General features: G+C 35.1%; 109 protein-coding genes and 2 pseudogenes (1 of these 111 running past the window's edge). 58 read left to right on the forward strand and 53 right to left on the reverse strand.

Annotated elements, in window-relative coordinates:
• Positions 1 to 129: 129 nt before the first annotated feature.
• Genes ACFFIT_RS11235 through trmA form a run of 3 tightly spaced genes read right to left on the reverse strand, consistent with a single transcriptional unit; the run spans position 130 to position 2,625 of the window.
• Positions 130 to 399 carry an oxidative damage protection protein gene (locus ACFFIT_RS11235; RefSeq protein ID WP_385877765.1) on the reverse strand — a complete coding sequence of 90 codons (270 nt, stop codon included), beginning with the start codon at positions 397 to 399 and terminating at the stop codon, positions 130 to 132.
• Between the two features lie 28 nt (positions 400 to 427).
• Positions 428 to 1,522: an A/G-specific adenine glycosylase gene (mutY, locus tag ACFFIT_RS11240; RefSeq protein WP_385877766.1), complete on the reverse strand. Its 1,095-nt coding sequence runs from the start codon at positions 1,520 to 1,522 to the stop codon at positions 428 to 430.
• Positions 1,519 to 2,625, reverse strand: a complete 1,107-nt coding sequence (gene trmA, locus ACFFIT_RS11245; RefSeq protein WP_385877767.1) for a tRNA (uridine(54)-C5)-methyltransferase TrmA — start codon at positions 2,623 to 2,625, stop codon at positions 1,519 to 1,521. The genes mutY and trmA overlap by 4 nt, the downstream gene beginning before the upstream one ends.
• Before the next feature lie 51 nt (positions 2,626 to 2,676).
• Here trmA and ygfZ point away from each other — a divergent pair, with 51 nt between their 5' ends.
• Positions 2,677 to 3,720, forward strand: coding sequence for a tRNA-modifying protein YgfZ (gene ygfZ / locus ACFFIT_RS11250; RefSeq protein ID WP_385877768.1), 1,044 nt, complete (start codon positions 2,677 to 2,679; stop codon positions 3,718 to 3,720).
• Positions 3,721 to 4,319: 599 nt separating this feature from the next.
• Here the strand turns inward: ygfZ and lpcA are convergent.
• The 4 genes from lpcA to glyQ all read right to left on the reverse strand — a co-directional run bounded on the left by lpcA (position 4,320) and on the right by glyQ (position 8,724).
• Positions 4,320 to 4,904, reverse strand: a complete 585-nt coding sequence (gene lpcA, locus ACFFIT_RS11255; RefSeq protein WP_385877769.1) for a D-sedoheptulose 7-phosphate isomerase — start codon at positions 4,902 to 4,904, stop codon at positions 4,320 to 4,322.
• Positions 4,905 to 4,919: 15 nt separating this feature from the next.
• A complete protein-coding gene (locus tag ACFFIT_RS11260) occupies positions 4,920 to 5,633 on the reverse strand; it encodes a DUF3053 family protein (protein ID WP_385877770.1) in 714 nt (237 codons plus the stop codon).
• Between the two features lie 38 nt (positions 5,634 to 5,671).
• Entirely contained in the window at positions 5,672 to 7,747 is a 2,076-nt protein-coding gene (glyS, locus tag ACFFIT_RS11265) for a glycine--tRNA ligase subunit beta (RefSeq protein ID WP_385877771.1), read from the reverse strand.
• A gap of 71 nt (positions 7,748 to 7,818) precedes the next feature.
• The gene (glyQ, locus tag ACFFIT_RS11270; RefSeq protein ID WP_385877772.1) at positions 7,819 to 8,724 is read right to left on the reverse strand and encodes a glycine--tRNA ligase subunit alpha; all 906 of its coding nucleotides are present in this window, start codon (positions 8,722 to 8,724) and stop codon (positions 7,819 to 7,821) included.
• Positions 8,725 to 9,810: 1,086 nt separating this feature from the next.
• Here glyQ and mnmG point away from each other — a divergent pair.
• From mnmG to yacG, 17 genes are all read left to right on the forward strand, one after another.
• Positions 9,811 to 11,721 (forward strand): tRNA uridine-5-carboxymethylaminomethyl(34) synthesis enzyme MnmG, encoded by a 1,911-nt coding sequence (gene mnmG, locus ACFFIT_RS11275; RefSeq protein ID WP_385877773.1) that lies wholly within the window; start codon positions 9,811 to 9,813, stop codon positions 11,719 to 11,721.
• Between the two features lie 37 nt (positions 11,722 to 11,758).
• Positions 11,759 to 12,376: a 16S rRNA (guanine(527)-N(7))-methyltransferase RsmG gene (gene rsmG / locus ACFFIT_RS11280; protein ID WP_385877774.1), complete on the forward strand. Its 618-nt coding sequence runs from the start codon at positions 11,759 to 11,761 to the stop codon at positions 12,374 to 12,376.
• A 198-nt stretch (positions 12,377 to 12,574) separates the two neighbouring features.
• Entirely contained in the window at positions 12,575 to 12,931 is a 357-nt protein-coding gene (locus ACFFIT_RS11285) for an ATP synthase subunit I (RefSeq protein WP_385877775.1), read from the forward strand.
• Positions 12,932 to 12,989: 58 nt separating this feature from the next.
• Entirely contained in the window at positions 12,990 to 13,787 is a 798-nt protein-coding gene (gene atpB, locus ACFFIT_RS11290) for a F0F1 ATP synthase subunit A (protein WP_385877776.1), read from the forward strand.
• Positions 13,788 to 13,905: 118 nt separating this feature from the next.
• Positions 13,906 to 14,151 (forward strand): F0F1 ATP synthase subunit C, encoded by a 246-nt coding sequence (atpE, locus tag ACFFIT_RS11295; RefSeq protein ID WP_385877777.1) that lies wholly within the window; start codon positions 13,906 to 13,908, stop codon positions 14,149 to 14,151.
• Positions 14,152 to 14,259: 108 nt separating this feature from the next.
• Complete coding sequence (gene atpF / locus ACFFIT_RS11300; protein ID WP_385877778.1) at positions 14,260 to 14,730, forward strand: F0F1 ATP synthase subunit B; 471 nt, start codon at positions 14,260 to 14,262, stop codon at positions 14,728 to 14,730.
• A gap of 14 nt (positions 14,731 to 14,744) precedes the next feature.
• Positions 14,745 to 15,296, forward strand: coding sequence for a F0F1 ATP synthase subunit delta (gene atpH, locus ACFFIT_RS11305; RefSeq protein ID WP_385877779.1), 552 nt, complete (start codon positions 14,745 to 14,747; stop codon positions 15,294 to 15,296).
• A 12-nt stretch (positions 15,297 to 15,308) separates the two neighbouring features.
• Positions 15,309 to 16,850: a F0F1 ATP synthase subunit alpha gene (atpA, locus tag ACFFIT_RS11310; protein ID WP_385877780.1), complete on the forward strand. Its 1,542-nt coding sequence runs from the start codon at positions 15,309 to 15,311 to the stop codon at positions 16,848 to 16,850.
• A gap of 61 nt (positions 16,851 to 16,911) precedes the next feature.
• On the forward strand, positions 16,912 to 17,787 hold the full coding sequence (gene atpG / locus ACFFIT_RS11315; protein WP_385877781.1) for a F0F1 ATP synthase subunit gamma: 876 nt from the start codon (positions 16,912 to 16,914) through the stop codon (positions 17,785 to 17,787).
• Between the two features lie 54 nt (positions 17,788 to 17,841).
• Positions 17,842 to 19,230 carry a F0F1 ATP synthase subunit beta gene (gene atpD / locus ACFFIT_RS11320; protein ID WP_385877782.1) on the forward strand — a complete coding sequence of 463 codons (1,389 nt, stop codon included), beginning with the start codon at positions 17,842 to 17,844 and terminating at the stop codon, positions 19,228 to 19,230.
• Between the two features lie 41 nt (positions 19,231 to 19,271).
• Positions 19,272 to 19,712 carry a F0F1 ATP synthase subunit epsilon gene (locus ACFFIT_RS11325; RefSeq protein ID WP_385877783.1) on the forward strand — a complete coding sequence of 147 codons (441 nt, stop codon included), beginning with the start codon at positions 19,272 to 19,274 and terminating at the stop codon, positions 19,710 to 19,712.
• 236 nt (positions 19,713 to 19,948) lie between these two features.
• The gene (gene argR / locus ACFFIT_RS11330) at positions 19,949 to 20,410 is read left to right on the forward strand and encodes a transcriptional regulator ArgR (protein ID WP_385877784.1); all 462 of its coding nucleotides are present in this window, start codon (positions 19,949 to 19,951) and stop codon (positions 20,408 to 20,410) included.
• Positions 20,411 to 20,565: 155 nt separating this feature from the next.
• On the forward strand, positions 20,566 to 21,093 hold the full coding sequence (gene ppa, locus ACFFIT_RS11335; protein ID WP_385877785.1) for an inorganic diphosphatase: 528 nt from the start codon (positions 20,566 to 20,568) through the stop codon (positions 21,091 to 21,093).
• A 71-nt stretch (positions 21,094 to 21,164) separates the two neighbouring features.
• Positions 21,165 to 21,596: an SRPBCC family protein gene (locus ACFFIT_RS11340; RefSeq protein WP_385877786.1), complete on the forward strand. Its 432-nt coding sequence runs from the start codon at positions 21,165 to 21,167 to the stop codon at positions 21,594 to 21,596.
• A gap of 5 nt (positions 21,597 to 21,601) precedes the next feature.
• Positions 21,602 to 21,898, forward strand: coding sequence for an RnfH family protein (locus ACFFIT_RS11345; protein WP_385877787.1), 297 nt, complete (start codon positions 21,602 to 21,604; stop codon positions 21,896 to 21,898).
• Between the two features lie 31 nt (positions 21,899 to 21,929).
• Positions 21,930 to 22,715, forward strand: a complete 786-nt coding sequence (gene yaaA, locus ACFFIT_RS11350) for a peroxide stress protein YaaA (RefSeq protein WP_385877788.1) — start codon at positions 21,930 to 21,932, stop codon at positions 22,713 to 22,715.
• Positions 22,716 to 22,738: 23 nt separating this feature from the next.
• On the forward strand, positions 22,739 to 22,939 hold the full coding sequence (gene yacG, locus ACFFIT_RS11355) for a DNA gyrase inhibitor YacG (protein ID WP_385877789.1): 201 nt from the start codon (positions 22,739 to 22,741) through the stop codon (positions 22,937 to 22,939).
• Between the two features lie 24 nt (positions 22,940 to 22,963).
• Here yacG and cpdA read toward each other — a convergent pair whose 3' ends face one another.
• The gene (cpdA, locus tag ACFFIT_RS11360) at positions 22,964 to 23,788 is read right to left on the reverse strand and encodes a 3',5'-cyclic-AMP phosphodiesterase (RefSeq protein WP_385877790.1); all 825 of its coding nucleotides are present in this window, start codon (positions 23,786 to 23,788) and stop codon (positions 22,964 to 22,966) included.
• Positions 23,789 to 24,147: 359 nt separating this feature from the next.
• On the opposite strand from cpdA, the gene ACFFIT_RS11365 reads away from it, so the two are divergent.
• The 8 genes and pseudogenes from ACFFIT_RS11365 to ACFFIT_RS11400 all read left to right on the forward strand — a co-directional run bounded on the left by ACFFIT_RS11365 (position 24,148) and on the right by ACFFIT_RS11400 (position 33,317).
• The gene (locus ACFFIT_RS11365; protein ID WP_385877791.1) at positions 24,148 to 25,770 is read left to right on the forward strand and encodes an alpha/beta hydrolase; all 1,623 of its coding nucleotides are present in this window, start codon (positions 24,148 to 24,150) and stop codon (positions 25,768 to 25,770) included.
• Between the two features lie 125 nt (positions 25,771 to 25,895).
• Positions 25,896 to 26,531, forward strand: a complete 636-nt coding sequence (locus ACFFIT_RS11370; RefSeq protein WP_385877792.1) for a glutathione S-transferase N-terminal domain-containing protein — start codon at positions 25,896 to 25,898, stop codon at positions 26,529 to 26,531.
• A 30-nt stretch (positions 26,532 to 26,561) separates the two neighbouring features.
• Positions 26,562 to 27,116, forward strand: a complete 555-nt coding sequence (locus ACFFIT_RS11375) for a ClpXP protease specificity-enhancing factor (protein WP_385877793.1) — start codon at positions 26,562 to 26,564, stop codon at positions 27,114 to 27,116.
• A gap of 49 nt (positions 27,117 to 27,165) precedes the next feature.
• Positions 27,166 to 28,185, forward strand: a complete 1,020-nt coding sequence (gene trpS / locus ACFFIT_RS11380) for a tryptophan--tRNA ligase (RefSeq protein ID WP_385877794.1) — start codon at positions 27,166 to 27,168, stop codon at positions 28,183 to 28,185.
• A 159-nt stretch (positions 28,186 to 28,344) separates the two neighbouring features.
• On the forward strand, positions 28,345 to 30,405 hold the full coding sequence (gene prlC, locus ACFFIT_RS11385) for an oligopeptidase A (RefSeq protein WP_385877795.1): 2,061 nt from the start codon (positions 28,345 to 28,347) through the stop codon (positions 30,403 to 30,405).
• A gap of 195 nt (positions 30,406 to 30,600) precedes the next feature.
• Positions 30,601 to 31,317 (forward strand): annotated as a pseudogene (locus ACFFIT_RS11390) (class I SAM-dependent methyltransferase); the annotation flags it as partial.
• 73 nt (positions 31,318 to 31,390) lie between these two features.
• The gene (locus tag ACFFIT_RS11395) at positions 31,391 to 31,939 is read left to right on the forward strand and encodes a tyrosine-protein phosphatase (RefSeq protein ID WP_385877796.1); all 549 of its coding nucleotides are present in this window, start codon (positions 31,391 to 31,393) and stop codon (positions 31,937 to 31,939) included.
• A gap of 163 nt (positions 31,940 to 32,102) precedes the next feature.
• Positions 32,103 to 33,317 carry a 4-phosphoerythronate dehydrogenase gene (locus ACFFIT_RS11400; protein ID WP_385877797.1) on the forward strand — a complete coding sequence of 405 codons (1,215 nt, stop codon included), beginning with the start codon at positions 32,103 to 32,105 and terminating at the stop codon, positions 33,315 to 33,317.
• A 182-nt stretch (positions 33,318 to 33,499) separates the two neighbouring features.
• On the opposite strand, the gene asnA is transcribed toward ACFFIT_RS11400, so the two are convergent.
• Entirely contained in the window at positions 33,500 to 34,492 is a 993-nt protein-coding gene (asnA, locus tag ACFFIT_RS11405; protein ID WP_385877798.1) for an aspartate--ammonia ligase, read from the reverse strand.
• Between the two features lie 180 nt (positions 34,493 to 34,672).
• On the opposite strand from asnA, the gene asnC reads away from it, so the two are divergent.
• The gene (gene asnC, locus ACFFIT_RS11410; protein ID WP_385877799.1) at positions 34,673 to 35,134 is read left to right on the forward strand and encodes a transcriptional regulator AsnC; all 462 of its coding nucleotides are present in this window, start codon (positions 34,673 to 34,675) and stop codon (positions 35,132 to 35,134) included.
• A gap of 34 nt (positions 35,135 to 35,168) precedes the next feature.
• Positions 35,169 to 36,023, forward strand: a complete 855-nt coding sequence (locus ACFFIT_RS11415; RefSeq protein ID WP_385877800.1) for a 23S rRNA (adenine(2030)-N(6))-methyltransferase RlmJ — start codon at positions 35,169 to 35,171, stop codon at positions 36,021 to 36,023.
• Between the two features lie 188 nt (positions 36,024 to 36,211).
• Here the strand turns inward: ACFFIT_RS11415 and ACFFIT_RS11420 are convergent, their stop codons facing one another.
• A complete protein-coding gene (locus ACFFIT_RS11420; RefSeq protein ID WP_385877801.1) occupies positions 36,212 to 37,414 on the reverse strand; it encodes a M24 family metallopeptidase in 1,203 nt (400 codons plus the stop codon).
• A 173-nt stretch (positions 37,415 to 37,587) separates the two neighbouring features.
• On the opposite strand from ACFFIT_RS11420, the gene gpmB reads away from it, so the two are divergent.
• From gpmB to phoR, 3 genes are all read left to right on the forward strand, one after another.
• Positions 37,588 to 38,232: a 2,3-diphosphoglycerate-dependent phosphoglycerate mutase GpmB gene (gpmB, locus tag ACFFIT_RS11425; protein WP_385877802.1), complete on the forward strand. Its 645-nt coding sequence runs from the start codon at positions 37,588 to 37,590 to the stop codon at positions 38,230 to 38,232.
• A 397-nt stretch (positions 38,233 to 38,629) separates the two neighbouring features.
• Positions 38,630 to 39,328 carry a phosphate regulon transcriptional regulator PhoB gene (gene phoB, locus ACFFIT_RS11430; protein ID WP_385877803.1) on the forward strand — a complete coding sequence of 233 codons (699 nt, stop codon included), beginning with the start codon at positions 38,630 to 38,632 and terminating at the stop codon, positions 39,326 to 39,328.
• Between the two features lie 124 nt (positions 39,329 to 39,452).
• A complete protein-coding gene (phoR, locus tag ACFFIT_RS11435; protein WP_385877804.1) occupies positions 39,453 to 40,736 on the forward strand; it encodes a phosphate regulon sensor histidine kinase PhoR in 1,284 nt (427 codons plus the stop codon).
• A gap of 35 nt (positions 40,737 to 40,771) precedes the next feature.
• On the opposite strand, the gene ACFFIT_RS11440 is transcribed toward phoR, so the two are convergent.
• Together ACFFIT_RS11440 and uraA are read right to left on the reverse strand one after the other, a co-directional pair.
• Positions 40,772 to 43,381, reverse strand: a complete 2,610-nt coding sequence (locus ACFFIT_RS11440) for a GDYXXLXY domain-containing protein (RefSeq protein ID WP_385877805.1) — start codon at positions 43,379 to 43,381, stop codon at positions 40,772 to 40,774.
• Between the two features lie 12 nt (positions 43,382 to 43,393).
• Positions 43,394 to 44,659, reverse strand: a complete 1,266-nt coding sequence (uraA, locus tag ACFFIT_RS11445; RefSeq protein WP_385877807.1) for a uracil permease — start codon at positions 44,657 to 44,659, stop codon at positions 43,394 to 43,396.
• Positions 44,660 to 44,787: 128 nt separating this feature from the next.
• Here uraA and djlA point away from each other — a divergent pair, with 128 nt between their 5' ends.
• A complete protein-coding gene (gene djlA, locus ACFFIT_RS11450) occupies positions 44,788 to 45,621 on the forward strand; it encodes a co-chaperone DjlA (protein ID WP_385877809.1) in 834 nt (277 codons plus the stop codon).
• An 87-nt stretch (positions 45,622 to 45,708) separates the two neighbouring features.
• Here the strand turns inward: djlA and ilvY are convergent, their stop codons facing one another.
• The 5 genes from ilvY to dprA all read right to left on the reverse strand — a co-directional run bounded on the left by ilvY (position 45,709) and on the right by dprA (position 52,256).
• A complete protein-coding gene (gene ilvY, locus ACFFIT_RS11455; RefSeq protein ID WP_385877810.1) occupies positions 45,709 to 46,614 on the reverse strand; it encodes an HTH-type transcriptional activator IlvY in 906 nt (301 codons plus the stop codon).
• Positions 46,615 to 47,020: 406 nt separating this feature from the next.
• A complete protein-coding gene (locus ACFFIT_RS11460) occupies positions 47,021 to 47,962 on the reverse strand; it encodes an alcohol dehydrogenase catalytic domain-containing protein (protein ID WP_385877811.1) in 942 nt (313 codons plus the stop codon).
• A gap of 291 nt (positions 47,963 to 48,253) precedes the next feature.
• Entirely contained in the window at positions 48,254 to 48,544 is a 291-nt protein-coding gene (gene rpoZ, locus ACFFIT_RS11465; RefSeq protein WP_385877813.1) for a DNA-directed RNA polymerase subunit omega, read from the reverse strand.
• Between the two features lie 636 nt (positions 48,545 to 49,180).
• Positions 49,181 to 51,139, reverse strand: a complete 1,959-nt coding sequence (gene acs / locus ACFFIT_RS11470) for an acetate--CoA ligase (protein ID WP_385877814.1) — start codon at positions 51,137 to 51,139, stop codon at positions 49,181 to 49,183.
• A gap of 235 nt (positions 51,140 to 51,374) precedes the next feature.
• Positions 51,375 to 52,256, reverse strand: coding sequence for a DNA-processing protein DprA (gene dprA / locus ACFFIT_RS11475; protein ID WP_385877815.1), 882 nt, complete (start codon positions 52,254 to 52,256; stop codon positions 51,375 to 51,377).
• Positions 52,257 to 52,451: 195 nt separating this feature from the next.
• Here dprA and def point away from each other — a divergent pair, with 195 nt between their 5' ends.
• Both def and fmt read left to right on the forward strand, forming a co-directional pair.
• Positions 52,452 to 52,976, forward strand: coding sequence for a peptide deformylase (gene def / locus ACFFIT_RS11480; protein ID WP_385877816.1), 525 nt, complete (start codon positions 52,452 to 52,454; stop codon positions 52,974 to 52,976).
• A 1-nt stretch (position 52,977) separates the two neighbouring features.
• Positions 52,978 to 53,976 (forward strand): methionyl-tRNA formyltransferase, encoded by a 999-nt coding sequence (gene fmt, locus ACFFIT_RS11485; RefSeq protein ID WP_385877817.1) that lies wholly within the window; start codon positions 52,978 to 52,980, stop codon positions 53,974 to 53,976.
• Positions 53,977 to 54,036: 60 nt separating this feature from the next.
• Here fmt and hldE read toward each other — a convergent pair whose 3' ends face one another.
• From hldE to ACFFIT_RS11510, 5 genes are all read right to left on the reverse strand, one after another.
• The gene (hldE, locus tag ACFFIT_RS11490) at positions 54,037 to 55,464 is read right to left on the reverse strand and encodes a bifunctional D-glycero-beta-D-manno-heptose-7-phosphate kinase/D-glycero-beta-D-manno-heptose 1-phosphate adenylyltransferase HldE (RefSeq protein WP_385877818.1); all 1,428 of its coding nucleotides are present in this window, start codon (positions 55,462 to 55,464) and stop codon (positions 54,037 to 54,039) included.
• 56 nt (positions 55,465 to 55,520) lie between these two features.
• The gene (locus ACFFIT_RS11495) at positions 55,521 to 56,267 is read right to left on the reverse strand and encodes an EI24 domain-containing protein (RefSeq protein ID WP_385877819.1); all 747 of its coding nucleotides are present in this window, start codon (positions 56,265 to 56,267) and stop codon (positions 55,521 to 55,523) included.
• Between the two features lie 114 nt (positions 56,268 to 56,381).
• Positions 56,382 to 57,179 carry a DUF2884 family protein gene (locus tag ACFFIT_RS11500; RefSeq protein WP_385877820.1) on the reverse strand — a complete coding sequence of 266 codons (798 nt, stop codon included), beginning with the start codon at positions 57,177 to 57,179 and terminating at the stop codon, positions 56,382 to 56,384.
• 32 nt (positions 57,180 to 57,211) lie between these two features.
• Positions 57,212 to 57,976, reverse strand: a complete 765-nt coding sequence (gene trmB, locus ACFFIT_RS11505; protein ID WP_385877821.1) for a tRNA (guanosine(46)-N7)-methyltransferase TrmB — start codon at positions 57,974 to 57,976, stop codon at positions 57,212 to 57,214.
• A 220-nt stretch (positions 57,977 to 58,196) separates the two neighbouring features.
• Positions 58,197 to 58,370, reverse strand: coding sequence for a YoaH family protein (locus ACFFIT_RS11510; RefSeq protein WP_385877822.1), 174 nt, complete (start codon positions 58,368 to 58,370; stop codon positions 58,197 to 58,199).
• 325 nt (positions 58,371 to 58,695) lie between these two features.
• On the opposite strand from ACFFIT_RS11510, the gene hslO reads away from it, so the two are divergent.
• The 6 genes from hslO (at position 58,696) to ACFFIT_RS11540 (ending at position 66,015) form a co-directional block, all read left to right on the forward strand.
• A complete protein-coding gene (hslO, locus tag ACFFIT_RS11515; protein ID WP_385877823.1) occupies positions 58,696 to 59,583 on the forward strand; it encodes an Hsp33 family molecular chaperone HslO in 888 nt (295 codons plus the stop codon).
• Positions 59,584 to 59,658: 75 nt separating this feature from the next.
• Positions 59,659 to 62,463: a DNA polymerase I gene (polA, locus tag ACFFIT_RS11520; protein ID WP_385877824.1), complete on the forward strand. Its 2,805-nt coding sequence runs from the start codon at positions 59,659 to 59,661 to the stop codon at positions 62,461 to 62,463.
• Positions 62,464 to 62,588: 125 nt separating this feature from the next.
• On the forward strand, positions 62,589 to 63,221 hold the full coding sequence (nudF, locus tag ACFFIT_RS11525) for an ADP-ribose diphosphatase (protein WP_385877825.1): 633 nt from the start codon (positions 62,589 to 62,591) through the stop codon (positions 63,219 to 63,221).
• A 768-nt stretch (positions 63,222 to 63,989) separates the two neighbouring features.
• Positions 63,990 to 64,199 carry a hypothetical protein gene (locus ACFFIT_RS11530; protein ID WP_385877826.1) on the forward strand — a complete coding sequence of 70 codons (210 nt, stop codon included), beginning with the start codon at positions 63,990 to 63,992 and terminating at the stop codon, positions 64,197 to 64,199.
• Between the two features lie 12 nt (positions 64,200 to 64,211).
• Positions 64,212 to 64,610, forward strand: a complete 399-nt coding sequence (locus ACFFIT_RS11535) for a hypothetical protein (protein WP_385877827.1) — start codon at positions 64,212 to 64,214, stop codon at positions 64,608 to 64,610.
• A gap of 265 nt (positions 64,611 to 64,875) precedes the next feature.
• Positions 64,876 to 66,015: a hypothetical protein gene (locus tag ACFFIT_RS11540; RefSeq protein ID WP_385877828.1), complete on the forward strand. Its 1,140-nt coding sequence runs from the start codon at positions 64,876 to 64,878 to the stop codon at positions 66,013 to 66,015.
• Positions 66,016 to 66,052: 37 nt separating this feature from the next.
• Here ACFFIT_RS11540 and ACFFIT_RS11545 read toward each other — a convergent pair whose 3' ends face one another.
• From ACFFIT_RS11545 to ACFFIT_RS11555, 3 genes and pseudogenes are all read right to left on the reverse strand, one after another.
• Positions 66,053 to 66,310 (reverse strand): hypothetical protein, encoded by a 258-nt coding sequence (locus tag ACFFIT_RS11545; RefSeq protein ID WP_385877829.1) that lies wholly within the window; start codon positions 66,308 to 66,310, stop codon positions 66,053 to 66,055.
• A 281-nt stretch (positions 66,311 to 66,591) separates the two neighbouring features.
• Positions 66,592 to 66,735, reverse strand: a pseudogene (locus ACFFIT_RS11550) (transposase); the annotation flags it as partial.
• A gap of 68 nt (positions 66,736 to 66,803) precedes the next feature.
• On the reverse strand, positions 66,804 to 67,343 hold the full coding sequence (locus tag ACFFIT_RS11555; protein WP_385877830.1) for a helix-turn-helix domain-containing protein: 540 nt from the start codon (positions 67,341 to 67,343) through the stop codon (positions 66,804 to 66,806).
• Between the two features lie 126 nt (positions 67,344 to 67,469).
• On the opposite strand from ACFFIT_RS11555, the gene ACFFIT_RS11560 reads away from it, so the two are divergent.
• Positions 67,470 to 67,988 carry a DUF1249 domain-containing protein gene (locus ACFFIT_RS11560; protein WP_385877831.1) on the forward strand — a complete coding sequence of 173 codons (519 nt, stop codon included), beginning with the start codon at positions 67,470 to 67,472 and terminating at the stop codon, positions 67,986 to 67,988.
• Between the two features lie 7 nt (positions 67,989 to 67,995).
• On the opposite strand, the gene ACFFIT_RS11565 is transcribed toward ACFFIT_RS11560, so the two are convergent.
• The 11 genes from ACFFIT_RS11565 to orn form a co-directional block, all read right to left on the reverse strand.
• Positions 67,996 to 68,955, reverse strand: a complete 960-nt coding sequence (locus ACFFIT_RS11565; protein ID WP_385877832.1) for a divergent polysaccharide deacetylase family protein — start codon at positions 68,953 to 68,955, stop codon at positions 67,996 to 67,998.
• A 55-nt stretch (positions 68,956 to 69,010) separates the two neighbouring features.
• Positions 69,011 to 69,745, reverse strand: coding sequence for an NUDIX domain-containing protein (locus tag ACFFIT_RS11570; protein ID WP_385877833.1), 735 nt, complete (start codon positions 69,743 to 69,745; stop codon positions 69,011 to 69,013).
• Between the two features lie 109 nt (positions 69,746 to 69,854).
• Positions 69,855 to 70,775, reverse strand: coding sequence for a branched-chain amino acid transaminase (locus ACFFIT_RS11575; protein WP_385877834.1), 921 nt, complete (start codon positions 70,773 to 70,775; stop codon positions 69,855 to 69,857).
• A gap of 171 nt (positions 70,776 to 70,946) precedes the next feature.
• Positions 70,947 to 71,714 carry a class II glutamine amidotransferase gene (locus tag ACFFIT_RS11580; RefSeq protein ID WP_385877835.1) on the reverse strand — a complete coding sequence of 256 codons (768 nt, stop codon included), beginning with the start codon at positions 71,712 to 71,714 and terminating at the stop codon, positions 70,947 to 70,949.
• An 83-nt stretch (positions 71,715 to 71,797) separates the two neighbouring features.
• Positions 71,798 to 73,366, reverse strand: coding sequence for a ribosome biogenesis GTPase Der (der, locus tag ACFFIT_RS11585; RefSeq protein WP_385877836.1), 1,569 nt, complete (start codon positions 73,364 to 73,366; stop codon positions 71,798 to 71,800).
• Positions 73,367 to 73,493: 127 nt separating this feature from the next.
• The gene (gene bamB, locus ACFFIT_RS11590) at positions 73,494 to 74,690 is read right to left on the reverse strand and encodes an outer membrane protein assembly factor BamB (protein WP_385877837.1); all 1,197 of its coding nucleotides are present in this window, start codon (positions 74,688 to 74,690) and stop codon (positions 73,494 to 73,496) included.
• Positions 74,691 to 74,700: 10 nt separating this feature from the next.
• Positions 74,701 to 75,348, reverse strand: a complete 648-nt coding sequence (locus tag ACFFIT_RS11595; protein WP_385877838.1) for a YfgM family protein — start codon at positions 75,346 to 75,348, stop codon at positions 74,701 to 74,703.
• A 111-nt stretch (positions 75,349 to 75,459) separates the two neighbouring features.
• Entirely contained in the window at positions 75,460 to 76,731 is a 1,272-nt protein-coding gene (hisS, locus tag ACFFIT_RS11600; RefSeq protein ID WP_385877839.1) for a histidine--tRNA ligase, read from the reverse strand.
• 33 nt (positions 76,732 to 76,764) lie between these two features.
• The gene (gene ispG, locus ACFFIT_RS11605; RefSeq protein ID WP_385877840.1) at positions 76,765 to 77,865 is read right to left on the reverse strand and encodes a flavodoxin-dependent (E)-4-hydroxy-3-methylbut-2-enyl-diphosphate synthase; all 1,101 of its coding nucleotides are present in this window, start codon (positions 77,863 to 77,865) and stop codon (positions 76,765 to 76,767) included.
• An 8-nt stretch (positions 77,866 to 77,873) separates the two neighbouring features.
• Complete coding sequence (gene rodZ / locus ACFFIT_RS11610) at positions 77,874 to 78,935, reverse strand: cytoskeleton protein RodZ (RefSeq protein WP_385877841.1); 1,062 nt, start codon at positions 78,933 to 78,935, stop codon at positions 77,874 to 77,876.
• Positions 78,936 to 79,380: 445 nt separating this feature from the next.
• Entirely contained in the window at positions 79,381 to 79,959 is a 579-nt protein-coding gene (gene orn, locus ACFFIT_RS11615; RefSeq protein ID WP_385877842.1) for an oligoribonuclease, read from the reverse strand.
• A 274-nt stretch (positions 79,960 to 80,233) separates the two neighbouring features.
• Between orn and thrC the strand changes: the two genes are divergently transcribed.
• Positions 80,234 to 81,523, forward strand: coding sequence for a threonine synthase (gene thrC / locus ACFFIT_RS11620; protein ID WP_385877843.1), 1,290 nt, complete (start codon positions 80,234 to 80,236; stop codon positions 81,521 to 81,523).
• Positions 81,524 to 81,788: 265 nt separating this feature from the next.
• Positions 81,789 to 83,267, forward strand: a complete 1,479-nt coding sequence (ilvC, locus tag ACFFIT_RS11625) for a ketol-acid reductoisomerase (protein ID WP_385877844.1) — start codon at positions 81,789 to 81,791, stop codon at positions 83,265 to 83,267.
• Positions 83,268 to 83,444: 177 nt separating this feature from the next.
• Here ilvC and ACFFIT_RS11630 read toward each other — a convergent pair whose 3' ends face one another.
• Positions 83,445 to 84,263, reverse strand: a complete 819-nt coding sequence (locus tag ACFFIT_RS11630) for a LexA family transcriptional regulator (protein ID WP_385877845.1) — start codon at positions 84,261 to 84,263, stop codon at positions 83,445 to 83,447.
• A 153-nt stretch (positions 84,264 to 84,416) separates the two neighbouring features.
• On the opposite strand from ACFFIT_RS11630, the gene ACFFIT_RS11635 reads away from it, so the two are divergent.
• The 3 genes from ACFFIT_RS11635 to ilvN all read left to right on the forward strand — a co-directional run bounded on the left by ACFFIT_RS11635 (position 84,417) and on the right by ilvN (position 87,108).
• Positions 84,417 to 84,647, forward strand: coding sequence for a helix-turn-helix domain-containing protein (locus ACFFIT_RS11635; RefSeq protein ID WP_385877846.1), 231 nt, complete (start codon positions 84,417 to 84,419; stop codon positions 84,645 to 84,647).
• A gap of 399 nt (positions 84,648 to 85,046) precedes the next feature.
• Entirely contained in the window at positions 85,047 to 86,741 is a 1,695-nt protein-coding gene (ilvB, locus tag ACFFIT_RS11640) for an acetolactate synthase large subunit (RefSeq protein WP_385877847.1), read from the forward strand.
• 10 nt (positions 86,742 to 86,751) lie between these two features.
• Complete coding sequence (gene ilvN, locus ACFFIT_RS11645) at positions 86,752 to 87,108, forward strand: acetolactate synthase small subunit (protein WP_385877848.1); 357 nt, start codon at positions 86,752 to 86,754, stop codon at positions 87,106 to 87,108.
• 194 nt (positions 87,109 to 87,302) lie between these two features.
• On the opposite strand, the gene epmA is transcribed toward ilvN, so the two are convergent.
• The 3 genes from epmA to pcnB are packed head-to-tail and all read right to left on the reverse strand — an operon-like array spanning position 87,303 to position 90,501.
• Positions 87,303 to 88,301 (reverse strand): elongation factor P--(R)-beta-lysine ligase, encoded by a 999-nt coding sequence (epmA, locus tag ACFFIT_RS11650; RefSeq protein WP_385877849.1) that lies wholly within the window; start codon positions 88,299 to 88,301, stop codon positions 87,303 to 87,305.
• A gap of 25 nt (positions 88,302 to 88,326) precedes the next feature.
• Positions 88,327 to 88,845, reverse strand: coding sequence for a 2-amino-4-hydroxy-6-hydroxymethyldihydropteridine diphosphokinase (gene folK / locus ACFFIT_RS11655; protein WP_385877850.1), 519 nt, complete (start codon positions 88,843 to 88,845; stop codon positions 88,327 to 88,329).
• Between the two features lie 15 nt (positions 88,846 to 88,860).
• Positions 88,861 to 90,501, reverse strand: a complete 1,641-nt coding sequence (gene pcnB, locus ACFFIT_RS11660; protein ID WP_385877851.1) for a polynucleotide adenylyltransferase PcnB — start codon at positions 90,499 to 90,501, stop codon at positions 88,861 to 88,863.
• Positions 90,502 to 90,695: 194 nt separating this feature from the next.
• Here pcnB and ACFFIT_RS11665 point away from each other — a divergent pair, with 194 nt between their 5' ends.
• From ACFFIT_RS11665 to plsY, 3 genes are all read left to right on the forward strand, one after another.
• Positions 90,696 to 91,304 carry a DNA-3-methyladenine glycosylase I gene (locus ACFFIT_RS11665; RefSeq protein ID WP_385877852.1) on the forward strand — a complete coding sequence of 203 codons (609 nt, stop codon included), beginning with the start codon at positions 90,696 to 90,698 and terminating at the stop codon, positions 91,302 to 91,304.
• A 122-nt stretch (positions 91,305 to 91,426) separates the two neighbouring features.
• Positions 91,427 to 92,506 carry an alanine racemase gene (gene alr, locus ACFFIT_RS11670; RefSeq protein WP_385877853.1) on the forward strand — a complete coding sequence of 360 codons (1,080 nt, stop codon included), beginning with the start codon at positions 91,427 to 91,429 and terminating at the stop codon, positions 92,504 to 92,506.
• Positions 92,507 to 92,547: 41 nt separating this feature from the next.
• Positions 92,548 to 93,156 (forward strand): glycerol-3-phosphate 1-O-acyltransferase PlsY, encoded by a 609-nt coding sequence (gene plsY, locus ACFFIT_RS11675; RefSeq protein WP_385877854.1) that lies wholly within the window; start codon positions 92,548 to 92,550, stop codon positions 93,154 to 93,156.
• On the opposite strand, the gene ACFFIT_RS11680 is transcribed toward plsY, so the two are convergent.
• The 9 genes from ACFFIT_RS11680 to aroK all read right to left on the reverse strand — a co-directional run bounded on the left by ACFFIT_RS11680 (position 93,150) and on the right by aroK (position 101,300).
• Positions 93,150 to 93,536, reverse strand: a complete 387-nt coding sequence (locus ACFFIT_RS11680; protein ID WP_385877855.1) for a hypothetical protein — start codon at positions 93,534 to 93,536, stop codon at positions 93,150 to 93,152. The genes plsY and ACFFIT_RS11680 overlap by 7 nt on opposite strands.
• Positions 93,537 to 93,636: 100 nt before the next feature.
• A complete protein-coding gene (gene rsgA, locus ACFFIT_RS11685; RefSeq protein ID WP_385877856.1) occupies positions 93,637 to 94,698 on the reverse strand; it encodes a small ribosomal subunit biogenesis GTPase RsgA in 1,062 nt (353 codons plus the stop codon).
• A gap of 31 nt (positions 94,699 to 94,729) precedes the next feature.
• The gene (locus ACFFIT_RS11690) at positions 94,730 to 95,947 is read right to left on the reverse strand and encodes an amino acid aminotransferase (RefSeq protein ID WP_385877857.1); all 1,218 of its coding nucleotides are present in this window, start codon (positions 95,945 to 95,947) and stop codon (positions 94,730 to 94,732) included.
• 56 nt (positions 95,948 to 96,003) lie between these two features.
• The gene (locus ACFFIT_RS11695; protein ID WP_385877858.1) at positions 96,004 to 96,699 is read right to left on the reverse strand and encodes a phosphoglycolate phosphatase; all 696 of its coding nucleotides are present in this window, start codon (positions 96,697 to 96,699) and stop codon (positions 96,004 to 96,006) included.
• A 29-nt stretch (positions 96,700 to 96,728) separates the two neighbouring features.
• Positions 96,729 to 97,391, reverse strand: coding sequence for a ribulose-phosphate 3-epimerase (rpe, locus tag ACFFIT_RS11700; protein ID WP_385877859.1), 663 nt, complete (start codon positions 97,389 to 97,391; stop codon positions 96,729 to 96,731).
• Between the two features lie 15 nt (positions 97,392 to 97,406).
• Complete coding sequence (locus tag ACFFIT_RS11705) at positions 97,407 to 98,270, reverse strand: Dam family site-specific DNA-(adenine-N6)-methyltransferase (protein WP_385877860.1); 864 nt, start codon at positions 98,268 to 98,270, stop codon at positions 97,407 to 97,409.
• Positions 98,249 to 99,508 carry an SPOR domain-containing protein gene (locus ACFFIT_RS11710; protein ID WP_385877861.1) on the reverse strand — a complete coding sequence of 420 codons (1,260 nt, stop codon included), beginning with the start codon at positions 99,506 to 99,508 and terminating at the stop codon, positions 98,249 to 98,251. The genes ACFFIT_RS11705 and ACFFIT_RS11710 overlap by 22 nt, the downstream gene beginning before the upstream one ends.
• A 140-nt stretch (positions 99,509 to 99,648) precedes the next feature.
• A complete protein-coding gene (gene aroB / locus ACFFIT_RS11715; protein ID WP_385877862.1) occupies positions 99,649 to 100,749 on the reverse strand; it encodes a 3-dehydroquinate synthase in 1,101 nt (366 codons plus the stop codon).
• A 14-nt stretch (positions 100,750 to 100,763) separates the two neighbouring features.
• A complete protein-coding gene (aroK, locus tag ACFFIT_RS11720) occupies positions 100,764 to 101,300 on the reverse strand; it encodes a shikimate kinase AroK (protein ID WP_385877863.1) in 537 nt (178 codons plus the stop codon).
• Between the two features lie 468 nt (positions 101,301 to 101,768).
• On the opposite strand from aroK, the gene ACFFIT_RS11725 reads away from it, so the two are divergent.
• From ACFFIT_RS11725 to matP, 3 genes are read left to right on the forward strand one after another with little or no spacing between them, the layout of a single operon-like run.
• Positions 101,769 to 102,188 (forward strand): cell division protein ZapB, encoded by a 420-nt coding sequence (locus tag ACFFIT_RS11725; RefSeq protein ID WP_385877864.1) that lies wholly within the window; start codon positions 101,769 to 101,771, stop codon positions 102,186 to 102,188.
• A 55-nt stretch (positions 102,189 to 102,243) separates the two neighbouring features.
• Positions 102,244 to 102,858, forward strand: coding sequence for a TRIC cation channel family protein (locus ACFFIT_RS11730; protein WP_385877865.1), 615 nt, complete (start codon positions 102,244 to 102,246; stop codon positions 102,856 to 102,858).
• 17 nt (positions 102,859 to 102,875) lie between these two features.
• Entirely contained in the window at positions 102,876 to 103,325 is a 450-nt protein-coding gene (gene matP, locus ACFFIT_RS11735) for a macrodomain Ter protein MatP (protein ID WP_385877866.1), read from the forward strand.
• 120 nt (positions 103,326 to 103,445) lie between these two features.
• On the opposite strand, the gene rlmN is transcribed toward matP, so the two are convergent.
• The 3 genes from rlmN to ACFFIT_RS11750 all read right to left on the reverse strand — a co-directional run bounded on the left by rlmN (position 103,446) and on the right by ACFFIT_RS11750 (position 107,540).
• Entirely contained in the window at positions 103,446 to 104,609 is a 1,164-nt protein-coding gene (rlmN, locus tag ACFFIT_RS11740) for a dual-specificity RNA methyltransferase RlmN (RefSeq protein WP_385877867.1), read from the reverse strand.
• A gap of 52 nt (positions 104,610 to 104,661) precedes the next feature.
• On the reverse strand, positions 104,662 to 105,090 hold the full coding sequence (gene ndk / locus ACFFIT_RS11745; RefSeq protein ID WP_385877868.1) for a nucleoside-diphosphate kinase: 429 nt from the start codon (positions 105,088 to 105,090) through the stop codon (positions 104,662 to 104,664).
• A 125-nt stretch (positions 105,091 to 105,215) separates the two neighbouring features.
• Positions 105,216 to 107,540 carry a Tex family protein gene (locus ACFFIT_RS11750; protein WP_385877869.1) on the reverse strand — a complete coding sequence of 775 codons (2,325 nt, stop codon included), beginning with the start codon at positions 107,538 to 107,540 and terminating at the stop codon, positions 105,216 to 105,218.
• Positions 107,541 to 107,982: 442 nt separating this feature from the next.
• Here ACFFIT_RS11750 and greB point away from each other — a divergent pair, with 442 nt between their 5' ends.
• From greB to envZ, 3 genes are all read left to right on the forward strand, one after another.
• Positions 107,983 to 108,465 carry a transcription elongation factor GreB gene (gene greB / locus ACFFIT_RS11755; protein WP_385878154.1) on the forward strand — a complete coding sequence of 161 codons (483 nt, stop codon included), beginning with the start codon at positions 107,983 to 107,985 and terminating at the stop codon, positions 108,463 to 108,465.
• A 291-nt stretch (positions 108,466 to 108,756) separates the two neighbouring features.
• Positions 108,757 to 109,476, forward strand: coding sequence for an osmolarity response regulator transcription factor OmpR (ompR, locus tag ACFFIT_RS11760; protein ID WP_385877871.1), 720 nt, complete (start codon positions 108,757 to 108,759; stop codon positions 109,474 to 109,476).
• Positions 109,476 to 110,792, forward strand: a complete 1,317-nt coding sequence (gene envZ, locus ACFFIT_RS11765) for a two-component system sensor histidine kinase EnvZ (RefSeq protein WP_385877873.1) — start codon at positions 109,476 to 109,478, stop codon at positions 110,790 to 110,792. The genes ompR and envZ overlap by 1 nt, the downstream gene beginning before the upstream one ends.
• 270 nt (positions 110,793 to 111,062) lie before the next feature.
• On the opposite strand, the gene ACFFIT_RS11770 is transcribed toward envZ, so the two are convergent.
• Positions 111,063 to 112,373, reverse strand: coding sequence for an MFS transporter (locus ACFFIT_RS11770; protein ID WP_385877874.1), 1,311 nt, complete (start codon positions 112,371 to 112,373; stop codon positions 111,063 to 111,065).
• A gap of 347 nt (positions 112,374 to 112,720) precedes the next feature.
• On the opposite strand from ACFFIT_RS11770, the gene ACFFIT_RS11775 reads away from it, so the two are divergent.
• The 3 genes from ACFFIT_RS11775 to glpK form a co-directional block, all read left to right on the forward strand.
• Positions 112,721 to 114,196: an inorganic phosphate transporter gene (locus tag ACFFIT_RS11775; RefSeq protein ID WP_385877876.1), complete on the forward strand. Its 1,476-nt coding sequence runs from the start codon at positions 112,721 to 112,723 to the stop codon at positions 114,194 to 114,196.
• Positions 114,197 to 114,436: 240 nt separating this feature from the next.
• Positions 114,437 to 115,240: an MIP/aquaporin family protein gene (locus ACFFIT_RS11780; RefSeq protein WP_385877878.1), complete on the forward strand. Its 804-nt coding sequence runs from the start codon at positions 114,437 to 114,439 to the stop codon at positions 115,238 to 115,240.
• A 78-nt stretch (positions 115,241 to 115,318) separates the two neighbouring features.
• Positions 115,319 to 115,343: the 5' end (the start) of a glycerol kinase GlpK gene (glpK, locus tag ACFFIT_RS11785; protein WP_385877880.1), read on the forward strand. Its footprint extends 1,487 nt past the window's final position; 25 of the gene's 1,512 nt are visible here — the first part of the coding sequence; it begins with the start codon at positions 115,319 to 115,321; its stop codon lies beyond the right edge, outside the window.

Consider the following 115,343-nt stretch of genomic DNA (forward strand, 5'->3'; position numbering starts at 1 on the left):
AGAACTAACAGGCATAACCAGAGAAAAAATTATCGTGGGGTATGCACTTATGTCTTGAATTCACCTAATGATTTTTTGCACTTTAATATAGAAATGGATAAACTTTTACGGTAGTTTCAGTAAATCTACCTATGATTCTGGTTTATATCCTTCTATTTCAATCTCTTTTCCATTAAATAAAAAATCAATCATTGCAGTCTCTATTAGTTTTCTATGCTCTGGGTTTGTCATTATTAGACGATTTTCATTTATCAGCATGGTTTGCTTTTTAAGCCAAAGATTCCATGCCTCTACTGAAATCTCATTAAATACTTTTTTTCCTAATTCTCCAGGATAGAATTGAAAGGACAAACCTTCAGCTTCTTTTTTTAGATATGCACAAAAAACGGTTCTGGACATAATTATTCCTTTTTTATTTTTAAACTTGCTAAATAAGTGTTAATTTCAATATCTCTACTAATTTTAATATAGGTGCAGGTAAGCCTATATCTACTTGTTTTCTTAAATCATACCAAAAAATAGATTCCTTTTCATTGATTGTATCAAATGTAGGTAGCTCATCCTTTGAAAAAACAACTGGTATAATATTTAAATGAAAATGAGTAAAGGTATGCACGAATGAGCTTATTGGGCTATGAATATTTATTTCAGTCTGCTTTAGATCACTTCCGCACCGATTAATATAATTAATGGTATCCTGCTCTGAATCAAAACTTAAAAAACTGAATAATCCGCCCCATATCCCTTGATCAGCTCTCTTCTTCATTGCAAGCTTTATTTGCTTTTTTTCATCTTTTTGATAAACAACTAAAAACCACCCTGATTTGGTTGGCTTATCTCTTTTTGGTTTTTTATTTGGATATTTATCCCAATCATAATTTGCATACGCCATACAAAGTGTATTTAAAGGACATAGATCACATTTTGGTCTACTCCTAGTACATATCATTGCCCCCAAATCCATCATAGCCTGGTTATACTTAGCAGGATTTTCTTTAGGGGTAAGTGAGTCTGTTAAACCCCATAGTTTTTTTTCAGTAATTGAATGGTTAGGTATACCGTCTACATGGAAAACTCTGGATAATACTCTTTTTACATTCCCATCTAATATAGGATGAGACAAATTCATTGATAATGATAAAATTGCACCTGCGGTAGAACGCCCGATGCCTGGCAATTGAATTATTTTCTCAATCTCATTGGGAAAGTTACCATCATACACGTCGCTAATGATTTTAGCTGTTTTATGAAGATTTCTAGCCCTAGCGTAATACCCTAATCCAGTCCAAAGATGAAGAACCTCATCAATATCAGCATTTGCTAAATCCCTTATAGTTTCAAAGCGGGCTATGAAACGGTTAAAATAATCTATAACAGTAGCCACTTGTGTTTGTTGTAGCATAACCTCTGATAGCCAAACATGATAAGGTGACTTAATAATTTGCCAGGGTAAAGATTTTCTTCCATGCAATTCATACCAATTTAATACAAAATGGCTAAATTCCGATTCTTTTATATTCATGATTTAAGGTCTAAAATAATGCCAGTTTCAATATGATCAGTATATGGGAATTGATCAAAAAGAGCTAAATGAGATATCTTATGCGTTTGACTTAAAGTTTTTAAGTTGTCAACCAAAGTTAATGGATTACAAGAGATATAAATGATTCTTGAGTAATATTGTATCATTTCAATCGATTTTTCATCAAGGCCACTTCTAGGTGGATCAACTAGCACTGTTTGACAATCTGAAAAATCATTTAAATCAATACCAGCTAGCCTATTAAATTGACGAACCCCTTTGATTGCCTGAGTAAATTCTTCCGCAGATAACCTGATTATGCTCAGATTATTGATCTGATTTACCATAATATTGTATTGAGCAATTTCTACTGAAGATTTAGCAATTTCAGTAGCAAGCACACGTCTAAAATTTTCTGCGATTGCAATAGAAAAATTACCATTACCACAATATAATTCCAATAAGGAACCTTCACTTTCTTTTGTCGCATCAAAAACCCAATCTAACATTTTTTCATTAATAACTACATTTGGTTGAGTGAATCCATTTTCAATTTGACGATAAACAAGCTTTTTATCTTTTACCTTGATTACCTCATCTACATAATCTACATCAAGAGTTATTTTTTGTTTGTGTGATCTTCCTATGATTTGTATATCAAAACCCATGTTAATTAAATCTTTTCTTAATTTTTTCGCTTTTTCAATCCATTTATCATCTAGTGCTTTATGATAAAGCAAAGAAACTAGTATTTTTCCACTCTGAGTGGACAGGTAATCAACTTGGAATAATTTAAATCTCAAAAGTTCGTTTACTTTTATTTGTTCAATTAAAATTGGCATTACTTGATTTATAAGTAAACTAGCCACAGGAAATTGCGTTAGCTTGATTTTTTCTCTTGTATTTTTATCGTACATGATGTGATATAAATCATCTCCTTCATGCCAAATTCTAAATTCAGCCCGCATTCGGTAGTTCTGTTTGGGCGATTCATATACTTTTATTTGTGGTGTTTCGAATTGAGCCAGCAATTCTTTTAAATAATTCTCTTTTTTAGATAAAGCTTCGTAGTAAGATTCCGTAGGGAGTTCCTTAAATGGCATATTTATATCCTAATCAAAATTAATGCTGATGCCTCAATTCGTATAATACCTATGTTAGAATTGCAACAACAATATAAAAAACAAAATATTTATTTCTTCACTTTAAAAGGATTCGTAATGATCAAATCTCTTTCTATCAGTAAATTAAATCAGTATACACTTATCAAAGTCTCAGGTATAGAAGCTCAAAAATATCTTCAAGGGCAAGTAACTCAAGATCTCTATAAGATGCAGACACAAACACTTTACTATGCAGCACATTGTGAACCCAAAGGCAAAGTGATAGCATTATTAATGATATGGAAGCAAAATGATGATACTTTTTTTTATATTTTGCCTAAATCTCTAGAAGAATCACAGCTAAAAGAAATTAAAAAATATGCTATATTTTCTAAAGTCTCTTTTGAAATTCAACCAGAAACTTCATTTCATTTTCTTCACTTAGACAATGTATCACTTAGTGATAAAGAGAGGATTCAAGCCCTTTTAGCTAACTTTTCTACGTCCATAGAAACTCAAAAAGAATATAATAGTACTAATACTTTATTAAACAATGGAAAGTTTCATTTCTCTTTAGGTGATAATAACGATTTTATTATTATAAACTTTTCAGATGATGATAACTTTTTTGCTGAATTATCTAAACTCAATTATACGATTTCCACTTGTGATTCCTCTTTATTTGAAAAAACACAAATTGAAAGAGGTATTCCCCAATTGAGCTTGGTTACATCTCAAGAGTTTTTACCCCAAGCTTTAAATATCCAAGCGCTTAATGCTATAAGTTTTTCGAAAGGTTGTTATACAGGACAGGAAATGGTTGCTAGAGCTAAGTATAGAGGTGCGAATAAAAGAGCCCTTTATTACTTAAAAGGTACAAGCAGTGTTAGCCCTGAAATTGGATCTAACTTACTGATGAAGCTTGGAGAAAATTATAAAGAAACAGGAAATATAATCTCTTTTGTAAAAGAAAAAAACGAAATTTTTATCCAAGTGGTTTTAAGCAATAGATTAGAGGAAAACAGTGAATTTAAAATAATTGGTTGTGATGATAGTCAATTATTTATACAAAAACTACCTTATGATTTAGAGTGAAATTTACAATTTTAAATTCTTTTTAAACTTATAAACTAGATTTTAAAAAGGTTACCATTAAGAAATCTATATTTAATTCAGATTTTTTAACACAGTTTTGCTGAGCAAACCTGTCAACTTCAAAGAAGTTTGAGGTGGCAGATGAATTTATAGTAGTGAGAAATCTCCTGCCAATGGAGCCGAGTAATCGTGTGCAAGAGAAAAGGAGAGAAACTATTTGCACTGGTGTCTCCTTTGCTGGCTGAAAGTGAAATGAAGGCTTAAGATGTGAACAGTATGATAGAAGTAGGTAGAAAAATCATTAGTAGATTACTTTATGGCTAGAACGCTGATGACTTCTATTGAAATAATTACCAAAGTTTATGAGTAATAAAAAAATAGAAATAACACGAGATTGAATATGCAAGAAAAACACACACCTTGCATATCTAGATAACGTCTAAAAGAATGTTTGATATTTACTAGCATGAGCCGTATACGAGGTCCGTACGTAAGATTTTGTGAGAGGGATAAGACGGTAAGGCCTTAACCTACTCGATAAATAAATTTGACTAGTAAAATAGGCTAAATAATAAAGTGCTTTAATTAGATTTACAAAACTACTGCATCTCCTTTTCTATTAATAGCATTAGGATATGAATTACTTTAATGTGTATTTCCTGAATTCTATCTGCGTAACCAAAATGAGGAACACGAATTTCAATATCAGCAGAACCTGCCATTTTACCGCCATCTTTTCCAGTCAAAGTGATGACCTTAATTCCTTTACTTCTCGCAGCTTCAATAGCTTTTATAATATTTATTGAATTACCTGAGGTAGATATAGCTAATAATACATCGCCTTCTTTACCTACGCCTTCAATAAATCTGGAAAAAATAGAATCAAAACCAAAATCATTACCTACACATGTCGTATGGCTAATATCAGATATTGCGATAGCAGGGTAAGCAGGTCTATTTTCTCTATACCTGCCAGTTAATTCTTCAGCAAAATGCATAGCATCGCAATGAGATCCCCCATTACCACATGACATTACTTTTCCACCCGCTTTGAAACACTCAGCTATCATAATTGCTGCATTTTCAATAAGTTCAAGAACGTTTTCAGTAGATAAAAAATTATCTAATAACGTGTGTGCTTCTTTAAGCTCTGATTGAATAATGTCTTTGTAACGAAAACCCATCTTAAACTCCTTTAGCTATTTTTCATTAAATGCATTGTATAAAGCAATTGTTGCTTCATGATATTTTATATCTTCAGCAATCTTATTTATCATTGCATTGTATGATTCAGCTAACTCTTTTGATTTAAAATTAGGAATACCCTGAACATAAGTAATATTGGCTTTATTTTCATTTAGGAACAATCCTAATTGATTAACATTTTTTGTTAAAGTAACTAAGCCATCTATATTTTCAAGTAAAGGATCAGCCCTTAAAGTAATTAATTTTTCTATTGCTGGAGTCATTACTGCATTTAAATCTTCCGGAAATGATTTTTTTGACAGCTTACTTAGCGTATCACTTTTTAAACTTTCAATATCACTTTTTAAAAAGAAAATTTTAGTTAAATCCTCACTTAAAATAGGCTGTAAAGCGATATAATCTTCGGTCACTTTAATTTGAGACAAATGCTCCATTAAAGGATTAAAAGATCTTTCTGTTATTTCATTAAATCGTTTAGTGAAATTAAAAATCGCTTCATAATCTTGGCTATACTCCCCAAATTTTTCTTTCTGATCTTCACTTAATTCAGGTAATTCATAGCCGACTCTTAAAACGGTATTTTCAACATAATTTTTAAATTCTGCCCTTTGCTTAACTTCAGGATCGCTACATGCACTAATATAAAATAATGTAGATAATAAAGTAGTTACGAGTAATACACGTTTAACATGGCCATTTATTTTCATTAAATAATCCTATAATTAAAGAAATAATATAACTTCATCTATTGTAATAACGAAATATCAGCAATATGCAAAAATAAGTTTCTTAATTGGTTTAATAATCTTAACCTATTTGCTCTTACTTCAAGATTTTCATCCATTACCATTACTTTATCAAAAAATTCATCGATATTATGTCTCAATTCTGCAAGTTTAATTAAAGCTGATTGATAATCATTATTATCAAATAAAGGCTTTAATTCATCATTAATGACTACTAAATGAGCCGCTAATCTGTTTTCTTCAAGTGAAGAGTATAAAGAGGCTTTAGGTAATTCTGTTACGTCAATATCAATTTTAGAAAGTATATTTGATACGCGTTTATTAGCTGCTGCTAAAGATTCCGCTTCTTCAAGTGTTCTAAAATGTGTAACAGCTTTAACTCTTTTATCAAAATCAACAGGATAAGTAGGTCTTCTAGCTAAAACAGCTTGAATAGTATCTACTTTAAATCCAGCCTCTTGATACCAAGCTCTAAATCTACCTAACATAAATTCAATGATTTCTTCTTTAGCTTTTAAATTAGATAGTTTATCGCCATAAAGATCAATAGCCCATTGTGTAATTACTTCTAAATCAAGAGGTAATTCTTTTTCTACTATTATTCTTAATATACCGAGCGAAGCTCTTCTTAATGCAAAAGGGTCTTTATCTCCTTTTGGATGTTGACCAATTCCAAAAATTCCAGCTAGTGTGTCCATTTTTTCAGCGATAGCGACTGATAATGAAATTAAATTACTAGGTAAGATATCTCCAGAGAATTTCGGTAAATATTGTTCTTTAATCGCCAAAGCAACAGATTCATTTTCACCATCATGTAATGCATAATGCATACCCATTACGCCTTGCGTTTCAGTAAATTCAAAGACCATATTAGTTAATAAATCACATTTTGATAATAATCCGGCTCTATAAGAAAGCTTAGGATCAGCACCAATCTTTTCAGCAATTTTTTCACTTAAGGCAGCAATTCTTTCACTTTTTTCTTTTAATGAACCTAATTGCTGTTGAAAAAGAACAGAAGATAATTTAGGTAATCTGTCTGCTAGTTTAATTTTTTTGTCTGTTTCGAAGAAAAATTCAGCATCTGATAATCTAGGTCTAACCACTTTTTCATTACCAGCAATAATTTGTGCAGGATCTTTTGATTCAATATTACTTATAAAAATAAAATGTGGGGACAGCTTTCCTGTATTTTTTTCATAGACAGGAAAATACTTTTGATCTCCTTTCATCGTATGAACAAGCGCTTCAGGTGGAACAGATAAAAACTTCTTTTCAAATTGAGCAGTTAAAATGACAGGCCATTCTACCAAAGAAGTCACTTCTTCTAATAGTTCTTCACTTATATCTGCTATAGTATTTAAATTATCAGCAGCATTAATTACCCCATTTTTTATGATCATTTTGCGAGTTTCAAAGTCTGCTATCACAAAGCCAACATTTTTTAATTGAGTTTCATACTCATCAGCGTGATTTAGAGTAATTTTAGTTTGTCCCATGAATCTATGGCCACAAATAATATTATTTGATTTAATGCCTAAAACAGTTCCTTCAATTATTTCATCATCAATCATTAAACAAACTGTATGTACAGGTCTAACAAATTGTGTATCATGATTCCCCCATCTCATTAATTTTGGGATAGGTAATTGGTTTAATGCTTTATTAACAAAATCAGGAATTAAGCTTTTAATATTTTCCCCTTTAATTAAAGATTCATGAATTAACCATTCACCCTTATCTGTTTTTAAAGTTTTAGCTTGATTGATTTCAATACCACATCCTTTTGCCCAACCTAAGGCAGCAGAAGTAGCTTTACCATCTGCATCATATGCTTGACTAATTGCAGGTCCTCTTTTTTCAACTATTTTATCTTTCTGATTTATTTCAATTTCAGTAAATAAAACAGCTAAACGTCTTGGTGCAGCAAAATATTTCGATTTTGTAAAATTTATTCCTGCGTCTTTAAATAAACTATTAAGATTATCTTGAAAAGTCATTCCTAATTTTTTAAGTGCTTTAGGAGGTAATTCTTCTGTTCCAATTTCTATTAATAAATTTGCATGTGTTTTCATAATAAAATTTCTTTTTTAATAATTCTAATACTAGCAATAAGCAAAAATAATCGTTTAATATTATAAAATGATTATTTTGCACAAAGAGGGAAACCTAATGCTTCTCTAGAAGCATAATAAGCTTCAGCAACTGATTTTGTTAATGTGCGTATTCTTAATATGTATCTTTGACGCTCTGTAACAGATATTGCTTTTCTTGCATCTAAAAGATTAAAAGTATGTGCAGCTTTTAAAATTCTTTCATAAGCGGGGAGAGGTAAGGGTTTATCTAATTCTAATAAATATTTAGCTTCTTTTTCATATTGTTCAAAACAAGTAAATAAAAAGTCAACATCAGCATATTCAAAATTATAAGTTGATTGTTCAACTTCATTTTGATGATAAATATTACCATAAGTAGTTTTTCCAAAAGGACCATCACTCCAAACAAGATCATAAACACTATCTACACCCTGTATATACATTGCAAGTCTTTCTAGGCCATAAGTTATTTCACCTGTTACAGGTTTGCATTCTAATCCACCCACTTGCTGAAAATAAGTAAATTGGGTAACTTCCATTCCATTCAACCAAATTTCCCAACCTAGTCCCCAAGCACCTAAAGTAGGATTTTCCCAGTTATCTTCAACAAAGCGAATATCATGTATCAAAGGATCGATACCTAATGCTTTAAGTGAACCTAAATACAGTTCTTGAATGTTATCAGGTGATGGTTTAAGAATAACTTGAAATTGATAATAATGCTGCAATCTATTAGGATTTTCTCCATATCTTCCATCAGTTGGTCTTCTTGAAGGTTGAACATAGGCTGCTGCAATAGGTTCTGGTCCTAATGCTCTTAAACAAGTTATAGGATGTGATGTTCCTGCACCAACTTCCATATCTAGTGGTTGCACAATAGTACAACCTTGATTAGCCCAATAATCTTGTAATGTAAGAATTAAACCTTGAAAAGTTTTAGTATTAAATTTTTGCATAATTTTAAAGTCTTAAATGGCTTAAAGTGTAATTTTAGATGACCATACATAGTGATTTACTATGAATGAATTGAATATTTTCTTAAGTATAACGTTTTCAGTTTAAAGTTTCAGTTTTTTTTCATTCTTCTTATCTATTTTAGTATTCTGCAAGATTAATTTCATATTCTGGAGTTACTAATATTTAATCTTTTTATTTTTTTTTATTTTTTTTATTATTACATAGTTATAAATCTGTTTATAACTCATTTTTACTATTAAATTTCAATAACTTAAACTTGTTTTTATCTGTGTATAACAAAGGAATTACACATATATTTCATGTTTATAACAGTTATTTTTATCCACATACTAAAAAAATGTTAAAGTTATCAACATAAAATCGAACTGGTTACTGACAAGTTGTACATACATTTTTTGATTAACTTTTAATAAGTCTAATTTTAAAAAAATTTTAATTTAAAAGATGTGAGTAAACTATGTATTCAGTTGTTATTAAGTTGTTTAAAAAATTAAAGCTATTTGTTCATGTGAATAAATAGCTTGGTTATCCCTATCATTTACACAGCTAAAAAATGAGTTATAAACATGAAATATTTTACTTAAGTTAATGAATTTAAAATTATATTAAAGTTTATCCACAGAAAAAAATTAACTAATAATAAAAAAAATAAAAAAGAAAAAACCTTTTTAATAAATACGTTAAACATTTCGTGAAATTGAATATAAAATCTGCAATTTTTACTAGCAATAGAATGTCTATATAATTTTAAAAATATTTACTATAAAAAAATCACTTAGTAAAGTAACTTAATGAATTTAAAGTAATAATAGAATAAAAGGTACTTAAACCAATTAAATTAAAATATTAGAAATGTTGTTTAGATAACAAAAAAATCTTTAATATTAACTCTGTATCTTTTTATAGTTAAAACTCATCTTTTAAATCTAAAAATAGAATAAAAATTCACTTTAAAGTAAAGCCATATTTGGTTATGATAAACAGTTAACTTAACTTAATTTTTAAAATTTAAATGGGATATTTATAAATACCATTTTTAGAAAGGTTTATACCAAGGATTACGTATGTATTATCCAGAAAAATTTGATGTCATTGTTGTTGGTGGAGGTCATGCAGGCACAGAAGCCGCAATGGCAAGCGCAAGAATGAACTTAAATACATTATTATTAACTCATAATATTGATACATTAGGCCAAATGTCATGTAATCCTGCTATTGGTGGGATTGGGAAAGGTCATCTTGTAAAAGAAATTGATGCTATGGGTGGTTTAATGGCTAAAGCTATTGATCATTCTGGCATTCAATTTAGAATTTTAAATAGTAGCAAAGGGCCTGCTGTACATTCTACTCGCGCACAAGCAGATAGAGTGCTTTATAAACAATACGTTCGTCAAGCATTAGAAAATCAAAAAAACTTATCTTTATTTCAACAACCTGTAGATGATTTGATTATTGAAGGAAATAAAGTAACAGGAGTGAAAACCCAAATGGGTGTTATTTTTACTGCTAAAACCGTTGTTTTAACAGTAGGGACATTTTTAGATGGAAAAATCCATATTGGTATGGAAAATTATAGTGGTGGGAGAGCTGGTGATCCTCCTGCAATAACGTTATCTAGAAGATTGAGAGACTTAAATTTAAGAACGGATAGATTAAAAACAGGAACACCGCCTAGAATTGATGCAAGAACAATTGATTTTAGTCAGTTGGGTATTCAAGGAGGAGATGATCCTTTACCCGTTTTTTCATTTATGGGTAAACGTGATGATCATCCAAGACAAATTCCTTGTTACATAACACATACAAATAATAAAACTCATGATGTAATTAGAGCAAACCTAGATAGAAGTCCAATGTATGCAGGAATTATTGAAGGTGTAGGTGCAAGATATTGCCCATCAATTGAAGATAAAATCATGAGATTTGCTGATAAAGATTCACACCAAGTTTTTTTAGAACCTGAGGGATTAACAAGTAATGAAATTTATCCTAATGGAATCTCAACAAGTTTACCATTTGATGTACAATTACAAATTGTCAGATCATTACCAGGCTTAGAAAATGCTTATATAATGCGACCTGGTTATGCTATTGAATATGACTATTTTGATCCTAGAGATTTAAAACCTTCACTAGAAAGTAAATTCATTGAGGGGTTATTTTTTGCTGGGCAAATTAATGGTACTACAGGGTATGAAGAAGCAGCTGCACAAGGGTTAGTAGCGGGTATAAATGCAGCTAGAATGGTACAAGGAAAAGATGCTTGGATTGTAAGAAGAGATCAAGCGTATATTGGTGTTTTAGTAGACGATTTATGCACTTTAGGAACCAAAGAACCATACAGAATGTTTACTTCAAGGGCTGAATATCGCTTAATGTTGCGTGAAGACAATGCTGATGAAAGATTAACGCCTATTGCCTATGAAATGGGGCTCATAAATGAAAATAGATGGGCAAGATTTAATATAAAAATGGAAAAAATTGAGGCTGAAAAAGCACGAATTAAATCTATAATGATTCACCCTTCTATGAAAGATATAGAGACATTTAATCAACTTTTATCAGCGCCACTTACTAAAGAAGCGACGGGCGAAGAGTTACTTAGAAGACCAGATTTAACTTATAATAAATTAACAAGTCATCATTATTTCTCTCCATCAATCAATGATACTGAAGTTGAACTACAAGTTGAAATTCAAGCTAAGTATCAAGGTTATATTGTAAGACAGAAAGAAGAAATAGAGCGACATGAAAGGAATGAGAACACTGCATTACCTTTAGATATTGACTATAACGATATTAAAGGTCTTTCAAAAGAAGTTATTAGCAAACTTAATGATCATAAACCAGTATCTATTGGTCAAGCATCAAGAATATCAGGTATTACACCTGCAGCAATATCAATTCTTTTGGTTTGGCTAAAAAAAAATGGGTTGTCTAGAAAGTTAAAAGATGAGTCATTAGATAATAAATAAATAAATAAATAACTTTTTTATTGTTATTGGAGTCACTGTGCAGGAAAAATTAAAGACGCTTATAAATGAGGCGCGTATTGAAGCGACAGATTCCCAAATTAATTTATGGATCGAGTATGTTCAACTTTTGGATAAATGGAATAAAGCATACAACCTAACTTCAGTAAGAAATCCTTTAGATATGCTTAATAAACATATCTTGGATAGTCTATTAGTTACCCCTTTTTTAAAAGGCAATAAAATAATTGATGTAGGAACAGGACCTGGATTACCAGGGATTGTACTGGCTATTTTTTTTCCTGAAAAAAATTTTGTTTTATTAGACAGTTTAGGTAAAAGAATCAGATTTTTGAAAGAGGTAATATTAAAGCTAGAGTTAAACAACGTAGAAATTGTTCAATCAAGGGTTGAAGAGTTTAGACCTAATGAATTATTTGACAGCGTAATAAGTAGAGCATTTGCTTCTTTAAAAGATATGATAACTTTATGTTCTCATCTTCTTGATGAAAATGGAACTTATTATGCAATGAAAGGCTTATATCCAGAAGATGAAATAGAGGCCATCTTTGCATTAGGGTTTCATGATTTAATAACAAAAGACTTAACTTTTTCCGCTAGTGACGTAAAAAGGCATCTTGTTATGATAAAAAAGTGATTAAGTCACTAAAAATAACAAAAAGTTATTCAAATTTCTTCAAAAAAAAGTCATAATAGAAGTTAAAGTAAATTTATGTTAGTTTTAAAGTAAAAATCAAAAAGTATATCTATGCTTAAATCGAAAAAATTATCACTGACTTAGAGCATTATGTACTTATAAAAAATATTTTTTTGGCAATAGAGGATATCTCGCATAATGGTTAAGCCATTTGTTTTAAAGGAAGTAGGAATTAATTTTTTATTATCCTTTTTGGTTTCATGCGTGGTGTTTTTTTTTGACATCAATAGTGCATGGGCTTTGTTGTTAGGGGCTCTTGCTTATAACCTACCTAATGGATTAAATATCTTGATAGGCTGGGGATATGATAAACAACAATATATGTTTAAAGGAATAGCATTGAATCTTTTTTTTGCTATGATGTTTAAATATATTATTGTTATTTTTATTTTTGTATTAAGTATCAGTTATTTAAAACTCCCTTTTTTTCCTCTTATGTCAGGGTATTTTTTAGGGCTGATATTCCAAGTTGGTTATAGTTTGTTTGTTACTTAATCAATTACATTTTTGATGTGTTTTATTATTAATATTTGAATATAAAGGTTGCTTAACTATGTCTTCTGTCATTGAAACGCCTCAAGATTATATTGAACATCATCTCAGTCATTTAAATCTAAGCGCTGAAGGTTTGAATGTTGGAGATGCTACTTTTTGGTCTATAAATTTAGACTCAATGTTCTTTTCTATTTTTACTGGCTTACTTTTTTTAATTATTTTTAGAGCAGTCGCAAAAAAGGCAACTTCAGAGGTTCCTGGTAAATTACAGTGTGCTATAGAAATGATTGTCGGATTTGTCGATAACAATGTTAAAGACATGTATCGTGGAAAAAGTAAGTTGATAGCTCCTCTCGCTTTGACTGTATTTGTCTGGGTTTTATTGATGAATGCATTAGACTTAATCCCTGTCGATTTTATACCGCATTTGGGTACTTTAGCTGGATTACCAGCATTGAGAATTGTACCTACTGCTGATGTAAACGTGACTATGTCTATGGCTTTTGGCGTATTTTTCCTAATTATTTTTTATAGTATAAAAATGAAGGGAATTTTAGGCTTTACTAAAGAATTGACGTTACATCCATTTAACCACCCAGTTTTTATTCCTATCAACTTAGTTCTTGAATTAGTTGCTTTAATCTCTAAGCCTATTTCATTAGGACTACGTTTGTTTGGAAACATGTATGCGGGTGAGTTAATCTTTATCCTTATTGCAGCCCTTTTACCTTGGTGGTCTCAGTGGTTGTTAAGCTTGCCTTGGGCTATATTTCATATTTTGATTATAACCCTTCAAGCATTTATCTTTATGGTGCTCACGATTGTTTACTTATCAATGGCGTCTGAAGAACATTAGATATAAATCGCTGTTATTTTGAAATTGTTTTATTAACATTTTAAAAAACGACGGTTTAATTTTTTTGTGGTTTTTTTGTAGTTTTTTATTTTAACTTTAACATTTATTGGAGATTTTCATGGATACTATTTATTACGTTGTTGCTGTTATGCTTGGTTTAGCGTCTGTTAGTGGTGCTATTGGTATCGCTATTGTTGGCTCAAAATTTATAGAAGGTTCAGCTCGTCAACCTGACTTAGTCCCTTTACTTCGTACACAATTCTTCATTGTAATGGGTCTTGTCGATGCTATTCCTATGATTACAGTGGGTATTGCACTTTATGTTCTTTTCGTTATCGCACCAGGATTCGTACCTGTAGCTTAATACAAGTAAAAGCAAAATTTAAATTTGTATTAAGTTGGATCAGATAATGCCAATGCATTATATGAATTTTTGGAATTTGTAAAGTAACGATTAATGAGGTAGTGCCTTGTGGATATAAATTTAACCATCCTCGGACAAGCCGTCTGTTTCGTCCTTTTCGTTCTTTTTTGTATGAAGTTTGTATGGCCACCAATCATTGGGGCTATAGAAAAACGTCAAAAGGAAATTGCTGATAGTTTAGCTTCTGCTCAACAAGGTAAACAAGAAATGGAGCAGGCTAAGGCTGAAGTGTCTGGGCAGATTAAACAAGCTAAAGAAGAAGCTTTAGCTATTGTTGAACTTGCAAATAAGCGTCGCTCTCAAATTATTGAGGAAGCTCAATTAGAAGCTGAAAAAGAGCGTAGTAGAATACTACAACAAGCTCAAGCAGAAATTGAAGCAGAACGTGTTAAAGCGAGAGATGAACTTCGCAAAAAAGTGGCTCTTTTGGCTATTGCTGGTGCTGAAAAAATCATTGAGCGTTCAATTGATGAATCAGCGAACAGTGATATCGTCGACAAAATTGTTGCTGAACTTTAAGGGAGATTGGGCGTATGTCTGATTTAATAACTATAGCCCGGCCTTATGCTAAAGCTGCTTTTGAATTTGCCAATGAAAAACAACTGGCTGGTGATAATAACGCAATAGCTCATTTTGAATCTATGCTTCTTTTTGCTTCTGAAGTGGCAAAAAATGATGATATAGCCAAAATGCTGACAGGCTCTCTTTCATCAGAAGAGTCAGCAAATTTGTTTATTAAAATTTGTGGCGATACGCTTTGTGATTCTGGTAAAAACTTAATTAAAGTCATGGCAGAGAACCGTCGCTTACTCGCCTTACCAGAAGTATTTACTGAATTTGAACGCTTGAAAAAAGAGAGCGAAGGTTTAATCGATATAGAAGTCATTTCTACTAGTGAATTAAATTCCTCTCAACAAGAATCAATTAAAAATGCAATGGAAAAACGTTTATCTTGTAAAGTTAAACTCCATAGCAAAATAGATGCTTCTTTAATAGGTGGCCTAGTAATTAGGGCTGGTGATTTAGTCATAGATAGTAGTATTCGTGGGCGATTAAATCGTCTGACCGATGTCTTACAGTCTTAAGGGGACTGAAGTATGCAATTGAATTCCACAGAAATTAGTGAACTGATTAAGCAAAGAATTGCTCAGTTCAATGTCGTGAGTGAAGCACGCCATGAGGGAACCATTATTTCTGTAAATGATGGCATTATTCGTATTCATGGTTTAGCTGATGTTATGCAAGGGGAGATGATAGCTCTCCCAGATAATCGTTATGCAATTGCCCTTAATCTTGAAAGGGATTCTGTAGGTGCAGTTGTAATGGGTCCTTACGCTGATCTAGCAGAAGGAATGAAAGTACAATGTACAGGTCGTATTTTAGAAGTTCCGGTAGGTCGTGGACTTTTAGGACGTATTGTTGATACATTAGGACAACCTATTGATGGCAAAGGGCCCATCCAGAATGATGGCTTTTCACCTGTCGAAGTAATAGCGCCTGGTGTTATTGATAGACAATCAGTTGATGAGCCTGTACAAACAGGTTATAAATCTGTTGATGCTATGATTCCGATTGGTCGTGGTCAACGTGAATTAATAATCGGTGATAGACAAACAGGTAAAACTGCTTTAGCAATTGATGCAATAATTAATCAAAGAGATTCTGGGATTAAATGTATCTATGTTGCTATTGGACAAAAAGCATCAACCATCTCTAATGTGGTTCGTAAATTAGAAGAGCATAATGCTTTATCAAACACTATCATTGTAGTTGCTTCTGCTTCTGAGTCAGCTGCTCTTCAATACCTAGCACCTTATTCCGGTTGTGCTATGGGTGAATATTTCCGTGATCGTGGTGAAGATGCGCTAATTGTTTATGATGATCTATCTAAACAAGCAGTAGCTTATAGACAAATATCACTTCTTCTTCGTCGTCCACCAGGACGTGAAGCTTTCCCTGGTGATGTATTCTATCTTCATTCTCGTTTACTTGAGCGGGCAGCTCGTGTAAATGCCGATTATGTTGAGAAGTTTACCAAGGGTGAAGTAAAAGGTAAAACTGGTTCATTGACGGCATTACCAATTATTGAAACTCAGGCAGGTGATATTTCTGCATTTGTTCCAACCAACGTAATTTCAATTACTGATGGACAAATATTCTTTGAAACTAACTTATTCAACTCAGGTATTCGTCCTGCAGTCAATCCAGGTATCTCGGTTTCACGTGTTGGTGGCGCTGCACAAACTAAAATCATCAAAAAATTATCAGGTGGTATTAGAACAGCACTAGCCCAGTATCGTGAATTAGCTGCATTTGCTCAATTTGCATCAGATCTAGACGATGCTACACGTAAACAACTTGATCATGGTCAAAAAGTGACTGAGTTGTTAAAGCAAAAACAATATGCGCCAATGTCTGTTTCAAGACAAGCCATTTTGCTCTATGCAGCAGAAAAAGGATTTTTAGATGATATTCCTGTTGAAAAAATTGTTGCTTTTGAAGCCGCTTTGATGCATTACATTGATACAGCTCATTCTGATTTTATGGCTGAGATTGATAAAACAGGTAATTATAACGATGAAATAGAAAATCAATTTAAAGAGATTATTTCATCTTGTAAAAAAACATCTAATTGGTAATTGAGTGATACGCCTATACGGCGTATCAATATTATTTATTTAGTCTTAAGGATAGGCAATTATGGCCGGAGCAAAAGAGATACGTTCTAAAATTGCAAGTGTGAAAAATACCCAAAAAATCACAAAAGCAATGGAAATGGTAGCTGCTTCAAAAATGCGTAAATCTCAAGAACGCATGGCTGCTGGTCGCCCTTATGCTGAAATGATTCATCGTGTTATCAATCACGTAGTCAAGGGCAATCTTGAATATAAGCACCCTTATTTAGAAGACCGCGCTCAAAAAAGAGTAGGATACATTATTGTTTCTACAGATCGTGGTTTATGCGGTGGCTTAAATGCAAATTTGTTCAAAAGTGTATTAGTTGATATTAATGAGAAAATTTCAAAAGGCATCAAGGTTGACGTAGCTTTAATTGGATCTAAAGCCGTAAGTTTTTTTAGTTCTATTAAAGCAAATATTGTCGCTCAAAACACAAACCTAGGTGATGCGCCTAAATTGGAAGATCTTCTAGGTTTAATTGAAGTCATGGTCAATAAATTTGATGAAGAAAAAATTGATAAAGTTTATTTAGCTCATAATAAATTCATCAATACCATGTCTCAAGAGGCTATCTTAACGCAACTATTACCTATTATTCCTGATGAAGAGATACAATGTGATAAAGAAGTAAAAAATACACCGTGGGATTATTTGTACGAACCAGATCCTAAAGTGTTGTTAGATTTACTTATTCGTCGTTTTGTTGAATCTCAGGTTTATCAAGGTGTTGCCGAAAATTTAGCGAGCGAACAAGCAGCGAGAATGATAGCTATGAAAGCTGCAACAGATAATGCTGGTGAGATGATAAACGAATTACAATTAGTTTATAACAAAGCTCGTCAGGCAAGTATAACGCAAGAATTAACAGAAATTGTGTCAGGTGCCTCAGCGGTTTAAGGCTGATAATCATTAGCCTTGACAAGGTTAACGCATAAATTTAGAGGATATAAAATGGCTACTGGTAAAATTATCCAGATTATAGGTGCTGTTGTTGACGTAGAATTCCCTCAGGATTCAGTCCCAAAAGTCTATAATGCACTTGAAATCGAAGGGTTTTCTGAAAGGTTAATCTTAGAAGTTCAGCAGCAATTAGGTGGTGGAATCGTTCGTTGTATCGCTATGGGTACGTCTGATGGTCTACGTCGTGGATTAGTTGTTAAAGATTTGGGTCACGTAATTGAAGTTCCTGTAGGAACTGAAACATTAGGACGTATCATGAATGTCCTTGGTGATCCTATTGATATGAAAGGTCCTATTGGTGAAAAAGAGCGTTGGGGAATACACCGTGCTGCACCAAGTTATGAAGAATTAGCTAACTCACAAGAATTGTTAGAAACTGGAATCAAAGTTATTGACTTAGTCTGCCCTTTTGCTAAAGGTGGTAAAGTTGGTTTATTTGGTGGTGCCGGTGTTGGTAAGACAGTAAATATGATGGAATTAATCCGTAATATTGCTATCGAGCATTCAGGTTATTCAGTTTTTGCTGGTGTAGGTGAGCGTACTCGTGAAGGTAATGACTTCTATCATGAGATGAATGATTCTAATGTACTTGATAAAGTATCTTTAGTTTATGGTCAAATGAATGAACCACCTGGTAACCGTTTACGTGTTGCTTTGACCGGTCTTACAATGGCTGAAAAGTTCCGTGATGAGGGTCGTGATGTTCTATTATTTGTTGATAACATCTATCGTTACACACTTGCTGGTACCGAAGTATCGGCTCTTTTAGGTCGTATGCCATCAGCGGTAGGTTACCAACCGACTCTTGCAGAAGAAATGGGAGTGTTACAAGAGCGTATCACTTCGACTAAAACAGGATCAATTACATCGGTTCAAGCCGTTTACGTTCCTGCGGATGACTTAACAGATCCATCTCCTGCTACAACCTTTGCTCACTTGGATGCAACCGTTGTTTTAAGTCGTCAAATCGCATCTTTAGGTATTTATCCTGCAGTTGATCCATTAGATTCTTCAAGCCGTCAATTAGACCCATTAGTTGTTGGACAAGAACACTATGATACTGCTCGTGGAGTGCAAACAATACTTCAAAGATATCAAGAGTTGAAAGATATCATCGCTATATTAGGTATGGATGAATTATCTGAAGATGATAAGTTAGTCGTATCAAGAGCTCGTAAAATTCAACGTTTCTTATCTCAGCCTTTCTTCGTTGCTGAAGTATTTACCGGTTCGCCAGGTAAATATGTACCTTTAAGCGAAACAATCAGGGGCTTTAAAGGAATTATGAATGGCGAGTACGATGATATTCCTGAACAAGCATTCTATATGGTCGGCTCCATTGACGAAGTATTAGAAAAAGCAAAAAAAATGAAATCGTAAAAAGTCACACCCATTGATATCAGTGGGTGATGGAGAAAAATATGGCAAAGACTTTTATACTAGATGTAGTGAGTGCTGAGGCTTCTTTGTTTAATGGAGAAGCTAAGAGAATCCAAATCACGGGGAGTGAAGGTGAGCTTGGTATTCATCCTGATCACACACCTTTGCTTACTGCGATAAAGCCGGGTTTAGTCAGAATTGTTAAGAAAGATGACACAGAAGAGTTAATTTACCTAAGTGGTGGTATTCTTGAGGTGCAACCTAAACGTGTTATTGTACTGTCTGATTCAGCTATTTACGGCGAAGAGATTAGTGAAGAACGTGCCTTAGCTTCTAAACAGCGTGCTGAAGCACAACTTGCTAAGCATGCAAGCGATATAGATCAAGCAGAAGCAGAAGCACAATTATCTCGTGCTTTAGCTAAACTTAAAGTTATTGAGCTTGTTAAAATGCAAGAGAAAAGTTCTAAAAGAAAACGTTAAGTTTTTTGTTATTCTAAGCGCTCCTCCGGGAGCGTTTTTTATATCTTTCAAAGCCCTACTTTTTACACAAATACTCAATTCCTAACTCTGAATTTTATTCAATTTTATATTTCCTTAGAAGCAAAATGCATATATTGTTAATTTTTGTGAATATTTAAGCGTACCCTACGATAATTTAGTATAATCGGTAGAAATAAGTGAAATTTTTCATTCTATGTTCCTACAGGAAATTACATATGACAGCAAAACCAGATGATTTAATTAAAGCATTTAGAGCTATTTTGAAAGAAGAAAAATTTGGCTCGCAAAGTGAAATTGTTGCTGCATTACAAAATAAAGGATTTAATATCAATCAATCTAAAGTTTCTAGGATGCTGACTAAATTTGGCGCTTTAAGAATGCGTAATGCTAAACAGGAAGTTGTATATTGTTTACCTCAAGATGGCAGTATTCCAACTGCAACCAGTCCTTTAAAAAATTTAGTTCTTGATGTGGATTATAACGATTCATTAGTTGTCATTCATACCAGCCCCGGTGCAGCACAGCTAATAGCTCGCCTACTTGATTCTTTGGGTAAAAATGGAGGGATTTTAGGTAATATTGCTGGGGATGATACTATTTTCACAACACCTACTAAAAAAGTCTCCGTAAAACAACTTTATCAGTCTATTTTAGAGTTATTCGAGCAAGAACTTTAATGTTTACACAGGTTCTAATTGCTTAAATCATAAATCCCCTTTAAAATTAGAAGAGGCGTTGAGTATTTAAACGCAAGACAAGTTTTATTGGTCTGTATAAACACTTCTAATAAAATACAACATTTATATTTACAAGTTTTTTAAAAGGATAAAAGATGAGTTTACTGAACGTACCTGCAGGTAAATCACTGCCAGATGATATTTTTGTTATAATTGAAATTCCAGCGAATGCTGATCCTGTTAAATATGAAATTGATAAAGAAACAGGCGCACTCTTTGTAGATAGATTTATGGGGACATCTATGTCATATCCATGTAACTATGGCTATATTAATAACACTTTATCATTAGATGGCGATCCGGTAGATGTTTTAGTGCCAACGCCTTTTCCTTTACAGCCAGGATCAGTTATCCGTTGTCGTCCCGTAGGTGTATTGAAGATGACAGATGATGCTGGTGAAGATGCTAAACTAATCGCCGTCCCTCATGAAAAAATGAGTAAAGATTATGGGCATATTCAAGATATTGACGATGTACCTTCTTCATTAAAAGCTCGTATTGAACACTTTTTCTCTCATTATAAAGATCTAGAAGCCGGTAAATGGGTTAAAATTGATGGTTGGGCTGATGCAGCAGCAGCTCGTCAAGAGATACTTGACTCCTTTGAGCGTGCTAAATCTTAATAAATATATTAATTCTTTTAGAAGTCATTAAGCTTTGATGCTTTTTGACTTTAAATTTTTGGACCGTAAATATGCCTAGTATCAGTCGATCAGCATTAGTTTCTTTTAGCACGAAGCAAATGTTTGATTTAGTTAACGATGTACCTTCTTATCCACAATTTATTCCTGGTTGTGTAGGGGCTAATATTATTAGTCATCTAGAAAATGAAATGGTAGCTTCCATGGATGTAGAAAAGCTAGGCATAAAAAAAACATTCGTCACTCGAAATGAGCTTCATGATAGTCAGTTAATAAAATTAAATTTAGTCAATGGCCCTTTTAAACATCTTACAGGAGAGTGGGTATTCACTTCTTTGGCTGAAAATGCGTGTAAGATAGAATTTAATTTGCAGTTCGAGTTTACTAATAAACTCATAGAACTTGCATTTGGCAAGGTATTCAATGAACTTGCCATTAATATGGTTAATGCATTCGTTGCCAGAGCTAAGGCAATTTATAATTAATTTTTATGGAAAATTTTACAATTCAAGTCGTTTATGCTTTACCTCATAAACAATATTTGTTCGATGTCTCTGTAAATAGTCTTGATACCGTCAAAGACGCTATTCTTAAATCCCCTTTACTTAGTTATTGCGAAGAAATAAATATTAATGAAGTTAAGGTGGGTATTTTTAGTCGTATTGTCAAATTAGATGATTTTGTAAAATCAGGTGATAGGATTGAAATTTATCGACCCTTGATTGCCGATCCTAAAGAATTGAGAAGAATGCGTGCTAAACGAGCCGAACAAACCGAGTCCAAATAGTTCGGTTTTTTAATTCAGAGGGTAAATTTTCATGTCACTATTAATTCTTATTTCTCCTGCTAAAACATTGGATTATGAATCCGATTTACCAAGCCTAAATTATTCCGAACCTCAGTTTTTAGATAATTCTGAAGCATTAATTGAAGTCTGTAAAGAATTGGCCCCTGATGAGTTAGCCCGTTTAATGAAAATCAGTGATAAGCTTGCTTCTCTTAATGTAGCACGCTTTGCTTCATGGGAAAAATCAATAGATTTTACCGTGGCTAGGCAAGCGATATTTGCCTTTCAAGGAGACGTTTATCAGGGGCTAAATGCCTCGTCTTTAACCGAACAAGACTTATTGTTTGCTCAAAATCATTTAAAAATATTATCTGGCTTATATGGGATTTTAAGACCACTAGATCTTATGCGCCCTTACCGTCTTGAAATGGGTACTAAACTTCAGAATAAAAAAGGAAAAAATTTATATGAGTTTTGGGGCACGCTTTTGACTCAGTATATCAATGACTATGCAAAAAAAGGAAATATTGAATATCTTGTGAATTTAGCTTCCGATGAATATTTTAATGTGATTAAGCCTAAATTACTGAATATCCCTATTATAAAGCCTGTTTTTTTAGATGAAAAAAATGGTCAATTTAAGACCATAAGTTTTTATGCCAAAAGAGCACGTGGTTTAATGAGCCGATATATTATTACTAATAAAATTGTTCATAAAGAGGCATTAAAAGCGTTTAATATTGAAGGTTACTCCTATTCAAAAGATGAATCATCCGATGGGGAGTATGTGTTCAAAAGAAATGAAATTATAGGGTAAATGAATCTTAAAGAGAGTTCTTGATGAGTAATTTAATCATAGTTAAATGTCCTACTTGCCAAACAGATGTAGTTTTTGCTCACATCAGTCCGTTTAGACCATTTTGCTCTAAGCGTTGTCAATTGATTGATTTAGGCGAGTGGGCTGATGAGAAGAAATCAATCCCAGGATCTCCTGTGTTAGATGAAGGAGAATTTTGGGAGAAAGATTTAGATAATCAATAAATAGTAAAGAAAGACTATGAATTTTTAATATCCTTTTGCTTCTTTATCAATCTGATAGAAAGGCGTTTCAATACGTGTTACTTTAGTACTAAAACTGCCATTTAGGTTTAATTCAAATTCTCTAAATCCAGGGTAATTCACATCAAGTGAAAATTGATCGGATTGAGGTAAAAACTGTATTGATGTTGATGGTGTTGAATAAAAAGGCCAACTAAGCCATGAACTATTGATTTCTTGATGAATATGTCCACAGATCACAGCTTTGATCCCCTCATGCTTTTCTAAAATTTTAGCCAGTGCGTCGCTATTTTGTAATTTATGTTCATCAAGCCATGCTGAACCACATTCTTTAGGATTATGATGAATAAATATGAGGGTATTTTTATCTTTTGATTCATGTAATGTATTATCCAAAAAATCTAATTGCTTATCATTTAGCATTCCTTTAGGGTAGCCTTTAAATTGACTATCTAATAAAACTAATTGCCAATTGTTATTCACTACAATAGTTTTTGATTGAAAAATTGTTTTATTGGTTAGAAGTTTTTGCATGAGTGATTGTTCATCATGATTACCTGGGATCCATACCAAAGGGGTTTCTAATTTTTCAATTTCCTGCATAAAATGTGTGTATGATAGCTCTGTTTGATCTTGGCTAATATCTCCGCTACAGACAATTAAATGGTATTTTTTACCCAACGCTAAAATTTTATTAATTACAGCATGAAAAGTTTTAAATGTTGGGATCCCAAGCAACTTCTCTTCTTTATCCGCAAAAAGATGAGTGTCTGTGATTTGAAGAATATTTATTTTTTCATCACTTATGGATAGATTGAGTATTGAATCCAATTCGAAATTTCCTTATCCTTTAATTGTTTTTTATAAGATCAACTTAAATGTTGAATTCGATAATATCTATATTTATTGCGTTAATCTCTTGAAAAAATCCATAGTGATTATTGCTAATTGAATAATATCTGATTTTGACGAATAAAATCTGCCTGTAATGACACATTTTTAATAAAAAATGTTTAAAATGTATATAAATGCGATATTTTTGTTCATAATTTAACTTAGATCACATTAAATAGGTGATTGAATCATTAAAAATAACTTGGAAAACTTTGGATAGTTAAGTGATATAGTATCAATTATCAAATAATAGAAAAATATAAAAAAATATTTTATTAAATAGGAGTTGTTGGCATATGTCAGTCAGATTAATTAAGCGTTGGACTAAAAGATTATTGATGTTAGCACTTGTTGCTTTGTGTACTTTTATGGTCATACGTATCTATGATTCTCAAAGAGGGCTTCGTCTTGAAGTTTGGCATCGATACGTGCCAAATGAATTAACGGCTGAAGAAATTGATAAGATGTCATTTGCAGAATATTTAAAAGAAGAAGAACGTATTTTTCTTGAAGTTAAGCAAAATGTTGTTATGCCATTAGCTCAAGGTCAGACTCTTTCAGTATCTGATATAGATGGATTTGATGACGAGATGGAAATAGACGACACCTTAGTTGCTGAAAAAAATTGGAAGGATTATTTCTCTGGCCTTAAAAAGAAGAGTTCAGAATTAGGCATAAATGGCATTCCCTTAAATAGATATTTAGAAGAAAGTGCAGTTTATCCTGGCAATTTTGAACAAGATTGGAATAGAACGTATATTATGAAACCCGACAATGATCTGTTTCCTAAGCCTAGAGGTGCTGTTGTTTTACTTCATGGCTTAACAGATACGCCTTATAGTTTAAGAAACATGGCGGATTTATATCGTCAAAAAGGGTTTATTGCTATTGGCTTAAGATTGCCAGCGCATGGTACTGTCCCTGCTGCATTAAGTAAGGTTGATTGGGAAGATTGGTTAGCTGCTACAAGATTGGGTGTGAGGGAGGCTCAACGATTAATTCCAGAGAATGCACCTTTACATATCGTTGGTTTTTCAAATGGTGGTGCACTTGCTATGAAGTATGCACTAGATGCAATTGAAGATCCTAATTTAGTCAAACCAGATCACTTAGTGTTAATTTCGCCTATGATTGGTATTACTTCTTTTGCTAGATTTGCGGGGATTGCAGGATGGCCTGCAGTTTTTCCTCCTTTTGCTAAAGCAGCTTGGTTGAGTGTGTTACCAGAGTTTAATCCGTTTAAGTACAACTCATTCCCTGTTAATGGTGCAAGACAATCTCACTTATTAACAAGTGTACTTCAGCAGCAGATTTCTGATTTTTCTAATAGAGATTTATTAAAAGATTTACCCCCGGTTGTTACTTTTCAATCAGTTGTTGATTTTACAGTCAGCACAAGAGCAGTAATTACAGCGCTTTATAATAAATTACCAGCTAATGGCAGTGAATTAATTCTATTTGATATTAATCGTGCTGCTAATTTTGATATTTTAATGCGTTCCTCAACCATTTCTAATGTTGATCAATTATTACCCCAAACGCCTAGAAATTATGATGCAACTGTCATCACTAATCGTGAAAAATATAATAGTGAAGTAGTTGCTAGAACTGAAAAAGCATTAACGAATGAGGCAATAGTTGAACCACTTGGGATGAATTACCCTAGTGAATTTTTCTCTCTATCTCATGTGGCTATTCCATTTTCAGCAAACGATCCTTTATATGGTAGTTCACCCTCTAATCCAACTCAATATGGGATTAATTTAGGGAGCTTAGCTGTAAGAGGTGAGCGTTCTGTTTTATTAGTCGACTTAGATACATTGTTAAGAGCCTCTTCAAATCCATTTTATGAGTATATGACACAGCGAATAGCAGATGATGTTGATGAATCAATTGAAGCCGTAAAAGTAATGCCTTAAATAAATCCTTAAATACGATATACAGATATTATTTAATGATTTGAAAAAAATCTGCGCGTTAAAATATGGTATAATATTTAATAATTTTAAGAGTAAAGAGTATTTAAGCGTTTTTCGGAGGATTTATGTTGCTTGCTATTAACAAGCGTTCAACGATGACATTATTTTCTGGTCCAACGGACATACGAAGTCATCAAATTAGATTTATTTTGGCAGAAAAAAGCGTTCCTTGTGAATTTGAACATGTAGTAATGAATCGTTTACCTGATGATTTATTGTCCTTGAATCCTTATGGAACTATACCTACTCTTGTCGATAGAGAATTAACACTTTACTATACGCAAATCATTGCTGAGTATGTTGATGAGAGATTTCCTCATCCGCCATTAATGCCAGTATTCCCGGCAGGAAGGGCCTCATGTCGCTTAATGCTTAACAGAATAGAACAGGACTGGTATCCTTTAGCAGAGGCTGCACAGTCTATTTCAGCTGAAGGAGATAAAGCACGTAAGCAACTAAAAGATGAATTGATGTCAATTGCTCCTTTATTTAGCTCTACGCCGTTTTTTATGAGTGAAGAGTTTTCTTTAATTGATTGCGCTTTGGGTGTATTGCTCTGGCGTTTACCATATTTGGGTATTGAAATTAATGGAACACAAAGCGCTAAAGACATTAAACCTTACATGAAAAAAATCTTTAACAGAGATGGTTTCTTATTGTCTTTAACACAACAAGAAAGAGAGATGCGGATAAAAATATAACCGCATTTTCTCGCTGCTAGGATAAAAACTATGACAATTGATGTTTCTAATATAAAACCTCTAAGGCCTTACTTATTAAGAGCGCACTATGAATGGTTAGTTGATAATAATTTAACCCCTTACCTTTTAGTTAATACCACTTATCCTGGAGCTGATGTCCCTTTAGAATTAGCAAAAAATGGAGAAATAGTGTTTAATATTTCTATGAGCGCGCTAGATTCTCTATCTTTAGGAAATGATTTTATTACCTTCAATGCCAGTTTTAATGGTAAGACTAGACAAATTATTATCCCGCTAGGTGGTGTTGTTGCTATTTACGCGAAAGAAAATAACATGGGACTTGGTTTTCCACCTGAATCTTACTATGAAAATGAACGTGAAGCTTTAGAAGCCAAACAATCAATCCAAGTTTTAGAAGAAAATAATTCAAGTGAAGTATTGGACCCGGCCAAGAAAACAAGCAAAAAAAATCCCAAAACCACAAATCAAAAATCTACAGAAAAAAATACGACATCTAAAAAAGAGTCACCAGCAAAAAAGTCAAACACACCCAAGAAAGCCTCTCATTTACGTATCATTGATTGATTCGTTTAATTTGTTAGGTGTTTTATAAAAATGAGTTAAGAGGTCATTTATGTCACAAAATCTCTCTTCGCAAAAACCGACTGTATTTAGCGGTGCGCAGCCCTCAGGTGAATTAACAATAGGCAACTATATGGGGGCCTTAAGGCAATGGGTACAGCTGCAAGACATGTATGATTGCATCTATTGTATTGTTGATTTACATGCCATTACAGTGCGTCAAGACCCAGCTCAATTGAGAAAGGCCACTTTAGATACTCTGGCACTTTATCTTGCTTGCGGTATTGATCCTAAAAAAAGTACTATTTTTGTTCAATCACATGTTCCTGCGCATAGTGAGCTTGCTTGGTTGCTTAATTGCTACAGTTATTTTGGAGAATTGAGCCGAATGACTCAATTCAAAGATAAATCTCAACGTTATGAAGAAAACATCAATGCGGGTCTATTCAGTTATCCAGTATTGATGGCAGCAGATATTTTGCTTTATCAGACACACCAAGTACCAGTTGGTGAAGATCAAAAGCAACATTTAGAATTAAGCCGTGATATAGCCCAACGTTTTAATGCCATTTATGGGGATATTTTTAAGGTTCCAGAACCATTTATTCCTAAATCAGGTGCCAGAGTTATGTCATTACTTGAGCCAACCAAAAAAATGTCTAAATCGGATGAAAATCAAAACAATGTGATTGGTTTGTTGGAAGATGCTAAATCGGTTGAGAAAAAATTAAAACGAGCCGTAACTGATTCTGAAGATCCACCAGTGATTCGTTATGATAGTAAAAATAAACCCGGTGTATCTAATTTACTTGATATATTATCTGGTGTTACAGGTCAAAGGATCAGTGAACTAGAACAACATTTTGAAGGTAAAATGTATGGTCACCTTAAAGGAGAAGTCGCAACTGCTGTGGTGGGTATGCTAAATGAACTTCAAGAGAAATATAATCATTTTCGTCATGATGAGAAGTTGTTAACTCAAATTATGCAATCAGGGGCTGAAAAAGCGAATTTAAGAGCAAATCAAACCTTAGCTAAAGTAAAAAATGCGATAGGTCTTATTTCATTTTGATAGCGATAATAGACAGCAAATCAGCATTGTTTGTTTAACCCATTTTTGGAACTGATTATTTAAGATATTGTTAAAAAGTAAGCATTATTGAAAAATAGAATAGTCACTATGACGATAATTTTTATCAATGTGTGAATTAAAATACATAAAAGGACAAGTATGAATACGTTGGATATTAATTCAAATCCACTCTTAGCAGAGTTTGATTTGCCCCCTTTTTCTAAAATAAAACCTGAGCATATAAAGCCTGCGGTTGAGCATTTGATTCAGTTATGTAGAGATAACGTAGAAAAAGTCGTTAATCAATCTACTCCTTACACATTCGAATCAGTGTGTGAAGCTTTGGCTTTATATGATGATAGACTCTCTAGAGTATGGTCTCCAATCAGTCATCTAAACTCAGTGAAAAATAGCCCTGAATTAAGAGAAGCCTATGAAGCTTGCTTACCCCTATTATCAGAATACGGTACTTGGGTTGGGCAACATGAAGGACTTTATCAAGCTTATGTAGCCATTAAAAACAGTCCTGAGTTTGAACAATTATCTATTGCTCAGCAAAGTTCAATTACTCAATCTTTGAGAGATTTTGAGCTTTCAGGTATAGGCTTAGAAAAATCAAAGCAAGTACGTTACGGTGAAATTGTAGCAAGATTATCAGATTTATCAGCACAATTTAGCAATCATGTACTTGATGCAACGATGGCTTGGAGTAAATTAGTCACAGACGTTTCTGAATTAGCTGGATTACCAGAAAGTGCCATTGCAGCGGCTAAAGAGCGAGCTGAAGCGAAATCACAAACAGGTTACTTATTAACGTTAGATATGCCTAGTTATTTACCTGTAATGATGTATGCAGATAAAGAAAGTCTTAGATCAGAAATGTATTTTGCTTACGTTACAAGAGCTTCTGATCAGGGGCCTCATGCAGGGCAATTTGATAATAGTGAGTGTATTAAAGAAATAACCTCATTAAGACATGAACTTGCTGTTTTACTTGGTTTTGATAATTATGCACAAAAATCCTTAGCTACGAAAATGGCTGAATCTCCAGAACAAGTACTTAACTTTTTAGATCAACTGGCCTTAAAGGCTAAACCTCAAGGCGAAAAAGAGTTAGCAACATTGACCGAGTTTGCTAAAAAGCACTTCGATGTTGAAATGTTAAATGCGTGGGATATTCCTTATTATAGTGAAAAACAAAAACAGCATCTTTTTTCAATTAACGATGAGGAACTTCGACCCTATTTCCCAGAAAATCGTGTTTTATCAGGATTATTTGAAGTTCTCAAACGCCTATTTGGCATTGAAGCTAAAAAGAGAAAGGGCGTAGACACTTGGCATGAAGAAGTGACTTTTTATGATTTATTTGATGAAAAAGGTGACTTAAGAGGCAGTTTCTATTTAGATTTGTATGCTCGTGAACACAAACGTGGTGGGGCATGGATGGATGATTGTGTTGGAAAATTAAAACTACATAATCTCCCTTTGCAAAAACCGGTAGCTTATTTGACGTGCAATTTTAATCGTCCTGTTGCTGGTAAGCCTGCACTATTTACGCATGATGAAGTGATAACACTGTTTCATGAATTTGGGCATGGTATCCATCATATGCTGACACAAATTGATGTTGTAGGTGTTGCGGGTATTAATGGAGTGCCATGGGATGCTGTTGAATTACCAAGCCAATTTTTAGAAAATTGGTGCTGGGAAGAAGAGGCATTAGCCTTTATCTCAGGGCATGTTGATACCAATGAGCCTTTACCTAAAGTGATGCTAGATAAAATGCTTGAAGCTAAAAATTATCAAGCCGCAATGTTTATCTTAAGACAATTAGAGTTTGGGTTATTTGATTTTCAATTACACCAAAAAGACAATTTAACTCAAGTAGTCGATGTGCTTGAAATATTAAAAGGTGTTAAAGCTAAAGTAGCTGTCATCAAATCTCCAGAATTTAACCGATTTGCGCACTCTTTTAGCCATATTTTTGCAGGTGGCTATGCTGCTGGATATTATAGTTACCTCTGGGCTGAGGTTTTATCTGCTGATGCGTTTTCTCGTTTTGAAGAAGAGGGAATATTTAATGAGGTTACAGGTCGTGATTTCTTAAATCAAATTTTGTCTAAAGGTGGATCTGAGCCACCAATGACATTATTTAAACGTTTTCGTGGCAGAGAACCTGATATTAGTGCACTCATTCGTCATTATGGAATAAGTGCTTAGCACCAGTACTTTTGTTTGATTAAATTTTAATAATAAATTTTTCCTAGGAAGGGAATTGGTCAAAGTAGCGCCAATTCCCTTTTTTACTGAGTTAATAAGAGTTTATTTATGTCCTTTTTGTTACCTAAATCAGTTTCTCATATTGCATTTGATGAATTTTTTAAACACAGTGATGAGTATCAAAAAATAATTGATAAATGGCAATTGAAAGAACAAGATGACTGTTTATTTATGCTTGGTTTTGAAAATAAAAGATTGGCACTATATAAAAGAGATGAACCTAAACAAGGTGCTATAGTGGTTGATTTTGCCTCAGGAGGGCTCAATCATAGACGGCAATTTGGTGGCGGTAGAGGGGAAGCGATTGTTAAAGCTTGCGGTATTAAAGGTGATTACCTTCCTACAGTTATCGATGCAACAGCAGGATTGGGTAAAGATGCTTTTGTTTTAGCGTCTGTTGGTTGTAAAGTGACATTATTAGAAAGGCATCCTGTGGTAGCAGCATTATTAGAAAATGGCCTGATCCGTGCTTATCAAGATGCAGAGATTGGTCATTGGATACAAGAAAGAATGCAGCAAATCTATCCAGATCTGACGAACCCAAGTAGTGAGCATACTTTGCTTTCTTTATGCCCTCATGAGGTTGTTTATCTTGATCCTATGTATCCTCATCCTAGCAACAAAAAGCAGACTGCGCTTGTTAAAAAAGAGATGCGTTCTTTTCAATCATTAGTTGGTGAAGATAATGATGCAGATAATTTATTAACACCTGCTCTGAAAATTGCATCTAAGCGTGTTGTAGTAAAAAGACCTGATCATGCCCCTTTTTTAAATAATATCAAGGCGGATGGAGCCATAAAAACAAAAAACCATCGATTTGATATATATTCAATCGCTATTCGTAAAACTTAGAGTTATAAATAGTTTACATTAGCAAAAATAAATAAAACATTGTATTAGTATTCATAATAGAGGAGTTTTAATTATGCATAAATTTGTGAGAGGTATTTTTTTTAGGATTAATTTCTTTTTACTCATTTTATTTGTATCTGGACATGCGTACTCTCTTCCGCTTGTATTACCAGAAAATTTTCATCCTGTAGCGCCTGGTATATTTCGATCCGCGCAGCCTGATGAATTGATGATGAACAATTTAACATCGATAGGATTCAAAAGTGTATTAAACTTACGTCAATGGCATGATGATACAGACGAAACAAAAAATACTTACTTAGAACTAGGTAGGGTACCAATGGATGCCGCTAATATTACCGATGAAAAAATCATTGAAGCCCTAAAGTTCATCAAAAATGCAAATAAACCCGTGTTAATTCATTGCTGGCATGGCAGTGACAGAACTGGAGTTGTCGTCGCTATGTATCGCCTCGTTTTTGAAGGCGTAAGTAAAGAAGAAGTTATCAAGGAACTTAAAATTCCAGAGTATGGCTACCATAAAATTATTTATGCTAATATTGAACGTTATCTCGATGAAGTTGATGTAGAACAGATTAAAAAAGCTGTATTCAGTGACTAAAAGCACTATTTTTTAATAAAGCACTTATACCCAATGGAAATCACAATGCAGGTTTTGCTACTATTTAACGCTCACAGAATGAGCATTAGGATAATATCCGTACCTGCAACTTAAAGTAATTTTAGTATATTTTATAAAACACTATTCCAATATAGGCGGATACATGAAAATTATTGTTGATGATCTTATGCCAAAGGCGACTACTTTCTTTGCAAAGTTAGGTGATGTGGTTTCTGTGCCCGGAAGGCCTTTTGCTAAAGAATGCTTAAATGAAGCTCAAGCATTAATGGTTCGCTCAGTGACTCCGGTTAATGCAGATTTACTTAGCGACTCTCAAGTTAAATTTGTCGGTACGGCAACCGCGGGTATGGATCATATAGACATAGATTCTCTAAAAAACAACAATGTACATGTTACCTCGGCAGCAGGATGTAATGCCATTGCAGTGGTGGAGTATGTTTTTTCTTGCCTTTTTTATTTTGCACAAAAAAATCAGTTTAATTTACAAGATAAAACGATAGGTATCGTTGGTGTTGGACATGTTGGCTCAGTTTTAGCTAAGCGTTTGCAGATTTTGGGGATATCAGTTTTATTGTGTGATCCACCTAGAAAGCGACAAGAGATAGATGCAGGTAAGCAAAGAACCGAATTTGTCGACTTTGATACGATATTAGATAAGGCTGATATTATTACTTTTCATACTCCACTCATAAAGGGAGGTGTGGATAATACTTATCATCTTTTAGATAAAGAAAAGTTATCTAAACTTTATCGCCCTAAGATCATTATTAATGCCTCGCGTGGTGAAGTTATCGATAATAGTGCATTGCTTGTAGAGTTAAAAATGGGAAGAGCACTTTCTGTAGCATTGGATGTATTTGAAAATGAGCCTCATATTAATGTTGAGCTACTCGCTTATATTGATATTGCTACACCCCATATTGCTGGTCATTCACTGGAAGGAAAACTTAGAGGTACAACAATTTTAGTTGAAAAATACGTAAAATTTTTAAATCAAATTCAACCAGAATATTTAGAAAAGCAAGGAATTACTGTTTTAGATGAATTTGAATCTGAGAAATTATTAGTTCAATATTTGCCCGAAGCTTTGATAACTGAAGTTACATTAGCTGAATGTTTGGATTTATTTTCATTAAGTAAACTGGCCCGTTTATTATATGATGTGGTTGAAGATGCTCATCAGTTTCGATACCAAATGGCATCAGCGAGAACAGCTACTGAAATTGCAACAAAATTTGATGCGCTTCGAAAAAATTATTCTATGCGAAGAGAGTGGTCCTCTTTAAATGTCATTGCTCCAGATAAGTCCTCTCACGAGCAATTAGTTAAATTAGGTTTTAAAACACCTATGAAATAAAGCGAACTCTTATGATAAACGAAACAGAACTGTTTAGTCACATAAATTTGGGTGCGTTTTAAATCTGATATGACTTAAATAAAAGCAGATAAAATGTCTATAATAATACTCATTACCAGACAATAACGCACCTATGCCTATCAATTAAAAGCTTAAATGCGTTATTTTGAAGGTGCGGTATATTAGAGTAAATCTGTATATTTTGCTTTGGTTTCATCCGTCCAAACACCACACTGAACCTGCCCAATGTGCGACAGTTGAAGTAACAACATCACTAAACGTGATTGACCAATACCACCACCTATTGTTTGTGGCATTTCGCCTTTTAATAGAGATTGATGCCACTCAAGGGACAATCTATCCTCATCACCTGTTATGGCTAATTGTTTTTTTAATGCATTTTCATCGACACGGATCCCCATAGAAGATAATTCAAAAGCATCTTCTAATATAGGATTCCAAACTAAGATATCACCATTTAAGCCATATAAACCATCTTCGTTCTCAGTACTCCAATCGTCGTAATCAGGTGCTCTAATGTCATGCCTATCACCATGACTTAATTTGCCACCAATCCCAATTAAGAAAACTGCACCTAATTCTTTTGTAATTGCTCTCTCACGACCTTTAGCGTCAAGTTCAGGAAAGCGCTTTAGTAAATCTTCGCTATGAATAAAGTGAATGGATTCTGGTAAAAATGGGTTTATCCCAAAACGAGAACAGACCTCTTTTTCAGTTTCCTTGATGGCAGCATAAATATTTGAAACGGTTTCTTTTAAATAAGCCAAATTTCTTTGTGATTTAGACATGACTCTTTCCCAATCCCACTGATCAACATACACAGAGTGGATAGGACTCAATCTGTCTTCATCTGGACGTAATGCTTTCATGTGTGTATATAGCCCTTCATTCTCTTTAAAACCAACACGCCCTAGAGTTTGTCTTTTCCATTTAGCTAATGAGTGAACTACTTCAAATATTTCTTTTGGGAGTGCCTTGACTTTGACCTGGACCGCTTTTTCTGCGCCCGATAAATTATCTTGTGTGCCATCGCCTAATCGACTGAGTATAGGCGCTTGTACTTCTATTAATTCAAGACGTTTGGATAATTGCTCGGAAAAAAATGATTTTACAAAGCTAATTTGTTGTTGCATTTCTGAATATGAACGGCTCATTTGTGATCCTTAAATCTGAAAGTGATAAACGATTTTATTAAGTTAATTATATTTCTTTTGTCTATTAAGCAACAAAATGGGGTATAATTTCAATATTCAATACTAAATAAAGGTTTTTAATTTTTTTTTCGATAAAAAAAAAAGAAAATATTGAGAATCCTTTAAAATATCGAGGGTTATATGCCACAAAATTATCAAATTGATAATTTAGATAAAGCGATTTTAAGTGCATTAATGAATAATGCACGTACCGCTTATGCTGAATTAGCAAAACAGTTAAATGTTAGCGCGGGTACAATTCATGTCAGAGTAGAGAAAATGAAACAAGCTGGCATTATCACAGGAGCACACATTTCAGTTTCACCTAAGCACTTAGGTTTTGATGTTTGTTGTTTTATTGGTATTATATTAAAAAGCGCTAAAGATTACCCATCAGCGCTAGAAAAATTAAATGCTTTAGACGAAGTCGTAGAAGCATATTATACCACGGGTCAATATAGCATTTTTATAAAAGTCATGTGCCGTTCTATTGATGCCTTACAACAAGTGCTTATCAATAAAATACAGAGTATTGATGAGATTCAATCAACCGAAACACTCATTTCGCTACAAAATCCTATTTCTCGTAGTGTTAATCCTTAATCAACAGGATCATTCCTAAGGACTATTTTTTATTATGTTAAGTTATCGTCACTCATTTCATGCGGGTAATTTTGCGGATGTTTTAAAGCATATTGTGCAGGTTCTAATCATCGAATCACTAAAAGAAAAAGAGAAACCTTTTGTTTACTTAGATACGCATTCAGGGGCGGGTAGGTACTCTTTATCTAGTGATGAAGCCAATAAAACCGGTGAATATTTAGAGGGTATTGTGCGGGTTTTAGAAGCATCTAATCCTCCTGAATTAATTAAACCTTATCTCTCTTTAATTCATGAACTTAACCCTAAAATAAAAGATCAAGCATTACGTTACTATCCAGGATCTCCTATAATCGCTAAAGCTTTACTTAGAGAAGAGGATCGATTATTACTAGCAGAACTTCATCCAAGCGACCAAGTATTTTTAAAAAAAGGTTTTTTGCACGATCCCCGCGCTTTGATCAAATTAGGGGATGGATTTCATTTATTAAAATCTCATTTACCCCCTTTAGAAAGGCGAGGTTTGATTCTTATCGATCCTTCATATGAACTGAAAGAAGATTATCAACAAGTTGTCAAAGCGCTTAAAGAGGGTTATAAACGATTTGCGACAGGGATCTATGCCCTATGGTATCCAGTGGTCTTTCGTCAAAATATAAAGAAAATGTGTACTGAGTTAAAAGAAAGTGGTATTAAAAAAATCTTGCAAATTGAACTCGGTGTTCGACCTGATAGTGATAAAAGGGGGATGAGTGCTTCTGGTATGATTGTCATCAATCCACCTTGGAAATTAGAAAATCAAATGAAAGAAATTCTTCCTTGGTTAACCAAAGTATTGGCACCTGATGGGCATGGCCATTTTAGTGTTGAATGGCTTGTACCTGAAGAGTAAGTCATTTTTCTCTTTTAATATTTATACCTCAATCTAAGTGCATATTTGCTTTCTTAGTCCGAATGTTTGAGCGCTTTAGAAAATCGAGTTGTATCTATATTATCGCCTGATTAAAAAATTATTGAATTATGCTTTATTTAGAAAGGTTTTTTAGATGATATATTCTATCAAGACTTTGTTTCATAAGGTTATTTATTAATCAAGCTTCTTGGTAATTGACTAAAAAGTTCATAGCCTGTCTTAGTAATAAGTAGCATATCTTCAATCATTATAGATCCAACACCAATACCATAGTAAGGCGTTTCCAAACTGAGGACCATACCAGGTAAAAAAATTGAATTAGTATGATTTTTTACAAAGGGAGGTTCTTCTAGTCCCAGTGATAATCCATTGCTATGGCCTAAATGCCCTCTTTGGTAATTAGGTAAACCCATCTGTTGAATTTTTTTAATGGTACTATTAAACACATATTCCATAGACTCAAAAGGTTTTACTAAAGAGAGCATGTGCTCATGCCCTGCAAGAATGATATCGAATATTTCTTCTGCTTTTTTTGTAGGTTTTTTAAAAGAAACCGTTCTTGCTATATCAGCACCATAGCCTTCCACATCGACGCCACAATCTAATTTAATTAAATCCCCTTCTTTAATGGTTTGTTTACTAGGTATTTTTTGAGGAGAAAATAACTCCCCGATAGATATCAAGTGGAATCTAGAATGACTAGTCTCTTTATAGTTGGCAATTTCTTTTTGATAAGCATGAGTTAACTCATATGCGCTACATCCAGCTTCTATGCTATTAATTGCGGCTTCTATACCTCTTTCGGTTATGAAGGCGCTTTTTCTCAGATGTTCTATCTCATAATCTGTTTTGATAGTTCTTAGTTCATCAATTAATTGGTTTGAGTCGTGCCAATTGACGTTACCAAAAATTTTATCTAATAATACTTTAGTTTGTAAAGAAATTTGAGGGAATTCAATTGCTATATTTTTATTTAACTTGTCATGAGCGATAAGATATTCTTTAATGACAGCAAGAACTTGTTCTGTAGGTGGTAAAATAGGCCTTCTTTTATTAGTGTTTTGAGGCATAAATGGGGTGTCAATATCAACCCAAATAGGAAAAGTTTTTAAGATATAATTAGGCATTTCTAATGACACCCCTTGGGCTTCAAATTCATTCATTAAAACTAAGGAGGGAATTTTTTCGTCTCTAAAGAGTATTGCTACCGCAGCACCGGTATATTTAAATGTATACAGAAAGAAACTTTGATGTCCTGTCAGATGATAAAAATTTTCGGGAGTGGACAAAATAAGTGCATCAATATTGCGTTCATTCATTAATTGCCTTGCTTTATCAGTGATTTGTATCAAATGAGTTGATTTATTCATAAAGGAATTCTCAGTATAAGGGATTGCTCTATTTAATTTATTTGCTTAGTTATAGCATTGAAAGTTAAATTCTTTGCATAATTATTAGGCATAGTTGATAACGATTTGTTATTCTATCAATGAAGGTTCTGCTTTAAAGTAATCTATTTCAATTGATTGAAAAAGGAGGAGTTATGACAACGGTCTATTTAGTCAGGCACGGTGAAACGGTTTGGAATGCAGAAAGAAAAATCCAAGGTCAGCTCGATAGCCCTTTAACAGCTGAGGGAATATCTCAAGCACATTGGGTAGCAAAAAGAGCAAAAAGCCTTGGGATAACGCATTTATATTCCAGTGATTTAGGACGAGCTGTCCAAACGGCATCTATTATTGCTCAACCTTTAAAATTAGAAGTTATCACTGATAGAAGATGGCGAGAATTAAATATGGGGATCTTAGAAGGACGTTGCATTGATGACCTAAGTGATAAAGAAAATGCAATGAGACGAGCACCTTTATCCGGTGCACTAGATGCACGTATTTTAGAAGGAGAATCGATGCAAGAGATGGCTAATCGATTACATCAAGCGCTTAATGATCTAAAAAGTTTACCTAAGGGATCTATCCCGCTAGTTATTTGTCATGGATTAGCATTAGGGTGTTTAATTGGTACTATCATGGGATTACCTGCTCATGCACCTAGGCGTATCCGTTTGCGCAATTGTTCCTTATCTAGGGTAGATTACCAAAAGAGTGACTGGCTAGCTGAAGGATGGGTTGTAGAAACAGCTGGAGATGTTAGTCATTTAAATGAAAATTCACGTGATGAACTCTTGTAAATACTCATTGGAAATATTAAATGTCCTTTTAACTAAGCGATTGAGAAAACAACTTCTTTTCTTGACTTATGTTATCGCTGTTTTATTACATTTTTTTATGGCCTTTAACAAGAATTTTTATAGTTCAAAATCATTTCATTTACAAGATACATCAAGGACTTGAGGTATATAATCAATTCTCTTCCTCACTATGTTGAAATTTAATTTGTAAGATCATTCAGAATGTTGAAATACTTATTGGGCTATTTTTTCGTAAAAGTATGCGTTTGACTCAGTTTTTTGTATGATTTTAAATTATTTCATAAAAGTGTCATATTTCTGTCGCATACTATTAGGAATAACTATTAATGCATAGTGCAAATTAATAACTTATCGTTAATAACAAAAGGATAAGCGCATGGCAGCACCGATAACAATTCTTGTAGTTGAAGACGAGGAAGCCATTAGTGAAATGTTAACTTTTTTACTAATGCAGTCTGGTTATGAGGTAAAAGTGGCATCAAATATTCAAGATGCTCAGGCTCAATTGATATTTCCATTACCTGATTTAATTTTGTTAGATTGGATGTTACCAGGCGGATCGGGATTAGGTTTTCTTAAGCAATTAAAAAGAGAAAAAACTACCCAATCTATTCCTGTGATTATGCTGACAGCTAAGAATGAAGAACTCGATAGGGTGCAAGGACTAGATGTTGGGGCAGATGATTACATTACCAAACCTTTTTCTCCAAAAGAATTAGTGGCCCGTATTAAGGCAATATTGAGACGTGTGTCTCCCCATGTTTTTGCCGATATCATTGATTTAGCTGGATTAAGGCTTGATACAGCGGCACATCGTGTTTTTGCGTCAGAAATTCCTATAAATTTGGGTCCAACAGAATTTAAATTGCTACATTTTTTTATGAGTCGACCTGAACGTGTTTATAGTAGAGAGCAGCTTCTAGATCAAGTATGGGGTGATGGTGTTTATGTCGAAGACCGAACTGTCGATGTGCACATTAGGAGGCTTAGGCGCGCATTAGAACCCTCGGGACATGATAAAAACATTCAAACTGTAAGAGGTAGTGGCTATCGTTTTTCCGTGAAATTAGACTAAAAGTGTGAACATGGGTTATGATAGATTAATAGCCACCATTATCTTTTATTGGATTAAGGGTCAATCTTAAATGATGGACCTTTTTTACATTTAAACTGACTGATTTTCTTCAAGGAATTCTATTTTGCTTCAAAAACTCACCTGGCGTTCTTTTTTATTTTCTTTTTTTCTTATTCTGACACCTTTTGCCATATTGGGGGCCTTGTTGGGTCACTTGGCCTTTGGGATCTCTTTTGGCTTATTGATTTTATTGCTGTGGAATTATCATCAACAACTCAAACTCTCCTATTGGTTATGGCAAGATAAAAGTATGACTCCGCCGACTGCAAAGGGGCATTGGGAAGTGATTTTCTATGGCTTATTACAGTTACAAAAACGTAACAGAAAGCGTCGAAATGAGTTAGCTACATTAATTAAAAGATTTAGAAGTGGTGCTGAATCCTTACCTGATGCATTAGTGATGATAACGCCTGATGGTACTATTTTTTGGTGTAATCGCTTAGCTGAGAATTTACTTGGATTCAAATGGCCTGCTGATAATGGCCAAAACATTCAAAATTTACTTCGCTACCCTGAGTTAGCAACCTATTTAAAAAATAAAAAATTTCATGATCCTTTAACATTGACGCTCTACAGTGAAAAAGATGTTGAGTTTAGAATTATGCCATATATTGATGAAGCATTTATTGTCATGGCAAGGGATGTCACTCAATTGAAACAAGCTGAAATTGCTCGACGTAATTTTTTTAACAATGCCAGCCATGAATTAGGAACACCTTTAACTGTTCTTAAGGGTTATCTTGATATGATAGATGATGACGCATTAGTGGGATATTTACCAGTGAATGCTCTCAATACTATGCGAAACCAAGCGCAGAGAATGGAATCATTGATTGGGCAATTATTAGCTCTCTCTCGCCTAGAATATCAAGTAAACGAGACACAAAAAATGATTGTTCCGATTGCTTCATTACTCAGTACAATTATGCATTCTGCTGAAGCTCTCAATCATCAACGGCATCATTTTTCGGTGTTAATTGAACCAGACTTATACGTCAAAGGATACAGTGATGAACTGCGTAGTGCGATGAGTAATTTAATTGAAAATGCGATAAAACACACTCCGAATGAAGCGAATATTGAAGTTAAACTATTTAGAATCAATACCACCCACATAAAATTTGAAGTAAATGACAGTGGTCAAGGTATTGCTAAAGAGCATATTCCTCATCTTACAGAAAGATTTTATCGGATTGATGGTTCTAGAAATAGCCAATCGGGAGGGAGTGGTATTGGTCTTGCGATTGTTAAGCATGTTTTATCTCGTCATAATAGTAAGCTTGAAATAAAAAGTACTCTTGGAAAAGGTTCTTCATTCGGCTTTACTCTAGAGGTCGTTAACAACTAGAGTAAAAAGCCTCTAAAAATTTCAACAATGATGGTTTATTTAATGGTATTAAAATCTTTATCAAGTAAAGCAGAAAGAATGAACTTTCCTTCTGGACTTACTTTGAACTCTGCATAACGAGCAACAGAATAATTTAATTCAGTCATTTCATCAAAAAAATAGCTATGAGGTAATTTAAGAGTGTAATTGTACCCATTATAATTCAATGGTGTTTCAATTTCTTTGGCTTGTAAAGGAATTTTATCCTTTTGCAAAGGGTATGCTAAAAAAACCACATTTGTCTTCGGATCAATAGTTAAAATGATTGAATCCTTTTCCTTTAAACTCTCCTCTAATTTTAACATTCTATTGGCCTCATTGACTTGAGTTTCTAACACGTAATTTAGCACCATATAATCACCTTGAATAAGTGAGCGAGGATCCCTTGGCGTAATTTCAAATCGGATGGTCTGGCCTGTGTTAATAATCCTTTCATAATCATAAATTGTTTTATTGGCAATCCCAAGGCTGAGTATTAATCCACTAGAAAAAAAGAGGAGTCTGCTACGACGATGAGAGATAAAATGATTTATCCAAAAGGCAATTCGCGTTGTCTTTTCTTTTAATTTTGCAAACTCTGCTTTTTCTATCTCGTTGTTAGGATGCATAGATGCTAACCTATTCCCTTCGTCCAAGAATGATTGATTTTTAAAGTGTTTATTGACATTCAATTTATGAAGAGACACCATTAAAATAGTGACTATGGTAAGTATTAAGCCTGTGATAAGTAGTGTTTTAGATTTAATAATAAGGAGTGTATGTAAATCATAGTAATTCATATAGAGTAATGTGAATACAAACACCCAACTGAACACCTTGTGGAATTTTGAAGAGCTGAAAGAGGCTATTATTATTACTGTGAGAGCAAAAGGTAACCAAATAAAATCATTAAATTTATTAGAATAACTATACTCTTGGAAATAATAATCCCAAAGTGAAAAAAGCCAACCACCATTAAAATAAAAACTCCATAGAGAGAGCAATAAACCAATAATAATAAGATATTTAGGTAATCTATTTGATAATGTAATCAAGCTCAGTGCAATAAATGGCATAGCATGATACATGCCATCAAAAGCATCCCGCCATATTAGGCGTTGATATTTGAGTATTAATAGGAAAGATAATGCGTAGAATAGAATCAAAAACATCTCACTATATAATGCCTGCTGTAGAGTCTTAAAAAGAGGTGTTTTGAATGTAAATTTGTCTTTGATTAGATAAACTGTAAGCATTACGGTAATGATAATACAAAAAAAGGGATCATCTATTTGATAATATTCATGTAAAAGTTGGGATATTGCAAAAGTCCCTATGATGATCCGACTATATTTATGTTTAATAAGAACATAATAAATTAAATATGGAAGGATAATTGTACAATAATTTAATACATTCATTAATAAAGCTAGATGTTCTGAATCCAGAGAATGCTCGTAGCGACCAGTATGCCTACTTACTAAATTAAATAGATAAATTTGTAAAAAACTAAACAGTAACGCAAATCCAAATTGATTGAGAATAGACGTTGAAAAGATTTTTTTCTGTACATAGATAATTACCACAAAAAGCATGGCTATTGAGAGTATTTTAATAATATCTGGCATATCCGTTAAAATACTTTCTACTAAGAATACTGAACTTAATGCAATTGACCATCCAAGAAATCCCAAACAGATATTTTTTATCATGTTCGCTGTCTGTCTTGTGTGTTCAGTTAAAAACGTGTTATGGGTATTCCAATTGTTGTATACCATTCTTAAATAGCAAAAAAATAAGGTACTACTGATGAGTAACGAAAGGGTAAATATCAAGAAATTCAGGGTAGACTCATTATTAAATATAAAGACTTCTACAAATATTTTGGTGTTAACTATAACAATGATAAAAAAAGTTTGTTGTATAAAACTGATGGGTTCCTTTTGTAGATGACTTCCCAGTTTTGCACTGCCTATGATGAGTAACAAGAGTAAAATATAAAAGTTCTCATTAAAAAATTCATTAATGATAAAGTGATAGTAAACAAAACCAAAAGAGAAAAATAGCAAAAATTGTGTTACCCATTGGGTATTTTTCAGTCCATGGAATAAAATCAAATACAACATAAAACAAAATGAAGCAGGTAATAAGCTCCCCAAAAATTCCAGTGCATAGATTTGCTGTGTCATTAATACCCATGTGGTATTAATGATCACTAAAAAGTAGAACCAAATAAGAGAGCTATTGATATAAATAGCAAACGGTAACGATAAAAATGACCATAAAAAAAAGAGTTGCCAAGCGTCAGCCCCTGTCTGATATGTTTGCCCTATGAGTGCATAAAGTGCGCCTAACGCACTGATTATGATAAAAATAAGCGCAAATTTTCCCCATTGCACTTTAACTGTTTTTGGATTAATACGAGAGTTGAAAAAAAGACTTAAGCACAAGGCACTGGTAAAGACAATCACGCCTTGGACCAACAAAAAACGATGAAAAATTGTAATTCCATCCCAATTAGCGGCAATAAATGTAATTAAACTACTACAGAGTAAAACTACAGACAGCATAAAAAAATTAAATATTAGCTTGTTGTGACTGTTTGTTGATCCAAAGAAAATTCGCATAATATTTGACCTTTAGGGGTGTTTCGAAGGTAAAAACCGTTCGGTGATAAAAAAAATTAAACTCATACCCATGCCAATAATGGTAGCTAATGACATACCCGTTAAATTAACCTCACCTATGTTTAAACCAGCACCACTGACTCCAACAATTAATATTACAGAGGTCAGAATTAAATTTTTAGCCTGGCTGTAGTCAATTTTAGCATCTACAAGAATTCTTAAACCTGATGTGGCAATAACACCATAGAGTAGCAGTGATACTCCCCCAATGACAGCAACTGGTATCGCTTGAATAAGGGCGGACAGTTTACCTATGCAAGAAAGAGCAATCGCAATTAATGCCGCTATAGCAATTACCCAGGTACTATAGACCTTAGTGATAGCCATTACGCCAATGTTTTCACCATAGGTGGTATTGGGTGTAGAGCCGAAAAAACCAGATAAAGTGGTTGATAACCCATTAGCAAACATTGAACGATGTAGCCCAGGATCTTTGATTAAATCTTTTTGAATAATTTTTTCTGTTACCATCAAATGGCCAATGTGTTCTACAATAACCACAAGAGCAGCTGGTAAGATAGTTATCATGGCCAATAATTCAAATTTAGGTTTGTAAAAAGTGGGTAATGCAAACCAAGAGGCATTGCCTACCTTAGAAAAGTCAACTAAACCCACAAAATAGGCCAGCGTATATCCACAAATGACTCCGATCAAAATTGGGATTATTGCAAAAAAACCACGGAATAAGACCGAGCCAAAAACGGTTATAGCGAGAGTCGTTAATGAGACAAAGGCAATTTTTCCATCAAAAGGTTTGGTTTCTGTCGGAATTAAGCCCGCCATATTCGCAGCAGTATGAGCAAGTTCTAAACCAATGACGGCAACAATTGCACCCATCGCGGCTGGAGGAATTAATACCTCTATCCATTTCACCCCAATATATTTGATAAGCAAAGCTACTAGCATGAAAACAATACCGCATAATATAAATCCACCTAGGGCATATTCATAAGTAAAACCACTCACATAAAGTGCCGATACAGGTGCGATAAATGCAAAACTTGAACCCAAATAGGCAGGGATTTTACCTTTACAAATCAAAATATATAGAAGTGTTCCTAGTCCATTGAATAATAGAATAGTTGCAGGGTTAACTTGAAGAAGAAAAGGGACTAAGACGGTGGCGCCAAACATCGCGAAAAGATGCTGAAAACTGAGAGGAACTGTTTTTAGCAACGGAGGTTTCACATCTACATCAATAAAATCATCTGTATTCATAATATATTTCCTATAAACCCAATTAAAAAAAAGGTAAGATATGTCTTTATTGGACGATCAATTTTTAATTGTATCTTTTACAGTATAACCTTATTAGCAAAATAATTAAAAAATATCTAGGAAATATCATGAAAAACCATTTAGGTAAGATTATCGCTGTGCTTTTGACTTACTTCTTTTTCAGCTTTAATTTTGTTTTCATTGTGTTAGCAATAATTATTGGACATTTATTTGACAGAAGCTTAATGCATCGCAGAATGAATAAGTATGATGATGGTTCGCAGTATGATCGACAGCAAGTATTTTTTATTACCACATTTCAGGTCATGGGGCATTTGAGCAAAGCGAAAGGAGTCATTACACAAGAAGACATAAAAGTTGCTACCTCTGTGATGGATAGATTTTCACTGGATGATGCACAAAGGCAAATAGCACAAGAAGCATACCGTGAAGGAAAAGATGCTAATTTTCCGTTAAGAAGAGTGATGCGTGAATTACGTATCGCCTTAGGTCGCCGATTTGATTTGGTTAAAATCTTTTTAGAAATACAACTTCAAGTGGCTCTTGCTGATGGCTCTTTACACCCCAATGAAAAAGAGGTGCTTAGAGTGATAGCTAGTGAACTTGGTATTTCAAGGCAGTTTGAAGCGATTTTGAGTATGATTCAGGCGGGACAGAGCTTTGGTCAGCAAGGCCAGAATCGTCAACATAGAGGGTACCAGCAAAATGGCTATCGCGACCCTAAAGCACAACTCAAAGAAGCGTATACTCTACTTGGCGTAAGTGAGGGTAGTGATGCAATGACAATCAAACGCGCCTATCGCAAATTGATGAGTGAACATCACCCAGATAAATTAGTTGCTAAAGGCTTACCGCCTGAGATGATGGAAATAGCTAAAGAAAAAACACAGGCCATTCAAGGTGCATATGAACTTTTAAAAGCGCATCTTGGATTCAAATAATCTATTGGATGTATCATAGGTTACTTCAGTAGCTGAAAACTTATACATTTAAGTCAAAGGCGCTGGAGTATAAGCAATAAATATTCATTAAATATCAAAGGTTTTTACATTATTGATAAGCTGCCAAACTGCATCAATAAGTGGTTCATTTAATCTTTTAATTTGTGCACATATTCCCAAATCGAAAGAATCAAAATCTGTTAATTCTTTTTGTGTGATTCTCTGTTTCATACTTTCGCTGACATTATCCACAACCACTTTAGGAATTATGGCTATTCCACATCCTACAGCCACCATAGGAACAATTGCCTCATGACCCGAAACGGTTGCATAAATATGAGGTGATTTAATTTTTTGTTTTTTAAACCATTCATCCACTCTTTTTCTCGATGGCCCGTGTTCTGGTAGAATAAAAGGAATACTTTCCCAGTTTGGATTTTCAACACTTGCAGCGTGTTTTACAGGACAAGGAACAGTCGGGATAATTAAAGCCAATTTAATTTCATCAATTTTTTCAAATTTAATTGAAGAAGGTAAATTATGTGGTCTGCCAGCTATACCAACATCAACTTCTTTTGAAAGAACTTTATCCAGTGCATCTGCCGCGTCACCTGTGGATAAATTAATTTCTACTCCTGGATGCAAGGCTCTAAATTTATCTAAGATAGCAGGTAAGTGACTATAAGCAGCAGTTACAGAACAAAAAATTTTAAGCTCTCCTTTAAGTTGTTGGTTTTCAATTTGTATTTGTAATTTTATTTGCTCATATTCAAGTAGCATATTTGTGGCAAATGGAATGAGTTTAACTCCTGCATCAGTTAGAACTACATGACGATTGTCTCTGATAAACAATGCTTTTCCAAGTTCAGATTCTAACCTTTGTATTTGTCTTGATAAGGTCGGTGCACTCATGTGCAACGCTAAAGCACTTCGACCGAAATGGAGTGTTTGAGAGAGATGTAAAAAACATTTAAGATCGCTTAAATTGAGCATGAGCTTTTACTATCAAAAAGAATTATTGTGAGTGATGTACTTAGGAATATATCTGGGTAGTTTATAGCGGGATACTTTTTTACTGCTTTTCATACATTAGACAAACTACATTTTTATTCTTTTGATTTCAATGCATTAGATGTTTTTAATGTACCAAGGCAAAAATATCACGCTTAAGTTAACAGGATAGTATCAGATTCTTTTTAGCATTTCATTAAAGAAATTTATTTTGATACATAAAGGTTGGGATTAGTACGGGTTAAATATTTTAGCTTTTTATCTAGGTTCTGGTTGATAAAGATTTGATACAGTAATTGATTAATTCGTACTTACTCCCCGCCTGATTAGGGCGAAGAGCAAAAAAACAATAGTATCATGAGTATCATGATATTTATAAGAAATCAACTTAGCTTATTTTTACTACCGCTTTTTGTTGTTTATTCCTAGAAAAATCTAGTGCATCATTAAGTTTATCAAAGCAGAACTCAGTGGGAGTTTCGATTACCATATGTCCTCTTGCAATATTTTCAAGTAAAATTTGACCTTCATTCATTAACTCTTGCCAGTCTAAATCAGTACCATAAGTATGAAGAGCGCCTAAGGCAATTTCATGATAAGAAATTGTTCTGGTAAATGCTTCATCAACAGGTGTATCGATTCTTCCTAGGATACAAATGATATGACCATTCGCCTTGAGGTAAGGAACTAGCGCTGTGGCTGAGGCTTTTCCATTTGAGTCGAAAATTGCATAATAATTTTTATTTTCAGGCATATCTCTATAAAGCTCTCTGATATTGAGAGTCTTAGCCTCTTCATTTTTTAAGCTTTTAGAGATTACATCTACATGAAATCCTGCTTGAACAAGTAGTTGGGTTAATAATTTATTTACAGCACCCATTCCAGTTAGTAACACGTTTTGGTTCGCTTTGACAGGGATTTTGCAAAAAGCTTGCCATGCCGTCAATAAAGGACAAGGAAGTGCGGCCGCTACCGCTAAGCTCATTCCTTCAGGTAGTAACATCACTCGATTAGCATAAAGTATAACGTGCGAACTGAAGCTGCCATCTACATGAAGACTTGTATGATAAACTACGGTTTTACCTACCAGATGTTGGTGTTCTTCATTGTGAACGGCTATAACTTTTCCAACACCGTCAACACCTGGTATTTGATCAATAGGCCAATTCATTGGATTAAATTCGATAAATTTCCAATCTACAGGATTGATGCCAGCATACAAATTTTCAACCAAAATTTGATTTGACGTTAATGATTGTAACGGTTTATTTTTTAATATTAGTGGGTGCCCTTTCGCATCGAACTGCCATGCATATTTATATTTAGTCATTGTTATTCCTTAAAATCTCTCTTGAGTTGTTATAGCCATTAGAAAATTCCCTATGTTTTTTACTATACAATAAGTATTGAATTTTCACTATTTCTCCCTTTTTATTAGGATTATTATTGATTTGAATAATATCTTTTTTAGTAAATGTAACTCTTTGTACGATTGAAAGTAAGATCTATATTGATAGAGACAATATTTTTATAATTTATTGAGTCGTGTGTGATAAATACATATATAAAAAAAGGCGCTAAAAGCGCCTTTTTAAAGTAATTAATTTAGATGTTTATATATTTAGTCGTCATCTAACATTGAAGTGATTGAGCTAATAGAACGAATGGCTGACATTTCTAATACATCAGCTTCTTGTTGATCTTGATGCTCGCGAGCATCTAAAATTTCATTATTAATTAGGCCTTTTTCTATTTCACGCAAAGCAATAACGGTTGGCTTATCATTCTCAGCTGGAACTAGAGGGTCTTTACCACCCGTCTGCAATTGACGAGCACGGCGCGATGCGACCAAAATTAAATCAAAACGATTACCTACTTGTTCTACTGCATCTTGTACTGTTACGCGAGCCATAAATCCCCCAAAAAATCATGCAACTTAAAAAAATATTACCGAGTGATAGCAATTGTTCGTTTTACACAAAACAGCCCTTAAAATATACACTCATTGTCTAACTTAATAGTATAAGGGAATTTAATCATAATAGCGAATATTTTATTATCTGATGAAAAGAAACTTTAAGCTCGGCATATCCTAGCAATAGACTTGATTACTCGCTGTTGCTAGAAGTTCATTGGGTTTATTTGACGCTCTGGGTTTTCTACTGTTAACTCGATGAGTATTTTGCTCAGTAATCGCATAAAACGATAGGAAAACGTTTAAGTTGTATTGCTTATATCCTTCGTTTTATTAGGTTAATCAAGGCTTTATAACTCTGCTTGCTGCTTGCTATATTGACGAGTTCTGGGGATCAATCAAATTTATCATTATAAATAGTTGGAGAAATTCATGCAGTCCATAAGAACAATATACAATGCCAAATAAATGATTTGAAGAGCTCAAACTCTTTGGCTTAACAACTCTACATGAGTAAAGAACGTTTAATAGCAAGTTAGATATTTAATGGTATGAGCTGTATACGAGTTTTGACCCTACGGTTTTGTGGGTAGGATAAGACGGTAACGTCTTATCCTACTCGATTTATCAGTGTTATTTTTTAGCTAATAAGCATTTATATTCTGAGATAAGTTTTTCTACAACTGAAGGATCTGCCAAAGTAGAAATATCTCCTAGTTGATCGGCTTCGTCACAGGCTATTTTACGCAAAATTCTACGCATAATTTTTCCTGAACGAGTTTTAGGGAGCCCTTTAGTTGCATGAATATAATCAGGCGTAGCAATCGCCCCGATTTCATTTCTTACCCAATTTTTTACTTCTAAGTATAAAGCATCATCCGCTTCTTCCCCTGCATTTAAAGTGATATAGGCATAAATTGCTTGCCCTTTAATATCATGCGGAACGCCTATTACAGCCGCTTCAGCTATTTTAGGGTGTGCAACTAGTGCCGATTCAACCTCAGCAGTTCCTAATCTGTGTCCAGAAATATTTAAAACATCATCAACACGGCCAGTTATCCAGATATCTCCATCTGCATCTCTTTTGGCGGCGTCACCACTAAAATAAGTATTTTTGAATGTGGCAAAATAGGCTTCTTCAAAGCGGGCATGATCGCCATATAATGTTCTTGCCTGAGATGGCCATGAGTCCATAATAACAAGGTTACCTTCTCCCTCTCCCTCGATAAAATTACCTTCATTATCAACGAGAGCAGGTTGGACACCAAAAAAAGGTTTCATTGCAGCCCCTGGTTTTAGTGCATGTGCGCCTGGCAAAGGAGTAATTAAAAATCCTCCTGTTTCTGTTTGCCACCATGTATCAACAATTGGGCAACGACTATTACCTATTGTTTCATGATACCAAATCCACGCTTGAGGATTAATGGGTTCACCTACTGTACCTAATAGCTTAAGTGAGTTTCGGTGGGTATTTTCTACTACTACATCCCCTTGCGCCATTAAAGCTCTTATTGCAGTCGGAGCGGTATATAAGATGTTAACTTGGTATTTGTCCACAATTTGAGACAGGCGATTAGGTGTCGGGTAGCTAGGAATACCCTCATACATTACAATGGTTGCACCATTAGATAATGGGCCATACACCAGATAGCTATGGCCAGTAATCCAACCTACATCCGCAGTACACCAGAAAATATCTTTTGGTTGATAATTAAAAACTGTTTTAAACGTTAGCGTGGTATATACAAGGTATCCTGCTGTGGAGTGCAATACTCCCTTAGGTTTACCAGTTGAACCTGACGTATAAAGAATAAATAATGGAGATTCAGCATCCATGACTTCATAGTCGCAGTATGGATCTGCTGCATTTACAGCTTCGTGCCACCAAATATCTCTCTCACTGTGCCAAGCATCATGATGGCCTGTCCGTTCAAAAACAATCACTTTTTCTACTGTCGTGATTTCAGGTTTTGCTAATGCAGCATCTACATTTTTTTTCAGCGGAATGATTTTCCCACCACGTATGCCTTCATCTGATGTGATGACCAGTTTTGCATTAGAGTCTATTATTCTTCCCGCTATAGCTTCTGGTGAAAACCCACCAAAAATTACCGAGTGTATAGCGCCAATTCTAGTACATGCTAACATTGCAACCGCAGCTTCAGGTACCATTGGCATATAGATAACAACTACATCGCCTTTTTTTATTCCTTGAGATTTTAATACATTAGCGAATCGACAGACTTGTTCGTGAAGTTCTTTGTAAGTCATTTGTCTTGAAAGAGACGGGCTATCGCCCTCCCAAATAATCGCAATATCATCCCCTTTGGTGGCAAGATGTCTGTCTAAACAGTTTTGTGATATATTTAATTGGCCATCTTCAAACCACTTAATATCAATTTTTCCTTGTTCAAAAGAGGTGTTTTTCACTTTTGTAAAGGGTTTTATCCACTCAATATTACGTGCTTGTTCATTCCAAAATTTATCTGGATTTTCAATCGATTCTTTATATTTTTTCTCATATTCTGATGAGGTGATATAAGCACTGGTTTTTAAATCGGAGGGAACTTCATAGCGTCTGCCGTCTAACATGTTTTAACTCCTGTACCAAAAAGATTAGATAAATATTGCACAAAATTTATGGTTGTAAAAATGGTTATAAAAATTATTTTGATGTAATGCGTTTTCAGAATGGCTTGTAATATGTTCATAACATTAAATTTACTTTTGTTCAATTGATATAGGGAAAACTCGACTATGCGTGTTAGATCACTAACTTTGCAATTAATTGTTATAAATATGTTAACAAGCGCACATTTTTAAATGTTCATTTAATCCACTTAAGAGCTGCATTCATATGATTATAAATATCTTCTTTTTTGGTCACTAAATGAGCACCTTGCTTTATCAACCAATGCGTTCCCTCACTTTGTCCAATAGGATGCGCTAAACTGAAAACATCCCTTCCCTCTTCGATGGCAAATCGAGCGGTCATGAGTGAACCGCTTTGCATAGCAGCTTCTATTACAAAAATTGCTTTAGTGAGTGTGGAAAGTAGATAATTTTTTGTGGCAAATTTATCTATTGTTTGCTGAGTGTTAGGGGGGGCTCCTGAGAGGATTAAACCGCCTTGTTTGACAATATCACTAGCCATTTTTTGGTGACAATGAGGATAAATATTTGAAAGACCAGAACCGATGATCGCAATAGAGGGTTTATTTAAATTTAATAATGTTTGATGCACAATACTATCAATACCTACTGCAAGGCCACTTGTGATAATAAAGGACTCATGACTGAGGATTTTAGTGAATATTTTTGCCCAATATTTACCATATAAACTGGGTTTTCTGGTGCCTATCATTGTGATTGTTTTCTGGTTTAATAAAGAAATATTTCCCTCACACCATAATAATTTAGGTGCACATGTACTGTGAAAAATGGATTGTGGATACAATGAATGATGAAGTGGTAGTAAGTAGCGGTTATTTTTGTTTAGCCATGTAGTTTCTTCTTGGATTTCTTTTGAGGTTTTAGACCAAAAGGCTTTAATATTTAAAGAGGTCAATCCATAAAAAAGAAGGGCTTCTTGGTTTGATGAATGTATTTTAGGTAAATTTTTTTCCATCTGATTGGCGATATTAATATATTGTTCGCTTGTCCACCCATGTAGACAGCTTAATCGAATCCATAACTCTTCCTTTTGCATGATCATATTTCCTTTAATGATGGATTGAAAAACGTTAGAATAGGCAAATATGATAATAAATTACCTATTTAAATATAAAATGCACTGTTTAATATAATAACTAAGGTGCGTAACCATAAGATAGCTAAATGATTTATCACTTTATGTTTGACAATATAAACTAAATTTTAGCAAAGAGAGAAAACAGAGAAAATTATGGCAATTTTACCAATACTACAATTTCCTGATGAGAGATTACGTACAAAAGCAAAGGAAGTAAAAGAATTTACCCCTGAACTGCAGACATTTATTGATGATATGATAGAAACTATGTATGCCGAAGAGGGAATCGGTTTAGCGGCTTCCCAAGTTGACAATCATATACGTTTGGTTGTCATTGATGTTTCAGAAAAACAAGACAAACCAATGGTTTTTATTAACCCTATTATTACGGCTAAAAAAGGTGAAACAGGTATCGAAGAGGGATGTCTCTCAGTTTATGATTATCGTGCCTTGGTTCCAAGAGCTGAATTTGTTACCGTGAGTGCTTTAGATAGAGAAGGAAAACCTTTTGAAATCCAAGCTGATGGACTTTTAGCAATATGTCTTCAACACGAGTTAGATCATTTAGATGGTAAATTATTTGTTGACTATTTGTCTCCACTTAAGCGAGATAGATTAAAGCAAAAACTTGCTAAGATAGCACGCTTAGAAAGCCGTTTAGAGGAGAAAGGGAGCTGATATGACTTTGGATAGTCGTTTATTATCAAAGCGCATTATTTTTGCTGGAACGCCTGAGTTTGCAAAATCGCATTTAGCGGCCTTGATTGATGTTGGATTGACTGTGGTTGGTGTTTTTACTCAACCAGACAGACCAGCCGGTAGGGGTAAAAAATTAACTGCAAGCCCTGTTAAGGAACTTGCTTTAGAAACAGGGATTCCTGTTTTTCAGCCCGCTTCATTAAAGGATGAGGAAAGTCAGTCACTGGTCGCTTCGTTGAATGCTGATATTATGATAGTTGTCGCTTATGGGATTATTTTACCCAAAGCTGTTCTTGATATGCCTAAGTTCGGATGCTGGAATGTTCATGGTTCCTTATTACCTCGTTGGAGAGGGGCTGCGCCTATACAAAGGGCAATATGGGCTGGAGATAGCCAAACAGGCATTACCATTATGCAAATGGATGAAGGATTAGATACGGGAGATATGCTATTTAAGGAAAGTTTACCTATTCTAGCGACTGATACCAGTGCTACTTTGTATGACAAACTTGCTGATATTGGACCCAATACACTGTTAGCTGCACTAGAAAAATTAGTTGAAGGTACAATATCTCCAGTAGTTCAAGAAAAATCTCTGATCACCTATGCCAAGAAACTCAGTAAAGAAGAAGCCAAATTGGATTGGCAATTGACAGCGGTGGAATTAGAGCGTTGTATTAGAGCATTTAACCCATGGCCAATGAGTTTTTTTACTATAGAGGATTTAGTTATTAAAGTCTTTGAAGGGCATGTATTTGATGTGGATTCTATTAGTGACTTTAGCTCTTGGCATAAGACAATTGATAATTATCCGCCAGGTACGTTATTGCATGCTGATAAATCAGGGCTCTATTTTCAGACCCAATCCGGTGTTTTGCAAATCACTAAGTTACAACCCGCAGGGAGTAAGCCTATGTCTGTTAGTGATTTTTTAAATGCGAGGAAGTCATTGTTCTCAATTGGGCAACGCTTTAATTAATACTTAGAGAACGAAGGGCTATATGGTTGCCCTTCGTTTTTAGTCCATTAGCAAAGTATATCACTCTCTTTCTTTGGCTTTAGCAATAATTTGAGTGGTTGAAATACCTGGTTCAAAGTGTAAAACTTTGACTTCGCCTCCAGCAGCGATGACTTGTTTACCTCCGGCTATTTCTTCTACTTTATAATCCCCACCTTTGACCAACAAATCAGGTAAAATCTTACTGATAACTCGTTCAGGTGTATCTTCTGCAAAAGGAACCACCCAATCAACAGCTTCTAATGCCGCGAGAACTTGCATACGTTGCTCAAGACGGTTTATCGGTCTAGAAGGACCTTTTAAACGACTGACAGACTCGTCACTATTTACAGCGACAATGAGTCGACTGCCTAATCGTCTTGCTTCAGCTAAATAAGAAACGTGCCCAGAATGTAATATGTCGAAACATCCGTTGGTCATCACAATTTTTTCACCTCGAGAACGAGCGAGTTCAAGAGCTTCAATCAAAGCCTCTTCTTCCATGATACCAAATCCAGTTGAGGCTCTTTTTCTTAACGCATTTTCAAGCTCTATGGCACTGACAGTTGAGGTACCTAATTTGCCTACTACAATACCAGCGCCTATATTTGCCAGTACACAGGATTCTTCCAACGTTTTGCCTGCACCTAGACAGGATGCTAAAAGAGCTATTACCGTATCTCCTGCGCCTGTCACATCATAGACTTCTTGAGCAAGTGTTGGTAGGTTTAGCGCTGGACGTCCTGGTTGTAAGAGTGTCATTCCTTTTTCTGAACGAGTAATAAGCAGTGCGTTAAGTGAACACGCTTCTATTAATTTCAGTCCTTTTTCCAGGATTTCTTCTTCGTTCTGGCAGTGGCCTACCACCGCTTCAAACTCGCTCATATTAGGTGTTAGAAGCGTTGCGCCTTTGTAGCGTGTAAAATCGGTCCCTTTAGGATCGATAACAATCGGTTTATTCAACACTCGAGCTTGAGTAATCATCTCACTAATCTGCTCAAGGGCTCCTTTACCATAATCGGAGAAAACTAATACATCATAGTGTTCTAAACTGCTGATGAGTTTTTCAATTAAGGGCTTAGCATCAATTTGATGAAATCCCTCTTCAAAATCTAATCGCATTAATTGCTGATTTCTAGATAATACACGTAATTTCGTAATGGTGGGATGAGAGTCTATAGAGAGAAAATCGCACTGCACTCTTCTAGCATTCAGTTTTTCTTGCAATACTTGAGCGGCTTCATCAATCCCTGTTAGTCCAATTAACTTTGCATTAGCTCCTAATGACGTGACATTCATGGCTACGTTAGCTGCACCACCTGGACGCTCTTCTTTGTGAGTCACTTTAACAATAGGAACAGGGGCCTCAGGAGAGATTCTACCCGTCTGGCCTGACCAATACCTATCTAGCATAATATCTCCAACGACAAGTATTTTGGCGTTAGGGAAGTGAGGGAGTTGTGTACTCATAAATAACCTATTTAAAAAATTTAAGTGGGTAATGTTAAACATTACTTACTATATTGTTAAGCGCGAGTTTGTCTTTCATGAATTAAAATGGACATGTTGTAATGGCCAAACCATAATATAGAAAAAATGGGTAACACTAATGCAGCAAAGGGTATGTAGTTGAATAGTGCACAAAAAAGGCCCATTTTTTCGTTAGGGTTTACATATTTTTTACGAATAGATTGTATTTCATCCATAGTTGCAAAGTTACATAGTGTATCAAAAGGCAATGAGCGACTAAAAAAGAACCTAGTCCAATAAATTTGCCACACGAATGCTAATGGAGGAAAAAACCAAAGAGGTAAGCCAACTAAAATGGTGATTACTAAAATTGCGGCATAGTATAAAGTGTTTTTTATGTCGGCTTTTAGCGAGACACCTTCCGGAATAATTTCGCTATAATGCTTATTATGTAAATGCTTCATCAACATGTCAGTAACTAATAGTGCACTTAATGTAATGGCAATAATAACCCCGATGAGTGTAACAGTAAGAAAAGTCGCAAGCCAACTGAATGTATTTAAAAAGCCAAATCCTATTACATCAATTAGCCATGTGTTAGAATTTTGTAGCCAAGGCAAAAAAGAGAAACTATAGTCGATTAATTTATCTATACTTCCCCATAAAAAGGACCCGAGTAGAATAAAGGTGATAATAAAAGAGATAAAAGGTATAAAAAAAGCAACCCATACTTTTGGGTGAAGACAAGAAACTAGCGCTTTATTGAAAGCTTGTGAAATAGTAATAACAGATTGTGATGTCATATTGATACTCTTTAGTTAATTTATAGTTAGTTACTTAAAAGTAATAAAAATAACTCAATGGGTTATTCAGCACTAAATAAATGCCACTAAAAGCATGGCACATAATTGATATGATTAAATGATACTTTGATTCACATCTAAGGTTTTTTCATTAATAAAATCAGCTTCTAGATTTCCCCACTCTTCAAAAGCTGTACATGCTTGTTTTAAAAGCTCCTTTGCCTTGATGTTTTCACCTGCAAATGTCGCTTTCAGTTCATCTTGAATTTCTGCTAAGCTCACTTTATTTTCTTTTTTGCCAAAAAGTTGATTGGTTGCAATTTCAGATAGAGTCTCTTGCATGATGGGTTTACTATGTTTTGCAACTAACTCTTGTATTCTACTGTTAATCTCTTTTAAATTAGATAACGAAAGCCTTAAGGCTCCCCCTTCTTCTTTATTGAGAATAAGAGCAAATTCTTCTTGGATAACCGGTTTTAATTCTTTAATCGTATTTCTTAACTTACTTTTTTCACCTAATGTCTTTTCAATGACAGCATCTAGTTTGCCTAAGTTCGAATCGATAAGGTTTTGTGTTGTTGCATAGAATTCAGGGAGCTCGTTTCTTAAGGTTTGTTGATATTTTTTTGCGCTAGATGTCCCTGATTCACTGAGTTGGATTATTTTTCCATTCAATGTGACGGCACCGTCTTTTGCGATTTGCCAAATTTGGTTATTCTCAGATAGAGTGACAAATTGTTCATCTATTTTAATATCTTTTGAGGGATATACTGGACATCCAATTGTTTCAAGGACAACAAACTCTTTAGCTTGGCTATTTAATGAAAAAAGACTGAATGAAAAAGCGAATATAGCTATTTTTACTATTCTTTTTATATTTAGTGATACGTGTTTTTCGACAACTATTTGCATGTCAATTTACCTATGAGTTGATTTAAATTAGATTATTCTAGGTTTTGGAACATTAAATCCCAGACACCATGACCAAGATTAGTTCCCCTTGTTTCAAATTTTGTTATAGGACGACTTTCTGGTCTAGGCACATAATCATTTGAGGTACTTAAATTTTTAAATTTAGGATGCTGATTTAATAAATCCAGTGACCATTCTGCATAGTTTTCCCAATCTGTTGCTTTATGAAAAATTCCACCTATTTTTAGTTTTTCATGAATTAAATCTAAAAAGGCAGTTTGTACAATTCGACGTTTAAAATGTTTAGCTTTATGCCAGGGATCTGGAAAAAATAATTGGATCATGTCCAGTTGATGGGCGGGTATCATGTTTTCAAGTACCTCAATTGCATCATGGCACATGATGCGTAAATTTGAGATGTTTGCCTCATGAGCTAAGTGCAGGCATGCACCTACCCCAGGTAAATGGACTTCAATACCTAAAAAATTTTGTTCTGGATTGTTTTGCGCCATAGTGACAAGTGAATTGCCCATGCCGAAGCCTATCTCTAATGTGATTGGTCCTTTGTTTTTGAAAATTGCATCAAAATCTAAAGGAGTGGCTTGATATTCGAGACCAATGATTGGCCAATATTTTTTCAAAGCATTTTCTTGGCCAGGAGTGAGTCGACCTTGTCTACGTACAAAACTCCTTACTCGTCTTAATACCTTTCCCTCTTCATCTATTTGAAGGCTAATGACACTGTCAGAAAGTTGTTGTATGTCGACTTCATTTAAAGTCGTTTTTTCAGTACTCATGTAGAAAAATCCTTGTTTATTATTTGTACGGAATCAATTCAATCGTATCTATGGTTGTGATAATACATGCGACTAATATACCATTTTCTTAACCTACTTAAAAATAGGAATGAAGATCACTCCCTCATCAGTTGACGGTGAATTAATCAACGCAAAGATAGTCTCTAAGGAGGTTGTTTTAAAAAATATTTACTTAACCTTAGTATTGAATCTTCTGAGATTATTCTTCTTCAAATCCCATGTGAATATATTCACCTTTGTGATTTTGTCTTATTTTATCTGCCACTTGTTTTATGGCTTCTCCTGAGCTGAGCCCTTGAGCTATTAAAGCGATTATCTCTTCAGCAGCTTTATTTTGTTCTTCTACGGTTAAAGCAGGTGTATCAGTTTTCATATTTGTCCTAGGCAAAAGGTGTTAATATTTAAAAAATACTAAAATACGAATACCTAACGAAACGTTATTTTAGCGATGCTTTGTTCATTATTTTTTATGATTCACATTATCTCATAATTAGCACGAAGAAGGGCAAAGAGCCTTTATGCCGTGCTTTCAATGACTCTAAATCCTTTACATCACTTGATACAAATAATCTCTCACAAATAGGGAGTATCATATATAATAGAGAGCATTAAACAGCAATAATATAGTTTAACTTATCCGATTTATTTTTCTCTCTATGAGATTTATATAACAGTACAGCAATATATTAAAGGAATTTATGACACATAATACAACATCAACAGCTAAAAATAACGATTTACTTCATCGTTTTTTATTTGAAGAGCATGCAGCTAGAGGCGAGATGGTTACTGTCACGCAAACTCTTCAGGATATGTTAACACATCATCATTATCCTGAAATAGTTCAATCCTTATTAGGGGAATTACTTGTCGCAACAAGTTTATTAACGGCCACTTTAAAATTTGAAGGCGACATCACTGTACAATTACAAGGTGATGGTTTGATAAATTTACTTGTGATAAATGGTAACGATAAACAGCAAATGCGTGGAACTGCAAAGTATGATGAAGAGATTAAAAACCTCGAGCAATTTGATATGCACTCTTTATTTGGGAGTGGGTATATTGTGATCACGGTCATGCCTAAAGAAGGTGAGCGTTATCAAGGTATCGTTGCATTAGAAGGAGAAAGTATCAGTGCGTGTTTAGAAGCCTATTTCGCCCAATCAGAGCAATTAGATACTAAACTCTATCTTTTCTCTCAATTGCATAACGGCAAAATGCATGCAGCAGGGATGTTTTTACAGGTTATGCCGGGAGAAAAAGATGAAGATGAGCATTTTTTTGAGCATATCTCGCAATTAACTCGTACGATAAAACCTCAAGAACTATTTGATTTATCCATTGAAGAAGTACTGCATCGTTTATATCATGAGGATTCTGTAAGATTGTATACGCCACAAGCGGTGACTTTTTTCTGTCATTGCTCAGAAGAACGTTGCTTATCTGCACTTGCAACCCTTGGTGAGGCAGAAATTCAATCTTTATTAGATGAACAACCGGTTATCTCTTTTAATTGCGATTTTTGTGGTAAAGGATACGAGTTTGATGCGCAAACCATTAAAAGCGCATTCAATCCTATGTAGTAATCAAACCGATTAAGTAAATCAAGTGATAACTTATGAATAAGTTATCCTCTAAAAGTTAAAAAATGAGGTCCCATGTCTACTATCTCTTTATCAGAAAAACCTTTTGTGCTGATTGATGGATCATCCTATTTATATCGTGCATTTTATGCATCCCCTCCACTGACTAACGCCAGTGGACAGCCGACTGGTGCGATGTATGGGGTGTTAAATATGATACGCAGTATGCTAAATGAAGTGAATCCGGACTATTTAGCCGTAGTTTTTGATGCAAAAGGGAAGACATTTAGAGATGAATTGTTTGCAGAGTATAAATCTCACCGTCCGCCGATGCCAGATGATTTAAGATCGCAAATTGAGCCACTCCATAAAATGATTAACTCGTTAGGTTTACCTATGTTAGTGATTGAAGGTGTGGAAGCAGATGATGTGATTGGTACATTAGCCGTTCAAGCATCAAAGGCAGGGCAATCTGTATTAATTAGTACGGGCGATAAAGACATGGCTCAACTGGTCGATGAAAAAATTCATTTAATCAATACCATGACTAATACTTATCTTGATGCACAAGGGGTACAGGATAAATATGGTGTAGGCCCTGAATTAATAATCGATTTTTTGGCATTGATGGGAGACACTTCGGATAATATTCCAGGGGTACCTGGCGTGGGTGAAAAAACAGCCCTTGCTTTACTTCAAGGCTTAGGGAGTATAGAGACGCTTTATGACAATTTAGATAAAATCAGCGAACTCTCATTTAGAGGCGCAAAAACCATGGCTGCTAAATTAGAAGAGCATCGAGAAATGGCATTACTCTCTCAGAGATTAGCAACAATCAAAACGGATGTCAGTTTATCTATAGAGTGGAAAGATTTGACGCTAAGACCTATGAATAAAGACGCACTTCAGACGGATTTTGCCCATTTCGGATTTAAGCGTTGGTTAAAGGAGTTAGACGCTGGTGAATTTGAGCAAAAATTTCTGCAAAAAAAGGGGATGACTGCACAAAACCATTCAGCCCACTCTGATGTGTTATTCGAAGAAACGATTAAAGCAACTGCGCTGTCGAGCGAACTGTATGAAACCTTATTGGATAAAACGCGTTTTGATGCTTGGCTTTTAGAATTAAATGCAGCCAAATATTTTGCGTTCGATACAGAAACTGACTCTTTAGATACCTTGACCGCGAATTTAGTAGGCCTCTCTTTTGCTTTTGAAGCAGGTAAAGGCGTCTATATTCCAATAGGTCATAATTATGTAGGGGCACCTTCTCAGCTTGATAAAAAATACGTACTTAATTCACTAAAGCCCATTTTTGAAAATCCTAACAGTTATAAAATTGGTCAAAATTTAAAGTTTGATTTTGCCATATTAAAACAACATGGCATTATGTTGCAGGGGATCTATTTTGATACGATGTTAAGTTCATATGTGTTAAATAGTGTATCAAGACGCCATGATATGGACAGTTTGTCTGAGAAATATTTAGATCATAAAACGACGACGTTCGAAGACATCGCGGGTAAAGGTAAAGCGCAGATCACTTTCAATCAAGTCCCATTAGATATTGCTGCAAATTATGCAGCTGAAGATGCCGACATCACCTGGCGCTTGTATGAAAAAATGTCTGCTCTTTTAGACTCAGAGCCTGAATTAAAGCAAGTGTTTAATAAGATTGAAGTGCCATTATTAAGTGTCTTAGCAAGAATGGAAAACACAGGGGTATTGATTGATGCAAATATGCTGTTAGTTCAATCAAAAGTATTCAGTGAAGAACTTCAGCAGCTAGAAGAGCAAGCTTATCAGGTCGCGGGCAAAATGTTTAATTTAGCCTCACCTAAGCAGTTGCAAGAAATTTTATTTGACGATTTAAAATTAGAGCCTCAAAAAAAGACGCCTAAAGGTGCGCCATCAACCAATGAAGAAGCTTTAGAAGCTTTAGCAGACAAGCATGAACTACCTAAAATTATTTTAAGACATCGTTCTGTAGCTAAACTTAAAAATACCTATACTGATAAGCTGCCTTTAATGATCCACAGCAAGACCGGGCGAATTCATACGTCCTATCAGCAAGCGGTAGCAGCGACAGGCAGGCTCTCTTCTACCGATCCTAATTTACAAAACATTCCTGTTAGAAATGAAGATGGTAGACGCATTCGCCAAGCGTTTATTGCAAGTCCTGAATGCGTTGTCCTGGCTGCGGATTATTCTCAAATTGAACTACGTATCATGGCACATCTCTCTCAAGATGAAGGCTTGTTAAGGGCATTTTCTAATGGATTAGATATCCATAAAGCCACAGCGGCCGAAATTTTTAATGTGCCAGTCGAAGAAGTTAACAATGATCAAAGACGAAGTGCTAAAGCGATCAATTTTGGCTTAATTTACGGAATGAGCGAATTTGGTTTGGCTAAACAACTTAATATCTCTCGCCAAGATGCTAAGCTATATATGCAAAGATATTTTGAACGCTATCCTGGGGTACTTGATTACATGCAAAGAACGAGGGAGTTTGCCTCTGAGCATGGTTATGTTAAGACACTTGAAGGCCGAAGACTTTACTTGCCCGAAATAAGATCGTCTAATGGCATGCGAAGACAAGCGGCTCAAAGAGAGGCGATAAATGCTCCGATGCAGGGAACAGCCGCAGATATTATTAAATTGGCTATGATTGCTGTAGATAATTGGTTAGCTGAAGATGCGCATTTAGGGATTAAAATGGTGATGCAAGTTCATGATGAGTTGGTTTTCGAAGTGCCTAGAGCGCATTTAGAGCGAGCGACCGATAAAATAAAAATGCTAATGGAAAGTGCTATGACACTGGATGTGCCTTTACAAGTGGATGTTGGGGTCGGTAATAATTGGGATGAAGCACACTAATTATTGATTAATATTGCGTTATTTTATGTGTGATCATCATTGAATGAACACTAAAAATAGCGCTATTTTATTGCTTTGTTTTTATAAATTCAAAGCGCAATATACGAACGAAGAAAGGGCTCTTGATGATGTCAAAATTTCCTAAACCTAGTTTTACTCGAGATGATATTGAAATTATTAAAGAAGAGACGGTTTTTAAAGGTTTCTTCACCATGAAGAAATACCATTTCAAGCATGCGCTCTTTAATGGGGGAGTCAGTCAATTGGTACAACGGGAAATTTTGGAAAGAGGCCATGCGGCAATACTCATACCTTATGATCCTATACTGGATAAAGTTGTTCTTATCGAACAAGTGAGATTTGCTGCTCTAGAAACATCGCAATCACCCTGGCTATTTGAGATGGTTGCAGGGATGGTTGAAGAAGGTGAATCGATTGAAGAAGTTGCTCGTCGTGAAGCCGAAGAAGAAGCTGGCCTTGATGTAGGGCGTGTTTATCCTTCATTAAGCTACCTCGCGAGCCCTGGTGGAATGAATGAGCGCTTAACAATACTGGTTGGTGAAGTTGATAGCACGAAAGCGCAAGGTGTTTATGGCCTATCGCACGAAAATGAAGACATCAAAGTCCATGTTGTTTCAAGGGAGCAGGCTTATGAAATGGTGAATAATGGATTAATTGATAACGCAGGTTCCGTTATCTCTTTGCTCTGGCTTCAATTAAATTATCAGAAAGTGAAAGAAGCTTGGTTGGCTAAGTGATGTTTTAAAAGCAATTTGGTAATGTGTCTCAAGCATTAGTTTAAATATCCCTTTGTAAGTAACAGGATGAGATCGCATTAACTTATTGTTTTTAAAGTAAGAGGAAAATTAACGTACTGTTATTTATGATTAATTCCGTTTTTTGTTGGTTGGTATCTATTTAGTTTTAAAGCGCCCAGAAACACTAAATATGGCTATATTATCAGTAATTACGAAAATGAGTACAAAGGTGGGTACAATTTGATATGAAAAATTTAACATAATTATACTCCAATCAATTGGTTGAGGGGACGCTTTGATGTGTCGAGAGTTTTTACTCCTGCTAAATGTCAACTGTCGCCCACCAATTAAGTCCTGTAAAATCAAAAAACTTAAAGTTTTGATTTATCTCTAAACTTAACATAGGCTAAGCAACAGTAGGCCTCTTAAAATCCAGTTATTTCCCTTTTAATCACTGGATTTTAATAACTCGATTTATTTTTCTTTTAGAATCTATCTAATTTCAATTACTTCCACTTATGCAAGTTCGGGGAGTATTCTTTTTTCATGCAAGTGGTGAGTTATGCTATGAACTTTTTTTATTTTTGCCTTCTCAATATAGATAAACCCTTCTTTTCGCGTCTGCTGTGAACGTTAACTATTAGGAAGTTAACTTGCTGTATTTGAGATGGTGGTAGGCCCACCAGTATCGGCTAGCAAGAGTTGGTACTAAATCGACCCTAACTGCATTGTAGCCCCCAAATATGTGTTGAAGTAAAAAATTATGATTTGAACTTAAATGTCAATGGGTTAGTTAATCAACTTGCAAAGCAAGCAAAGGCGCGACAGCAGCACCTGCCTGGAAACATAAAGCAGCAAGTGTATTTAGATACCAGAGGGCAGAATGTTACTCAAGCACAATTAGAAAGAGTTAAGGATTTAATTGTACAAAAATCAAATGGGATAATTAAACGTGAATATATAGAGTTTATATACTAAGGAGATATTTATATGAGCAATGCAGGTTTTAGTGGTGGTTTTATATTAAGTGAGACGGGAACAATTGAGGAAATGGAGAGTTTTTTTAATGCTCTTTATGCCGCAGTGCCTGACGACTGTGTTTATTTAATTGATGATTTATACTATCGGTATATTAAATTTGAGGACATAAAAAAATTTGAACAACTCATTCAATCATTAAAATTAAAAATCAATCAACGATATGAAAATCATATCAATAAATTACTGGAAGTGACTGCTAACGCTGATTCCAATTACATTAAACGTCAAATGCTTGCACCAGTTAGGACCGTTAATGCAAATATTTTCAAATATGCAATATTGAAAGAAATACCTTTAGAGGAAATTGATAAAATGACTAACAACGATATTCCATATTGGAAACGTTAGTTCATACGTTTCATTTTAATCTTAATTTGAAATCATTGCACAGGTTTTAGTATTGTGTCTTCATGCTAATCAGTGCAATAAAGGGTACCTGTAGCGTGACGTAAATTGAGTCCAATTTACAGCGTATATGTATTATTTTAACTCTCTGACATACTAGCCGTGTCATTGTTTGAATGACTTGCTGGAAAAAGCATTCAAACAATTGACTCTCTAAATTTATCTTAACCTTATCCTAAATTGGTTATAATTGCTTAATAGAGAACACATGAAATTCTTAAAGACGTATATTGATAAAATTCAAAGTAGTTTTAAATCTAGTAAAAATTCTGATGAGATAGTATCTAAAGATGAAAATCTTCTGTCTTTAACCCCTGAAAAACACTATAACCTAGCGCTTTCATTTGCGCAAAACCCTCAAGATTTAAGTCAGTATAAAAAAGCACTTGCACATTATACCCAAGCGGCAGAGCATGGGCATGAATACGCACAATTTAATTTAGCGTTAATTTACTTTTCAAAGGAAGATAAGCACTACGATATAGAAAAAGCCATAAAGTATTTTTTGATGGCTGCAGAGCAAGGTAATGAGAAGGCACAATTTCAATTAGGTGTCATTTATTCCTCAGGAGAAAATTACCCACCTGATTATGCAAAAGCGAGAACGTATTACGAATTATCTATTGAAAAAGAGCATCCAAATGCATTATTTAATTTGGGACTCATGTATTTTAATGGTCATGGTGTCACACTTGATGAGGCAAAAGCCCATGAATATTTTGAACGTGCAGCATTACACAACTTACCAGATGCCCTTTATATGTGCGGCGAAACTTTTTTTCGAGGACGCGTGGTTCCTAGAGACATACCTAAAGCCATTCAGTATTATGAGGCAGCCGCTGAACTTGGTCATGCTGGCGCACAAAATATGTTAGGCGTCATGCATATGCATGGTGAGGGATTTCCAACTAACATGAGAAAAGCTGAAGAGTACCTTGTCGCTTCAGCAGCACAAGGGCATGTGGAATCTATGTTTATCCTTGGTGTTATGTATGAACAGGGCTATTTAGGCAGTAACGATTATTTCAAAGCCAAATATTATTATGAACTTGCTACATGGCAAGGTCATGTTGTCGCGCATTATAACCTTGGGGTTATGTATACTACAGGATTAGGTGTTGAGCAAGATTTTCAAATGGCGTGCCGTTATTATGAGTTTGCTGCAGCGCGTAATCATGCAAAGTCATGTTTTAATTTAGCAATAATTTATGAGTATGGTGATGGCGGGGTTGAGATAGATTTGTTAAAAGCAGAAAAATTATATCAAACAGCTTGTGAAAATGGAAATCAAGATGCTTGCGAAAATTATAAGCGACTTTCGTTAACTAGGCGGAACTTGTCATGGTAGTCATAAGGGGGTAATGTTGACGTATCAATGGATATTTTTATGAGCTAATCAGGTTTAATCTTCTCGGTTTTTTTTTATTTTGAGATGGTGGGATACTGCTATTTAGGCAATTGAAACCGACTGGATTCGATAAATCAACTGTTAATTCAATGAAAGTATTAATGATATCAATTGCAGCTTTGAAATCACCATTATAAGACGACAAAAACTCTCGAGCCGAGCCGACAAATTGATAAGTGTTGATCGCTTTTTCGTCAACATTTTGGTTAAGGTCGAGGTTGTATTCATAGCGCATAGTATACACCACGTTTTTTTTGGCAAAAAAAGTGCCTTTAAATGCGGTTTAGCGAGCTTTAAATTATTTCCTCTCAGAGGTGGGTGTGGAATAACAGATTAAGGGCTTGATGAGCTTTGGAGGATCGTTAAATGTGCAAATATTGAGACTCTAAAATAAGTAATGAAAAACAGAAAAAACACTAAAAACCCCGTCAAAAACATTTACAAATCTAGTTTAAACGAAGATACCTGAATGGTTACCATAAATCTACTTATTGACTGCATCTAATTTCATATGCGCACAGTCCATTTTTTAGAGGCAGCCTTAATGGACAAATAAACCACTTTTTTAACAGAATATTTGTTAGGAAATATTTTAAGCTTTTTAATTGCATGGCAGATAACACTGTTCAGGGATTCAATGACATTAGTTGTATCGATAACCATCACGATTGACTTCCATGGCATTTGGATTTGGTAGCGTAAATTGCATGAGCGACACTTCCTTAAAATCAAAACTGAGCAGGTAGAGTTGAGCTGGTGGCATCATCAATAAAAACTATCAATGTGTATTTATCAGCCCTACCTTCAAACCAATCATGAGGGAAACCATCTATTTGAACGCGCTCACCATGAGAAGGTCTGGGTGAGCAACTCGAATGTGCGCATTTATTATTTTTTGTCTTATCTTTCAGAGTGTTAGTATGGATAATTATCTGTCTTATTGTTTTGCAACTGAGTGTAACCTTATCTTTTTCAGTTAAATATTCATGCACTAATGTCGGTCCAAAGTCTGAATATTTAGACTGAATGCACTCAACAATCTTGGTTTCAATATCAGTAGGAGTTTGTCTAGTAGATGGTTTGCCTCGTCTTTGTGATACAATACCATCAATTCCATTTTCTTTATATTTGATGAAAAGTCTTTTAAGATGCCTATAAATTACTCTAAGTGACTTAGCGGCTGTGACTTCAGTGATTTCTTTTCTGAGATATTTTTCAACAACAAAGTCACTATCTTTTTCTTTTAAAGAATATGCATTTTGCGTCATAAGTTAGTCTAGTCCTTTTGAATTAAGTAAAACTTGCGTGATTAAATTATATTTAGTGACAATCAGAAACTGCACTAGGAAGAACTTTAACAGAATGCTCTAACACAATTTGGTAATACGCACACTATGTTTGAAAAAATAATACGGTATAAACCAAGATTAAGTACGTTTCAACTTTTAGGTGAAAATAATTTCAAACTTCTTTTGCATTTACTCCCTGAGGGTAAAGAAGATTCTGTTATTTATCAAATAGGCCAGCAGAACTTTTGTTTACGTTATGTAGAGCAAACGAACTATACGAGCCTTGTTACTTTAACTTGGGATACTCGGCTAGTAGATCTTAACTATGTGGATAAAGAGGATAAAAATAGCCAATCGATTGTCTTTTCAGATAGTGAAAACCTTTTTTTATCTAAAGGCATGAAGAGTAATTTACTGATCAGATTATATTATGATGCTAAATTAGCAGAAGTTTTAGCCAAAAACAGAAAGCCTTATGAAGGCAAATATTTTTATCCTAATGCGGATTTATTGCAAGTTGATGAAAAAGAGCGGTTAAATCTTTTTTTATATGAATGGTTAAGAGCGTGTATTTTTATGGGGAAAAAAAGCTCAAATACACGACACAATAACTCGGCGCCATAACTCGGCACTATAACGATAATTCAGATAACTTGATGATCTGGATATCGTCTGGTAAGTCATTGAGTCGGCGCTCTAACACATTAATTGTTGTTTGGTAAGGATGGCCTATAGCAATCGCATACCCCTTTTTTCTAGCTAAGTGGATCGCTTTGTCCAGTTGTTTTTCAATGTAGTGCTCATTTTGCTCATTATCTAAAAATACATCTCTTTGAAAGAGTTTACCTGCAAACATCTCCTGCTCTGCGGCGGTATAAACTTGGCTTTTTCCTGTGGTCAAACTGTCTAAAAAAAATAGGGATGTATCATTGAGGGTATGGAATACTTTTTGCATTCCTTCTAAAGACGAGGTCATCGCACTGCCTGTATGGTTATTCATTCCGACGGCAAAAGGAATGCTTTCTATTGCATCGTGGATTATTTCATCAATTTGTCCTTGGGACATCTCTGCAAAAAGTGTATTGTCTTCTACAAATCTTCCTCCTTTTGCTCGCATGGGTTGATGAATAATTATTTCACGGCCTTTTTCATTGGCCAAGATGGCTCTCTCTTTTGCATATGGGCTTTGTGGTAAAATCGCTATGGTCACAGGTAGGTCAATGACCGCAAGATCGCGTTTAGAATAACCGATATCATCAATAACGATGATCAATTTTGCTGACTCATTTGATTGCGTGATTTTCATTTCATCTTGCTTCTGATGTGTTTTTTCATAAAAAGCTGAAATGTTATTGACTGAGATTTCATCAAGAACGGCATTTGAGGATTTAATCGTATTGTCCGCAGCGCTATGTGGAACATTAAGCTGATTGTATGCAAATAATTGTTTACTCGCATAAGAGGGACTTAGCCGCAGTCCTAGAGGGTCTTTTGTATTGGCAAAGGCTATTGAATAAGAGAAAGATAAGTAAAAAAGTATAAGTAAAGAGACTAGGCTGATAGCATAGGGTTTACGTTTGATAGAGAGCATCCTTCTTATTATCCTTTATCAAATAGAGTGAAGTCTATGGGCTATATAAGACAATTTAGAGTACAAATAATTCTCTTTTTTCATTAGGTAATATAGGTTGGCCCAAATCCACTGAAACCACTCCAGTTCTGTTAAGAACTCCTTGAACAATTTTTTTCGAGAACTGAGAAACAAGATCACTTTGAAAGAACTCCTCAATAGGTAACCACTTCGCAAATTCAATTTCTTCAGTGTCTTGCACATTGATGTTATCATTTTTAGGGGTTAAATGGCAGGCTAAATAGATATTAGATTTATTCAGTTGATAAGGTGTTTTACTAGCCACTGCAATGATGCTACTTAAAGAAGTCAGTATACCAGTTTCTTCATAAGTTTCTCTGATCACTCCTTCTTCTATAGACTCATCAAGTTCCATATGACCACCAGGTAATTTATACCAATGGGTTAGATGTTCTTTGATGATTAAAATTTTTGATTGATGTTCATTAAGTACAACGCCGCCTAATCCTATGGTATGAGTTGGTGAAAAGGGAACGTAGACATCTGGTTTGATTTTTAATACTAAGGTAATGGCCTGCTCTTCACAGCTATGAAAAATAAAACCTCTGCTTGTTAACGTATTGATTAATGTTGACTGCTCTCTTTGGAGTGTTATCCAAATAATTCTCTTAGCATTTTGTTTTGCAAAAGAGATCACCGTGTCAATCTCGATAGCAAATTGTGCTTCGCTTTTAGGGAAATCATTATGAAGAGTAATTCCTTGATAAATATCACTATCAAATGTGAGCATATTATTACACCGATCTAAAGAAGCAAAATAGAGACTAAAGAGAATAAGGATAAAAAGAGGGGATTACACGGAGTATTTACTCCGTGTATAAGCAGTATGAAACAGCTATTTAGATTTTATCTAACCAACCCCATTTATCTTCTGTTTTACCATTAAATAATCCAAAGAAAGCAGACTGGATTTTTTCTGTCACAGGGCCACGTTTACCGATACCGACTTGAATACCATCCACAGAGCGAACAGGCGTAATTTCAGCAGCTGTTCCTGTCATGAAGACTTCATCAGCTAAATAGAGCGATTCACGAGAAAGAGTTTGTTCTCTGATTTCAAAACCGAGTGATTTTGCAATTTTGATGATAGCATCGCGGGTGATTCCAGGCAGTGCTGAAGACGTGAATGGAGGGGTAAAAATAATACCATCCTTAATTTGGAATAAGTTTTCACCTGCCCCTTCTGAGATATATCCATTTACATCTAATGCAATACCTTCTTGGTAGCCGTGACGTCTCGCTTCGCTTCCCACCAATAAAGAAGAGAGATAGTTACCACCTGCTTTAGCTGCTGTAGGTATGGTATTAGGTGCTGCACGATTCCATGAGCTGACCATTGCATCAATTCCATTTTCTAGTGCTTCTTCGCCAAGATATGCACCCCAAGGGAATGCAGCGATAATGACATCTGTCGTATATCCAGGAGGTGGATTAACGCCCATTCCTACATCACCTATAAAAGCAAGTGGTCTAATGTAGGCACTTTTAAGATTATTACGACGAAGAGTTTCACGGCATGCTTCCATTAATTCATCAACGGTATATTTGATGGGCATACGATAAATTTTTGCTGAATCGTGAAGGCGCTGCATATGCTCTCTATGACGAAAAACGGCGGGGCCAATGTGAGTGTCATAGCAACGAACACCTTCAAAAACGGAAGTACCATAATGTAGGGCATGTGACATCACATGGACTTTAGCGTCTTGCCAGGCAACCATCTCACCATTGAACCAAATAAAATCTGCTTTTTTTGTCATAGTATTATCCTTATTAAAAAAGAGGTTATTGAAACTAAATTATGATTATTTTTTTAAATCAACCGATTGCTATTTGTCGGTTTTTGTTTACCTTGATAATTATTTATCTATTCCTAAACAGTATTTAATTAGGTACCTTATAGAGCAGTAGGTGACCTGTTATTTTGTATGTTAAAAAATTTTTTCGCCAAAGTGAAATAATATGCTTTGTCCAGGTTCAATTTTTTGCCAATCCTCATTTTTAGTAAGCGGTTGTGTTGCAACTATAGTGACCACATCATTTGGGGTTGTTTCTTTTTTAAAATCTACTTCCAGTTCGTGATCTAATAATACCGCCTTACCAAAAGGTGCTCTTCGGGTAAGATAGTATAGGTTATTAGAACAGCTACAAAACAGATATTCCCCATCAGAAAGTAGAATGTTGAACACACCCTTTTTTCTTACTTCATCAGCATAGCTCGCGACGAACTTAAATACGGCAGGCCAGCTGGCAGGCTTTCTTTTGTATTTAGATTGCAGCACATGCAGCAACCCACAGAATGCATGTTCGCTATCAGTTGTACCAACGGGTGTAAAATGGCCTGTAGGAATTGCTTTAAATCCTTTAAGTTGGCCATTATGAGCATATGTCCAATATTTACCCTGCCATTCTCGAATAAAAGGGTGGGTGTTTTCTAAATTAACTTCACCTGAATTTGCTTGTCTGATGTGTGAAATAATGGTGGTTGATTTAATTGGGTAGGTTTTCACAAAATTTGCGATCGGTGAATTATAGCCGGGGTTTGGATCACGAAAAATACGGCAACCTTTTCCTTCATAAAAAGTTATACCCCAACCGTCACGATGCGGACCAGTCTTCCCCCCTCGTTGTATTAAACCACTAAAGCTAAAACAAATGTCGGTGGGAACATTTGCACTCATCCCTAATAATTCACACATGACAATAAAAATCCTTTGAACTAAATGAAATTAATTGTTAACTTTTTTACGTTACTTAGCAAGCAAAATTATACGATCTCAGTTTATTTTTTTATGTGAGCCATTAATCTTTTCCTTTTACGAATTTGGCTTGCTGTTAATTGATTACGTTTTCCTGCGTAAGGATTTTCGCTTTCTTTAAATTGTATGCGAATTGGCGAACCCATCACTTTTAGAGATTTTCTGAAATAGTTCATTAAATAGCGTTTATAGCTGTCAGGAAGCGCATTGACTTGATTGCCGTGGATCACAACAATAGGCGGGTTATATCCACCCGCATGCGCATATTTCATTTTAACTCGTCTGCCTCTTATCATAGGAGGTTGATGATCTTCAATTGCCATTTGCATGATACGGGTGAGTTTAGCTGTGCTTACGCGTTGGGTTGAGCAATCATACGCTTCGTTGACAAATGTAAATAAATTACCTACGCCACTGCCATGTAATGCAGAGATGAAATGAATTCTTGCAAAATCAACAAAGCCTAATCTAGCTTCTAAGCCTTCTTTAACTTTTTCTCTATCTTCTTGAGACATGCCATCCCATTTATTGATTACTATGACAATAGAGCGACCGCTATTTAAAACAAATCCGAGTAAAGAAAGGTCTTGATCTGAAATCCCTTCTTTGGCATCAATCACTAAAAGCACCACATTGGAATCTTCTATTGCCTGAAGCGTTTTTATCACAGAGAATTTTTCTACGGTTTCGTGGATTTTACCTCGTTTTCTGACCCCTGCCGTATCGATAATCACATAGTCTCTTTCATCCTTCTTTAGAGGAATATAAATACTATCTCTTGTCGTACCGGGCATATCAAAAACAATAACGCGATCTTCTCCTAATAAGCGATTTGTTAGTGTTGATTTACCTACATTAGGCCGTCCTATTATGGCTATTTTAATAGGTAAATCTGTTTGAGGATTAAATGCTACTTCTTCTTCCCCATCCCCTGCGGCAATTTGTTCTTCAAGCTTGGCAATTTCATCATCGCTAAGCGGTTCTTCATCAGTTGTATCTAAGAGACCTTCTGATAATTTTGCTTCTAAAATCTCATCATCGGAAATACCTGTCTCTTCTTCATTAAGTTTTGATTCTTGCGCTAATCGTTGTTGTAATGATTCACTAAAAGGGAGTAGGGCATCTTCGAGTAAGCGAATGACACCACGCCCATGCGCTGCGGCAATTGGGTAAATTTCCCCAAGACCTAATGTATAAAAATCTGACATGGCGACATCAGGATCTAGACCATCGGTTTTATTTACGACCACAAATGTAGGTTTTTTTCGCTCTCTGAGGTGTTGCGTAATAAGGTGATCGGCAGGCATCAGACCTGAACGTCCATCTACCATAAATAAAACAACATCAGCTTCTTCAATCGCAAGAAGTGATTGTTCAGCCATATGTGTTTCAACCCCAACTTCAGTGCCATCGATTCCGCCTGTATCAATCAGAATAAAAGATTGATCGGCATAATTTGCATGACCATATTTTCTGTCTCTAGTCAAACCAGGAAAATCGGCAACCAATGCATCTCGTGTTTTAGTTAATCTATTAAATAATGTTGATTTACCTACATTGGGTCTACCTACTAGTGCGACTACTGGAATCATAATTCTTTTAAACCTACATTGAATGGCACAAATTTTTGCGCATAAAAATAAAAACGGCTGCTTAAAAATCATCAAGCAGCCGCTAAGATATCTCAGTGATTATTAGACGTTAATTTTGCAAAAAATTTTAACGTTCAATAGCATAAACAGACCCATTACGGGCTTGTAATATCACTTTATTACCTACTGTAATTGGGTTGGCAATAAATCCAGAGCTGTCTAATTTTTCTTTAGATACAAACGTACCTGTTTTTTTATCTAGCCAGAACACAAAACCTTCACCATCTGCTACCACAATATTATTACCGACTAAAGCAGGTCCAGTGACAAAACGCTTGTTGAGGCTTTCTTGCTTCCAAATTAACTGGTGATCATCAGTATTTAAAGCATAGATAATATCATTTTGATCAGTGAGATAAATCACTTCATCAGTCACAATAAAGTCGCGAATTGAGCCATATTCTGCCCTCCATATCGCTGCTCCTGAATCAAAATCAAATGCAACAAACATACTATTGTAGGCAATTGCATACACTATGCCATTATGAAAAACAGGCTCTGAGTCAATGTCACCTAATTGATCGATTTCAGTAGCACCGACCGGCTCAGCGACACGCTCCTGCCAGACTAATTGACCTAAATCAAAAGTAAAGGCATTGATTCTGCCATTATCACCACCTACAACAACAAACTTATCTTCAATAGTAATAGGAGAAGATTGGCCTCTTAATGTTAATACAGGAGTGTCTAGAGTAGCGCGCCATATTTCCGCACCAGAATTAATATCTAAAGACTGAAGAATACCATTAGTTGATACCACTAAAATTTTATCTTTTTGCACCGTAGGTCGAGCTATTATTTCTCCTGCAACAGGGACATCTAGAGCGATTGAGCCATCATTAGCATTTAATACAAATAAGCGACCTCTCTCGGTACCGATGTAAACTTTATCTTGGTGGAATGTTACTCCCCCTGATAATAGTGCGGATTTTCTGCGAGAAAGTAGTCCTTCTGATTCAGAAAGTTGAACTTCCCAAAGTGTTTTGCCAGAATCAAGGCTAAGAGCAGTCACTTTGCCTTGTCTGTCAGCAGCATAGATAATTCCATTGGCATGTGCAGGTCTGAGTGTAGAATAATATTCTCCTGTCCCTTTGCCAACAGAGGAATCCCATGCTGTTCTTGTTTCAAATTCAGGAAGGAACTCAGGAACTGGAGCCATGACTTCAAGTTCTTCACTAAAAGGATTAAGAGATTTAAGTGTAGAACACCCACTGAGTAATGAAATAGAAAGTACACTCACAAGTAAACTATAGCGCATGCGCATGTGATTTGCCTCAACTTGGTAAATTATTTAATTTTACGCGCAGGTATTCTTGAATAGAAGGATCTGCGACGGTAATTGCTTGTTCATAGAGTTTTCGAGCTTCTTGGATATCCCCTTTTCTTTTGAGAATGTCCGCTTTTAATTCGAAACGGTTAGCTCCCCACTCATTAGTAGGGATTGTGTTGAGTGTCGCTATTGCGTCATCAAACTTTTTTTGTTCTGATTGTAAATTAGCAAGCATGTAATTAATGCTGCTAGCCAAGTTTTTGTCGATGTTTTTTCTAGACACATCTGACAAAACAGCTTCAGCTTCTTTGAAAGATTTTTCAGCGGCGAGCTCTTTAGCGAAGGCCAAGGCCACAATACCGACATAATTGCTTTCATCCGTTTTTAAATAGGCACGAATTTGTTCATAAGTCTTTTGTTTTTCAGGGTTTTCAGTCCCTTCTTCAACAATTAATTCCTTGCTTTTATTCAATGCTGTTATGGTGGTGTAATATTCAGCGGCTTCATTTTGGACTGTTTTGACTTGATGCTTTTCATAAAAATTCCATCCCACTAACCCGCCAACACCGATAACAATCCCAACAGTAATAGCAATACCATTTTCTTTTAGGAATGTTTTAAATTGGTCAAATTGTTCATTATCCGTTTGCATTTAGATTACCTGCATCTTATCGCGAATTTTGTGCTAGATTCACTATTTAGTTTATTATCGATTCAATTAAATACCGAGTTAGATTATAAAGTAAATAGTTTAATTAGCGTATTAATTAATGTTATTTTCTAAAAATTCTATCACATCTTTTAAATTTAGCGTAATTTGCTCGCCCGATATGAGAGATTTAATTGTTATTTTATCTTGAGTTAATTCCTCTTCTCCAAGAATAATAGCAAATTTAGCTTTATGCTTATCTGCGCGAGTAAATTGTTTTTTTATGTTTCCACCTCCGTGGTTGACCATAAATTTTAATTGAGGTAGTTGATTTCTCAATGATTCAGTAACTTTAATCACAAGAGATTCATCATTACACGCATTTACAACATAAACATCGATTGTATTACCATCGAATAAAGATGGGTTCAGCTGATTGACTAAGAGAATGAGTCGTTCCATACCCATGGCAAACCCTACTGCAGGTGTTGCTTTGCCGCCGAGTTGCTGAACCAAGCCATCGTATCTTCCTCCAGCACAGACTGTGCCTTGGGCGCCTAATTCTGTGGTCACCCACTCAAATACTGTACGATTGTAGTAATCTAATCCTCTAACAAGTCTTTGATTAATTTTAAAATCAATGCCATTTATAGATAAAATATGGCACAAGCGCTCAAAATGTTCTTTAGATTCAGTTTCTAAAAAATCAAACAAGTCAGGAGCATCGGCTAAAATCTTTTGCACTTCAGGGTTTTTACTGTCGAGTATTCTTAAAGGATTCGTATCTAATCGCCTTAAGCAGTCTTCATCTAAAGCATCCTTGTGTTGAGATAAAAATTCAACTAGGGCTTTTTTATAGTTTGCTCTTTCCTCTAACGAACCGATAGAATTAAGTTCTAATGTAACGTGCTCATCAATCCCTAAGTTTTTCCACCATCTTGCCGTCATGATAATTAATTCAGCATCTATATCGGGTCCTTGTAATCCAAATACTTCGACACCTAATTGATTAAACTGTCTATATCGGCCTTTCTGAGGTCTTTCATAGCGGAACATAGGACCTAAGTACCAAAGGCGTTGTTCTTGGTTGTAAAGTAGTCCGTGTTCAATTCCTGCTCTGACACATCCTGCTGTACCTTCAGGTCTAAGAGTAAGACTTTCGCCTCCTCTGTCTTCAAAAGAGTACATCTCCTTTTCTACGACATCAGTCACTTCACCAATGGCTCGGTTGAACAAAGGAGTATGTTCTACAATTGGAAGGCGGATTTCATTGAACCCGTATTGCGTCAAGACCATTTTTAACTGTGTTTCTAGGATCTGCCACTGCTTTGCTTCTTCAGGAAGAAGATCATTCATTCCTCGGATGGCTTGAATAGTTTTACTCATAACGTCTTCTTTTAATTTTTTAATTGTTAATAGTTAGAGAATTCGATTTTTATCTAACAACGATGCCTTTTGCCTAATTTTTGCCTCAAGAGCATCTATAATATCGGTATTATCAAATCTTTCTTTTTGACGAATACCCTCATCGTAAAAGCCACTTTTTTTATGGCCTCCAGTGACTCCTAGAGTAGAAATCAGGGCTTCTCCTGGGCCATTCACAACGCACCCAATGATAGAAACATCCATCGGTGTAATAATATCTTCTAATCGTTCTTCTAAAGCATTTACTGTTGCGATCACATCAAATTCTTGTCTCGAGCAAGTAGGGCATGCAATAAAATTGATACCTCTTGATCTTATTCTTAGAGATTTTAGTATATCAAATCCTACTTTAACTTCTTCTACAGGATCAGCAGCCAATGAAATTCTGATAGTATCTCCTATCCCTTCAGCTAAAAGTAAACCTAACCCTATGGAAGATTTTACTGCACCACTTCTCATGCCACCTGCCTCTGTGATACCCAGGTGCAAAGGCTGTTGGATTTCTTTAGCAAGAAGGCGGTATGCTCCTACTGCTAAAAATACATCGGACGCTTTTACACTAACTTTAAAGTGTTCAAAATTGAGTTTATCGAGTATATCCACATGACGCATAGCTGATTCCACTAGTGCCTCTGGTGTAGGTTCACCGTATTTTTCTTGGATATCTTTTTCAAGTGATCCGCCATTCACACCAATTCTGATGGGAATGTTTTTATCTCGTGCGCAATCTACTACCGCTCTAATACGCTCTTGATTACCAATATTACCTGGATTAATTCTAAGGCAGTCAACACCATATTCTGCAACTTTAAGCGCGATACGATAATCGAAATGAATATCTGCAACCAAAGGGACAGTGACTTGACTTTTTATAAGTTTAAAGGCTTCAGCTGCATCCATTGTAGGCACAGAGACCCTAACGATATCTACCCCTACTCTTTCAAGACGTTTAATTTGGTTAACAGTTTCTATGACATCGGTAGTTTTTGTATTTGTCATTGATTGTACAGCAATCGGTGCACCGTCTCCAATAGGCACTTTACCCACATAAATTCTTTTAGACGCTCTGCGTTTAATTTGATTTTCTTGGTGCATAGATTGAATTACTCGACTTTAGGTAGTGTAAATTTAGCTACAGCGTTAGTTTTGATATATTCACTCATATCAACAGCGCTGCCATTGAATGTTATAGATACCGCACTAGGAGCACCAATTTTTAACTTATAAGGTTCTCCTCCGGTAAAAGAGAGTGATTCACCTTGTTTTTTAAGGCCTGAGAATATAATTTTATTTGAAGCATCTCTGACTTCAAGCCAACAATTTGCCACAAATTCAAATACAATCCCGGAACTGTTTTCGTTACTGACAGGTGAGTTAGTTTCACTGATGCCAGAATTTTCAATGACATAGCTTGAGGTCGAGTGATTGGCTAACGACTGGCTAATCGCTTGGTTTAAGGTAGCATCATCAATTTCACCTTGCGCGTTAGTAATCGAATTAGGGTCTAAAAGGGGTGAGCCTAGTTGATTAGTGCTGTTTATGTTCACACCAAGTGGATCGTTGATTTGTCCTGCTGTAGATAGAGGAAGATCTATAGGTGCGATAGAGGTTATGGCAGATTCATTAGCTCCAGGGTTAACTGATTGTGTGTCGATAGTTTCAGTTTGGGTGTCAGTAATATTGATATCTATGGGCGTAGGTATTGAACCATCAATATTAGTTTGTTGTTTTGTATTTATTTGGTAATCCTGAAACCACCATGCTGCGGTCACACCTACAGTAGTAAATACGATGAGTGCAGAAAATACTTTAAAAAACCTATCACGTCTACGCTTTCTTTTTTCTAGAGAAAAAGATTTCAAAGGTTTTGATATGGCTAATTCAGTAGGTTCTTGATGTTCAATCAAATTTAAAACAACAGATTCTTTAATTCCGAGTAGTTTAGCATAAGAACGTATGTAGCCTCTAAGGAAAGTAGGGGCAATATGATAAATATCGTCTTGCTCGATTTGAACTATTAGACTGTTTTTTAAGTGTAATTTTTTTGCAACAGAATCAATTGTTAAATCTTGTTTCTCTCTTTCTTCCTTAAAAATTTTCCCTAAGGTAATGAGGTTATTCTGTGCTGTTGTGTTTTCATGAGTGTTATTAAATTCTGTATTCATTTTTTAGTCTTCTCGACACTGATAGGGTGTTATTAGGCAGAAGGACAACTCTGTGGAGTATTTTCCAATCATATTACCTAAAAAATTTAGTTAAGCTGTCATTAACTGACATGCAAATTCGATTAGTTGATAATATCTTAAGTGAAGTAGTTCACTTTTATCACACTAGCCAAAAAAGACTTAATATAAGAGTGCTTTGGCTAATATAATTAAAAACACGAATAGTAAATCAGAATTATCTATACCTGTCGAGCTTATGTTATTGAAAAAAATAAAAAAATTAGGGTGAATTTTAATTTATTTTTTGTTTAACAAAAAAACATTTAGAAACACTTTAAGGGTAGCGATTTTTACACTAAACAATCCTATAAAATGCTTTCTATTGTAGCCTTTTATAGGATTAAAAATCAAATTTAATCACTCATTAAAGAAGATAAATTTCTTATTATATTTTCATTACATTGGTTCGGTAAAATTTAAGCTCTTCAATCGATTCCAATATGTCATCAAGTGCTTTATGAGTTGCTTTTTTGGTGAAGTTTTTTAAAATATCAGGCTGCCACCGATTGACTAATTCTTTTAAAGTACTGACATCTAAGTATCTGTAATGAAAATATTCTTCAAGAGTAGGCATGTAATTAAATAGGAACCTTCTATCTTGAGCGATACTGTTACCACATATAGGTGAGCAGTTTTCTGGTACCCATTGTTTTAGGAATTTTAGTGTTTCTAATTCAGCCTCTGCTTCACTAATTTGGCTTTCTTGCACCCTTTTTATAAGCCCTGACGTCCCATGTGTTTTTTGATTCCATTCGTCCATAAGTGCTAAGATTTCAGGGGGTTGATGGATGGCAATCACTGGACCTACCGCAAGCACATTCAGCATTTTATCTGTTACAATGGTGGCAATTTCTATGATTCTATCTTGATTTGGATTGAGGCCTGTCATTTCTAAATCAATCCAAATAAGGTTTTGATTATCTAACCGTTTAGTTATGGGATCTGTTAGTGTATGTTCTTTCATAGTATTCCTTGAGTAAACTTGATAAATAAGGGGATTCAACTAAATAAATTGAGTATATAGTAGCAGAAAAATGAATTTTTAATGTGAGATTCTCTTTTTCCATGAGTAAATTAATTAATTTTAGTGATTTTTTTATGGTATTTGACTTTAAATTTGTTACATTATAGGTTGAAGTATTTTTTTAAAATCTTACAATTTAAATTTTATGTAATTTTTTGATGTCATCATTTTATTTAGCAAATATTAAAGTCATTACTTACTAAGCAGGCAAATTATGCAACTATACAATTTAAAAGATCATAACGAGGTTGTCAGTTTTTCTAAGGCGGTTACACAAGGTTTAGGAAAAAACCAAGGATTATTTTTTCCATCAATAATTCCTTCTTTTTCCAAAGATGAAATAGATCATCTCTTGAATTTAAATTTTGTTGATAGAAGTACTGAAATTCTGTCTGCGTTTATTGGTGAAGAAATTGATAAAGACTTACTTAAACAGAGAGTAGCAAATGCTTTTACTTTCAAAGCCCCTGTTACTCCAGTTGAAAAAGATGTAGGTACTTTAGAATTATTTCATGGACCAACATTAGCATTTAAAGATTTTGGTGGCCGTTTTATGGCACAAATGCTTCAACATATAGCGGGTGATGAAAAAATCACAATATTAACGGCGACTTCTGGCGATACCGGTGCTGCAGTAGCCCACGCATTTTATCAAATACCCAACATTAAAGTGGTTATTCTTTATCCAAATGGCAAAATCAGCCCTCTGCAAGAAAAGCTCTTTTGCACTTTAGGGGGAAATATTCACACCATTGCTATCGAAAGTGATTTTGATGCTTGTCAAGCATTAGTCAAACAAGCATTTGATGATGAGGAATTAAAAGTAACTATAGGATTAAATTCAGCGAATTCTATCAATATCAGTAGATTACTAGCACAAATTTGCTATTACTTTGAGGCGTTTGCTCAGTTAACTAAACAACAGCAGTCACAATTAGTTATTTCAGTACCTAGCGGTAATTTTGGTGATCTAACTGCCGGTTTACTAGCAAAAGCGATGGGATTACCGATTAAAAGATTCATAGCGGCTACCAATGAAAATGATACCGTTCCACGTTATTTAGAGACTAAAGTTTGGGCTCCTAATAAAACTGTTGCAACGATTTCGAATGCAATGGATGTCAGTGCTCCAAATAATTGGCCAAGAGTTGAAGAAATTTTTAATCTCAAAGGTTGGGATTTAAGCGACTTAGGTACAGGTAAAGTCAGTGATAAAGTGACAGCTGAAACGATGAAAGAGTTAGACAAACTCGGTTATATTTCAGAACCTCATGCTGCGGTTGCTTATAGATTATTAAGAGATCAATTAGAGGATGGGGAATATGGTCTATTTTTGGGTACAGCGCATCCTGCCAAATTTATAGAGAGTGTCGAAGGCATTTTAGAACGTAAAATTGATTTGCCAAAAGCGCTAGCTGATAGGGCTAATCTCGATTTATTATCAAAATACATGCCTGCAGATTTTTCAAAGCTACGTGAATTTTTAATGTCCCTACCAAAATAAGCACTCTTCCTTATCCCTATTATCTTAAGAGTCGCTGATGGATTTCTTACTCATGCATATAAATAATGACTGAGAAATCCATTATTTCACTAATTGAAATGTATTCTTTTAAATATTTCAATTTTAGAAATAATAAATCATGCTATACTCTTTAAATACTTCAGTTACATAGTAGATTTTTTTATTGAAATGGATTGAAATATTCTCACGTATTATACTTATAAACCGTATAAATTTATTCATTCAGTGCACATTGGAGAAAGAAATGGCTCAAAATTACTTTAACACCTTAAATTTAAGACAGCAGTTAGCACAATTAGGTCAATGTCGTTTCATGTCAAGAGACGAATTTGCTTCTGAAGCGGACTATTTAAAAGGTAAAAAGATTGTCATCGTTGGTTGTGGAGCGCAAGGTTTAAACCAGGGTTTAAACATGAGAGATTCAGGATTAGATGTATCATATGCACTTCGCAAAGAAGCGATTGCTGAGAAAAGAGATTCTTTTAAACGTGCTTCTGAAAATGGATTTAAAGTGGGTACTTATGAAGAACTACTTCCTTCAGCGGATTTAGTAATAAATCTTACGCCAGACAAACAGCATTCTAAAGTCGTTGCTGATGTTCAACCACTCATGAAAAAAGGCGCTGCACTAGGTTACTCACATGGATTTAATATTGTTGAAGTGGGCGAAAAAATTCGTGAAGACTTAACAGTTGTGATGGTTGCACCAAAATGTCCAGGTACTGAAGTGCGTGAAGAATATAAACGTGGATTTGGTGTGCCTACATTAATCGCAGTTCATCCTGAAAATGATCCGAAGGGTGAAGGGCTAGCTATTGCTAAAGCTTGGGCTGCTGGAACAGGTGGTCATCGTGCTGGAGTATTGCAATCTTCTTTTGTTGCAGAAGTTAAATCTGACTTAATGGGTGAGCAAACTATTCTTTGTGGTATGCTGCAAGCAGGTTCTTTACTCTGTTTTGATAAAATGGTTGCGGATGGAGTAGATGCGAAGTATGCGGCTAAATTAATTCAATTTGGTTGGGAAGCAATTACTGAAGCCTTGAAACAAGGTGGTATCACTTTAATGATGGATAGATTAAGTAATACGGGTAAGTTACGTGCTTTTTCATTAGCTGAAGAGCTCAAAGTGATTATGGCTCCATTATTCCAAAAACATATGGATGATATTATTGCAGGTGATTTTTCAGCAGGTATGATGGCCGATTGGGCAAATGATGATAAAAACTTATTCACATGGCGTGAAGAAACAGGTAAAACAGCCTTTGAAAATGCAACATTAACAGATGATAAAATTGAAGAACAAGAATATTTCGATCATGGTATCGTGATGGTAGCAATGGTTAAAGCTGGGGTTGAGTTAGCTTTTGAAACGATGGTAGATGCTGGTATTATCGAAGAATCTGCTTATTATGAGTCACTTCATGAATTACCGTTAATTGCAAACACGATTGCTCGTAAACGTTTATATGAAATGAATGTGGTCATTTCAGATACTGCTGAGTATGGTAACTACCTTTTCTCTTATGCTGCAGTACCAATGCTTAAATCATTCATGGCAAATTTAAAACCTGGCGATTTAGGTCAAAAAATTAAAGACGCTGAGATTGACAATGTGCAGTTGCGTGAAGTTAATGAAGCCATCCGTAATCATCCAATCGAAAGTGTGGGTAGTACATTACGTGGCTATATGACTGATATGAAACGTATTGCGGTAGCTAATTAGTACACAAGACAAAATTATATTTTAGTCTGAATTTAATCCTACCGGCACTTACTCGTTATTTGGACATTAAGTAAGTACCGGTAGTTTTTTATATATTAATCAGGAGACTAACTTAAAAACACCTCCTAATTCATAAAATAATTAGTACTAAGATTAACTGAGCGCTCCTAGCTAAGATTACGTTATTTTATTGCCTACCCAAATGACTTTCCCCAAAACAAAAAATAGTCTATTGAGATTTTCTCCGTCAACAATTTCGGTACTGTAAGAAGTATTTATGCAGGAAAATTTAAACTTATTACCAATCATTTGTTGAACATGTCTTAATACTAAGGTGTCATTCATTAAAAGAAGATAAACTCCTTCAACAAATGCAGATTGGTGAGTATTCACGATAATGATATCGTGAGTATTTATCCTCGGACTCATACTGTCCGATGTCACTTGATAGCTAAATAATTGGTCAGGCTCACACTTAAATTCGTTTTGAATGAATTTCAAGCTAAACGGGATATTGAGTTTCTTTTTAGTGAATAATCCTTCAAGATTATCCGGTAAAGAAGACAATATCGGGTACTGAGCTATTAGTTCAAAAAGTTTTTGTTTAAGTATTGTATCGGATACAAAGAAAATGTCCTCTTTATCTATCAAATTTGCATAAGAATTCAATAAGTTGCTCGTACTGGGTTCACTGGCAATTAATCTCTCTGGATTATCTGTTTTGGGGTAAACAGCTATTTTTTCTTGTGATCCAATTCCAAATGCTAACCAACTAGGGTTGCATTCAAGTAATTCTGCTATTTCTCTGACTTTTTGTATATTTGGTACTGTTCTACCATAAAAATAATCCCGAATACTTTTATCTGAAATTCCACTTTTTCTAGCAAAACCTATAAAACTGGTATTTTTAAGGAGCTGTTGAAATCTTAAATGGAATGTATCCGAAGAATTTTCCAAATGGGTTAAACGTGTATAATTATCCTTATTTTTTTGCATAAATCGTCCTTGAAATGAATATATCTAGTACAAAAACACGACATAGTGTAATAAATACCCTATAATGCTTTACCTTAGTATTTAAAGTCGATATTATATCCTTTTAGGAGTAAAAAAACTATCTAGGTGGATAAAAAAGAAAGGAATCTTACTATGCAATCAAACACACAACAAATTTTAGATTGGCATCCTGCAGATATTCGAGCAGCATTAGAAAAAAAAGGAACTAATTTACGGCAAGTGTCAAGGGCAGCGGGTTTAGCTCCTGATACTTTAAAAAATACACTAGTGAGACGCTGGCCAAAAGGTGAGCGACTCATCGCTGAGGCGATTGGTGTTTCTCCAGAAATTATTTGGCCAAGCCGATATCAAAATAAAAAATAATTTCTGATATGACTAGCGTGAAACGAATTTAAAAAGTAGCTGTTATTATGTGATCAAGATAACAAATTTTATTAGTTTATTCATTATTCATTCAAATGAGATTGAATTGATAATGACTTTAAGTTATCGTACGTAACGTTAATTAAATTTTACGAGATTAAAACTATGCACTTCACCTCTAGTCAATTAAAGTCAACTCTGCAGAAGCATTTTGCTTCTTCTATAGTTGTTATTTTATCTGTGCTAGTGGTGGTCGTCGTCGGCTTAAAGCCGTGATGGGTGCTTAGCGCAAAATCGCAAACCCCACCGGCTAAAATCGGTGGGTTTTTTTTTGCCCCATCGATTAACCGGTTCTTTATTAATTATGCTTGTTAAACAAGCTTAAAAAAGGATTATGTTATGCAGATGACAGGTGCTGAAATTATTATTAAAGTGCTACAAAGCCATGGAATTACAAAAATAGCAGGAATTCCTGGTGGTGCGGCTCTTCCTATTTATGACGCATTAAGCCGTCAAAAATCTATTCAACATATTCTCGCTAGACATGAGCAAGGCGCTGGATTTATAGCCCAAGGTATGGCGAGAGCAACAGGAAAACCAGCAGTTTGTTTATCTTCAAGTGGACCTGGAGCTACTAATTTAGTCACTGCTATTGCAGATGCGAAGATGGATTCTATTCCTATTGTTTGTATCACAGCACAAGTACCTAATAATATGATAGGTACTGATGCATTCCAAGAAATTGACACCTATGGTATTTCAATCCCTATCACTAAATATAACTATTTAGTTAGAGACGTGAAGGATTTAACTCAGATATTATTAGACGCATTTACGCTTGCACAATCAGGTAGGCCTGGTCCTGTCTGGGTTGATATTCCTAAGGATGTCCTTATGGCGAATGTTGAAGAATCGACAGTATTAGAAACAATTAAAAACTATTCTATTGACTCTAATTTATTTGTGAGTAGTTTGAGTTCTGATGAGTTAGATAAAAAAATCACTGAGGCAGCATCTTGGATTAAAGCAGCAAAAAAACCTGTATTATATCTAGGTGGAGGAATAGTACATGCTAACGCTTCTATCGATGCGCTGCAATTAGCAGAAAAAGCCCAATTACCGACCACAATGACGTTAATGGGGTTAGGCTCAATACCCACTACTCACCCGCTAGCTATAGGTATGCTTGGTATGCACGGCGCTAGATACACCAATTTAATTTTACATGAGTCTGATTTATTGGTCGTTGTAGGTGCGCGGTTTGATGATAGAGCCGTAGGAAAAGTCGCTGAATTTTGTCCTAACGCAAAAATTATTCATATCGATATTGATGCGGCTGAAATAGATAAAATTAAAACTGCGCATCTTGCGATTGAATTAGATGCACAAGAAGCGTTACAACGGTTAGTGCAAAAAGTTGAAGTGATGGAAAGAAAAGAGTGGTTGAATGAAGTCGATATATTAAGAAATAATTATCCACTGGTAACAGATTCGCTTGACTCCCCTTTATCGCATTACGGCTTAATTAATCACTGTGCACAATATGCTGATAACGAGGCTTTTATTACAACGGATGTCGGTCAGCACCAAATGTGGGTTGCTCAAAGTTATCCATTTAGGATCCCAAGACAGTGGTTAACTTCTGGTGGATTAGGTACGATGGGATTTGGTGTACCTGCTGCGATTGGTGCTGCTTTAGCTTATCCAGATAAACAAGTTATCTGTTTTACTGGTGATGGCAGTATTATGATGAATATTCAGGAATTGGCTACATTAGCTGAACATCAACTAAATGTTAAGATTGTTTTATTAAATAATCGAGCCCTCGGGATGGTTCACCAGCAACAAACATTGTTTTATGAAGAAGAAATTTACGCATCAACTTATCACGATAGAACTAATTTTATTAAAATAGCAGAAGGTTTTGGGATAGATACGTGTGATTTAAATAGTGAAGGCAATCCAGCGGAGGCATTACGAATTAAATTATCCACTCGAGGTCCTTGTCTTATTCATGCCATGATTGATCTAAATGAAAAAGTTTATCCCGTTGTTGTACCTGGATCGGCTAATATTCACATGATTAATGCTTAAGGAGTGACTCATGACATCTAACACAAATATCACAACCCAACAAAATTCATTCGTAGTTAATTTACCTAGTAGTTCCAGTCCACAGGCTATTTTGACGCTTATTGTGAATAATCATCCTGGGGTTATGTCTCATATTTGTGGGCTTTTTGCGAGGCGGGCTTATAATATGGAAGGTATACTTTGTTTGCCAATTAATGATTGTGATACGTCTTTAAGTCGTATTTGGCTAAAAGTAAATGAAGATACTCGCCTTGCGCAAATCATTGCACAATTGAAAAAATTACAGGATGTCAAAGAAGTGCTTGAGTGCCCTATCGATCATCCTATATTTAAGCAGGTGGCACCTTATTTTGTGCAAACCCTTTGAGCTTGTGATATCAACTTTTAACCCAATTGTTATTTTTTATAATTATCAAGTCATTTCATTGTACGGCCTCGCCCGATTAGGGCGGGGAGATATCAGCTTGTAAACCTTGATATTTGAAAGAAAACACCCTAACTGACAAGAGGTAAGATTTTTAGAAACACTTAAAATCAAAAGGCATAAGACTCTAAAAATGGTTAAGCTTTTGTGATGGGAAAACTCATTATTTCAGCAAGAGAAGATTTATTTTGGCTTAGCATAAATACCCTATCTAAACCAATCGCAACTCCTGATGTGGGTGGCATCCCTTGACTTAATGCAGCTAATAAATATTCATCAATGGGCATGGGCATAAGCCCTTTTTCAATGCGTTCTAAATTATCAAGCTCAAAACGCTTGCGTTGTTCAATAGGGCAGGTAAGCTCGTGAAAACCATTAGCTAATTCTACACCTTTATAATAAAATTCAAATCTTTCAGCCACTCGATGATCTGTTTCATTTATCTTAGCAAGGGCAGCCTGTGAAGCGGGGAAATGAAAAATAGCCATTGGCTTTTCTAAGCCAATATGAGGCTCTACGCCTATAGCAAAAAGAAATTGGAGTAGTGTATCCCTATGGTTTTCTTCTTTTGCACCATCCCAACCTAGAGAAACTGCAGTAGTTTGTAATTCACAAAGTGGATCGGTTAGTGGATCGATATTGAGATGCTTTTGCATCGCATGTTGATAACTTAAGTAGTCACATGCAGGACAATTGAGTAAATATTGCAGCAGTTCATCGACTTCTTTGATTAAATTCATCATAGTAAAAAACGGTCGATACCATTCAAGCATGGTAAATTCAGGGTTATGTATCCTTCCTGACTCTTCGTTTCTAAAACATTTACCAATCTGAAAAATTGCACCACTGCCTGATGCAACCATTCGTTTCATATGGTATTCAGGACTTGTAATCAAGTATAGTGGTGAATGATTATATGAAGAATTTAAATAGAGTTCAGTTTTAAAACTGCTTAGGTTAGTGTCTGTCACAGCAAATTGACTGAGAATAGGGGTCTCGACCTCTAAAACCCCACGAGGTTCAAAGAATTGACGGATTCTACGCATAAAATTTGCACGCTTAACTAAGGTTGTATTTGATGCAGTCGGTTGCCATTCATCATAAGGTGGTATAAGAGTCTCTTTTTTATTATGCATTGAATACTTACCTTTAAATTATTGATCAGTCAGACCAAAGTACCATACCATTTTTATCTGTTTTACGGATGATATCGGCTAAGGGTTCTCCATTCGGTAAAATAAGTCCTGGTGCAATATCGAAAAGTGGAAAAAGCATAAATTCTCTTTCTAGTAGACCATGATGTGGTAAAGTTAATCTTTCATCATTCATTATACTATTCCCATAAAGCAATATATCAATATCCAAGGTTCGAGAAGCAAATCTTTCCTTTGTTCTTACTCTTCCTTGTTGTAATTCTATTGCTTGAGTACGATTCAATAATTCAATTGGAGTTAATTGAGTATCAATTGCTACGACAGCATTTAAATAATCATTTTGGCTCAATCCCCCAAGTGGCTTTGTTCTATAAAATGAAGAGACTTTTATAAAAGAAGAAAACTCAAGCTTTTTAATAGAGGTTATAGCATTATTGATATAGAGCATAGGATCGCCAAGATTACTTCCTAGTGCTAGATAAGCACGGTGCACGTGATTGGCATTATTGGAAAACATATTACTCATTTTATCCATCTTCACTTAGTTATTAGGTGTCTTTGAATTATTATTTGGCTTTTTACGAGGTCTTCTAGGCTTTTTTGCAGTATGCTTGGGATCATCAGCGGGCCATTGTGCACTTTGCGTTGCCCTCGGATCCGTATTAAAGTCTGACTCATAATTGTTTTGTGTATTATGTGTAGAGCGATCTATAGGATTATTTAACTGAAATTCTTCCCAATAATTTGCAAGAGTCTGTATTTCTTTATTTTTTTCAACAGCAGCTCTTAATTTTAAAAGATCAAAACCGGCTCTGAATTTACTCATTTCGAGTAAACTCATCGCCTTGTCTCCTTTATAACGGCTAAACTTAGATTGTAGGCGCCAAATATCTTTAATGACTAAAACTAAGCGCTTAGGAATAGCCAGAGTTTGATACTGCTCTTTAATTAAATCATCCATAGCTAAGAAAAAGGCATCTTTATCGGTGAGTCCACTTTCCTGTTTTATTGTTTTCGTCCTTTCTAGTAGAGGATACCAAAGCAACGCTGCAAATAAAAAGGCAGGATTAACACCTAATTCCTTTGCAATTCGTTCATCTGTGTTACTCAATACTTGTATTATCATCCGAGTAAAGGGCGTATCTTGCTGATCATCAAGCCAATCATCAAGTAACGGGAAAAGCACACCAAATAACTTAAACTCTCTTAATTTATGAAAACAAGCCACACCATATCCCCCTTGGAGGAGTTTAAGTGATTCATCAAACATTCTCGCTGGAGGAATGGCTTCGAGTAATGGCGATAACTCAAAGATAGGCGCCGCTGTTTCAGGACTTATTTTCATATTGAGTTTTGCAGAGAATCTTACTGCCCTTAACATTCTGACTGGATCTTCACGGTAACGGGTCACAGGATCGCCAATCAATTTGATTACTCCTAATTTTAAATCTTCAACGCCGCCAGCAAAATCTCTTACACTAAAATCTGCAATACTGTAATAGAGACAGTTAATAGTAAAATCTCTGCGGGCTGCATCTTGCTCTATGGTACCAAAGATATTGTCTCGTAAAAGCATGCCATTTTGTGCTTGGATAGCATGTGGGCTATCTATTTTAATATCATGAGGCGCTCTAAATGTTGCCACTTCAATAATTTCACGCCCATATACCACGTGAGCTAATTGAAATCGTCTGCCAATAATACGACAATTGCTGAACAATTTTTTTATTTGAGAAGGCGTTGCATTAGTACATACATCAAAATCTTTAGGTAAATTTCCTAATAATAAATCACGTACTCCTCCACCAACTAGATAAGCTTCAAAGCCGGCTTTATTTAAGCGATATAATACTTTTACTGCATTAGGGCTGATATTATCTCTACTGATATTGTGTAAATTTCGTGGGATAATGGTTTCAATTAATCCATTTCGTCTAACGCGTTGCTCCTTTTCCCCGCGCCTTATTTTGCTGGTTTTTTTTAAAGTTCGATCATTTGATCTATTGCTCTTAGAAGGTCCACGTTGTTTAGATGTTTTTTCAGTATCAGGATGCGAATTTCTTTCTCTTGTATGCTGATTATTATCGGCTCCCATTTTTTTCTGTGCATGCAAAGAGGGTTCCTTTCCACTATCAGAGGTATGTTGCTCAGCATCAATGGAGACTGGAGTTTTATTGCTCACTAATGAGCGATATAATTGCGTGATTCGTTTTAAAATAATACACCTCAAATAATGAAAAAACATCAAATAACGTTGATTAGAAATATAGAAAATCTATCACTTATACCGTGAATAAATCGCCGATTACAGGTACTATATTATCACAAACACCTAATAAGTTAAGTGGCCCAATAATAATTTAAAAAGGAATCAATATGGGTAATCCAATAAAAAACCTGTCTCAAAGCATACCCTCCCCTGATTTAACTCTCACTAGATGTGATTGGGTTAATAACACTGATGCACTCTACATAACCTATCATGACCAAGAATGGGGGAAACCATGTTTGGATAGGAATACGCTTTTTGCCATGCTTTGTTTAGAAGGTCAGCAGGCAGGTCTTTCTTGGTACACTGTGTTAAAAAAGCGTGCGCACTATTATACCAGTTTTCATCATTTTGTACCTGAAAAAGTCTCAGGAATTGATGACGAAATGATGAATGAATTAAAAAATGATCCTGGGTTAATTAGGCATCTAGGGAAACTCTCTTCAATTGTTTCTAATGCGCAAGCTTTGCTTAAAATGGAGGCAGAGGGTGAGAATTTTGTCGAATTTATTTGGTCTTTTGTGAATGGTAAGTCTAAAATCAATCATTTCAATAGCATAGAAGAAATTCCTGCGAGTACAGAAGAATCTATCCAGCTCTCTAAGGCGCTAAAGAAAAGAGGATTTCGCTTTGTAGGTCCCACAATCTGTTATGCGTTTATGCAAGCAACAGGCTTAGTCAATGATCATCTATTATCTTGTCACTTTCGAGAATAATAGTATCAATTTATTGATCTCTAGGGTACTAAGCGATCAAACGACTAAATTAATTTTAAAGCCCGTCAAGTCATGGTAATATAACCCATTAATTAGCATCATCAGTATTTTAAGGAATCGCCATGAAAGCCGCTACAGCCGTTATTTATCGTTCGGCATTAACTCATAATTACAAAACTATAAAATCAATGTCACCTAAAAGCCATTTGATGGCAGTGGTTAAAGCTAATGGCTATGGACATGGAGCGCTTGAAGTGGCTTCGACGCTGACGCATGCCGATTATCTTGGTGTTGCTCGCATTGACGAAGCGATTGCATTGAGAGAAGCCGGGGTGGAGGCTAAAATTTTATTACTCGAAGGCTTTGTCAGTGAAGAATGTGTTCCTTCACTCCTAAAATATAATCTTGAAACAGTGATTCACTGCCATGAACAAGTGATGATGCTAGAAAAATTTAATTCTGCTACTTCAATTAAAATTTGGCTTAAATTAGATACCGGTATGCATAGATTAGGAATTCGTTTGGATGAAGCAGACGCTATATTTGAGCGGATATGCAATATCTCATGGATAGAAAAACCTATCAATGTAATGACCCATTTTGCTTGCTCTGATGAGTTAAATAATCCCTTCACAAACGATCAAATTGATAGATTTGATGGGTTTATCCAACATAAAGTCGTGGGGCAAACTTCATTAGCTGCTTCCGGTGGTATTCTATTTTGGCCACAGTCACATAGGCATCTTAACAGGGCTGGGATTATTTTATATGGTATATCTCCTGTTCTTCAAAAACCCGCCAGTGATTTTGGCTTATCTCCTGTCATGCAATTAGAAAGTCGGCTTATTGCTATTCGCCGCCACTCTCAAGGTGAAAGTGTAGGATATAACGCAACGTGGGTAAGTCCGCGAGATACCGTAATAGGTGTTGTTGCAATAGGTTATGGAGATGGCTATTCTCGTTCGATTAAAAATGGTACCCCTGTACTGATTAATGGAAGAGAAGTACCTTTAGTTGGTAGAGTTTCTATGGATATGATAACAATTGACTTAGGCCCAGATGCTTTAGATAAAGTGGGTGATAAAGTCGTTTTATGGGGGCAAGATTTGCCTATTGAACGCATTGCACATCTTAATAATCTTTCACCCTATGAGTTGATGACTCAATTAACTTCTCGTGTTAATTTAGTTTATGCCGATTAATGTAATATGTTACTTGTATAAAATGCTAGTGGAATGAATTGATGCCTAACTATTTGCTGTTTTTATTTCCTATTTTAGCCTACCTCTTAGGTTCCATTTCCAGTGCTATTTTATTACACCGTTTATACCACTTACCCGATCCTCGTACATTAGGTTCTAAAAATCCAGGCGCGGTAAATACTTTTAGAAATGGGCATACCAAAATTGCATTATGTGTTTTTATATTTGATGTTTTAAAAGGTATGCTACCAGTTTGGATAGCATACCGTCTAGGATTACCCTTATTTTACGTCAGTCTTACTGCATTAGCCTCTTGTATAGGCCATGCTTATCCTGTTTTTTTTAATTTTAAAGGAGGAAAGTGTGTGGCAACTGCACTTGGCGCTGTCGCACCTATTGGCTTTGATTTGAGTGGTTTGATGATCGCCACATGGCTAATAGTACTCATTCTTAGTGGATATTCTTCTTTAGCGTCTATTGTCGCTGCTGTAGCTGCCCCAATTTATATTTGGTGGTTTCGCCCTGAATATACGTTTGCAGTTGCAATGCTCTCTTGTTTAATCATCTGGAGACACCATGAAAATTTAGAAAGATTATGGAGACGCCAAGAACCTAAAATTTTTTCTAAATCAAAAAATGATAATTATTGATTTTTTGCTGCTTTTTTGAGTTCAAGTATACCTGGAAGTAATGATTCTATTTGCACAAGAATATTCGCACAGGTCTCTTTTTTATTCTCATCTGGTAACAATTCAAGCAGGTTTTTTAAGTTTAACATTTTATCATCAATATTTTTCATGATAAGCGTCTCTTGAGTATCTTGAGCAAACTCGCTATTCATTGACTCAATTTTATTAAAAACATCTTTGCACTCTTTAATGCTACCCAATTGTTGTGCGTTTGGCTCTGATAATGAAACATTTACTGTCGAGGAGAGAGCATTACTAAATGATATGCTGCTTTCATTTGCCGCAAAACTCAGTTTAGAAACACTAATGAAAAAAATTATAGCTAAATATTTCATGTTCATTTTAGGTTTTCCACCAGAGGTTATTAGTGACTATTAAATGGTTAATTCTCTAGGGTCATCAGTTTTAGCTATTGATTGAATCCTATAGATACCATCATTGCTATTTTATCTCATGATTATCTTGCTGCATATGTCTCCTATTTTGAGCTTCTTGTGCGCTCTCTAGAATACGGTGATAGTTCTCAAAGCGAAGTTCGCTTATTTTTTGCATTGTTACAGCTTCTTTTATTAGGCAACCAGGATCATCAAGATGCTTACAATCTCTAAACTTACATCCTCCAAGATAGGCATGAAATTCTATATATCCTTGAGTGATTTGTTCTCGAGAAAGATGCCATAAACCAAATTCTCTGATACCAGGAGAATCAATAACACTGCCACCTGAAGGAAGATGATAGAGTCTTGAACTGGTTGTTGTATGCTGCCCTAATCCTGACGTTTGTGATACATCATTAACAAGAATTGGAGTGTCCTTATTAGGCAATATAGCATTTAATAGACTAGATTTTCCTACACCTGATTGACCTGCAAAAATACTGATTTTATTGGCTAATAAGGTCTTAATCGCGTTAAGTCCAATATCTGTAATACTCGATGCATATACCACCCTATAATCAATATTTTCATAGATTGCTAACAATTCTTTAAACTCAGAAAGCTCAGTTTCATTTAATAAATCAATTTTATTAAGTAGAATAATTGGCTTTAATCCCATGGTATGACAGCTAATCAGATAACGGTCAATAACATTAAGCGATAAAGCGGGTAAGGGAGAACAGACAATAATGACTTGATCAATATTGGCTGCTACCGGTTTTAGTCCATCATAAATATCAGGTCTTGATAATAACGTTTTTCTTGGATGTAAAGCCTCTATGATGCCTGTGCCTAATGAAGGGCCTTGATGATAAGGCCTAAAAAGAACTTTATCTCCAGTGACAATTGCAGCCAGCGTTCTTCTCATATGACATCTATGGATTTGACCTAAATTATCTTCAACATCAGCCTGTTTGCCAAATCGGCTGATAATGATCCCCTCCCCACTTGGACCAAATAAAGACTCATCCACTATTTGTTCCGTTTGAGATTGGCTCAAGCGTTTTTTCTGATTATCTGCAACCCGTCTACGCTGCCCTATTGATAATTTCTTCTTATATTGCATTTTTTATCCATTGTCTTTATTTATAAGAAAATTAATTACGCTCTATTTCTGCAATCGCATGTGCGACTTTTTGTACATTTTGACTATTTAAGCCCGCAAGGCAAATACGACCACTATCAATTAAATAAATACCATGGGTATCTCTCAATTCTTTGACTTTTTCTTTAGTTAGGCCTGTATAACTAAACATGCCCCGTTGTTTAAGTAAATAAGAAAAATTTTTATTGGGTAATGTTTCACTAAGCGCGTTGAACAAGGCTTGACGCATATTGATGATACGAGCCCTCATTTGATTCACTTCATCGATCCATGATTTATTTAAATCCGGTGTATTCAAAACTTCACTAACTATAGCTCCCCCAAAATTAGGCGGACTAGAGTAATTACGTCTTACCGTTGCTTTTAACTGGCCTAAAACTCTAGAAGCTGTCGCTTTATTTTCACATACTACTGACAGCCCCCCTACGCGCTCTGCATACAAGGAAAAAATTTTTGAAAAAGAGTTGCTCACAAAACAGTTTATATTTGCCTCAGTTATTGCGCGTATTGCATAAGCATCTTGTTCAATGTCCTCTGCAAATCCCTGATAAGCGATATCTAAAAAGGGGATAAGCTCTTTGTCTTTTAAGACAGCTATGAGTTGATCCCACTGTGACTTATTTAAATCCGCACCCGTAGGGTTATGACAGCATGGATGAAGTAAAACAATACTTTGTTTTTTTAATGAGGTTAAAGTACTTAGCATACCATCGAAATCAACGCCGCCTGTTTTTTCATCAAAATAAGGATAAGTATGAGTTTTGAATCCAGCTCCAGCAAAGATAGCAATATGGTTTTCCCAAGTTGGGTTACTGACCCATACTTCAGAATTAGGGAAATAACTGGCTAAGAAGTCAGCTCCTATTTTAAGTGCTCCTGATCCACCGACAGTTTGAATGGTTGCAATACGCTCATCGATAACTGCGCAAGAGTTTTGTCCAAAAAGTAAATTCATTACTGCATTACGGTAATTAGGGTTACCTTCCATTGGTAAATACAAAGAGGCTTCATTGCTAAGTGATTGACCTAAGCGTTTTTTGACTGCTTTTACGACCTCTAATTCGGGAACAATTGCATCATCATTATAGTAAAGACCGATACTCAAATTCACTTTGTCCGTTCTTGGATCTTGTTTGAATGTTTCCATTAATGAAAGAATGGGATCACCTGCATAATTTTCAACATTGTCAAAAAGGGATGTTGTGGTCATAGTGTTTTCCTCTAAATATTTATGAGTATAAAAGTGAGAGATCACTTTTTATAGAATTAGTGAAATAAATTCAGTAATTGTGCAAAATCATCAAAGACAAAATCGGGCTTAGCATCAGCAATCGGTTGGTGGTAATTGTATCCATAGGTTAATCCAACAGATAAAACACCCGCGTTTTTAGCGCATTCAATATCATTTTTTGAATCACCAACAAATAAAAATTCGTTGGTTAATATACCGAGCGAACCTAATGTTTGAAAAATAGGGGCCGGATGAGGTTTTTTCTCTTTAACATCATCAGCGCCTAATACTAAACAAAACATTTTACTGAGTCCTAATCCATTTAAAAGTTCTGGCAAAAATTGCGAAGGTTTATTGGTGATGAGTACTAAAGGGATCTGTTTTTGTTTTAAAGCATGTAATGTTGAAAATACATTAGGATAAAGTTGAGTGCCATCCGTCATTAATTCTGAATAGAAAGCATCAAATCTTTTTCGCAACGAGGAAAAATCAAAAGAGTAATATGCATCAGAACCTTTAATTGTTTCGATAGTTTTTCTAAGTAGAATATCAATGCCGTTACCTATAAAGCCTTTGGTTTGATACTCATCAACAGGGGAGAGTTCAGAAGCGATTAAGGCTAAATTAAGGGCTTGATGGATACCGGGTAAGCTGTCTACAATTGTTCCATCAAGATCAAATCCAATCGCTTGGATTTTTGAAGATAAGTATTTTAGAGGTTGAGTATTCATCAACAATAGATCCTTTGCCTCACGGAGAATTATCTACAGGCATCTTTCATGGTTTTAATGATAGTCGCGTAATCAGGTTTACCAAAAATGGCTGAACCCGCAACAAAAGTATCTGCTCCTGCTTTAAAAATTGATTGGATGTTATATTCGGTGACTCCTCCATCGACAGATAAACGAATGTTGAGATTATTTTCGTTAATTTTTCTTCTTATATCAGTGATTTTTTTTAGTGCTGACGGGAGAAATTTTTGACCACCAAAACCTGGGTTAACAGACATCACTAGTATCAAATCAAGCTTGTCCATAATATAATCTAAACAGTCAATTGAGGTTGCAGGATTCAAAGCAATTCCCGCTTGGCAGCCTAAATCTTTAATCATCTGCAAGTTTCTATCTAAATGAATTGTTGCTTCTGGATGAATCGTGATTAAAGAAGCCCCTGCCTTGGCAAAGTCTTGAATCATATTTTCAACAGGAGATACCATTAAATGTACGTCAATAGGTGCAGTGATACCGTCTTTTCTTAATGCTTCACAAATCATAGGGCCAAAACTTAGGTTAGGGACATAATGATTGTCCATTACATCAAAGTGTATCCATTCAGCGCCTGCGTCAAGTACAGTTCTTGTTTCTTCACCGAGCTTTGCAAAATTAGCGGCTAAAATTGAGGGGGCAATAATGGGTAGATGCATAATCACTCCTTATGGTTAATTGGGATAATAGATAGCTAAAATTTCTTTGACTTCAGGCCTTTTCCCTTGGCTATTGATTAAGCGCCTGACCTTATGACTGTAAAGTGTAGCATCATCATACCACTCTCTTGTTTGTGGAGTGTCATGATTTGAAATTAGCACAGTAGATTTTTTTTGTAAGCTATTTTTTTTTGCTAATTCAATCAATTTTCTTTGACTCTCAATACTAAAATCATCGGTGTGATAGCTTGTAAAACTTAATCCCTCTGTCAGAGGTGCATAAGGAGGATCACAGTAAATAATAGAATTATTTGGGGCTAAGTCAAATATCTGTTCAAAAGGATAATTGTAAAAAGTGGCATTTTGGGCTTTTTTAGAAAAATATAATATTTTTTCTTTGTTAAAAGTGACCTTCTTATAACTTCCAAAAGGGACATTAAAGATGCCTTTTTTGTTATAACGACATAGGCCATTAAAACCAAATTTATTTAAATAGAGAAAAATCACAGCTCGCTCATAAGTGTCTTTACTGAGATTGAATTTTTCTCTAAATTCGTAAAAAGTATCGGGATTATTATTGGCTGGCCTAAATAAAGCCTCAGCATCTTTAATATATGCTTTTGCTTCATTTTGTATAATCTTATAAAGGTTAATTAAGTCTGAATTAATGTCATTGAGTATATAGTGCTCATAGTGGGTATTAAGGAAAACACTTCCCGCGCCAATAAAAGGCTCTACAAAAACATCAGAAGAGGGAAAATGAGGCGTTAAAAAATCTAACACTTTATATTTGCCACCTGCCCATTTTAAAAAAGGCCTCTGCTTATCATTGACTTTTGCTCTCAACATTTTCTCTCTTAAGGGGACTTTCTTACCCATGGATGATTTGCTTGTATTTTGCTCGGTAAAGTTTGTATAGCATTTTTTGCTTCCTGGGCTGAGGCGTAATGCCCTGTTACTAATACATACCAACGTGAACCATTATTTGTTGTTTCAATGACTCGAGCCGTGATAAGATTTTGAGATACAGCCAGTTTTCTCAAGCCTTCAGGAGAGGCAGCTGAAGCCACTTGAATTGTATAATTTCCCCCCCGTCCATTATTTATTTTTACAGGCTTGCTATACATCTGCTCTGTTTTTTTAGTTTGTTTTTGCGTAGATTTAGCAGCAGGTTTTTGTGCTTTAGAAGAATCTATTTGGGGTGTTGAATGATTAGTTTGTAATTTAGGTGTTGTCTTTTGAGCAGGCAATTGTTGGTTTTTTTGACTTATGTTAGGCACAGGTTCAACTGCCGGTTTATTTTGTGGGATTTCCGCCTGTTGATTTAACTGCTGTTGTAGTTGTTGTGCGATGACGGTATTATTTTCCTGTTTAACTATAGCCGTTTCAGGTTGTAAAATAGGCGTTGATCTCGTATTATTTGATTGAACTTGAGATGGATTGGTCGACTTACCTTGGGCCGACGAAGACTGTTTAATCACTGTGGTTGAATTTACGTTTGGCGAAATTTGTACTGCTTGGGTATTTAATTCCACCGCAGGAGTTGTTTGTATGACAGTGGTTTTAGTATTGGGTGTTATGACTTGTCTTGTGATATTTGTTTCAGGCGTCGAAGGTGTTTGTTTATTCCTATCGGAAGTTGTTTGAGTAGCTACTGTAGGTAGCGTTGTTTTTACTCCTTGAGTAACAAGACTAGATGCTTCATTTGGCTGCTTCTTGACATTATTCTCCACGCCTTTTGGTGAGACTTGTGGATTATTAGGATCTACACCATCAATTAAAGGGGGTTCGTTATTTGCATAAATAAGAGGTAAATTGGACTGTATAGTTTGATTAATGATTTTTTCACTCGTCAGATTATCGTTCGACTGATTATTTGCAATTTGGTTATCATCAGACGTAACAACTTCGGGTATATCAAGAGATAATTCAAGTGGCATTTCTTGTACTTCATTCATTGGCTTAGAGTCTTGCATCAAAAACCAGGTACCCACTGAGATCACTGTCAATAATAAAAACAACGCAATTAAATACACATACAATTTAACATGGCTCTTTTTTTTCTTATTTCCTAATCTGTTTATTCTAATTTTTTGTTCGAATTCCATCTGTTCCATATCTAACCTCTATTTAGATTTTGTACCATAATCACTTATTATAACGTATGTGACATAAAAATTCTTCAATAATACCCCTATATTTCTATGGTGATAGCAAATGTTGACGGTTTAAAAATTAAAATATACTTTGATAACAATTACTTTGAGCAACGCTCAATGGCGTGTAAGATAATTTGTTGATCTACATTATTTTTGACAACACTTTGGCCAATTTCTATGGGCAAAACAAGTCGTAATTTACCTTCAAGTACTTTTTTATCTCTTAGCATATGGGGAATATAATCATTCGCGGTCATTTCGCTAGGCGCAAGGATTGGAAGGTTAGCTTTTTTCAATAAATTTTTCACTCTAATCAAAGATTCGCTGTGCATTAATCCTAATTTCAAAGACGTTTCACAAGCCATTAGCATTCCAACGGATACCGCTTCTCCATGAAGCCATTTACCGTAACCTAAATGTGCCTCTATTGCATGACCATAGGTATGCCCCAAATTTAATAAAGCCCTATCTCCTTGCTCAGTCTCATCTCTCATAACGACATCGGCTTTTAATTCGCAACAACGTTTAATTGTATAGACGAGGGCATTCTCATCAAGATCCATAATATGTTCAATATTTTCTTCTAACCATTCAAAGAAGGGTAAGTCGAAGATTATCCCATATTTTATCACTTCTGCTAATCCAGCACTGAATTCCCTTGGTGGAAGTGTCTTTAAACAATCAGTATCAATAATAACGGATTTTGGTTGGTAAAAAGCCCCAATCATATTTTTTCCTAATGGATGATTAACGGCTGTTTTTCCACCTACAGATGAGTCAACTTGTGATAGGAGTGTTGTAGGTATTTGAACAAAAGGGATTCCCCTTTGATAACAGGCGCTTGCAAAACCGACTAAATCACCAATAACCCCTCCACCTAGTGCAATTAATAAGGAATCTCGACCAAATGAGTGTTCTAACAATTCGGTAAATACCGTATTTAAAATATCAAGGGATTTATACTCTTCTCCGTCTGGTAATATTGTGTGTAAGACTCTATTTTCATTCGATGATAATTGAGCTTTGATTCCCTCGAGGTACAGAGGCGAAATTGTTTCATTCGTGACTATCATTATATTTTTTTTAGAGCGCCAAAGAGAAAAAAAGGCTTTATTTTTAAAAAGACCTGGCTGAATATAAATAGGGTAACTTCTTTCATCCAAGCTTACAATTAGAGATGGTTCAGTAGTGTTTGCCATGAAATTTATCCTCATTAAACCCTTACAGGGTCAACTTTAAATTTTTCTTCAATTGCCTCTATGATGAGAAGAGCAACATTTTTCGGTTTATGATTATCTGTTTGAATTATGATATGTGCGGTTGATTCATAAAGTGGATTGCGCTCTAAAGCTAACGATTCTAAAAGTTCCTTTTTAGATGCAGCATTTTGTAATAGAGGCCTTTTTGTGTCATTTTTAGTTCTTTGTAATTGTTTTTCAACACTCGTTGCCAGATAAACAACGATGCCATTTTCCTGAATAAGCAGTCTATTTTTTCCAGATTTAATAGCACCACCACCGGTAGAAAGAATGATGGGGTGTTTTTCGCATAATTGAGCGATCATTTTTTCTTCACGCAATCTAAATCCAGCTTCCCCTTCCACATCGAAAATCCAGCTGATATTAATACCAGCTTTTGATTCTATTTCATCATCAGAATCATAAAAGGGCCTATCTAACATTTGGGCTAGATGCTTACCAATAGTTGTTTTGCCTGCGGCCATAGGGCCAATCAATATGATATTTTTCATTATTTATATGCTTATTTATATTGTGAATATCTGGATAGCTATGAATCTAATCTACTGCATGCCGTTATAAAGTATGCATGCTTATTGTTATTCAGTCTGTTTCAGTAAATGAATTTAAGGCGAACTTTATTGTACATAGTTTTTTATAGCAGTAGAATTATGAATCACTGATTAGTTTATTTAAATTAGCAATAAATTTATGCTAAAAAATATTTAGTTAAATTATGACACTAAAAGCATATAATATCTATCATCTTATCTTGATAGCATCATAATGAGGTTCATATTTTTTGATTTGCTAAAAGATATTGAAAATTTAATCTGTTACAATATTCATTCTTAAGATCATCTTGAAAAAATATACCCCTTTATAATATGCATTTTGATACGTTTTAGCAGAAAATTTTTCAGTGACTGAGTTATTATTACATTAATTAAGATATATCAATTATTGAGGCAAAGAGTGTTATGAATATTTTAGAACAATTAGAAACGCGTATCTCACAACTTTTAGAAAACATGAGTCTTATGCAGATGGAGATTGATGAGCTTACCGATAAAAATACATACCTACAAAATAAGATAGCCCAAACAGAAGAATTAGAAGCTGAAGTAATAAAAATTCGTGCAGAACAAGCCTTGTGGCATCAAAGATTGCAGCAACTTTTAGGGAAAATAGATGATGTCACAGTTTCTGATGAACAACCTCAAGAGCAAACATTATCAGCCAATCAAATGCATGACAGCATTCACAGTGCAGATGCTTCCAAAATAGGGACTCAGGAGTTGCCACAATTGAATGAAGAAGAAATGCCTTTTTTTGATATAAATCAAAATTTCACCCCAGATGAGACAAGTAGTGATTATAAGAAACAGCCATTAGTTTAACACTTAAAATGCATCATTGAGTTATGTTATTGAGTTTTAAATCTATGAGGTTTCTATGCATTTATTGTATTGGCTTGATATTTTAGGCACCGCTGTATTTGCTATTTCAGGAGTTTTGCTTGCTGGTAGACTAAAAATGGATCCTTTCGGTGTACTTGTCCTAGGGACTGTCACCGCGATAGGTGGTGGTACGATTAGAGACTTATTATTAGATGTTCCCGTTTTTTGGATTGTTGATTCTACTGATTTAATCATCGCGATTGTTACTTGTTTTGCAACCATTGTTCTGGTTAGAAGGCCGAATACATTGCCTAAATGGATTTTGCCGGTCCTTGATGCGATAGGTCTTGCTGTTTTCGTAGGTATTGGTGTGAATAAAGCTCTTACTCAAGAAGTTAATGCACTTGTTGCAGTTTGCATGGGTGTTCTGACCGGAGTGGGTGGGGGAATGATACGTGATACTCTTGCCCGAGAAATCCCTATGATTCTGCGCAAAGAAGTTTATGCGACAGCTTGTATTATTGGTGGTGCTATTCATGCCCTAAGTTATTTATATTTTGAATTAAGTATGCCAATGGCAACCCTATTGGGTATTCTTGCAACGCTGAGTATTAGGTTGACTGCTATTCGTTGGCGACTTCAATTACCCACATTTGCTTTAGAAAATTAGTCGCGAGATGATATGCTATGAAATATAAAAAACTTGAAAACTTAGAGTCTGGCTGGAAATGGCAATATCTTGTTAATAAAAATCATGAGGGTATTCCAATCTCTAAATACCAAGTCTTAAGCGAACAGCAAGAGGCAGTAAATAAACTCTTTTTAATTGAAAATAAGCCTGAAGAAATTGCTAAATGGCTTGATGAAAATCTAAATCCAGATCTTGTGGTGAAACTTAATCAAGCTATTCGTGCTAGGAGAAAGCGCTATTTTAATGCTGAGAATAAGTTTAATCGAAAAAAATCAATTGATCTTGAATATTCTGTGTGGCATCGATTATCAAGTTTATCACAAAAACGGCATAAAACTTTATCTGAGACTATTATTCAACTAATTGAAGAAGCCGAAGAAAAGGATAAATATGTTGAGCATCTTGCAAATGTTAAAAACGATTTGTTAGATATATTGAAAAAATAGAATCAGAGTGAATTCATTATTCAAATAACGATTTAATTCTTTGTGCTTATTTTTAGTGGGTTAATCAATATATAATTTCATCTTAGCTAGTATGCGAATAAGCTAAGATTTTTATTATTTTTAATTATTTGCTTTATTAAAGATAAGGCTCTCGTTTTCTTGCTTTTTACGTAAGGTTCTCTTAGTTCTGTCAATTACATCTCCGGCTAATTGTCCACAAGCTGCATCGATATCATCTCCTCGCGTTCTTCTTACAATCGTGATAAATCCTCGCTCCATTAATACTTTGGCAAATTTATCTATGCGAGTGTTTGAACTTCTTCCATAGGGAGCTCCAGGGAAAGGGTTCCACGGAATGAGATTTATTTTAGCTGGGGTATCTTTTAAGCAATCTGCTAATTCATGGGCTTGTTCAATGCTATCATTGACACCATTGAGCATGACATACTCTACTGTTACTCTACCATGATTTGCATTTGATTTAGCGAGATAACGTCTGACTGATGCCAGAAATGTCTCAATATTATATTTTTTATTGATTGGAACCAGTTCATCTCTTAGAGCGTCGTTCGGGGCATGTAGAGATATTGCTAAGGCCACATCTATCATGTCTCCTAATTTATCTAAAGCAGGCACTACACCCGAAGTAGATAAAGTTACACGCCGTTTAGATAAACCAAAGCCAAGATCATCTAGCATAAGTTCCATTGCAGGAACAACGTGAGCAAGATTTAATAGAGGTTCACCCATTCCCATCATTACAACATTAGTAATTGGTCTAGATTCAGATAACCGAGTAGCGCCTAAAATTTGAGAAGCTCTCCATACTTGGCCAATAATTTCCCAAACACGTAAATTACGGTTAAACCCTTGCTGCGCAGTGGAGCAGAAGGTACATTCTAAAGCACAACCAACCTGTGAAGAGACACAAAGAGTTGCTCTATCATGATCAGGAATATAAACCGTTTCTACTTGCTGCCCACCTACTTGAAAAGCCCACTTAATCGTGCCATCTTTTGCACGTTGTTCTTTTGCAACCGTAGGTGCTTTAATTTCTGCGATTTGTTTCAGTTTTTCTCTAAGTGATTTGGTGATATCTGTCATTAAATCGAAATCATCATAACAGTAATGATAAATCCAACGCATCACTTGAGTCGCACGAAATGGTTTTTCTCCTAGCGACACAAAAAATTCTTTCATTTGAGGAAAGGTTAAATCAAGAAGATTAATTTTTTCATTTTTATCTTCTATAACAGGTACAATATTTTCAGATGGCATGATCATTTTCGGTGTTTCATTGGTGCTGCTTAAGAAAAAACGTTAAGCAGCAAAAAAATTAAGAACGAGGACAAATTTCGTTATCAGTAAAGAAATAAGCGATTTCACGCTGAGCTGACTCTACAGCATCTGAACCATGTACTGCATTTGCTGTAAAGCTATCAGCATAGTCTGCACGAAGTGTTCCAGCTAAGGCATTATCAGGATTAGTTGCACCCATTAGGTCACGATGACGAGTTACAGCATTTTCACCTTCTAGTACTTGTACCATTATAGGACCAGAAGTCATAAAATTGACTAGCTCGCCAAAAAAAGGACGCTCTTTATGCTCAGCATAAAATCCTTCAGCTTGCTCTTTAGTTAAATGCATCATTTTAGCAGCAATAATTTTAAAGCCTGCAGCTTCAAAACGAGCATAGATTGCGCCAATAGCATTTTTAGCTACTGCATTAGGTTTAATAATAGAAAAAGTACGTTCGATAGCCATATAAAACTCCTATAATTAGTTAAAACTGTCTTTTGATGGATAAGCAAAAAACAGTAGCCGATAAGTTAAAAACATATTAAAAAAGCAATTATAAATTAAAGATAAAAAAAGTCTTTAAAAATTTACTAAGATTTCTTTTTTAATGCGGCTAACATCGCATCACCAAAAGCACTATTAGCAGTTGAAACGTTTTGTTTGCTTGATTTTGGTGAATGGTTAGTCTTACGTTGCATTGTATTTGTAGCTGTTGGCGCTTTCCCCACTTTTAAAACCTCTTCAGGTTCGACATCTAATCTCATGCTTAGGGCAATTCTTTGGCGGTTCTTATCGACTTCCATGACTTTAACCTTAACTACATCCCCTGCTTTAACGACACTGTATGGATCATCCACAAATGAATCTGAAAGTAATGAAATATGCACTAATCCATCCTGATGAACGCCAATATCTACAAAAGCTCCAAAGTTAGTTACATTAGTTACTGTGCCTTCCAATATTATACCAAGGCTAAGATCATCAATAGAATCTATTCCGTCACTGAAGGTTGCAGTTTTGAATTCAGGTCTAGGATCACGTCCTGGTTTTTCTAATTCCTTTAAAATATCTTGGACGGTGGGTAATCCAAATTTGTCATCTATAAAGTCTCTTGGATTCAAACTAGACAAAAGTTGGCTGTTACCAATCACCTCTTCAATGGGCAGATTGAGTTTTTTTAAAATCCGTTCAACTACTGGATAAGCTTCAGGATGCACTGAAGAAGCATCTAGGGGGTTTCTTCCTTTAGAAATCTTTAAAAAACCAGCGCATTGTTCAAACGCTTTAGGTCCTAATCTTGCGACGTCGAGTAGCTCTTTGCGGTCGGTAAATCGCCCTTTATCATCACGCCACTTTACAATGTTTTCAGCAATTTGTTTATTTAATCCCGCTACTCGAGTGAGGAGAGGCACTGATGCAGTGTTAAGATCTACTCCGACAGTATTTACACAATCTTCAACGACATTATCTAATTTTGTGGCTAATGCAGTTTGGCTGACATCATGTTGGTATTGGCCAACTCCTATAGATTTTGGGTCTATTTTAACTAATTCTGCTAAAGGATCTTGAAGCCTTCTAGCAATAGAAACTGCACCACGTAATGAGACATCCAAATCAGGAAATTCTAAAGCAGCCAGTTGTGAAGCTGAATAGACAGAGGCACCAGCCTCACTTACAATCACTTTTTGTGCTGTAATTTGAGGAAACTCTTTTTGCACGTTTAAGAAAAAACGTTCAGTTTCTCTTGACGCTGTACCATTACCTATTGCGACAATTTCCACATGATGTTTTAAGCAAAGGGCAGCAATAATTTGCGACGCTTTAGTTTCCTGGCCACTATGAGGATAAATTGTTTCTGTTGCAACGAGCTTACCAGTCGCATCAATAACAGCAACTTTTACACCTGTTCTAAAACCAGGATCTAAGCCCATGGTTGGTTTCATTCCGGCAGGTGCAGCCATCAATAAATCTTTCAAGTTACGGGCAAATACATTGATTGCTTCTGTTTCAGCGGTATCTTTCACTTTAGCCATTAGTTCTGTTTCAAGATGCAGCAATACTTTTATTTTCCAAGTCCAATTAATGACACTTTGTTTCCAAACATCGGCTGGATTGCCTGTATTTTTAAATCCTAGATGAGAAGCAATTAGTTCTTCACCCATACTATTTTTTATTGATGCCTCCACTGAGGGATCAGGATTTAGTGAAAGTGAGAGTATACTTTCATTTCTGCCACGAAACATGGCTAGTGCTCTGTGTGAAGGGACTTTAGATAAAAGCTCATTATGGGAAAAATAGTCTGAGAATTTAGCGCCTTCCGCTTCTTTACCCTCAATAACTGTGGCACAGATATGCGCATTATTCCATAAATAGTCTCTTATTTTGGCTAATAAGTCTGCATCCTCAGAGAACTGTTCCATTAAAATGTAGCGAGCGCCATCTAGCGCTTCTTTCACTGAAGTAATGCCTTTATCCACATCAATAAATTCTTCAGCCAGATTTTCTGGAATAAAAGATGAATTTGTCCACAGTTTTTCTGCAAGTGGCAATAACCCCGCTTCGATAGCAATTTGCCCTCGTGTTCTTCTTTTAGGTTTATAGGGTAAATAAAGATCTTCTAGTTCTGTTTTATTTAAGGTACCATTAATTTTAGTTTCAAGCTCAGGGGTCAACTTACCTTGTTCTTCTATAGATTTTAGTATAACCCTTTTTCTATCAATGACTTCTCTTAAATAGATCAGACGTGTTTCTAGTAATCTAAGCTGAGAATCATCAAGTCCTCCTGTGACTTCTTTGCGGTAACGAGCAATAAAGGGGACTGTGTTGCCTTCATCTAATAAATTAATTGCAGCTGTGACTTGAGCAGAGGTTGCGTTTATTTCATTCGCAATGAGTAATGATAGGTCTTGGCTCATTGTATTTCCTTCTCTTTAAGACGGTTAATGATGGACAAAATGATGTTAATGGTTAATTTTACCATAGATTAGCCTGCTCTGGTCAAATGAAGTAATATTAACAAATATTTTTCTAATACAATGAAAAAAAGTTCTGTTTATTTCGAAACCATTATAAACTTTGTATTTTTCATTTTATGCATTTTCATTTATTTGTTAGAAACCAGTATTACTTATTTGCAAAACATTTTAATCCATGTGCAAGAAATAGATTATATATAGTAGAGAAGAGAATATAGCCGCATAAGTAAATATGATATTGATAAAGTACATAACAGTTAAAGAATTAAATAAAATGACTTTATGACTATAACTAATGTTAAATCTTATTTTTATCCATTATATTAAGTGGTAATTTGTATAAGAGAAAATTAATATGAATAAAAAAAATGAACTAAACAATATTAAAAAAAGCCCCTATATTACAAGAGAGGGTTGGCGAATTTTAGATGAAGAATTGAAATTTCTTTGGCGAATAGAGCGGCCTAAAATCACACAAGCAGTTTCAGAAGCCGCTGCATTAGGAGATCGTTCAGAAAATGCTGAATATATTTATGGCAAGAAAAGATTAAGGGAGATTGATAGGCGTGTTAGATTTTTATCAAAGCGCTTAGATGAACTCAAAATTGTTGATTATCATCCGTCTCAAGAAGGTAAAGTTTTTTTTGGTGCAACAGTTTCATTAGAAGATGAGTTAGGGGATATTCAAACCTACCGGATTGTTGGTTCCGATGAATTTGATCCTAAAAAAAAATGGATTTCAGTTGATTCACCAGTAGCAAAATCAATTTTAGGAAAATGTATTGATGATGAAGTCATCGTAAATACACCGAATGGTAAAATTAGCTTGATAATAAATGACATTAAATATACAAATAAAAATTAAGTTTTACAAATAATAATAAAACTACATTAATTGAAAATATTTTCATAAATTGTTTCATTAAAATTGTTATTGTTACAACTTATCTATAAGAAAAAATACAATTATTAATACCCTTAATTGATATTATTATGGGTATAATATAGCATCTGTTTTTTATGGATGGTTTATTTAAATGTTTAATCTTTTATACAAATCAGTGAAATATTTATATAACTTTTTTTAAATAAAAAATATGTCATGAAATTTATAAAAGATTATTTGTAGGTTTAATTGGCATATAAGGAAATAACAATGCAAGATAACCAAAAAATATTACTCGTAGATGATGATGTTAGACTTCGTGGGCTATTAGAAAGATATTTAACCGAGCAAGGATTCTTGGTTCGTAGTGCTGCGAATGCAGATCAAATGGATCGGATTTTAGCAAGGGAAACGTTCCATCTTATTGTCCTAGATCTTATGCTTCCAGGAGAAGATGGCTTATCCATTTGTCGTAGAATGCGTAATAATAGCAATCAAATTCCAATTATAATAGTTACTGCTAAAGGAGAGGAAGTTGATAGAATTGTAGGACTTGAAATTGGTGCAGATGATTATTTATCTAAACCATTTAATCCTCGTGAATTACTTGCTCGGGTAAGGGCTGTGTTAAGGCGTCAAGTAATTGAGATGCCAGGAGCTCCTTCACAAGACACTTCTGTGGTGAATTTTGGTCGTTTCAAATTAAATCTAGGTACTCGTGAAATGTTTTGTGAAGATCAACCTATGATTTTGACCAGTGGTGAGTTTGCTGTACTTAAAGCATTGGTTACTAATGCAAGAGAACCGCTATCTCGTGATAAGTTGATGAATCTTGCACGAGGAAGAGAATACAGTGCGATGGAACGTTCCATCGATGTTCAGATTTCCAGATTAAGAAGAATGATTGAAGATGATCCAACACATCCAAGATATATTCAAACTGTCTGGGGTCTAGGTTACGTATTTGTTCCGGATGGCATTGAGGCATAATGGAATTTAATCGTGTTCTAAAAAGTTCATTCTCACATACGTTATTGCTTGTTATTGGGCTTATGCTGATAACTTTAGCAATAACGTATTGGGTTGTGCTAAATTATGCGATTTTACCAAGTTTAGAGCCATTCAGCCGTGTTCTAGGGCATGAAATTAAAATGCTTACCACAGATACCCTATTGTTGGATGATGGTTCTGTTGTGCCTTTTCCATCTGATTGGCGTCAAGAAATTTTTCATCACTTAGGCTTATCATTATTTGATGAGCCGACAGCGATGCAAAATGGCCTAGCATGGGCAAAATATTATCCCGTCTTAACAGATGAAATCTCTGAGCAGCTAGGTGTTGCCTCCGATGTTCGTTTAGAAATCGGAGCTAATCACCCTGTGATTTGGTTAAATACTGACTATTCTCCTGATATTTGGGTTCGTGTCCCACTTTTTGAAATACGCCAAGGTGGGATCATTTCCATTTTACGTTATACGCTTTTTATTGTTATTCTAGCGGCTATTGTTGCATGGTTTTTCTTCCGCTCTCAGCATAAACCTCTTAGTGAGTTACAAATGGCAGCTACGTTGTTGGGTAAAGGCGATTTTCCTAGTCCTGTCAAAGAAATGGGCGCTGCTGATGTTCGCGCTGTTGTAAGAGCTTTCAATAAGATGGTTAAGGATATTCAAAAGCTTGAAGATGACAGAAAATTAATAATCGCAGGTGTCAGCCATGATTTGAGAACACCGCTTGCTCGATTACGATTAATAAGTGAAATGTTACCAGAGGAAGAACTTTCTGTTCAGGCATCGATTAATCTGGAAGTTGAAGAATGTAATAAAATGCTTCAGCAGTTTTTAGATTTTATGCATACAGGTGAAGAGATTCAAAAGCAAGATATTGAACTAAATACTTTATTACTTGATGCAATTTCTCAATTTAGTGATCATATAGAAAATTTTGAATACGATTTAGTAGATGCGCCACTTATGGTTAATATAGATCCTATTTCAGTTAAAAGAGTCATCAATAATTTAATCGTGAATGCATTAAATTACGGTAATGGTTGGGTAAAAGTGGTATCTGGTCAGTCAGCAAAACAAGTATGGATACAAATTGATGATGATGGCCCGGGAATTGAACCCGATAAGCTTGATAGACTATTTGAGCCTTTTGTTAGGGGCGAGGCCGCGAGAACTACCCCTGGTTCAGGATTAGGCTTAGCAATTGTGAAAAGAATTATTGATTCACACCAGGGAAATATCTTTGTAAGTCGCAGTAACAAAGGGGGATTTTCTATTAGGATATATCTGCCCAAAGCCTGATAAGTCCTCTGCCTCTATAAATAATATAGAGGCATTTTCAGTGAAAATCACTTTATATAGGACTTCAATCTGCAGATTAACGAGTCCATTATGTCAACCAAGTGCTTTTTTGTTTTGTTCTAATATAATCCTAAGAACTAAAAGATATCGCCCCTGAGTGAATTTTGCCTGTCCTAAAAAGAAAGAAAAGCATCAGCTTTCCTTTCCCTAAGTGTTTAATTTTTTATTTCCCATTTAACTGTTAGCGCGTTGCGCAGAGTATTCGCACACTTAATTTTGCTGTTGATGTTTGTAACCTTTATAAGCTAAAGGGATAAATGAAATTGAAATTGCTAGCAAGCTTACCCAGCTGATGTACCAAACAGCAGCGAGTTCAGTTTTACTCAGCAACCAAATTGTGAATACAGGTGTCACTCCCCCAAACACACCATAAGCAAGATTATATGCAGAAGATAAACCTGAAAATCTAATTTCTGGAGGGAAAGCTCGGGTACTTATGATCGGTGTCAAGACGATAATACCTACAAAAAAGCCTAAAATGCAGTAATTAAACATTAATGTTGAGGCACCAATACTTGCATGGAGTCCACTATAGAAAACATAGCTGCTTATGATTAAGCCAATAAATCCGATTAAGGCCGTTTTAGTTGTCCCTATGACGTCAGAAACAACCCCCCAAAATATACAGCCAATAGATAGCATAAGAGTAGCTAGAGCGTTGGCCTCTATGGAAAGCGTTTTATCAATTTTGTGAACGGAACCAAGAATACTGTTTGGGGTCATTAGGATAATAACTACAATTGCAGTTGATAATGTCCACGTCATAATAGCAGTAATACCGCACGCTAATAAATGCTGAGAAAAAACGGTTTTGATCGGCAGTGACTGGGCTACTTTTTTTTCTGCCTGTAAGGATTTAAAAACAGGTGTTTCTTCCAGATAGCGTCTTAGATATACTGATATAAAGCCAAATGCACCACCTAGTATAAAAGGGATGCGCCAAGCAAATTCATCAATTTCTTCTTTAGTATATGTTCTTTGAATTGCAATCGAAATTAGTGAACCTAACAAAATCCCTCCTGTAATTCCAGAGGTAAGAGTACCTATCCCAAATCCATAGCGATGTTTAGGCGTATGCTCTGCGATAAACACCCAAGCACCAGGCATTTCTCCTCCGATAGCGGCTCCTTGTAGGATTCTCATAAGGACTAACAATATGGGTGCAAATACACCAATTTGCTCGTAAGTAGGAAGTACACCTATCATTAAGGTAGGGAACGCCATCAAAAAAATACTTAAAGTAAACATTTTTTTACGTCCGATCGTATCCCCAAAATGCGCCATAATAATTCCACCCACTGGTCTTGCTAAGTAACCTGCTGCAAATACACCTAGTGTATTTATTTGCTGTAAGAATTCATTGTCACTTGGGAAAAATAGGGGGCCTAATGTGGAGGTGAAAAAAACAAAAATAACAAAATCATAAAATTCTAATGTGCCGCCTAAAGAGGATAATCCAAGTGTTTTAATATGTTCTTTGGTTAGTTTTTTTTCAGGCTGACGAGTGGTTTCTGTACTCACGATAAAGTCCTCGATATTTTTTAATAATATGCTCTGGTGTTTATTTTATTTCTATTACTTAGTAAGTAAAAGGAGTGAAGATTGAAAAGATTACTGTTGTTTAAAACCGATCGATTGTAGATTGTTTTTGCATTTTTCACAATCTTAGTCTGTGATTTTTTGAATAGGGCAATTTTTTATTTAGAAAAACTTGATTTATCCCCTAAGTTCCTAGAGGATTAGTATATTTTTTGTGCGAGTGTGATATATTTTTCTCTATTAAGCGGGGTATTTCGAAATAATGCTTTAAGTATAAAAGAATGTTTAGGATAATGGGCGTCTTAATAATCAATTAATGGGTTTAAATTATGTTTTCAATTTTTTCAGAATTAGATTTAGTTACGATTATATTTTTATTTCTTGCGTTAGGATTAGTGCTATTTTACGAAGCAGTGAATGGATTTCATGATACAGCAAATGCTGTAGCTACGGTTATCTATACTCGTGCTATGACTCCCTATAACGCAGTTATTATGGCTGGAATTTTTAATTTTTTAGGGGTTATTTTAGGTGGACTTAGTGTTGCTTATGCAATTGTTCACTTATTTCCTAATGAAGTGTTATTAAATATTGGTTCTAAGCAAGGCATTTTAATGATGCTATCTTTGTTAGTTGCTGCATTAACGTGGAATTTAGGTACTTGGTATTTTGGTATTCCTGCGTCTAGTTCACATACTTTGATTGGTTCTATTGTGGGTGTGGCTTTGGGGAATGCAATATTTGAAAATACCCCTATGCTTGAGGCCATAAATATATCAAAAGTTACTAGTATTGGATTGTCACTAATTATCTCTCCTCTTGTGGGTATGGTACTTGCTGGAGGGCTATTGTTTTTCTTATTAAAATTTTGGAATACTAAAAAACGTAGAAGAATTCACATGACTCCAGAAGAGAGAGAAAAAAAGTATCGTAAAAAGAAACCCCCTTTTTGGACTCGTATTTCTCTCATAGGTTCAGCAATTGGTGTAAGTTATGTTCATGGTTCAAATGATGGACAAAAAGGAATTGGGTTAGTGATGCTCGCATTAATTGCAATAGCCCCCTCTGTTTTTGTAGTTAATCTTTCGTCAGATGCTTACCAAATACAAAGAACACATGGCGCGATTTACTCTTTTCAAGATATGGTTGCTCGTTACCCGAATGTTTTGATTTCAAAAGAACATACAGATGTTACTGTGACTGACAATGAAACACGTTTTGTATGCGATATTAATCCGTCAGAAAGTATCGAATTAAGCTTAAGATTATTAGATAAATTACCTTCATACACTAAGCTTACTAGCGATGAAAGAATACAAGTGAGAAGAGCTCTTATTTGTATTGATGAATCTATGAAGGTACTTTTAAGTCATTCTGGACTAACTGATTCAGATCGCACTTTGCTCAGCAAAATCAAAAAAGAAGACTTATTAATCACTATAGAATATGCACCTGTTTGGGTGATTATTTCTGTTGCTTTGGCTTTAGGCATTGGGACCATGATTGGATGGAGAAGAGTTGTGGTTACTATTGGTGAAAAAATTGGTAAACAAGGCATGACTTATGCGCAGGGATTTTCGGCTCAGTTGACGGCTGCTGTCAGTATAGGTATTGCGAGTCAAACAGGTATGCCAGTGTCCACTACGCATGTATTATCTTCAGCTGTTGCTGGTACGATGATTGCAGGCGGGGGGGGAGTGCAATCTAAAACAGTAAAAACAATTTTTATGGCTTGGGTCTTAACTTTACCTGTTACTGTGCTTTTGTCGGGTGGTTTATATTTACTCGCCATTAACATATTTTAATTAATTAAAGTAACCGTCTTGTGATAAGGCGGTTGCATAATTCCCACTCTAAATTTTCCATAAAAAACATTTAATGTTTTATTGTGAAAAATTTCCTCGTTATGTTTTCTTCGTTAATTATTAAATAAGTAAAAATCCTATTAAATTTTCGTTTTCGAAAGTCACATTCTATTAACTATTATTTATACATATGCTATCATTTTAAAAAGGACAAAAATAATTAACGATAAGGATATCGCTATGGAGAATAAGTTGCCACAATTAGGTGGTCAGTGTGTCGCAGAAGCTCTAGGTACTTTACTTTTCCTCTTTTTAGGTATAGGGTCCGTAGCTGCTTTAAAATTGACAAGTGCAGAGTTTGGTCAATGGGAAATTAGCATTATTTGGGGTTTTAGCGTAGCTCTCGCTATATATTTAACCTCAGGTGTATCAGGAGCGCATTTAAACCCAGCAGTGACAGTCTGTTTATGGATGTTTGGCCGATGTGAAGGAAAAAAGGTAATTCCTTTCATAATTTCTCAAATGATAGGTGCTTTTTTAGGAGCGGCGTTAGTTTATTTGCTCTATGCGAATCTACTTCAAGATTTTGTTTCATCTTATCCCGCTCTACCTGCCACAGATAAACCAGTTATACTTGAAGTGGCAAGTATTTTTTCTACCTATCCACATCCTAAAATAACATGGTTGCAAGCATTTCAAGTAGAACTTGTGACTACGGCAATTTTAATGTGTCTTATTTTTGCTTTAACAGATGAAGGTAATGGCTTACCTAGAGGTGCTCTTGCTCCTTTACTGATTGGTATTCTTATCGCGGTTATAGGTGCTTCAATTGGGCCGTTAACCGGTTTTGCCATGAATCCAGCAAGAGACTTCGGGCCTAAATTGTTTACTTATTTAGTCGCCCGCGATCCTATTGTGTTCATAGGTAATGAATCTGTGCCATATTTTTGGATTCCAATAATTGCTCCTATAGTTGGGGCTTTAATTGGCGCGTCAATTTATCGTTTTGCTATTAAAACGAATTTACCAAAGCATGTGAGTTAATCAATTTTTAGAGGTATGATTCTTTTTACTGATTGAATCAAATGTCCAAGTTTAAAATCATAATTTTAGGGTATTAGAATGTCTGAATTTACTAATAAATATA

The organism is Thorsellia kenyensis (assembly GCF_042432445.1).
Taxonomy (GTDB): Bacteria; Pseudomonadota; Gammaproteobacteria; order Enterobacterales; family Thorselliaceae; genus Thorsellia; species Thorsellia kenyensis.

Coding starts and splice junctions, on each gene's coding strand:
- ACFFIT_RS11235 (WP_385877765.1), bottom strand. CDS start 399: ATGTCCAGAACCGTTTTTTGTGCATATCTAAAAAAAGAAGCTGAAGGT.
- mutY (WP_385877766.1), bottom strand. CDS start 1,522: ATGAATATAAAAGAATCGGAATTTAGCCATTTTGTATTAAATTGGTAT.
- trmA (WP_385877767.1), bottom strand. CDS start 2,625: ATGCCATTTAAGGAACTCCCTACGGAATCTTACTACGAAGCTTTATCT.
- ygfZ (WP_385877768.1), top strand. CDS start 2,677: ATGTTAGAATTGCAACAACAATATAAAAAACAAAATATTTATTTCTTC.
- lpcA (WP_385877769.1), bottom strand. CDS start 4,904: ATGGGTTTTCGTTACAAAGACATTATTCAATCAGAGCTTAAAGAAGCA.
- ACFFIT_RS11260 (WP_385877770.1), bottom strand. CDS start 5,633: ATGAAAATAAATGGCCATGTTAAACGTGTATTACTCGTAACTACTTTA.
- glyS (WP_385877771.1), bottom strand. CDS start 7,747: ATGAAAACACATGCAAATTTATTAATAGAAATTGGAACAGAAGAATTA.
- glyQ (WP_385877772.1), bottom strand. CDS start 8,724: ATGCAAAAATTTAATACTAAAACTTTTCAAGGTTTAATTCTTACATTA.
- mnmG (WP_385877773.1), top strand. CDS start 9,811: ATGTATTATCCAGAAAAATTTGATGTCATTGTTGTTGGTGGAGGTCAT.
- ACFFIT_RS11285 (WP_385877775.1), top strand. CDS start 12,575: ATGGTTAAGCCATTTGTTTTAAAGGAAGTAGGAATTAATTTTTTATTA.
- atpB (WP_385877776.1), top strand. CDS start 12,990: ATGTCTTCTGTCATTGAAACGCCTCAAGATTATATTGAACATCATCTC.
- atpE (WP_385877777.1), top strand. CDS start 13,906: ATGGATACTATTTATTACGTTGTTGCTGTTATGCTTGGTTTAGCGTCT.
- atpH (WP_385877779.1), top strand. CDS start 14,745: ATGTCTGATTTAATAACTATAGCCCGGCCTTATGCTAAAGCTGCTTTT.
- atpA (WP_385877780.1), top strand. CDS start 15,309: ATGCAATTGAATTCCACAGAAATTAGTGAACTGATTAAGCAAAGAATT.
- atpG (WP_385877781.1), top strand. CDS start 16,912: ATGGCCGGAGCAAAAGAGATACGTTCTAAAATTGCAAGTGTGAAAAAT.
- atpD (WP_385877782.1), top strand. CDS start 17,842: ATGGCTACTGGTAAAATTATCCAGATTATAGGTGCTGTTGTTGACGTA.
- ACFFIT_RS11325 (WP_385877783.1), top strand. CDS start 19,272: ATGGCAAAGACTTTTATACTAGATGTAGTGAGTGCTGAGGCTTCTTTG.
- argR (WP_385877784.1), top strand. CDS start 19,949: ATGACAGCAAAACCAGATGATTTAATTAAAGCATTTAGAGCTATTTTG.
- ppa (WP_385877785.1), top strand. CDS start 20,566: ATGAGTTTACTGAACGTACCTGCAGGTAAATCACTGCCAGATGATATT.
- ACFFIT_RS11340 (WP_385877786.1), top strand. CDS start 21,165: ATGCCTAGTATCAGTCGATCAGCATTAGTTTCTTTTAGCACGAAGCAA.
- ACFFIT_RS11345 (WP_385877787.1), top strand. CDS start 21,602: ATGGAAAATTTTACAATTCAAGTCGTTTATGCTTTACCTCATAAACAA.
- yaaA (WP_385877788.1), top strand. CDS start 21,930: ATGTCACTATTAATTCTTATTTCTCCTGCTAAAACATTGGATTATGAA.
- yacG (WP_385877789.1), top strand. CDS start 22,739: ATGAGTAATTTAATCATAGTTAAATGTCCTACTTGCCAAACAGATGTA.
- ACFFIT_RS11365 (WP_385877791.1), top strand. CDS start 24,148: ATGTCAGTCAGATTAATTAAGCGTTGGACTAAAAGATTATTGATGTTA.
- ACFFIT_RS11370 (WP_385877792.1), top strand. CDS start 25,896: ATGTTGCTTGCTATTAACAAGCGTTCAACGATGACATTATTTTCTGGT.
- ACFFIT_RS11375 (WP_385877793.1), top strand. CDS start 26,562: ATGACAATTGATGTTTCTAATATAAAACCTCTAAGGCCTTACTTATTA.
- trpS (WP_385877794.1), top strand. CDS start 27,166: ATGTCACAAAATCTCTCTTCGCAAAAACCGACTGTATTTAGCGGTGCG.
- prlC (WP_385877795.1), top strand. CDS start 28,345: ATGAATACGTTGGATATTAATTCAAATCCACTCTTAGCAGAGTTTGAT.
- ACFFIT_RS11395 (WP_385877796.1), top strand. CDS start 31,391: ATGCATAAATTTGTGAGAGGTATTTTTTTTAGGATTAATTTCTTTTTA.
- ACFFIT_RS11400 (WP_385877797.1), top strand. CDS start 32,103: ATGAAAATTATTGTTGATGATCTTATGCCAAAGGCGACTACTTTCTTT.
- asnA (WP_385877798.1), bottom strand. CDS start 34,492: ATGAGCCGTTCATATTCAGAAATGCAACAACAAATTAGCTTTGTAAAA.
- asnC (WP_385877799.1), top strand. CDS start 34,673: ATGCCACAAAATTATCAAATTGATAATTTAGATAAAGCGATTTTAAGT.
- ACFFIT_RS11415 (WP_385877800.1), top strand. CDS start 35,169: ATGTTAAGTTATCGTCACTCATTTCATGCGGGTAATTTTGCGGATGTT.
- ACFFIT_RS11420 (WP_385877801.1), bottom strand. CDS start 37,414: ATGAATAAATCAACTCATTTGATACAAATCACTGATAAAGCAAGGCAA.
- gpmB (WP_385877802.1), top strand. CDS start 37,588: ATGACAACGGTCTATTTAGTCAGGCACGGTGAAACGGTTTGGAATGCA.
- phoB (WP_385877803.1), top strand. CDS start 38,630: ATGGCAGCACCGATAACAATTCTTGTAGTTGAAGACGAGGAAGCCATT.
- ACFFIT_RS11440 (WP_385877805.1), bottom strand. CDS start 43,381: ATGCGAATTTTCTTTGGATCAACAAACAGTCACAACAAGCTAATATTT.
- uraA (WP_385877807.1), bottom strand. CDS start 44,659: ATGAATACAGATGATTTTATTGATGTAGATGTGAAACCTCCGTTGCTA.
- djlA (WP_385877809.1), top strand. CDS start 44,788: ATGAAAAACCATTTAGGTAAGATTATCGCTGTGCTTTTGACTTACTTC.
- ilvY (WP_385877810.1), bottom strand. CDS start 46,614: ATGCTCAATTTAAGCGATCTTAAATGTTTTTTACATCTCTCTCAAACA.
- ACFFIT_RS11460 (WP_385877811.1), bottom strand. CDS start 47,962: ATGACTAAATATAAATATGCATGGCAGTTCGATGCGAAAGGGCACCCA.
- rpoZ (WP_385877813.1), bottom strand. CDS start 48,544: ATGGCTCGCGTAACAGTACAAGATGCAGTAGAACAAGTAGGTAATCGT.
- acs (WP_385877814.1), bottom strand. CDS start 51,139: ATGTTAGACGGCAGACGCTATGAAGTTCCCTCCGATTTAAAAACCAGT.
- dprA (WP_385877815.1), bottom strand. CDS start 52,256: ATGCAAAAGGAAGAGTTATGGATTCGATTAAGCTGTCTACATGGGTGG.
- def (WP_385877816.1), top strand. CDS start 52,452: ATGGCAATTTTACCAATACTACAATTTCCTGATGAGAGATTACGTACA.
- fmt (WP_385877817.1), top strand. CDS start 52,978: ATGACTTTGGATAGTCGTTTATTATCAAAGCGCATTATTTTTGCTGGA.
- hldE (WP_385877818.1), bottom strand. CDS start 55,464: ATGAGTACACAACTCCCTCACTTCCCTAACGCCAAAATACTTGTCGTT.
- ACFFIT_RS11495 (WP_385877819.1), bottom strand. CDS start 56,267: ATGACATCACAATCTGTTATTACTATTTCACAAGCTTTCAATAAAGCG.
- ACFFIT_RS11500 (WP_385877820.1), bottom strand. CDS start 57,179: ATGCAAATAGTTGTCGAAAAACACGTATCACTAAATATAAAAAGAATA.
- trmB (WP_385877821.1), bottom strand. CDS start 57,976: ATGAGTACTGAAAAAACGACTTTAAATGAAGTCGACATACAACAACTT.
- ACFFIT_RS11510 (WP_385877822.1), bottom strand. CDS start 58,370: ATGAAAACTGATACACCTGCTTTAACCGTAGAAGAACAAAATAAAGCT.
- hslO (WP_385877823.1), top strand. CDS start 58,696: ATGACACATAATACAACATCAACAGCTAAAAATAACGATTTACTTCAT.
- polA (WP_385877824.1), top strand. CDS start 59,659: ATGTCTACTATCTCTTTATCAGAAAAACCTTTTGTGCTGATTGATGGA.
- nudF (WP_385877825.1), top strand. CDS start 62,589: ATGATGTCAAAATTTCCTAAACCTAGTTTTACTCGAGATGATATTGAA.
- ACFFIT_RS11535 (WP_385877827.1), top strand. CDS start 64,212: ATGAGCAATGCAGGTTTTAGTGGTGGTTTTATATTAAGTGAGACGGGA.
- ACFFIT_RS11540 (WP_385877828.1), top strand. CDS start 64,876: ATGAAATTCTTAAAGACGTATATTGATAAAATTCAAAGTAGTTTTAAA.
- ACFFIT_RS11545 (WP_385877829.1), bottom strand. CDS start 66,310: ATGCGCTATGAATACAACCTCGACCTTAACCAAAATGTTGACGAAAAA.
- ACFFIT_RS11555 (WP_385877830.1), bottom strand. CDS start 67,343: ATGACGCAAAATGCATATTCTTTAAAAGAAAAAGATAGTGACTTTGTT.
- ACFFIT_RS11560 (WP_385877831.1), top strand. CDS start 67,470: ATGTTTGAAAAAATAATACGGTATAAACCAAGATTAAGTACGTTTCAA.
- ACFFIT_RS11565 (WP_385877832.1), bottom strand. CDS start 68,955: ATGCTCTCTATCAAACGTAAACCCTATGCTATCAGCCTAGTCTCTTTA.
- ACFFIT_RS11570 (WP_385877833.1), bottom strand. CDS start 69,745: ATGCTCACATTTGATAGTGATATTTATCAAGGAATTACTCTTCATAAT.
- ACFFIT_RS11575 (WP_385877834.1), bottom strand. CDS start 70,775: ATGACAAAAAAAGCAGATTTTATTTGGTTCAATGGTGAGATGGTTGCC.
- ACFFIT_RS11580 (WP_385877835.1), bottom strand. CDS start 71,714: ATGTGTGAATTATTAGGGATGAGTGCAAATGTTCCCACCGACATTTGT.
- der (WP_385877836.1), bottom strand. CDS start 73,366: ATGATTCCAGTAGTCGCACTAGTAGGTAGACCCAATGTAGGTAAATCA.
- bamB (WP_385877837.1), bottom strand. CDS start 74,690: ATGCGCATGCGCTATAGTTTACTTGTGAGTGTACTTTCTATTTCATTA.
- ACFFIT_RS11595 (WP_385877838.1), bottom strand. CDS start 75,348: ATGCAAACGGATAATGAACAATTTGACCAATTTAAAACATTCCTAAAA.
- hisS (WP_385877839.1), bottom strand. CDS start 76,731: ATGAGTAAAACTATTCAAGCCATCCGAGGAATGAATGATCTTCTTCCT.
- ispG (WP_385877840.1), bottom strand. CDS start 77,865: ATGCACCAAGAAAATCAAATTAAACGCAGAGCGTCTAAAAGAATTTAT.
- rodZ (WP_385877841.1), bottom strand. CDS start 78,935: ATGAATACAGAATTTAATAACACTCATGAAAACACAACAGCACAGAAT.
- orn (WP_385877842.1), bottom strand. CDS start 79,959: ATGAAAGAACATACACTAACAGATCCCATAACTAAACGGTTAGATAAT.
- thrC (WP_385877843.1), top strand. CDS start 80,234: ATGCAACTATACAATTTAAAAGATCATAACGAGGTTGTCAGTTTTTCT.
- ilvC (WP_385877844.1), top strand. CDS start 81,789: ATGGCTCAAAATTACTTTAACACCTTAAATTTAAGACAGCAGTTAGCA.
- ACFFIT_RS11630 (WP_385877845.1), bottom strand. CDS start 84,263: ATGCAAAAAAATAAGGATAATTATACACGTTTAACCCATTTGGAAAAT.
- ACFFIT_RS11635 (WP_385877846.1), top strand. CDS start 84,417: ATGCAATCAAACACACAACAAATTTTAGATTGGCATCCTGCAGATATT.
- ilvB (WP_385877847.1), top strand. CDS start 85,047: ATGCAGATGACAGGTGCTGAAATTATTATTAAAGTGCTACAAAGCCAT.
- ilvN (WP_385877848.1), top strand. CDS start 86,752: ATGACATCTAACACAAATATCACAACCCAACAAAATTCATTCGTAGTT.
- epmA (WP_385877849.1), bottom strand. CDS start 88,301: ATGCATAATAAAAAAGAGACTCTTATACCACCTTATGATGAATGGCAA.
- folK (WP_385877850.1), bottom strand. CDS start 88,845: ATGAGTAATATGTTTTCCAATAATGCCAATCACGTGCACCGTGCTTAT.
- ACFFIT_RS11665 (WP_385877852.1), top strand. CDS start 90,696: ATGGGTAATCCAATAAAAAACCTGTCTCAAAGCATACCCTCCCCTGAT.
- alr (WP_385877853.1), top strand. CDS start 91,427: ATGAAAGCCGCTACAGCCGTTATTTATCGTTCGGCATTAACTCATAAT.
- plsY (WP_385877854.1), top strand. CDS start 92,548: ATGCCTAACTATTTGCTGTTTTTATTTCCTATTTTAGCCTACCTCTTA.
- ACFFIT_RS11680 (WP_385877855.1), bottom strand. CDS start 93,536: ATGAACATGAAATATTTAGCTATAATTTTTTTCATTAGTGTTTCTAAA.
- rsgA (WP_385877856.1), bottom strand. CDS start 94,698: ATGCAATATAAGAAGAAATTATCAATAGGGCAGCGTAGACGGGTTGCA.
- ACFFIT_RS11690 (WP_385877857.1), bottom strand. CDS start 95,947: ATGACCACAACATCCCTTTTTGACAATGTTGAAAATTATGCAGGTGAT.
- ACFFIT_RS11695 (WP_385877858.1), bottom strand. CDS start 96,699: ATGAATACTCAACCTCTAAAATACTTATCTTCAAAAATCCAAGCGATT.
- rpe (WP_385877859.1), bottom strand. CDS start 97,391: ATGCATCTACCCATTATTGCCCCCTCAATTTTAGCCGCTAATTTTGCA.
- ACFFIT_RS11705 (WP_385877860.1), bottom strand. CDS start 98,270: ATGGGTAAGAAAGTCCCCTTAAGAGAGAAAATGTTGAGAGCAAAAGTC.
- ACFFIT_RS11710 (WP_385877861.1), bottom strand. CDS start 99,508: ATGGAACAGATGGAATTCGAACAAAAAATTAGAATAAACAGATTAGGA.
- aroB (WP_385877862.1), bottom strand. CDS start 100,749: ATGGCAAACACTACTGAACCATCTCTAATTGTAAGCTTGGATGAAAGA.
- aroK (WP_385877863.1), bottom strand. CDS start 101,300: ATGAAAAATATCATATTGATTGGCCCTATGGCCGCAGGCAAAACAACT.
- ACFFIT_RS11725 (WP_385877864.1), top strand. CDS start 101,769: ATGAATATTTTAGAACAATTAGAAACGCGTATCTCACAACTTTTAGAA.
- ACFFIT_RS11730 (WP_385877865.1), top strand. CDS start 102,244: ATGCATTTATTGTATTGGCTTGATATTTTAGGCACCGCTGTATTTGCT.
- matP (WP_385877866.1), top strand. CDS start 102,876: ATGAAATATAAAAAACTTGAAAACTTAGAGTCTGGCTGGAAATGGCAA.
- rlmN (WP_385877867.1), bottom strand. CDS start 104,609: ATGATCATGCCATCTGAAAATATTGTACCTGTTATAGAAGATAAAAAT.
- ndk (WP_385877868.1), bottom strand. CDS start 105,090: ATGGCTATCGAACGTACTTTTTCTATTATTAAACCTAATGCAGTAGCT.
- ACFFIT_RS11750 (WP_385877869.1), bottom strand. CDS start 107,540: ATGAGCCAAGACCTATCATTACTCATTGCGAATGAAATAAACGCAACC.
- ompR (WP_385877871.1), top strand. CDS start 108,757: ATGCAAGATAACCAAAAAATATTACTCGTAGATGATGATGTTAGACTT.
- envZ (WP_385877873.1), top strand. CDS start 109,476: ATGGAATTTAATCGTGTTCTAAAAAGTTCATTCTCACATACGTTATTG.
- ACFFIT_RS11775 (WP_385877876.1), top strand. CDS start 112,721: ATGTTTTCAATTTTTTCAGAATTAGATTTAGTTACGATTATATTTTTA.
- ACFFIT_RS11780 (WP_385877878.1), top strand. CDS start 114,437: ATGGAGAATAAGTTGCCACAATTAGGTGGTCAGTGTGTCGCAGAAGCT.